Raw genomic sequence first — 115343 nt, forward strand, 5'->3', positions numbered from 1 at the left:
TCCAAGCATGAATGGTAGTGTCGCTAACATTGTATTTTCTTGCAACAATACTATCAGGCAGCTCCCCCTCTAGCACGCACAATACAGCTTGAACCCTTTCATCCAATGTGTGTTTCATTACTTTCTCAGACATAATAAAAACTCCCTTTATAGTAGTAGAGATCTTTTATTATTTCTCTGTCTACTATAAAGGGAGCATATCACACATCCTCTTGTCCCATTATTTTTTAATTACCGCTTAATCTGATTGTATCGCGAGCAATCATTACTTCTTCATTCGTCGGAATGACAATGACTTTTACTGGGGAATGCGGGTAGTTGATGAACTGTTCTTTCCCACGGACATCATTCCGCTTCGGATCCCAATATACACCCATGAACTCAAGTCCTGTTAAAATTTTCTCTCTCATTGTAATACTATTTTCGCCGACTCCTGCTGTAAAGATGATTGCGTCAACACCTGACATTTTCGCAGCATAAGAACCAAGGTATTTGTGGATTCGCTCTGCAAAAACGGTTAGTGCAAGTTCTGCTCGCTCATTTGTTTCAGATTGTTCCTCAATATCACGTAAATCACTGGAAAAACCAGATAAAGCAAGCATTCCACTTTCTTTATTCAGTACGTTGATTACTTCATCCGCTGACTTTCCGGTTTTTTCCATAATATATGGGATTAATGCCGGATCAATATCTCCTGAGCGTGTCCCCATTGTTACACCTGCCAGTGGTGTGAAGCCCATGGATGTATCAATGGATTCTCCGCCTTGAACAGCAGTTACACTTGCTCCATTACCAATATGGCACGTAATTAATCTTAGGCTTTCAAGCGGTGCTCCGATTAATTCTGCTGCCCGTTCGGATACATATTTATGAGATGTACCATGGAAGCCATATTTACGAATGCCGTAGTCTGTATAATAATTCTTCGGTAAGCTATATACATAGGATGATTTTGGCATCGTTTGATGGAACGCTGTATCAAAAACAGCAACCATCGGTACATCCGGTAAAATTTCTTTGAAGGCACGGATTCCAGTTAAGTTAGCTGGATTATGAAGTGGTGCCAATTCGGATACTTTTTCAATTGTCTCAATCACTTCATCTGTAATCCGTACGGAATCACTGAAATGTTCTCCACCATGCACAACCCGGTGACCAACTGCATCAATTTCATCAAACGACTGGATGACTCCTGTGTTGATAAGTGCTTCTAAAAGCATTTTGACAGCTACTTCATGATCTGGAATATCTTGTACTATCTTATCTTCTTTTCCATCTACTTCGATTTGGAAGATCGAGTCAGCTAACCCAATTCGTTCTACTAATCCAATTGCAGATACTTTTTCTTCAGGCATCTCAATTAATTGAAACTTTAGAGATGAGCTTCCGGCGTTAATAGCCAATACGTTTTTCATACTATCACTCCACCATCAATATTTTAGTTTTCATAAGTTTGAAACCAACGATTCATTTGTCCAAGTATGTCCGCCATCGCATTATGACTCGTTAAAGATGGCAGCTGTACCAGCAACGGCTGCTTCGGACTATTAGTGTTTACCCCTTTTTTCTGAAGAACTAAAATGCTTTTTACATTCCTTGATGATTTGAAGCTTGATTCCGGTAAACGGAGGACACCGACAATATGCGCATGCTCTTTCAGATAGCGGTTCAATTGGTCGGACTGATCGCTCTCAAATAAAAAATCAGGCACAACAAAAATAAGGTACCCCGCTTCCTTTGTGTAGGTCATGCTCTGTTCAATGAATAAATGGTGCGCATAGGAATGTCCTTCTTCTGCTTTTAATTCATAGTCCCCTGCCCGGATATCATCTGGATAAAAACCTACCGGAAGATCGGCTACAACCAAATCAACTGGATCAAGTAATAATGGTGCAAGACTGTCCTGATGGAAAAATTCAATTTCCTGCTTTAGGAGATTGGCACTGCTCACTGCAAGCTGGATAAGTGTCGGGTCGACTTCACTGGCATAAGTTTTTAGCTCCTGCTCGAGCTGTTCCATGACGGTAAAGAGTAGATTCCCTGTGCCACCAGCCGGATCAAAAAGCCGGATCTGTTTATTGTTTCTCATCAACTGATTTGCCAAATAAGCGACAATCATACCAACAGATTCCGGAGTCATCACATGTTGTTCCTGAACCGATCCTTTCATTCCGTTTAAAGCAGCAAGTTGAATTGCTTTTTTCAAATCTTGCTTGGAATGATTGATATTCTTGAATTTATCTATTTGGTTGTCTAACTTTTTACGTAAAATATCATCAAAATTCTCATGTGGTGTTTCGTAAAAAACAGTGTCCATTGTTTCCGAAAGACTGTTTAAATACGGTTCATCCACATGAGCTTGAATGATTTCAGTTGTCTCGTCGAACCATTTAAAAAGTTCTTCTACGGTTGACTTTTCCATTCCTTTCCTCCAAACATGCATATATTTCACAGAGCAAAGGCGCAAGCGCCCGTTTAACAACATCGAACTTCCACTCTTCTTTTTGAGATAAAGGAAACTCAGGCGACGACAGTGAGTTGATGTTGACTTTCACTACAAGGGTATAAGTGCGACAAAGCCTCACAAAGACCAAACGGCTAAGTCTTCTTTATCGATTGAAGGAGTGTGAAGTTTGATAGCTGCTGGGCGCTGGAGCCAGACATGGCTATTGCTAAGAATATAAGTTATTCACTACATTTATCTTAAAATTTCCTTCGCCACGAAAAATCTCTCCCGGGCTCCCGCCAGAGAGAGATCTCGATTATTTCGCTTGTTTCACAGCTTCTAAAGCAGCGTCATAGTCAGGGTGGCTTGAAACTTCATCGACATATTCTACATAAGTCACTTTGTCATTTGAATCAACAACGAAGATCGACCTCGTCAGTAAGCGCAACTCTTTAATCAAGACACCGTATTTTTCACCGAAATCAGCATCCCGATGGTCGGATAATGTGTCCAAGTTCTTAACTCCTTCAGCTGCACACCAACGCGTTTGAGCGAAAGGCAAGTCCATGCTAATCGTTAACACGTGGACATTATCAAGCTTAGACGCTTCTTCATTGAATCGTTTCGTCTGATCAGAGCATACTCCGGTATCAATGGAAGGCACGACACTTATCAATTTGACTTTTCCTTTATAATCATCTAAAGAAACTTCCTTCAAATCATTTGATAGGACAGTAAAGTTTGGTGCCTCGTCCCCAACTTTCACTTCAGTTCCTAATAAAGTGACTGGATCATTATGGAATGTAATTTGCTTCATTATTATCCTTCCTCCCAATTTAGTTCTCTTGTCTCTATTATGAAGAATCCTCATTCAGTTGTCCAATCTTTCACTTGAAATAAGGGAGAAAAATTAGTGTTACCGTATTCATCCCCTTTTAGTTAACATATTGAGGATAACAAGAGCAACTCACACAAATGAAAATCCGTTCTATATATCAAAATTTAGCGGATTTGTCTTTTTCACCTTTTCATTTTTTTCTTTGTTAGATCCTTTTTCTTTCATCATCTTCTCTACTCTATCGAAAACTTGCGGGGTCATTTCGAGAAACTTTTCATAAAGCTGTGTATGCTGATCAAGGCGCACCATCTTCACCTCGTCATTTTTGACGACGAGAAATGCAATTGGCGTTAATGAAACCCCGCCACCACTTCCGCCACCAAAAGGTAAAGTAGCATCTCCTTCCGTTGACTGAGGGCTAAACTCACTTCCTCCTGCAGCGAAACCAAAACCTACTTTTGATACAGGTATGATTGTACTTCCGTCAGGAGTTTCAATTGAATCCCCGATGATTGTATTTGTCTCTACTAAAGACTGCAGACTCTCCATTGCCGTTGTCATTAAACCTTGAATTGGATGATCTTCCATTACAATTCCCTCCGTATCCTTTACTTTTGATCATTGATTATCCGATAGATTTTTAAAAACGTGTGTATACGTAACCGAAAGATACAGTCCAGTCGTGAATATAACCCTTCCCCTTGATAATAGGACTCGACAGCGACGATTGGTTTAGATAGAACCGTGCAATATTGTTCCACCACTTTTACCGCAAGCTCTTGACATGCCCATAACCAACCGGAAATCATTCCAGTAATATGTGCTTCCCCAGTGCCAATTCCTGTCTCCCATTCAAGCTCTCTTACCTCTATCTTTTTTATAAACGGAATGATTTTCTTCCAATCGACTTCAGGTAAGGCATGGTTCTTACCTGACTCTGTTGTGCCTTCTAAACGTGGTAAATCAATCGATTTTTTCCATAGGAGAATGTTCATGACGGACAGAAAAATGTCGAGTTTGTGAACGACTGTCAATTCGAATCGATAAGAAAATGCAATATTTACCTTTAAAGTAGTGATAAGGATTAAAAAAAGGGTAAATAGAAACAATAGCAGGGAGAAAAATATAATCCAGACCATAAGGATGCTTCCTTTTTCTTTTTCCAGTGATTATTCTTTAGCTTGTTCGATTATTATTTTTTTAATCATCATTATGAATATAATTGGATTATACGATTATGGGATGATATGATAAAATTATGAACTTCAACGGGAGGCGCATACATTGGTGCAGCGAAATCAATTGTTTTTCCATTATTTAAAAGATGACGAAACAGATGCAAAAGTGGACGCGTTGGGAGCGATTGCTGTAGATAACGGCTTTGCGATTGTCGACCATCCGGATAAGGCAAGTATTATTGTAAGTATTGGCGGTGATGGTGCTTTTCTACAAGCAGTAAGAAAAAGCGGTTTCCGACAGGACGCCATTTATGTCGGGATTACGCGCGACGGTGAATCAGGTCTGTATTGTGATTTTGACCTTGATAATTTCGATGAAATGCTTCACAGTCTGATGCATGAAGAATTGGAAGTGCGTAGATTTCCTGTAATTAAAGCTCGAATCAACGACGGAACAGAATATCATTGTTTAAATGAAGTAAGTATCCGTTCTACAATAGTTAAAACGATTGTCATTGACGTTTTAATTGATGATGTTTATTTCGAAACATTCCGTGGCGATGGCCTAATCGTTTCCACTCCAACAGGAAGTACAGGATATAGCAAATCTGCATTTGGTGCAGTGATCGATCCACTCATATCAAGCTATCAGGTTTCAGAAGTTGCTTCGTTAAATAATAATCAATATCGGACATTAGGCTCTTCTTTTGTTTTAAGTAAAGACAGGCAGCTAACCTTGAATGTTCAGCCAACAGGTAATGACCATCCGATTATTAGTCTGGATAATGAAGCACATCCAATAAGAAAAATCTCCTCTCTTCAAGTTGAGATGAATGATACGGCCATTAAAACGGTGAAATTAAAAAATAATTCTTTCTGGGACCGGGTGAGGCGGACATTCTTGTAATCATCTAACCTGAATAAAAACAGGACGCAGCGTAAATCTGCGTCCTGTTTTTTGCCTGATTGCAGGCTTTTGTTATTCACTTATACTGTTTATTGACCGCTAAACTGTTGCTGTGCCATTGTTACGAGACGTTTTGTAATCTCGCCACCAACTGAACCGTTCGCACGGGAAGTTGTGTCAGCACCAAGTGAAACACCAAACTCTTGAGCAATTTCATATTTCATTTGATCTAACGCTTGTTGTGCACCAGGGACTACTAATTGATTTGAAGAATTATTGTTAGCCATGTTAGCTCACCTCCTTGGTAACTATAGATTGTGTTACTTGGAGGAATATCATACACAACTAAACTTAACAGTTCCTGGTAATCTTCCTAAGTGTACCATGTGTTCTTATAATAAATCTTCAAACTCGGTTTCTTTCCTTTTAGCGGTAACATGGATTGTTTCAATTCCTGCAATTGCTTCTTCAATGGACGGCCTGAAATCATGTCGTGCTTCCATCGCATTGATTTTATCACGGCGAGGTTTCGTCTTTGGTGACTTCGGTACAAAAATTGTACAGCAATCTTCATATGGCAGGATAGAAATATCATAGGTATCAATCTCTTTTGATATATCCACGACCTCTGCCTTATCCATCGCTACAAGCGGACGAATAACCGGATAGTTTGTCACTTCATTAATTGTGTGCATGCTCTCCATTGTTTGACTTGCAACTTGTCCAAGATTCTCTCCTGTCGTGAGAGATAGAATATTTTCTTGTTTACAGACTGCTTCAGCTATTTTGAACATCATTCGGCGCATGCTCGTCATCGCATAGCTATCTGGGATTTCGCGGAATATTTCCTGTTGTAATTTCGTAAATGGTACGATATGAACTTTAATCGACTTTCCGTAACCGACTAATTTCTTTGTAAGATCAAGCACCTTCTGTCTTGCTCGTTCACTCGTATATGGCGGTGAATGGAAATGGATGGCTTCGAGCTGAACACCACGCTTCATGGCGAGATACCCTGCAACTGGACTATCAATCCCACCAGAAAGCAGCAAAAGAGATTTACCAGCAGTTCCGACAGGCAATCCACCAGCTCCCGAAATATTTTCCGATGTAATATATGTTGCCTCAAGACGCACTTCCACCTTTATTTCTACATCCGGTTCATGAACGTCAACGGTATAGTCTTCCGTATTCACTAAGAGATGTTCTCCTAGTATCTGGTTCATTTCTTGTGAACCATAAGAGAAATTTTTATCCACTCGTTTTGCTGCCACTTTAAATGTCCGAGCATTTGCTTTTTTCAATGCTTCCAGTGTCGCTTCCTTTATTTTTTCAATATCATTTTCCACTTTAAATGCAAGGGATAGACTATGAATTCCAAATACTTTTCTGCAAATCTCGATAATCGGTTCTGGCTCATGTCCGTTTAAGAGCACGAACATTCTGCCTTGCGTTCGCTTTACTTTTGCATTTTGGAAATCTTTTAGTTTAACTTGAAGGTTCTCCTGGAGGGCTTGGATAAAGCTCCGAATGTTCTTTCCTTTTAATGCCATTTCTCCGTAACGTATTAATATATGATCATATTGCATGGTTATCTACCTCAAAACTTCCTTAAATTCATGTATTGCCTCTTCTAATGAAACGACAAAACGTTCCATTTCTTCTTGTGTATTGTTATAAGACAAGCTAATTCTTAATCCAGAAACTGCGATCTCCCTTGGTAATCCACAGGCAGCGAGGACTTTGCTCTCATCTTTCTCTTTTGAAGAACAAGCGGACTTCGTAGAGATATAAATCCCCTTCTCCCCGAGCATATGAATCATCACTTCCGGCTTGATGCGTGGCACGGACAAGTTAAGAATATGCGGGGCTCCGTTTTTCGGACTATTGATCTGAACACCGTCCATATTTTCTAACTTTTCCCATAAAAAATCATGCATCAGCTGTAAATGACTCGTTTCGTTTTGCTGTTTTTCTTTTATTAAGCGTAATGCACGCCCCATCGAAACAGCCCCAGCAACATTCTCTGTACCAGAACGAAGGCCATTTTCCTGTCCACCTCCGTGAAATAGCGGGAAAAGCGAGGTTTGTTTATTGACATATAAAATTCCGGTTCCTTTTAAGCCATGGATTTTATGTCCGGAAAAGCTGCATAAATCGATCCGTGACCTTTGAATATCGAGCGGAACCTTACCAAGACTTTGAACTGCATCTACATGAAAATATAATTTCGGATAATTGCTTAATAATTTTCCAATTTCCTCAATCGGTTGAATAGTGCCAAGTTCATTGTTCACATGCATGACACTAACTAATATCGTATCATTTCGAATCGCCTCTTTCACATCATTCACATGAACCCGTCCTTCTTCATCTACTGGAAGAACCGTCACTTCAAATCCTAAGCTTTCAAGACTATGACAAGCCTCATCAACAGAAGGATGTTCCGTTGCTGTTGTAATAATATGTTTGCCGCGATTTTGATGTTCTAACGCAATCCCTTTAATTGCAATGTTATTCCCTTCCGTACCACCTGAAGTAAATATGATTTCATTTGGCTCAACTTGCAGGAGCGATGCTGCTTGCTGTTTAGCAGCATGTAGAAGCTTCTCTGTCGCACCGCCAAGTTGGTGGATCGATGACGGATTTGCAAAAAACTTCTCTGTTGTTTTTTGGAAACTTTCGATGACGGATGGATCTGGAATCGTCGTTGCACTATTATCCAAATAAATCATCAAATTCCTCCTTTCTTATTGTTTATTCTATATTGATTTTGATTTACGCCAAATAATTCCTTAAGAATCGTACTGCATCCAGCTATAAAAAACAAGCCCTTTGCTTAATTATTCAAAGAAACTTCTCCGTTTCGCAGCAGAAACAAAAAGGGATACCTTTACTGATTTTATAGAATCCCCGGAGTTCATTCTACTTATAGCAGCTATTTACTTTCATTCAGCGTAAGTGTCTTGCACGTTCTCATGGTTCGCTCTCTAACCGCCGTTCAGTTCCCAGTGGACGGATGCGCATCCTTAGGCACTGCTAGAGCTCCTCGGGCTACCGCCCTGTGGGGTCTCAAGGCTCGTGCTGTTCCCGCAGGAGTCACCGTCCACCGGGCAACTGAACTGGTTGAGATAATTATTATTAATAGCATTTATTCCAGTGTCTTGTCACGATAAAATCATATCTTTGGAATAATAAATAATGTTCCAAATTAGGTTTTTCCTGGTAGCAGTCCAAACACCTCGAGACTCCTGCGGGAGGATAGGCCTGGCGAGACCCCGCAGCGCGATAGCGCGAGGAGGCTTGCCGGACCTCCAGAAGTGAGTTTCGGGCACTTACGCTGAATGAAAACGATGAGCAGTTCTTTCAGGTTCAAGATGGGGACATATACGTGGTCTATGAAGCATAGCAGGGGACTTTTTCACATAATGAAAGGCTGTATAAAAGGAAAACCTTTTTATACAGCCTGCTTTGTAATTAATCATTCATGACAAGTTGGGTTTCTTCGATGCGTTTTAAGGCACCTGGTTCGACTTGTTCAATTGCTTTTGCAGCTTTTTCTAAAGATAGTTCATATTCATACGACCGGAATAATCGTTCTGCTTCCACAAGTTCAGCGGCAAGTAATGGATTTTTACTTCGGTAGCGGTTGGCATATTGAATGACTCGTTCCGTTAAGTATGCCTGGTCAAGCATCATATCGATTTGTTCCTCAGCTTGTTCAATCGCATTTTCTGCCTCTAGCAATGACCGGTGAACGGCCCCTGTGTCCAATGGGTGCTGGTCAAGCGTTTCTAATACTTTTTTATTTCTTTGCTGTGTCTCTTCCAGACTTGTCCATATAAAGGTCGGTACTCCAGGGATATTGCTTTTACGCAAGCGACGATGCAACTCTTTAATTTGATGATGCATCTCAGACAATTTATCTTTTGCAAGCAATTCATCTTTTCTTAATGTTTGAATTGCTTCTTTAAACGTATCATGCTTTTCTTTCAAGTCATCGATTTGTTCCAGGCTGATTTCAACTCTTCTGCGTAACTCACTATGCGCAGCGTCATTTTCTTCAAAGCTCGCAAGTACTTCCGTCAATTCATTGTTCAATGCTTGAGCTTTTCTATCAACTGCAAGGAACTTTTCCAGCTCTTCATCTTTTACATAATAAGCCTTCCTTAACTCCTCAACTTCTTCCTTTGTTTCGATAAAGGATGTATGTAATGCAGTTACCGCTTCTTTGTAGGATGGGACATTTTGATCCAGATAATTCTTCGCTAATGCTTCTTCTTCGAGCAACTCATACATTTCGGTAATTCTTTCTTCCATTTCATCCAGATTCTTCTTGCCTTCCTCTAAATTACCTTCCTCAAGCAAAGTCATTACATCCGTAATTCTTTCCTGATATGTACGAACTTCGTTTTCAAAATCAAGGTGCTCGATATAAAAGCCACCTTCCTTCATTTCTTTCATTCCGGAAAGCAGTTGATCCAGTTGAGTAGAGAGTTCATGTTTCGCTTTCTTATAAACTTCAGGGAAAGCATGAACCTTCTCATCCAGTTCCTCTAGCTCGTCCTTCAACTCATCAACAATTTTTTTGGCTTCCATATAATTTCCAGCAGCACTTTCTTCATGGTAGTTCTCTAACTCTTCTTCCAGCTTATCAAGCTGTTCATCGAAATAACGATCTGCTTTCGCATACTGGTAACGATTTTGCGATATTTGCCTGCGCAGCTCTCTAATTGCCGGTTCTACCTCTTCTACTTCCATTCTGCTCGATTTTTCGGATTCGAGTAATTCCTCAAGCTCAGATAAGATACTATCGATACTTCCTTCAATCGATTGAAGAATACCCTCTGTCTCCTTCAATACTTTCTTCGCTTTAGAAATCCGAAACTTATCTGCTGCATCCTCTGCATCAAGTAAATGCTCTTCAATATCAGCAAGCTCTTTACTTACGATATAGTCCCAGCGTTCCTTCCACGCTTCAAATTTCACTTGTGTTTCACCAGATAGGGTGAGATTTTTAATTTTACTAAGTTCACCGGCTACGTTTCTCCCCATTATATCCAACTTCCACGCTTCCAGACGATCTACTTGGTCGTACACGCGCTTCCGTAATATTAAACCGATGACGATTAATACAATGATTGCCAAAATAATTCCAATGAATATTTCCATAGCGTACCTCCTAGCCCCATTTCAACAAGAGGATTTATACAATTAACAGTATGTGTTCAAAAAGGATGATAAAAAGGACCGAGGGCGGCTAAGTACGCAACGTCCTGTTGCAACGCTGACACTAACACGTCCTGTGCGTCGAAATTCCAGGCGGCGAAAGCTCCTCGCACCGGAATGTACATCGATGGGTACATGAGGAGCGGAAAGGCGAGCCTACACAGAAGTTCGAAGTCTCATTTTTACCGGACTTTTTGAACAACCTCTAACATGTATTTAAATTACATTTCATTCAAATCTGTTATGATATAGTATTAATATAGCATGTAATCAGTTACTTTGGCTAAGAAAAAGAAAATTTTGTCTAATTTTTATTACTTTCCCTGAAATTTGTCGGAAACATCTTCATTTTCGACAATAAATTTCAGCCAATTTTGGATAGTTGCCACATATTTTTTCACAAAAACCTCATGCGAGTAATCACCAATCACCCTATCTTTCCATTCGTTATGTAAAATATATGGTGTAATCAACATCCCCTTTAGCTGCATGAGTAAATAATCCCTTTCATCCCCAGGCAGTTTCTTTCCTGCTAACACATTGAAAAACGCCGTACGGATATGAAAATTCTCTTTAGCAAGATAGGTGATGGTCATTTCACGGACAAATATCGAATCAAGAGTTAGTTCGCGCTGAATGAAACAAGTCAATTGAAGTTTTGATTGCTTGTATTGTATAATTGTGAAAATCAATTCGTTTAGCCGATCAATCGCAGACCAATTCTCTGTTGCTTTCAAAATGGCTTCTATTGTTTCCAAGTATTCTTCATAATATTTAGTTACGGCATATTCGAGCAGACCTTGTTTCCCGTTAAAATAATAACTAACGGAAGATACATTCACTTTGGCCCTTTGAGCGATGTCCCGAACGGACGTGCCGTGGAAACCTTTTTGGAAAAATAAAGAGGAAGCAGCATGGATTACTTTTTGTTTGGACAGATTTTTCTTCACTATAATCAGCTCCTTACCTATCCATTACGACAAATTTGCTTGAAATCCTGTAACTTTCGTTCGACAGAAATTTTACGCATGTCGAACTGCGCCGAAAAAACATATATCTCTATCTTACTGGAAACGAAGCAGAAAGCTCAAGTCTATTCAATCAGGCATTTAGTATAACGAAAAATGAGGAGGAATATGATGTTTCAACAACTCAGTTATTCAACAGAACGAACCGAAGCATATGAATTATTAATTAAGCAATTGCATGCACTTTCAGAGGGGGAAAAAGACGAGACTGCTTTACTTGCTAATGCGTCAAGCTTATTGAACCAGTTTCTTGATCAAGTAAACTGGGTCGGATTCTATCTTTGGAAAAATGATGAACTAGTCCTCGGCCCATTCCAAGGATTACCGGCTTGTATACGAATACCATATGGAAAAGGTGTTTGTGGCACAGCAATTAAAGATAAGGAAACCCAACTCGTTCCAGACGTCCATGCATTCCCTGGGCATATTGCTTGCGATGCTGCAAGTAATTCCGAAATCGTTGTACCTATTATACGGAACGGTGAAATTTATGGTGTTTTAGATATCGATAGCCCAATCAAAAATCGCTTCGATGAAACCGATCAACACTATCTGGAAAAATATGTCGAAGCACTAATAACGTATTTATAGGCAAAAAAACGAGCAGCTTTATTGGAAGCTGCTTGTTTTTTTGTGAATAAACCAAAACATTTGTGTCTTCAGCAGAGAGTGGATCAAAGTGTTAGTATGCGATTTTTCCCTTTTGATTTTGCTTGGTATAAAGCTTGATCTGCTCGTTTGAATAAGCTTTCCTGCGTGACATGCTCCCCCCTATACCAACTGGAAATACCACAAGAAACCGTAATAGAAGGGTCGGTTCCTAAAGGGATTTGCTCTCGAATTTTACCAGCAGATCGCTGAGCATCTCTTAATGCTAGTTCCGGCAAGTATACAGCAAACTCCTCCCCGCCCCATCTTGCTACAACCCCGTCGTTACCAATTGCTTTTTCCATTACTGATGCAGTTTGTTTCAATACTCTATCGCCGACATGATGACCATATGTATCATTCACTGACTTAAAGTTATCAATGTCAAAAAGCAGCAGTACCCCAGTTGCCCCATTCTCTTCGTGATCGTTGATTGTCTCTTCTAAATAACGCCGTGTATAAACTTGAGTCAGGTAATCCGTAATAACGGTTGTTTGCAATCTTTCTTTTAAAATCGTATTCGAAATGGCTAAAGCAGAATGTTGCATCAACGACACAATCAGCTTAAAATTCTCAAAACCGAAATAATAAGCGTTTTTATGTAAAACAATTGCAAAACCCATACTTAATCCAGAATAAACCATCGGAATTACCATAACCGATTGATAGCCGTATTTTTCTAATTCCGTTGCATTACCGGTAAAAATCGCTTCTCTTGTCTTCATAATTTTAACTTTATATTCATTTGCCAATTGCTGACCTTGAATTCCTTGAAATAAAGCGGTACTGCCGGTTAAGATATCAAAGTCTTTGTCTGACTTTTCATCAAAATAAATAAAACCAACTTCTGTAGCGCCCGTTATTTTCATAATTTGCTTCCGAATTAGCTCCGTTAACTCCTCTAATTTCAACGCAGCATTTAAATCATGGATCGTATTATTTAATAAAGTAAGCTCGGAAACCTGACTAAGAGAGTCCTCATACAGCATCGTTTTTTCCAATGCTTTCCCGGATAAAAATGCAAACTCCTCGATAAACTGCTGTTCCTGTAATGGAAAATAATCAGTGATCGGCACGATGAGTTCAAGCACACCATACACACTTTGCTCTCCCGCAATTGGTGCATAGACGGTTTTTATCCCTTGCTCTGACTCCACTTCTATTTGAAACTTTCCTGTCATAAATACTTCGGTGCTAACTGGCATCGGCAATGTGTCTGAGTATTTTAATATTTTAATTGGTAGAGTTGAAGTCGCTCCATATTCCAGTGTTAAAATAAGATGGAATGAATAATCTTGATAGACACTTTCCAAAGCCTCGACCATCTGATGTAAGACTTCGCTTTTATCATGTGCCATTAACATTTTCATACTTGTATCGAGTAATAGTGTATTATATTTTTGTTGAAGCATCTTGTTCCATATGCGCTCAACGATGGAAAAAGCTTTTTCAGTTTTTTCCCGTAATTGAAGGAGGACTTGTTCCGTGAGGGATACAGGCTTATCATAGAGAAGAAATAATACGGAAGACTTTTCCAGTTGTATCGGAATAAAGCGAACGTATTCCGGCTTCTTCCCTTTGAAGAAATGATCTGCAATGAGGTCCTTATTTGAAATAAACTCCTCTGGCTCATACTGCTTCAAATGAGAAACAGAAGCAAGTAACCGCAAAGAATTAGTCGTTTCAAAGTGAAGGTAAAGTGCAAGATAATCCGTTTCGAGGTATTCGCTTAGTCTTCGGAGCATTTTTTCTATAAGCTCATTATCCAATCTTTCCTGTTTGAGCATATCGTAATAATATCATAGTATAGAAGCTGTAATTCGTGATTTTCTTTCATTTATATCACCTATATTTATTTCATTAAGATGTAATGCTGCCTTTCAACTATATTATACGCGAAATAGTTCTGTCTTCCTATGTATGACAGTCAAATTTTACAATAACATCACCTTGAAGTAGGTCTTTTAAATTAATTGACGATGAAAGTTCGTTATTCTTAAAAAAATTATATTTTTCGTTGACTTTTTCACTATTAAATAATATAATATACTTTGTGTAAATTTAAGGTAGCCTTTGCGTTCAATGCATTGCAACTAGTTTGTTCCTTATACAGATATAAGGGCGTATCGTGTAACTCTCTGCTGCTGGAGCGATGGTACAAGAAAACAAACTAGCCAGTGTGGTTGACGTGGTGATTTATTTTTATGCAAAAATAAAATCAAAGGAGGAAATGTCTATGGCACGCTATACAGGTCCTGTATGGAAGAAATCACGTCGTTTTGGCATTTCATTAACTGGAACAGGTAAGGAATTAGATAAGCGCCCTTACGCTCCTGGACAACATGGTCCGAACCAAAGAAAAAAGCTATCTGAATATGGTCTTCAGCTTCAAGAGAAGCAAAAATTACGTTATATGTACGGATTAAACGAGCGTCAATTCCGTAACCTATTCAACAAAGCAGGTAAAATGAAAGGGATCCATGGTGAGAACTTCATGATCTTACTTGAATCTCGTCTTGATAACCTTGTTTACCGTTTAGGTCTTGCTCGTACACGCAAACAAGCTCGTCAGCTTGTAAACCATGGTCACGTTCTAGTTGATGGCCGTCGTGTAGATATTCCATCTTACACGGTTACTCCTGGTCAAACAATCGGCTTACGCGAGCGTTCAAGAGAGCTTGACATCGTGAAAGAAGCAATCGAAGTGAACAGCTTCGTACCAGAGTACACAACTTTCAACGCAGACAACGTAGAAGGTTCATACACTCGTTACCCAGAGCGTTCTGAACTTCCAGCAGAGATTAACGAATCTCTTATCGTTGAGTTCTACTCTCGTTAATATCTATCTTATCAAATTAAAAGTATCAACCCCCTTGAAATCACTATTTCAGGGGGTTTTTCTTTGCATTGCAACTTAATACATCATTAATCATATGTGAACCGTAACAAATCCCCAAAGATAATATGATCGGATAAAGACAACTCTTGTCTTGCCACATCCGCATACACTTCACAATTCTTCGTATTTACAACCTCTCCATCTTCTTTGCGGTAACAAATATTATTTTTATAAATATAATCCTCTGACAAAAAACTTCCATCTCGAAAAATAACCGGATGGCTACGATCCCTTGTGAATAGATTATGCCCAAATGAATAATGATGATCAGCACTAATTCCTAATAGATGGAGAAGTGTTGGACGTATATCGATTATCCCTCCTTGTGCCGTAATCGTTTCTCCCGCTTGACCAGGTATATGGATGATTAAAGGAACTTGTTGCTGTTTCATATGATTCGCTATATTTATTTCCTCATCTAATAATTCACTTAAACCTTTCTCATATTTTTCAGAAATGCCATAGTGATCACCTACTAGAACAAACACTGCATTTTCGTACATACCTGCTTCCTTTAATTTATCAAAAAACAGTTCAATCGATTGATCCAAATAACGAACTGTCGTAATATAGCGATTCACGACATCTTCCCCTGTGTCTGCTTCATCGATAAAAATATCCTCCTCATCCAACAAGAAAGGAAAGTGATTCGTCAAGGTAATCAATTTGGCATAATACGGTTTGGGTAGATCCTCTAAATAAGGAATCGATTGCTTAAAGAACGGTATATCTTTTATTCCATAGTTAATAGAAGTTGCCTCTGTCACCGTATAATCCTCTTTAGAGTAAAATTTATCGTATCCAAGGGATTCATACATGACATCACGATTCCAAAACGTTCGATCATTTCCATGAAAAACTGCTGAATAATAATCCTTGTTTTCTTTTAACAGATGCGGCAGACTATTAAAAGTATTTTCAGGTTTTCTTACAAAAACAGATCCACTTGCCAATGGATAAAGACTCGTATCAATCATCAATTCTGCATCAGATGTCTTTCCCTGTGCTGTTTGGTCATAAATTTGAGGGAAATAAAAGCTATCTTTAATTAATTCATTTAGAAATGGCGTAACTTCTTCTCCGTTCACTTTATGATCAATCACAAAGTTTTGCATAGATTCCAAGGTTATGAGGATAATATTTCTCCCTTCCGCTACTCCGAATAAATCCATTCGTTCCGAACTTTTTGGTTGCGTGTAATCTTCAAGTACATCAGCATCTGCTTCTGTAACAATAAGCGGTTGTAAGGGTGCTTTAATGCTTAACGCTATATCATATAAATGGTAATTTAATAAACCGATTGATTTAACCATCTGTTCCCGGTCATAAGACTCGGAAAAAATATGTACCGATTTTATTAGAGCGAAACAAATAGTTATCATAATAAAAGAAGTACTGACCATCACATACTTTCTTTTTCTCTGTTTCGGTACGGTTATATCAGATTTCTTTCTAAATAGGAACGAACCAATTATAAATAAATCAACGAATAATAAAATATCCCACCAGCTCATCAGTTCTAACGTACTGGCACTCAAACCACCAACATTATCGAACTGAAAAAGAACCGGTAATGTAACAAAATCATTATAAAATCGATAATACAGCAGATCCCCGTAAAGCACTCCTGTACCTACTAATAATAGTCCGAACAAAATAAATTTATTTACCTTTTGTCCAAAATAAAAACTGAAACCCATCGCGAGTAAAAGAGAGCCAATGGAACCTGTCAAAATTAAAAAACTATCAAAAATGGAATGATTGCTAAGATTAAAACCGACGAAGGAGACGATTACCGTCTTTCCCCAAAGAATACTCGCAACTAATAAAGTTAGTTGTATACCCGTTAGCTTTTCAAATAGTTTGTAAAGGTTTCTCATATTAAACCTTCTTCATCCTGTGTTTTAAAATGGCTTCAAGAGCAATACATGCAGTCTCAAACTCCGCTAGTGTTACATCCCCCATGAATGCAAATTGAATCCAGTTTCGTTCTAGCAGGTAGTCACTCTCGTAACTAATGATAATTCCTTTCGCTTTTAATTCATCTCCAATTTCTTTTGAAGAAACGGAATGAGGAAGTGGAATGGTTAGGATGCCGGGAGAATAATGTTTATCCCCCAAAAAGGATATATCAGCATCTGCCAGCATTCTTTTAATTGCATTTGCCATTACAGTTTTTTTGTTCATATCAAGCCTTTTTGCTGCTTCCTTTAAAGCAGCAATGAGATTAGAGGAATGCGTATATGGAACACTGTCCATTTTAGCGTATTGACCTAGATCCAAATATCTCGGTATTTCCTTACTAGGCCCTATTTCCTCCTGGTGGAAAACAATCGCTAATCCCGGATAAGAACCAAGTCCTTTTCCACTTACTGTACTGGCAAGATAGGTATCCATTAAATCAATTGGTACAATCCCAACCGAACTGCAAGCATCTACACATAATTTTACCTGATGCTTATTTGTTAATTCTTTCAAACGATCCAAATCGTAAAGATAGCCTGTCGATGTCTCGCAATGTACCGTCCATAGCCAGTTGACATCAGGATGTGATTCCAGAATGAATTCGATTTCTTCTATCGTTATTTTTTCATTCCATTCCTTTTCTACCTTTTCGTGCGGTAAATTCATCCGTTCTGCATGATCGATTAACCGATATCCAAATTCCCCATTAGCTAGTATAAGGCCTTTTCCTGGAAGTTTTTTTAGTTGAGCAGCTACTAGATCATTTGCTAATGTTCCAGTACCAACAACAATTTGCGCATGTTCAGCATTCACAAGTCCGCAAAGTCTTTCACGTACTACTTTGATATTTTCTATAAAGTCACTGGAACGATGAGAGATAGGCGGATTAAAAAATGCCTGTTCTACTTCCCTCTTTATTGCCACTGGCCCAGGCAAAAAGTTTAACTGTTTTTGGGTCTTCCCCATCATCATTTTACGAAAGGCTTTGGATGACGTTTCAAATCTTTCTTGTGTTAAGTACATTGGTTGAAACATCGCTTCCCTTGTTCCGACCATTGGACCAAAGGGTTCAAAACCAATCCTTTTATATAACCTGGTTTGACGATCCGTACCTGAAATCAAAGCCATATTATAATCCTTCTCCAAACAATAACGTACAAGAAGTTTAACCAATTGATAAAATACCCGACTCTTTCGGTAACTTCTTTTTACGGAAAGCAACCGCACCTCACAAGGGTTCGCGTCATTCGGCAAATATTCATCTAAATCAGCTAACTTCTGGTCAAGGGAAAATGGACGATTTGCCCGTACGGTAATCATCCCGATAACTTCTTCTCCATCCTTAGCAATGAAATAAATATTTTCCTCATCAAATTTATCAATTAATCGCTGACTCTGATTTTGCTCATGCTGTGGAATTTCTTCTACAAATGTTTCATAATTTAATTGATAAATCTGATCCATTTCGTCTGGATCTGATGCTATCTTATATGTTAAAGTATGTGGTTCCATTTTTTGCCTCCTCTAACGAGTAGAAAAGATTATTTTCTTGTTGCATTAATGAATTTCATAATACGTATTTAATGCTTCACCATCACCATATGTAGTTGAGTTAGTTCGTTCCCAACTACATATGGTAATGGAAAAGCCGACTTTGGTAATTATGAAATTCATTCGCATAGCAAACTATAAAATAAAAATGTTGTAGATAACTTAGTGTCTAGGGCTAGCTATGTCTGGCCTCCAGCGCCCAGCAACTAGCAGATCTTTTAGTGGGACGAGCAGTGCGCATTGCCAAACTTCACACTCTTCCAATCGATAAAGACTTAGCCGTTTGGTCTTTGTGAGGCTTAGTCGCACTTATACCCTTGTGGTGAAAGTCCACATCAACTCACTATCGTCCGTCGCCTGAGTTTCCTTTATCTCAAAGAGAAGAATGGAAGTTCGATTAAGTTCACCCCATCCTGGGTCAACATCGAACTACCCCCCATCCTGGGAGGCACAGTTTGTACGTTGCTAAACGGACGCTTCCGCCTTTGTTCTAAGATGGGGAATAAGAACAATAATTAATAAGATGAATAGACCGTTTCCAATACAGTATTCTCCCATGATCCATGCTGTTACGGGAATCGATAGCATCGCAATCAGCCCGGAAACCGTAAAGTTTCGTATAAGTAAATAGCCAATTCCAGCGATTATTCCTAAGACAACGATAGCCATTGGAACTAAGAATAACGTCGATGCTAAATAAACGACAACCCCTTTTCCGCCTCGCCCTCCAAGGTGGACCGGCCAAATGTGTCCAACTAATAGAAAAAATGCACTTACCAATAGCATTATTTTATTTTCCGGAAAAAGAAGACTAGTTAAAGAGAGCGCAATCATAACCTTGGCAACATCAATAAAGACGGTATATAAAAACCCTTTCTTACCTAGTTCTCTCCCTGCATTTCTTGCTCCCGCATTACCGCTTCCTAGTCTTCTAATATCTTGCCCAGTCATCCATTTCGTTATATAATAAGCGCCAATCAAACTTCCCATACAGTAGGATAGCAGGACAACCAATGTAATATTCAGAACCATATTCCCCCTAGCAACTTTCTAATACATCCGCACATTTTACAGCTTTTTGTTTGTTAACAGTTATTGTAAATTTCCATTTCATTGTAATATTACATGCAACGTAATTCAAGGTCGAATTTTTTATTCTAGATGAATACAAAAAAGATACGCCTTCCCTTTGAGAGACATATCTTTTTTGATTTAACCTAACTATATTATTTTGCTAATGCAAGTTTAATATGAGCTAAATGATGTTCTTCATGCCAGGCTAATTTAGCCACTTTTGTTGCTACCGTTATTTTACCGTTAATTTCGTGCGTAAAGGTTCGCTCTAATTGTTCTTCGGTTAAGCTATTACCTAAAACGACAATTCGCTCATTGATTCCTTCCAATAATTTAATAGAAGGTTCTACAGGTAGTTCTGTATCGGGTTGAACTGCCCATTCATCTTGAATGAAGTTTGGTACGGTTGGATTATCATCTGTCAAAGCGAGTTTTAACCGTTGAAACATGTTCAACTGAGAGTCTGCAATATGGTGTACGAGCTGACGAACGTTCCAGCTACCATCCCGATACGTTTTGCTTAATTCCTCATCATTCAACGAGTCGACGGTTTCTCTTAATCGAGCCGTATATGACTCTATTTGCTTTAACCATTCTTGAACATTTTCTAATGTTACCTTTTCCGGCACTTCTAATTCACCAATTGGGAACTTGACTTCCTTATTCAAAACGATTCTCCCCTATTCTATACGTAATCATAATGTATCCAGCTTCCATTCTTAGCGTACCAACAACCCGGGTAGGCGTCAAATAAGTCAATCCGTCAAGATGACTCCTGCGAAGTATCCGCTTAGCACTTCTTTTCATGTTTATTTCTGCATGTAAACGTCGCGATGATAGAGAATCGATTATTCTTTTTCTCTTCTACTTCCTTGATTGTTACCGTACAACTGATTGTATCTCCAGTGAAAACGGGTCTGAAGAATTCAAATTTCATCGTACGAGCTAACACATTATAATCTCCCCCAACCTTCGTCGGTAATGTGGCAGTCAGCAGTCCTTGAACAACTAATCTTCCAAGTTCATCTGGGGTTGTATGATGCTTTCCTTCATCTTTAGATACTGGAATGAATTTCATAATTACCAAAGTCGGCTTTTCCATTACCATATGTAGTTGGGAACGAACCAACTCAACTACATATGGTGATGGTGAAGCATTAAATACGTATTATGAAATTCATTAACTGTAGTAAATATTGCGACATCTTCTTTCGTGAATGTACAGTAAAAACGAATAATATCTCCAATTTGTAGTTCTACCGCAATTCACTCCCCCATTCTTTTATCGTTAGCAGTCTAACTATACATAACTGTATCAAATACTAAGTTCAAATTCTATCGAGTAAAAAAACCTCTCTATTCATATATAGGAGAGGTCCAAGTTTTATTTAAAACCAAATTCTTTAATTTTAGATTTAACCGTCTGTTTAATTGCTCCATGGGCTGGATCAAGGATTTTCCTTACTTCATAAATATCCTGATCCGCTGTTACAATTTCTCTTACGGTTTGCGTCCAGGCTTGAGCAGTTTCTGTGTTCACATTTATTTTTGCATGGCCGTAATGAATTGCTTTACGAATCTGTTCCCGAGGAATTCCTGTTCCACCATGCAATACCAGTGGAATATCGATGAGTTCCGAAATCTCTTTCATTTCTGCAAAACCTAATTTCGGTTCACCCTGATACGGACCATGAACAGAACCAAGCGCTGCTGCCAGTGCATCAATCCCTGTCTCTTCAACAATTCGCTCACAATGTTCGGGATCGGCATATTGAATGCCTCCAGTCAGTCCATCTTCCGTACCACCAACCGTCCCGACTTCAGCTTCTACAGATACACCATGCAGCTGCGCATATTCAACAACTTCTTTTGTCATCCGGATATTCTCTTCAATTGAATAATGCGAGCCATCAATCATGACAGATGAATATCCGGCATCAATTGCCGCTTTACACCGTTCAACCTCGATTCCATGATCGAGGTGTAAGGCGACGGGTACCGTAATCCCCAATTCTTTGATAAACATCTTCACAGTCGAAGCAATGATGCGGAAACCGCCCAAATAATCGACTAATCGCTCAGACGAGGCAACGATAACCGGTGCCTTTAATTCCTCGGCAGCTTCAAGAACCGGTCTTGCCCATAATAATGTGTTCAAATTGAACTGGCCAACAGCATAACCATTCTCTTTGGCCGTTTTCAGCATTTCTTTCATCGATACGAAAGCCATATCCTGAATCCCCCTCATCCCTATCGTACCTTTTCAAAAACTTCTTCATGCCTTTGATGATTTCTTCACTGCTTGTGTCGTTCCTCTAATGATTAATTCAGGATTAAATAGTTGCCTATCCTTCAATTGGCCGCCTGCCTTAATTTCTTTCAGTAATAAATCGACGCTCATTTTCCCCATGTCCTCTACTGGTTGGGAGACCGAAGTTAGAGCCGGTACACTTGTGGTTGCTAAAATGGTATTATCAAATCCAATGACAGATAAATCTTCAGGTATGCTTATCCCATACTCCTTTGCAGCATGGATAATTCCAATAGCAAGCAAGTCGTTACAAGCAAATATTGCAGACGGAAGTTTTGCATCGTTTCTTTTGAAAATTTCTTCAAAACAATGCTTTCCACCTTCAATCGTTGCCTCAGCATACATAATATTATCTTCCTGCACTTTCCTGCTCATTAGTTCATGCGCTTCCCGATAACCATACACCCGCATGCGACTACTATATGCATGTTCCGCTATCATGACGATATTCTCATGCCCCTGATTCAGCAGATGATTTGTTGCAATAAAACCACCTTTAAAGTCATCGATTGATACTTTTGATACATTCATTGTCGGATCATCAATCGTCAACATGACAAGCGGTACATTTCGTTCAATCAAATCATCGAGCAACGTGTCATCTTGAAATTTCGAGGCAATAAGAATTCCATCAGCTTGCTTTTGCTGCAGTACTTCCAAATATTTACGTTCTTTCTCCGGATTCGCATCCGTACTGCAAATGATCACGCTCAATCCTTCTTCATGCGCCCGATCTTCAATTGTTTTTGCCATTTCAGCAAAAAACGGGTTCGATATATCAGGCACGAGAAGACCTAATGTTTGCGTGCTTTTTCCCGTGAGAGCAGAAGCCATAATACTCGGCGTATAATTCATCTCTTTCATTGTCTCCAGCACCCGTTTACGAGTCGATTCGCGCATATTTCCCGTATTATTAATTACTTTTGAAACCGTAGCAATGGAAACACCGGCTTCTTTTGCAACATCATAAATCGTTACTTTCATATTGCAGCCTCATTTCAAGCTTTTATTTACTTCAATCTTATCAAATCTATTTCTATATTGCACATTTATGAAAAACGAAGGGATCCATCATGGATATGCCCTTCGCTTTAACTTCTATTAATATTTTCGCGCTTTATCCAATTGATCCAGACGGTTCTTGTGAGCAGCTTGGATTGACTCTTTCTCTGATACTTCCGCAATACCCACGTTCCACCAGCCACCATAGCCGTCAGTCATTGTTTTCGGAAGGACTTTAATATCTATCAGTGTGGAAATGGTCTGCTTCTTCGAGTCTTCAATTGCTTGTTCCAGTTCTTCGAAAGTCCTGACACGATATGTCTTAACGCCATAACCTTCGACTACTTTCGCAAAGTCTGTCGTCAAGATATTACCTGATTTATCATTATTCGCACGGAATTCAGTTGAGAAGCTTCCCATTCCGTTCTCCATCTGTAAATTATTGATACAGCCGAATCCAGAGTTATCAAATAAAATGACGTTAATCTTTTTGCCTTCCTGAAGGCTTGTAATCAGCTCGGAATGAAGCATCATAAAGCTCCCGTCTCCAACCATCGCATATACTTCTTTATCCGGTTCCGCCATTTTCACACCTAAGGCACCAGATATTTCATATCCCATACAAGAATACCCGTACTCCATATGATAGGTGTTTGGCTGCTTACTAACCCACATTCGCTGCATATCACCTGGAAGGCTTCCTGCCGCACCGACAACAATGGCATCCTCATCAAGCAATTGGTTAACCCTTCCTAAGACAGCAGTCTGTGTGAGGCTTGTATCTAATGCTTTTTCATATGCAGCTAACTGTTCTATTAGGCCATCGTCTATCTCGGGCTTAAAATCACTAGCATGGAAATTCGTCTCATATAAACGGTTTAGTTCATCTTGCCAAGCCTTTCGGGCAGCAGCAATTTCTCCGTCATAAGAAGATTTGTATCCAATCGCTTCAAGTTCAGATTCAAGCGTCTCTATTCCTGCTTTTGCATCCGCGATTATCTGAACGGCATCAAGTTTTGCAGCATCAAAATCAGAAATATTTATCGTTAAAAATTCCACATCTTCATGATCAAACAATCGTTTCGATGCGGTTGTAAAGTCAGTGAAGCGCGTGCCGATACCAATAATTAGATCCGCTTCTTTAGCAATCGAGTTTGCCGCACTATTACCAGTAACACCAATTCCACCAAGATTAAATTCATGTGTACTTGGAAGTGCACTCTTTCCTGCTTGTGTTTCCGCAAACGGAATCTGGAATTTCTCTGCAAATGCCCCGAGTGTTTCGGCTGCTTCCGAATAGCGTACGCCACCGCCAGAAATGATCAGTGGTTTCTTTTTCGCTTTCATCAATGCAACTGCTTGTTCCAGTTCATAGCTTTGCGGTTTTCTGCGATTCAGATGGTAAACGCGTTTTTTAAAGAACGACTCTGGAAAATCATACGCTTCTCCTTGCACATCTTGGGGAAGTGCAACAGTTACAGCTCCTGTATTCGCCTCATCTGTTAACACACGCATTGCGTTAAGCAGCGCACTCATCAACTGTTCCGGACGATTGACCCTGTCCCAATACTTACTGACCGCACGGAATGTATCATTCGTCGTCAAGCTCGCATCCCAAGGCTGTTCAACCTGTTGCAGTACCGGATCCGGCTGACGCGTTGCGAAGGTATCTCCTGGCAGAAGCAGTAATGGGATATTATTGGCTGTAGCGGTCGCCGCTGCCGTTATCATATTAGCAGAGCCCGGACCTACAGAAGACGTGCAAGCAATCAGTTGTTTCCGGTGATTTTGTTTCGCAAATGCTGTAGCTGCATGGGCCATTCCTTGTTCATTTCGTCCTTGATACACTTCCAAGTCCCCTGGATTCTCTTCTAATGCCTGACCGATACCAAGGACATTTCCGTGCCCAAAAATTGTAAATATCCCTTTAAACAGCTTATGTTCTTTCCCATCAGTATTAACATATTGCTGATTTAGAAATCGTACTAATGCTTGAGCAGTTGTTTGTCTCATATGCCCACCTCAGTAAAAATATTTTTGTGAAAACTTACTTTTCATGAAAGAGCAGTGTGCTCATTCAACTAAACGAGCACACTGTTTGCTTTCTTATCATTAAGCCCAACGGCCCGTTACAACTTTTTGACGAGTATAGAAGTTCAAACCATCTTTACCGTTTGCATGTAAGTCACCATAGAAGGAATGCTTCCAACCAGAGAACGGGAACATTGCCATTGGTGCGGGTACCCCGATGTTCACGCCGAGCATTCCTGCATCGATCGTTTCACGGAATTGACGTACAGAGCCGCCATCTTTTGTAAAGATACACGCGCCGTTTGCGAATTCTGAAGCATTTGCAGTTGCAACAGCTTCATCCAAGTCCTTCACACGTATGATGGATAGTACCGGTGCAAAAATCTCATCCTGCCAGATTGTCATATCTTTCGTTACATTATCAAAGATAGTTGGACCTACGAAGTAGCCCTCTTTATCCACAGCAGCATCTTTACGACCATCACGAATAAGGTCTGCACCTTCTTCGATACCTTTTTCGATATAGCCTACCGTGCGCTCTTTATGCTGTTCACGGATTACTGGACCCAAGAACACACTATCGTCAAGTCCATTACCAATATTTAATTCATTTGCTTTCTGGACAAGCTGTTCAATGAATTCATCTGCTACTTCATCTTCAACTGTAACGACAGCAGCTGCCATGCAACGCTCCCCTGCTGAACCAAACGCAGCATTGATTACTTGTGTTGTCGCATTATCCATATTCGCATCTTTCAGTACAATCGAATGGTTTTTCGCTCCTGCCAGTGCTTGTACTCGCTTCAAGTTATCTGTCCCGCGTTTGTACACATACTCAGCAACCGGCTGAGAACCAACGAAAGAAATTCCGGCAACTTGCTTATGATCAAGCAATCCGTTTACGACGTCATGCGCGCCATGAACAATGTTCATTACCCCTTTTGGAACTCCTGCTTCTTCTAATAATTCAACGAGGCGGATTGCTGTTAAAGGCGTACGCTCAGATGGCTTCAATACGAACGTGTTACCAGTAGCTAACGCCATTGGAAACATCCAAGCTGGAACCATCATTGGGAAGTTGAATGGTGTAATTCCACCGATTACTCCGATTGGATAACGGTACGTGCTTGCTTCAAGTCCAGTAGCAATGGACGCAAGGCTGTCACCCATCATTAATGTTGGTGCGCCTGCTGCGAATTCCACGTTTTCAATTCCACGTTGTACTTCCCCTTTTGCTTCCGCCAAGTTTTTACCGTTCTCTTTTGTAATAATCTCAGCGATTTCATCCCAATGTTCAACAAGTAGCTGCTGGTATTTGAATAGAATTCGCGCACGTCTTGGAACAGCTAGATCTTTCCACGTTTGAAATGCTTCATGAGCAGCACGAACCGCTTCGTCCACTTCTTCTACTGTAGAAACTGGTACGTGAGCAAGAACTTCACCAGTAGCCGGGTTAAAGACCTCTTCCTTTTTATCAGATTTGGACTCCACCCATTCCCCATTTATATAGTTCTTTAATACTTCAGTCTGTACTTTCTCCATTACTCATTTCCTCCTCTAAAGTATTCGCTCTAGTTGAATTCAACAAAAGCATTTTATTTATTGCAGCTTGTTTCACTTTTTCCATCGCGTCTGGGAACAATTCCAGCCGGTCATAGACAACCGGGTCTGCCTCCACTTGTTTGCGGAGAGATCTCCCGAAAGCCATCCGAAGCGCGGTTCCGATATTCACCTTACCAAAGCTAGTTGCCGCAAGCTTTCTTAAATTCTCATCGGATATACCTGTTGCACCGTGCATCACAAGCGGGATATCAACTACTGCTTCAATCGCTTTAATCAATTCAAAATCAATCTCAGCAGTCTGTTCTTCCATTCGGTGTAAAGAACCAACAGACACAGCAAGGCAGTCAACACCAGTTTCCACAGCAAAGCGCTGGGCGTCGTACGGACTTGTATGTTCTTGTTTGATATGCCTGTATTTATCCCGATAAGCAACTGAGCCAACTTCTGCCTCAACCGGAATATCGAATGCATGGGCAAGCTTCACAATTTCTTTCGTCTTTCGGATATTCTCTTCAATTGGTAATTGGGAACCATCATACATGACGGAACTATACCCCGCATGAATTGCTTTTGCCACTGTTTCATAATCAGCACCGTGATCTAGATGAATGACGACCGGAACTGTCGCTTGTTCCGCCATGGTAACGAGCATCCTGCCAAATACAGCTACAGGAATATGCTCGAGTGCCACTTTGTTTGTCGCTAGAATGACTGGTGCCCCCAAGTGTTCCGCAGCATCAATACAAGCTTTCGCATCTTCAAACCCGAATATATTGAAGGCCGGGATAGCATATTTCTTCTTCGTTGTGTCTTTTAGCACGTCTCGGAGCATTGCTAACATCTATCGCACTTCCTTTTCCAGCAACTAGTTATACGCCGACTTTTTCAGCTGTATTGATAAATTCGTTCAATTCTTCAACAGTAGGCATCGCCTCGGAACAGCTATGTCTAGAAATCACAATTGCTGCTGATGCACTACCGTATTCCATCGCTTTTGGTATATCCCAGCCATGCATAAGGCCATAAATAAAGGCTGAAGCGTAGGAGTCTCCTGCACCGAATGTTTTAAGCACTCTTGTTTTGAATGTAGCGCTTGTAAATGACTCACCTTGTTTCGTATAAGCAATCGAACCTTCTGCTCCATGCTTGATGATGACGATTTCTGCATGGTGGCTGAACCATTTCCCAGCTGTTTCTTCGTCTGTGCTCTTTTCCTTTTGGAATTGTTCCATCATGTCGAATTCATCGCGAGTTCCAATAATGACATCACATTTCTCTGCCGCCAAGTTGTAATATGTTGCCGTCTCTTTATCGTCGTTCCAAGTATACGGACGATAATCAAGATCAAAGATGACGACTACATCATGTTTACGAGCATAGTCAAGAGCTAGAAATACCGCTTCCCTTGATGGACTCGCTGCAAGCGCTGTCCCAGAAACGAGAAGTGACTTCGACTGTTTGATATAGTCTTCCGATACGTTTGATGTATCTAACTTCAAGTCAGCAACATTATCGCGGTACATGAGAATACTGCAATCTTCGGGACTCTTAATCTCTGTAAAAGCGAGGCCGGTAACAGCACCGGTATCATCAACAGATACATTTGATATATCAATATCATTTTCTTCTAAATAAGTTACAATGTAGCGACCCATTTGGTCATCGGATACCTTTCCGATGAAGCCGGTTTTTTTTCCAAGTCTTGCTGCACCGATCGTAATGTTAGCTGGAGAGCCACCGACATATTTCGTAAATGACCTTGTCTCTTCCATTGGACGGTTGATTTGATCAGCATTTAAATCGATACAGAGCCGACCAATTCCAACTAAATCTAATAGACGGCCTTCTTTAAAATTCAAGTTATACAAAGCCTTCTCCTCCCTTATGTTTCTATATTGCATCTGCTAGAGGTCTGCACCTTCCTTAGCGTTTTACCCCTTCGAATAACCATTCATGATCTTTTTCATTATTGAATTTCCATGTACGCTTTGGCCCTGCCATGACGTTCAAGTAATAACATTCATAACCTGGTACCGCAGTAAATGGATGATACCCTTCCGGAACTAATACGACATTTCTATGTTCTACTGTCATTGCTTCGTCGAGACTGCGATCATCGTTGTATACCCGCTGGAACGCAAACCCTTGACTTGGGTTGACTTCGTGATAATACGTTTCTTCCAAATAAGATTCATGTGGTAAGTTATCTTTATCGTGCTTATGCGGTGGGTAGCTTGATGTATTTCCATCTGGTGTATACACTTCCACTACAAGCAGACTGTCTGCATCTTTTCCTTCTGGTAAGATATCGTGAATCTTCCTGCTCATTTTTCCAGAACCGCGATCAGACTGTTCCACATCTTCTGGAGCAATCAGACGAGCTTCGTATGTTCCTTTACCAGGTGCCGCACATACAGCTAACTCTAAATCGGATAATGCTTCTACTTCATAATAATCGTCATTTGGAATATATACGGAATATGGGGGTATTTTCTCAAATACACTCATTCGTTCTCCGATTTCGTTAAATACCTTTTCATTTGTTTTAACATTTGCTTTTCCTGATAGAAGTACGAGGCAAACTTCATCTGTTCCTGTTTCCTTTTTCAAAGAAGCTCCCTCTTTTAATGAATAGACTTGAAAACCGACATATTCCCAACCTGCTGATTCAGGAGTAACATCAATGATCTTCCCGTCTTGATCAACTTCCTCGGGCTTAACCAGTAACTTAGACACATAATCCCTCCATAATCTTTTTGGAAACGCTTAAGTTAAGCGCTTAACCTAATCTGACCATAGTCTATAATACTCTTAATATTATTGCAAGTGAAGTGTTTCAAAAAATTAATTATTCTATTATTTGCCTATAAGTTGCTTATCCAGCAGGTTAATCTTCTTCCCGGTCTTATAGGATTCTGTTGCAGCTACAGCGATTTCAAGTGCAATTTTACCGTCTACTTCATTAACAAGTGGGGATTCCCCTTTTCTAAGCTGCTCGATAAAGGATACCATCTCCAACAAATAGGCATCTGAGAATTGAGTTGCAAAGTCTGGTAAAATATCATGTGTTCTGCCCTTGTTTTTTAGAACATACATATCTAGATTGCGCATAGAACCAAGCTGGATTGCCCCTTCTGTACCAATGATTTCTGCACGGATATCATAGCCGTAATGTGCATTTCTGCTTGCTTCTACGTCTGCTGCAGCTCCGCCGTCAAACGTCAAGTATGTTAATGCTTGGTCAACGTCTCCATGTTCTGCCACATACTCATGCTGAACAACACTGCCATGAGCAATGACCTCCTTCACTTCTTGACCGAGGAAGAATCTAGCCGTATCATATTCATGAATGGAGAAGTCGAGATAAAGTCCGCCACTATTTTGAATGAATTCTGGTGGTGGAGTATTTCCGTCTCTTGAAAGTCCCTTGAAGTAAAGCGGTTTACCGATATCTCCGGCTTCAATCCGGCGTTTTGCTTCTGCATAAGCTGGGTCAAATCGTCTCATAAAGCCAACTTGGCAAAATATATTATTAGTTTGAATCACTTCAATCACTTCATCTGCTTGCTCTAAAGTTTCCGTGATCGGTTTCTCTGTGAAAATATGTTTACCGTTTGCTGCAGCCTTTTGAATCATTTCATGGTGCGTGCTAGTCGGTGTAATAATAGCAACTGCATCAATATTTGGATCCTCAAAAATATCATCTGGATTATCCGTCCATTTTGCTACACCAATTTGTCTGGCAACTTCTTCCGCACGCCCTGGCATTTGGTCTGCTACTGCAACAAGTTCTGCGCCTTTTACTTTTTGTGCGAGATTCTCGGCATGCCAAAATCCTAACCTTCCTAAACCAAGTACTGCAATTCGAATAGATTCTTTCATTTTATATCACCCTTTTATAATTTTTCCGTACATCGACGGATTGTTTCTGTTTGCTTTTTCCAATTACGGACTGCATCCATTGCTTTTAAATTATTTAATGTGTCCTCCGCCAGATGTGTAAGATCTTTTCCATCAATGATTTGACGAGTAAAGAACTCCACTCCTTCTACATAGTAATCCGAAATAATTTGTTCCTGTTTGACGGGACCTTCATTTGGGATGAGTTCAATAATCCCCTCACCGTCTGCTTGCGGAATAAATGCTTTCGGCACTCGAATCGTTCCTTTTGTACCGACGATTTCATATTCATTTCTCGTGGACATGTTCATTCCACAATCAAAATATGATTTTTTACCATTCTTATGTTCGAATATGCCTATTGCTGCAATATCCGTATTACCATCTGCAGTTAACGTCTCCTCTACGAACAACACATCAGTTGGTTCTCCTAAAAAACTTCTAATCGCATGGATTGTGTAGCAGCCGATATCAAAAATACTGCCTCCACCATCCACTTGTGATTTAAGACGGAAATTACCCGGTTTTTCAAGCGGGAAGCTAAACGAAGCACGCATCTGCTTCACTTCCCCAATTGCTCCTTCCGCAATGATTTCCTTCACTCTTTTGTGCTGTGGATGAAATTGATACATCATCGATTCCATGAAAGTGATATTTGCAGACTTGCAAGCTGCAACCATTTCTTCCACTTGTAATGCCGTGAGTCCCGCTGGCTTTTCACAAAGGACGTTTTTACCGTAAGCTGCAGCCTTTTTCGTCCATTCAGCATGAAGCTCATTCGGAAGCGGTACATACACAGCATCGATTGTTTCGTCGGCCAATAGTTCCTCATACGAAGAATAAATAGTCGGTATATCGAATTGTTCTGCTAACTTAGTTGCCTTACGAGCCGGGTTTCTGCTTGCGATTGCTGCGACTTTACCATTTACAGACTTTTGAATTGCAGGAATGACCTGTTCTTCTGCGATTTCAGCTGTGCCTAGAATACCCCAGCTTATTTCCTCCATGTTAAACCAAACTCCCTTCCTGCAACTCTGCAATCCGGACGGTGCGTTTTTCTTTATGGGATATATTCGCTGCAAATGCCATGAGTTCTGCCTGGTAGCCATCTTCCACCGAGCAAGATGTCGGTTTATCTTCTAAGATTGCATCTGCTAACTGGTGGATTTCTTCAACATATGCCTCCTGATAACGATCCAGGTAAAAATGCTTCGGCACATCTAAAGTTACCGCTTCTTCTGTTGCAACACGAATATTTGTCTTCGATTCATTCTCAGCTGAAACAGCGCCCTTATTACCGAAAACCTCGATTCGCTGATCATAACCGTATACTGCCTGTCTGCTGTTATCGATTACACCTAGAGAACCGTTTTCAAATTGGAGTGTAATAATGGCTGTATCGACGTCCCCGTGTCTTTCAAACATGGGATCAACGAGATTCGCCGCATTTACCGTAACCTCTGTCACTTCACTTCCGGAGAGATAGCGTATTATGTCAAAGTCATGAATCGTCATGTCCATGAACATACCGCCTGATTTTGGAATATAGTTTTCAGGAGGCGGTGCCGGATCGCGGGAAGTTACTTTGATGATGTGCGGGTCACCAACCGTTCCAGTCCGGACTGTTTCATATACTTTCCGGAAATGTTTATCAAACCGTCGATTGAAGCCGACTTGGAACTTCACTCCGGTTTCTTGAATTATTTTCCGTACTTCCTTCGTTTCCTCTATATTGAAACTAATTGGCTTTTCACAGAATACATGCTTACCTGCTCTAGCTGCTGCTTTAATGTATTCAGCATGTGTATTTGTTAATGAACAGATAAGTACAAGCTGAATCTCTTTATCATTGATTAATTCTTGAGGGTCTTTTGTTATTTTTGGTACTTGTTCCTCAAAACGTGTCCCTTTTAAATGATCCGTGTATACATCGGCAATCATCGTGAGCTCTAATTTTTCGGAATGAAGTATATTATTTGCATGTAATCGCCCGATATTACCTGCACCGATGATACCTACTTTTACCTTTCCCATCTAATCCCTCCTCGGTATATTTGATGCGCCTTGAGGTTAAGCGCTTAACTACAATGAATAATAGCAAGGAAAACTCTTCGCATGGAAAGCGCTTTCCCGACTATTATTCTAATATAGTTTTTCTGAAAAAGCAATAGCTTTGTACAATATATTAATTGAACATTCTTTCGGCAATTTTTTTCATATATTTATAGGCTTCTTTCCCCAATTCGTTCTTATCCATTTTCCAGTAGTCTGCCCGGAACAACTCAAGGCTGATCATTTCATTATAGCCAATCTCTTTAAATGCTTTGCCGATACTTTCTAACTGGATAGTGCCGAGACCTGGAAATATCCGGTGACTATCATTTAGTTCATGTTTATTAAACCCTGCTTCTGCGTCATTAACATGGAAGATAAAAATCTTTTCTTTATCTACCGCTTGAACAGATTCGATGGTCGAACCACCTAAATGAAAATGATACGTGTCTACAACTAATCCGACATATTCATCATGAACCCGGTTCACGATTTCATTCGCAAGCGCCAATGTACTTACAGAGAATCCAGTAACGCCAATGAACTCAAAGGCGATAGATACTCCATGTTTCTTTCCAATTGTCGCCAACTTATGTAAACCCTCTACTGCATCATCAATTATTTCCTCCCTTGTTTCCTGACCTTTGAGCAAACTTGGGACAGCAACAATATATGGGCAGTTAATTGCTGCAGCTATCGTACACCATTTTTCCGCTTCCTCGAGCATTTGTTTTTCTTCCGCTTCTGTTTCTTTTAGCGTGAAAAATTCCAATGCATTGATTGCATAAGGATGGACACCATTTTCTTCAAAAGCCGCTTTTAAGTCAGGTAATGTTCCGCCCTCCTCTAAATAAGCATCTATTTTATATGTCCGCAACTCTAAAAGATCAAAGCCAGAGGTTTTTGCCACCTCAATATCTTCAATTAAATTGCATTGGTCTGTCGTTGAACCGTTCAAACCTAATTTCATTCCTGGATCACTCCGATACTAAAAATAGTTTTTTAAAAATGTTAACGATTCTTCCATATCTTTAAACAATATATTCAATTGTTGCTTTGATGTCGCTTCAAACGGGTGACCGCCTGGAGCAAGACTTTCAACGGTAATTGTTTTATCATAATCAATCTGTTTGATGGCTTTTACCACTTCCTCAAAAGGAAGGTGGCCTTTGCCTAAACCTCTACGGTTCGAATCTGCTACGTGGATCGTTTCAAGCCAACCTTTTAATTTCGTAAATGGATCGATCAAGTTCGCTTCATCAATATTCATATGGAACGTGTCGAGCATCGTTTTCACATTTGGTTCTTCTACTGCTTGCAAAAAATAAGAGGCAGTATCTGCATTATATACGAGGCAGTTCTCGTATCGGTTCAACGGCTCGATTACGATTTGGATTCCTAACTCATTTGCAAAAGGGGCGAGTTGCTTAATAGAATCTACTCCATTTGACCAATCTTCTTCACGTGATAAAGCAGGGATGGAACGGCCTGGAGCAGCTGGGGCAAGTACCATATACTCAGCCTCCAGATACCCTCCAATTTCTAGTTGCCTTTTAAAATAAGCGATTGCTTCATTCCTTAATGCCACATCCGGATTTGCCAGATCGGTTTCCGGCTTTAAGAAGCTTGCATCCGCATTAATTCCTCTAATATTTATATTCTCTTTCTTAGCTGTCTGTTTAATCGATGTCCAGTCGTGCGCATCAACTGCTGTACCTACCTCAACCTCATCATACCCCGTCTTCGCAGCAAAGCGAATGACATCTTCTATTGCTAAGTCACCAAAGACCCAACTGCAGAGTGAAAACTTCACTGACTTACCTCCTCTTGATTAAAGTGAATCGTCTCTCCTGTATCTGCACTTTCATAAATCTTTTCAATCAGGTAAGTAAGTTCAAAAGCCTCTTGCGCATTAACTGGTGGTTCCTCACCGTTTAAGATTGCATCGATAAATAGTCGATCTTCTTCTACATAACCGCACTTTTCTTTAAAAGCTACTTGCGTGTAATCTAGTTTCTCCACTTCCTTGTTAAGCCCTTTACTATAACGGATCGTTTCAATCTCTTCCGTCGCAACGGTAGAATATTCCCCGTAGATTTCAACAGATTCAAATGGGAAACTCCAGCCAGAATGGGCAGAAGAAATAAGCGTTGCTATTGTTCCCGATTCGAACGTGAACATCATCACAAAATCATCATATTGCGTATCAGACAAGCTCTTTCTCGCTTCACATTTGACCGTCTTGATTTTTCCAAAGAAGTAGGAGAGCAAGTCAAGCTGATGGATTGTCGTTTCATACAAGAACCCACCGGTAACATCCGGATTCGCTGTCCAAGCTGGATTCAGTAATTCTCCTCGGTTCAACTTAATATGTGCGGAATATGGTGCAAGCTCTTTATTCTCAATTTTTTCTTTAATATCTTTATGAACGTAGGCATAGCGACGGTTCATTCCTAAGTTGTATATTCCTTCTGACTTTTTCGTTGCATCGAGAATCTTACGTGCCCCTTCAATTGTTGTTGCCATCGGTTTTTCCGAGAATACGTGAATATTATTTTCCAGACAAGTAATAACAGCTTCAACGTGTAGTGTGTTCGGTGTCGTAACATAAACAGCATCAACACCTAATTCAATTAGTTTATCGAGTGAATCAACTGCTTGTACATCATATTTAATCGTATCTGCCAATTGTTTCGCTTTATCAATATAAAGATCTGCAATTGCTACAATCTCTACCCGCTCATCATCCTGTAAAATATCTGCATGTAAACCCGCTGCAAAACCTGCTCCTAAAATTCCTACTTTTACTTTAGCCATTTGCGAATTCCCCTTTTCCCTTTGTTAATTCTTGTACAAGTTCCTCTTCTATTTGTTGTAAGTATTCGATTGCTTTTTTTGCATATTCATAAGGATTAGCCTTCGCTGGATCTTGTTCTGCCTCGACTATGATCCAGCCATGATAATTTGTCTCCATCAGTTTTCTCATAATTGGTTGGAAATCAATCACACCATCACCTGGAACAGTAAAGATACCATCAACTACTTCTTCGCGGAATGTCTTTCCTGCTGCACGGCAAGCTTTCAATACTTCTGGACGCACATCTTTATAATGTACATATTTAATGCGATCGAGGTGGTTTATTAAAAATTCATAGGGATCGTAATTTCCATATAAAGCATGACCACTATCAAACAATAAGTTCACGTAGCGTGCATCTGTTATTTTCATTAACTTATCCACATCTTCTTTTTGCTCAATCACCGTTCCAGCATGCGCATGATAAACTAGTTGCATCCCATATTCCCTAGCAATTTCACCAGCTTTATTTAATCCTTTCGCTAGAGAATCCCACTCTTCTTCCGATAGATCCTTCGGAGTCCTCCGTTCTGGATTTCTTGCGTCCCAATGTGTGGAGCCAGCCATTTCACAAACGATTACATAATCACAACCCATTGCTTTTAAAAATTCAGCTTGCTTGCGGAAGTTGGCGATTTGTTCATCGTGAAGGGCTGGGTCTGAGAACAGGACACTGACAAATTGGCTTGCTAGTGTCATATTATGTTTATTTAATAATGCTTTCAATTCTTGTTCATCGTCCGGGAATGTCCGACCCTTTTCTGTTGCAATATAGCCCAGTTCGTTCATTTCTTTCAGGATCTCATCGATGGATGTTTCGTCTCCCAGGCCAGGGATATCATCGTTTACCCAACTAATTGCTGCAATGCCAACATTAAATTCATAATTTAATTGTCTCATTGTCTTTCCTCCTTACAATTGATGGATCAAATCTTGTTTTTCAATATTATTTTCTTGTAAAACATCGTTCACAGATACCCAGGATTTGGTTTCACTGGAGCGCTCTACTGCTTCTACAATTGCTTGGTTCATCACCCCATCTTTAAAATTAGGCTCAGGTGACTCCCCTTTCGCTACCCCGTCCAAGAATGTTTTTATAATATTTACGAATGTGTGCTCATAACCGAGAATATGTGCTGCTGGCCAGTAGTTACCGGCAAATGGATGGACATGCTCTGTACAGTTAATCGTACGGAATCCTTGCAACCCCTCTTCATCATTTGTAAAGTACACTTCCAAGTTATTCATATTCTCCATATCCCAACGGATTGAACCAAATTCGCCATTAATTTCAAAACGGTTTCCTGCTCGATTACCTGCCGAGAAGCGGGAAACTTCAAACGTTCCCATGGCACCGTTTTCAAATCTCGCTAAAAATGCTGCTGCGTCATCTACCGTTACTTCTCCGTATTCATTGCTCGTCGTTTCGTATTGAAGTGTGTCAGTCATTGTTCCAAGTGGGCGCTGTTTAATGAATGTATCCATCATACCTGTCACTTCACTGAATTCACCGATTAAGAAACGGGCCAAGTCAATGATATGAATACCTAAGTCACCTAATGTTCCTGATCCAGAAATATCTTTTTGCAAACGCCATGTTAGCGGTGCTTCCGGGTTCATCAACCAATCTTGTAAAAACGTTGCTCGAAAATGGTAGATTTTTCCCAAACGACCTTCAGCAATCAGCTTTTTCGCATATTGAACCGCTGGGGCAAAACGATAATTATGACAAACCATATGCAGGACATTATGTTTGTTCACTGCATCAAGCATCTCCTTGGATTCCTGCAATGTCAGGGATAAAGGTTTTTCACAAAATACGTGCTTCCCAGCCTCAGCTGCACGAATCGCAATTTCTTTATGTGTATTGTTCGGTGAAGAAATATCAATCACGTCAATGCTTGGATCATCAATTAAATCTTGCCAATCTGTCGAATGATTCTTCCAGCCCATCTTGGCTGCTGACTTTTTAATTTTTTCCGGATCTCTTCCCACAATGGTATTTAATACTGGGTTCACATCAAGATCAAAGTAGAATGGAGCCGCTCGGTAAGCATTACTATGTGCTTTCCCCATCATGCTATATCCAATTAGTCCAATGTTGATATCTTTCTTTTTCATCATTTGATACATCCTCTCCTAGTCCCTTTAAAGTGTTTCCTATATAATTTCCCTATCTATTTTTTTTGATGATTTCTTTTTATAGTTCCTGAACATTTCTTCTAGTTTTTCTAGGCTTACTCCCTTCGTTTCAGGCAAGAATTTAACTACGAATAGAATAGCTAGAATGTTTAAGATTCCGAACGTATAGAATGTCGATGACAGCCCGAGTGAACTTAATAAAGATGGGAATGTTAATCCAATGAAGAAGTTGACAATCCATAAAAAGAATACACTAATTCCCATTCCGACGCCACGAATTCTTGTAGGGAATATCTCTGAAAGCATGAGCCACGTAACTGGCGCAATCGCCCCTTGCATAAATGCTAGGAACATAATGATAAATGCCATTACAATAAACGGTAAATAATCAGATCCTGCAAATGCATTCGAGAAATATCCAATAGCAAATAGGGCAATAACAGCACCAATTTGTCCAACAAGAAGCATTGGTTTACGTCCGACTTTACCTAATAGCCAAATACCTACAATTACCGCTGTAACCGAGATGACACCGTTCGCGATATTTGCAATCAACGCTGCACCTGTTTCAAATCCGGCATCAATCAATATTTCTGTCCCGTAGTACATGATAGAGTTAATACCAGTAAGCTGCTGGATAACGGCAATGCCGATTCCGATAAGTAGAAGTCTTCTTACCCACGGAACCATCAACTCGCTCACTTGAACCTTTTCTTTCGATTGTTCTTTCTTAACTGTTTCTTGTATGAAATCAAATTCTGACTGCACCTCGTCGGCTGGGCGAATTTGTTTTAATACTTTCATAGCTTCATCTGTTCTGCCTTTTGAAATTAACCATCTTGGGCTTTCCGGAACTTTTAACATTCCTATACCAAGGACTACAGCTGGAAAAGCCGCTAGGACGAGCATGTATCTCCATGCAAATCCACTGTCAGCAAGTACGTTTCCAATAATTGCGTTCATTGTAAAAGAAAGTAGCTGTCCAGATACAATCATTAATTCGTTTTGTGTAACGATACGACCACGACGTTCTGTCGGTGCCATTTCAGCTAGAAAAGATGGTACGGTTACAGATGCACCACCAACAGCAAATCCTAAGAAGAAGCGGAATCCTACCATCATCGAAAAGTTAATTGCAAATGCACAACCTAAAGCAGTGATAAAAAAGAGAAGTGCTAATTGCAAGATATACTTTCTTCTTCCTATTTTATCCGATAACGCTCCTCCAACTACAGCGCCAATCGCTGCCCCAAGTAATAGGCTACTCGCCACTACTCCTTCTGTAAATGGTGTCAGGTTCAACTGGTCTGCTTGACTCATAAATGGTAAAGCTCCGTTAATTACACCAGTATCATAACCGAATAAAAGTCCACCGAATGTGGAAATAACCGTAATTAACATCAGATTACGCCTATAATAATTCTTGTTCAGACTCTGCACCTTGTCCTTTTCCATGATTCATATCCCCTTTATATATTCTTTTTCCAAAAAACGTTATTACCGACAACCTTCTACAATCGAAAGCGTTCCTCCTTCCATAACTTGAAAGCGGTGTCAATAAAAACTAAAAATAAAACCATTTTGTTAAGCGCTTTCTTTAATGGTTAAAAAAATAAATTAATTGCACCTAATAACGTTAGAAATAAAATAAGTTGATTAAATCTTTCCTGTTTCATATGGGGCAGGACTCGTTTTCCGATATATGCACCCAATAAGATAAACAACGACAAGTAAAGTGTAAGTTGCAGCATTTCTCTGTTAATCAATCCTATGCTCCAATAAAGTGGTAATTTGACCCAGTTCACAACGAAGAAGAAATAGGCGACTGTACCGACAAATACAGCCTTTGGTAAACGTTGAAGCAATAAATATACCGACATCACCTCTCCACCAGCATTGCCTACGGTCGTAGAAAAGCCCCCGAAAATTCCAAATCCTGTTGTTAGTAAAGCTTGATGATTGCCCGCTAACAAGTTGTCATTCGTTTTTCTTCTAAAGAACATCATGCTAATGAATAATAAGATAATCGATCCAATCATCATTTTTAAATGTTTTTCATCAATTAACAGCAATGTGACATAGCCTATTGTCAAGCCGACAATCACCCAAGGAAAGAGCTTTATTAATCTCTTCCAATCTACCGATTTACGATAAGCAATGATCGCATAGAGATCTGCGACCATAAGTAATGGCAACATAAAACCAATAGCAAATCTTGGCGGAAACAGCAGCATAAGCATGGTTAAAATGAATAACCCCAATGACGGCAATGCTGTTTTATTAAAGCCTACTAATAATGCGATTACAATCAATATAGCGATTGTTTCTATCGAGTACGTAAGTTCTAACATTCCTCCCCCTCTTTGCACTGCATACGTGTATTAATAAATATAACCCAATTAGATTAAGCGCTTTCCTAAATAGTATTATAATGTGCTTAATTTTGAAATGCAACTTATTTTGCCATTAATCTAATAAAATATTATATTTTGATTAACTACTTATTAAAATGTAAAGCTACATCCGGGTAATCGCTTTCTAGTAGATTAACATAAAATTAATAACCCATAAAACAAAAAATGTAGTGCGTATTTTTTAAAGTCAGCACTACATTTATAAAGTGAATCTTCAATCAGGGGGGGCTTCATCCACCACGGATTGTTAGTTGAACGAATAAGGCTGTTAGCTCACGTTTCTTCCCATCTAAACTTTCTTGACTTGACCTGAAATTTTGAGGTGGGAATTTTACGGACGTTTACACCGGGATAAATATTATTCTACTTCAATTATATATTCATCGTGTTCATGTAATTCCGCGTCATCCTCTACATGAATGACAAGTTTATACGTTCCTGGCTCTGTAAATTCGTGAGCTGTGGTGTATTCTCCAGCTACTGTTTCTTCTGCGTCAACCCAAGCCGCATCCCCTTCTTCTCCTTCTGGAATAATTTCATAACGAACGTTTGCACCTTCCATTTCGTCTCCGTCTAGATGGAGATGAACAGTTAAATTAATTTCTTCATCAATTTGAACAGACTCCGGTTCCATGAAATGCATGTGGAAACCTTCTGTCTGTGTCTGTGCGTGATGGTCATGATCCTCTTCTTCACCAGCATCACCCGCTTCTCCGCCATCCCCGACGATAATAGATTTAAGTGGCATCGTATGCAAGCCGCGGGCAGTCGTATGGGCGTACATTTCATACGTGCCATCTTCCGGAAACGTTACTTCTGCTGTATATTTTCCATCTTCTGTATGTATACCATCTATATTAGTGCTATCATCTTCATTTCCTTTTAACCAATACTCAAATTTCACTTCATCTGCATCTTCGACAAGCTCATCTCCGTAGCTGACAACTGCTTCAAGTTCGACGGTTTCTCCGGGCTCTGCGGTTTCTGGAACATTGAACTCTACTTCGAGCGCGACTAGCTCATCTGTTTCCGCTGTTTCGTTCGTCTCTTCCCCACTTCCACAAGCTGAAAGTAAAATGAATAAGACGATGATAAATGGTGTAATAATTTTCTTCATGTGAATAGCCTCCATATCATTTTTTGTTATTAGTATTTATACATACTCTAGCTTTGTTGCATTCGTTCATAAATGATATCAAGTGTGTCTTCAAAGCGATACACTTTTCCTCCAAAACCAGTTACAAACCGATTTGCATATTCTTCTGCCTCAAAAGTCAGCACTTGAGGCTTGCAGCAACCGACTGGAAGTGATGAATCGATAACATACCAAGCTTGATTCGCACTGATTGTCGTCTGCAGTAGGAAGTCTCGGCAAATAGCTTGGGTGACATCTGATTTCAGCTCTCGATGTTTCAGTACACCACAGTGAGCACAGCAAGCCGTCATGGTTTTATTTCCTTTCAGGAAGATACGATAGATAAGACGTTCCGTGAGTTCTCCTGCACAGAAATCACATGTATCCGTTTCTTCTGACTTCTTCCCCTGTTCTGCAGCAAGTGTAATTCCACCGAATGTTTTCGTAATCATCCCCTCCGCAATTAATGGTTTGATATCGCGATGAATCGTCATTTCAGAGACGCCCATTTCCTCGCTTAATTGCGAAATTTTTATTGTTTTACGTTCAATGATTAGCTCTTCAATCTTTTGTTTACGTTCTAGCGGCAGCAAACCTCATCCCTCCTTTCTTGATTCGTTCAAAACAGACTTAAACAATCTCTAACAATTTCTAACACAACTTTACCAATGAAACAAACCGCTTTCAATGACTATTCATGAACAATCTGTGAAAAAATCGGGACAAGTGCTCTGACCCTTCTGTCCCTGAATCAAAAAAAGGGCTAAGCAGGTTAGTCCCTGTTAAGCCCTTATCAGTTATTTAACTAAAATCAATCAATGTGTATTTCTTTTTCCCCCTACGAATAATGGTAAACACATCTTCAATACGATCATCTGCAGTAAGTGTGTAGCCAACTTCCTGTTGGCGTTCACCATTAATATAGATCGCACCGTTTGAAATATCTTCTCTTGCCTGACGTTTCGATGGGGAAATTTTAGCTTGAACGAGCAAGTCGACTAGTTCGATATCTTCCTTATCCAGATTATGTGTCGGCACATCTTTGAATCCTTGCTCAATTTCCGTAACCGATAGTTCTTTAATATTCCCGCTGAACAAGGCTTCTGAAATGCGGATTGCCTGCTCAAGTGCTTCCTCACTATGAACCATTTTTGTCATTTCTTCAGCAAGCCTTCTTTGGGCGACTCGCTTTTCCGGTTGCGTTTCTACTTCTTTCTCTAGCGCTTCAATTTCTTCCTTGGAGAGGAACGTGAAGTATTGTAGGAATTTCACAACATCACGATCATCTGTGTTGAGCCAGAACTGGTAAAATTCATATGGTGTCGTTTTTTCCGGATCAAGCCAGATTGCATTACCAGCAGTTTTCCCGAATTTCGTTCCGTCTGCTTTCGTAATTAATGGGACAGTTAGACCGAATACGTTAACTTCCTCTTCTTCTGGATTCTCTCTTGTCCGGCGGATCATTTCCATTCCCGCTGTAATATTCCCCCACTGGTCACTTCCGCCAATTTGCAGCTGACAATTCTCTTCTTCATACAATTTCATGTAGTCAATCGACTGAAGCAGCATGTAACTGAATTCCGTGTAGGTAATACCTGACTCAATCCGAGAGGAAACAGATTCTTTGGCAAGCATGTAGTTTATGCTGAAATGCTTTCCTGCGTCGCGTAATACGTCAATAAATGTTATTTTGCTTAACCAATCATGGTTATTTCGCGATACGACAGGGTTCTCTCCTTCCCCGAATTTTACAAGCCGACCGATTTGCTCCTGGATACTGTTCGCATACCCCATCACGACGTCTGCTGTGTTCAAGGAGCGCTCTGCTGAACGTCCACTTGGGTCGCCAATCATTCCTGTGCCGCCACCGACTAGTGCAATCGGCTTATGCCCGGCCTTCTGGAATCTCTTCAGCATGACAATCGGTACAAGGTGACCGATATGCAGACTGTCTGCCGTCGGGTCAAACCCGCAATATAATGTAACTGCTTGCTTATTTAATAACTCTTCCAAACCTTCCCGGTCTGTGACTTGATTGATTAAACCCCGCCATTCCAACTCTTCTAAGATATTCATTCTTCTATCTCCTTTTTATGAAAAATAAAAACAAAAAAAGCCCGATCCCTATAAAAAAAGGGACGAGCTTAATCACGCGGTACCACCCTTGTTGCACAACTGTGCCACTTGGGATTGTTAACGATGTCTCCACCGTTCTTAAGGCTGCTCACCAAAAGAAATGCTCCGGAGTGTAATTCGCCTGTAAATATATATTGGCTTGCACCGACCGCCAACTCTCTTTAATAGGGATTTACTAGACTACTGATTCCTTCCTAGCATAACAAGTTTATTTAGATTATATTATAACCACAAAAATAGTTCCTTAGCAACCTTTTCCAAAAAAGCATTCATGAAAAAATCGATATATGGTATAATTATAAACGAATTTTAGGAGGGTTTCAAATGGATTTTAAAAAAAGCATCCAACAATTTTTACATACAATTAAAGAATCCTGGAAAATAGGAAAAATCCAAAAGACAAGCCGAATTACATATGGTGTGATGTGGAATGTCATTTTATTCTTTTTAATTATTAGCTTTATCGGCATGTTTTTCGTTGGAGGAATTGGTGCAGGCTACTTCGCTTCCCTCGTAAAAGATGAAAAAATCCTTGATTATGAAACAATGGCTCAGGATATTTACGATTATGCCGAAACAACGGAGATGTATTTTGCTGATAATGTCTTTTTAGGGGAAGTCAATTCTGACCTCCACCGGGATGAAACAACACTGGAAACAATAGCCCCCGAACTCATCAGCGCTGTCATCGCAACTGAAGATGAATATTTTAATGAACATCAAGGTGTTGTTCCGAAAGCTATCTTACGAGCAGTTTTACAGGAAGTAATGAATTCTTCCACTCAAACAGGTGGTAGTACATTAACCCAGCAATTGATTAAGAACCAAATCTTAACAAATGAAGTGTCCTTTGAAAGAAAGGCGAAAGAAATTCTGTTAGCTTTAAGATTGGAACGGTTCTTTGAAAAAGATGAGATTCTCGAAGCCTACTTAAATATCGTTCCATATGGCCGGGATTCATCTGGAAGAAATATTGCTGGCGTCCAAACAGCCGCTCAAGGTATTTTTGGTCTTGATGCGAAAGATGTAAACCTCGCACAAGCAGCCTATCTCGCCGGTTTGCCACAAAGTCCCTCTGCTTACACCCCGTTTGTAAGTGGCGGAGGATTGAAAGATGAAGAAGGAATCCAGTATGGGTTGAACCGAATGAAGACCGTTTTAAACAGAATGCTTGATATGGAATACATTACACAAGAAGAATATGACGCAGCAATCAATTATGATCTGGTGGCGGATTTTAAAGAAAATCAAAAGTCATCATTTGAAGAGTATCCTGTCTTAACAGCGCAAATTGAAAAAGATGCAACAGACATACTGTACAATGTATTCCTGGAAGAAGACGGAGTTACAAAAGAAGATTTGCAAGAAGACCCCGACTTAAGGGTAGAATATAAAGAGCGTGCAGCCCGAGCATTGCAAATGAATGGGTATGAAATTCACTCGACGATTGATAAAGAATTGTATGATGTGTTTCAAGAAATCGGACAAAACTTCAACCGCTACGGTAATAATAAGTGGACAGAGTATCCAAAAGAATCTGATGAGTGGATTGAACAAGCTGTGCAAGGTGCAGCAATCATGATTGAAAACTCTACAGGACGGATTATCAGCTTCTTCGGGAACCGGAACCCAAGTATCGAGAATCATTATAATTATTCAACGCAAGCAATACGCTCGAATGGGAGTGCAATGAAACCCTTCATCTATGGTTCAGCAATGGAAGAAGGACAACTCCAACCTGGAACACCAATCGCCGATGTTTACTTGACGGTTCCCGATGGCGGGAGAAGGAAGGAAATCAAAAACATCGACCTGAGACATCATGGATTGCTCTCAGCACGGACAAACTTGGCTAAGTCGTATAATATACCGGCCGTAAAAGCTTATCTTCCATTGATTGATCTGAATCCTGTCGATAAATACTTAAGAAACATGGGTATTACAACGATTGAAGATGAAGAATATGCCAACGCCTCATTCGCACTTGGAGGCTTACAACACGGGATCTCAATTGAAGAGAACACGAACGCTTTCGCAACATTTGCCAATAACGGACAATTTGCCAACGCATATATGATTGAAAAAATAACGACAAAAGACGGCGATACGATCTATGAACATGAAGTGAAAACCAAAGAAGTATTCTCACCGCAAACGAGTTACTTATTAATTGATATGATGCGGGATGTTATTTCAGATGGTACAGCAGCCGGCTTACGTTCCAAGCTTAAATATAGTAATGTCGACTGGGCAGGGAAAACGGGAACATCCCAAAATACGGAGAACGTCCACTTTGTTGCGAGTAATCCGAACATCACTTTTGCAACATGGATGGGGTACCGAATCCCCGATGGACTGGAGCATTTAACCCACAGTGAGCGGAATCGTGATTACTGGACCGAATTCATTAATGCTGCAAGTGATGTTAATCCGGAACTTGTCGCTCCTGATCACGCTTTCCAGCAGCCTGATGGCATTGTCCAAAGAAGCTATTGTGCGATTTCAGGCTTGCTTCCAAGTGACTTATGTGAAAAAGCTGGACTCGTCAAGACAGACTTATTCAATGCAAAATTTGTCCCAACGGAAGTGGATAATAGTTTAATAACCGGGGATCAAATTATCGTGAATGGAAAGGCTGTTTCACCTGGACCAGATACACCTGGTGAATTTGCAAAAGGCGGCGGCCTCATGTTTAATCCAGAGTTTCTAAAAGAAAAAGGTTATGATAAAATCCCGGATATCACACAGCTTATTCCATTATATGAAGACCGAAGTAAATGGGAAAAAATTGGTTTTCCCAACACAAATACTTCAACGAACAGCATTAGTGATGACGGGAAAGCACCTGAACCACCGACATCAATCAAGAATTCCGGTAACCAGATTACATGGAACGCTTCACCGAGCAATGATGTTGTTGGCTACCGGATTTACCGGGCTGCAAAAGAAGGTGACAGCTTCTCACGAATTGGCAGTACGACTTCTACGAGCTTTAAATCCGGAAGCGGAGATGGGATCTACCACATTCGGGCAGTCGACTACTTCGGCCTAGAATCCAAAGCTTCGACTACCGTAACCATCGGTAAAGTCGAGGATGATAAAGAAAAGGATAAAGAGAAGGATAAAGAAAACGAAGAAACCTCAGAAGAAGAATCTAGAGAAACCGATGAAAAAGAAGAAAAAGCTAAAGACAAAGATGAAGCGGAAGAAGACAAACAAAAAGAGGATAATGAAGAGAAAGAAAAGAAAGAAGAGAATGAAGACGACAAGGAAACTAAAGACGAATAACAAGCAATATAAGCAAGACTTAAAATCAGGAGCTAGCAAACCCCTGATTTTTTCTTTTACACAAAACTATAAAATGAAATTGTTATGCATAACTAAAATTGCTAGCACTAGCCACGTCCGCTCTGCGCCCAGCAAAGCCCCAAATGAATTACATCTTGAATAAACTTCTACGAGTATGCTTCATGCGTCTGCGAGGAGTGTGTCTTCACCGAGTAATCTTGCAACACGACGAGCAACTAGCAAATTTTTTGGTGGAACGAGCAGTGCGCAGTCTCAAACTTCACACTCCTCCAATCGATAAAGAAGACTTATCCGCTCGGTCTTTGTGAGGCTTAGTTGCACTTATACCCTTGTGGTGAAAGTCAACATCGGCTCATAACTAAAGGAGGGCCGTTTAAATTCGGGCTAAAGCCCAACTTACGTCTACCCCTAAAGGGGCATGTTTCCTTTATCTCCCTTCCGGTAAAAAGGAGGTTCGATTAAGTTCACCCCTTCCTGGGGCAACATCGAACTACCTCCCATCCTGGGAGGCACAGTTTGTACGTTGCTAAACGGGCGCTTCCGCCTTTGTGCTTTCTATTTAATTCAAAATAAATATTCACAAAATACTAAAAAATAACCGAAAAGTGTTGTATACTAAATGTAAGCGCATTAATTATTAGGTGGTGAAGCCATGGAACATATAAAAACCTTTCATTCCATAACTTATGAAACGTCCAACGGGCCGATTACAATCGAGGGTCCCCTCTCATCCGACGAGTTAAAAAAGTATAATTTTCACGACAAATTAGTCGCCTTTCGACCTGCAAAAAAGCAATTTGAGGCTCTTCTTGAAATTGCTTCATTTGAAGAAGCAAGAATTATCGTCGCCCGAACAGAAGAAATGATCGTCGGTTATGTAACCTATCTTTACCCTGATCCACTTGAACGTTGGTCAACCTTTAAAATGAAAGAATTAATCGTATTAGGAGCAATCGAAATCATACCAGACTATCGCGGACAACGAGTAGCTTCTAACTTATTGAAACTATCCATGTTAGATGATTACATGGAAAATTATATTGTAATTTCTACCGAGTATTATTGGCACTGGGATCTTGAAGGTACGAAATTAAGCATCTGGGACTACCGGAAAGTAATGGAGAAAATGATGGCTTCCGGCGGGCTGACCCCTGCACCAACCGATGACCCGGAAATTATTTCCCACCCGGCCAACACTTTAATGGTCCGTGTCGGAAAAAATGTCCCGGAAACCACCGTTGAAGTGTTTGACAATTTACGTTTTCTATCAAGATACAATCAACGAATAAAAAGTGAGGGATGAATCATGTTAGTAGAAAGCATCATGAACACCGAAGTTATTACGCTCCCGCCTACTGCAACAATTGAGGAAGCACTCCGTTTATTAAAAGAAAATAAAATAAGACATATACCAATTGTTGATAAAGCGAACCAGGTAATTGGAATCGTTTCTGACCGGGATGTCCGTGACGCCATGCCTTCAAGCTTCCTTAAAGATGCCGACCGGCAAGAATTACAAAATGAAATTCAAACGATTATGACTTACCCGGTTGTGACCGTTCATCCACTGGATTTTGTGGAGGAAATCGCCCGGATTTTTTATGAAAAAGAATTTGCTTGTGTTCCTGTCGTACAAAATGACGAGCTTGTTGGAATGGTAACTGAAAAGCACATGCTGCATACCTTTATTCAACTTACTGGAACCCATGTACAAAGTTCCCAAATAGAAGTCAAAGTACCGCATCGACCAGGCATCCTTCCTGAAGTTGCGCAAATCATCGGTGACCATAATGTGAATATCGTTTCCATTCTTATTTATCCTTACGGGGATGATCCGGAATATAAAGTGCTCGTCTTCCGGGTTCAGACGATGAATCCAATGCCGATTATCCGGGGAATCAGGGAGGCTGGCTTTAAATTACTCTGGCCAAATAATATTATGGAGCCAAAAGTATGAGTGAACAAGTTAAATTCATATTTTCCGATGATCTTTTAACGTATCATTTTAATCCAGAGCATCCATTCAATCAAAAGCGAGTGTTGCTAACGAAGGAACTGCTGGACGCGGTTGAATTGATTCAAGCGGAGGATATTATTGCACCGCGTAAAGCGACCGAGGAGGAACTGGCTTTGTTTCATAGCCGTGAATATATTGATGCGGTTAAAAGAGCTGGAAAAGATAAACTCACAAAAGAACAAGGAATGGTTTTCGGACTCGGTACCGAGGATACTCCGATGTTTACCGATATGCATGACGCATCGAGTTATCTTGTTGGAGGGACACTCACGGCAGTTGACGCAGTATTGTCCGGGGAAGCTATTCACGCATTGAATCTTGGTGGAGGGCTCCATCATGGTTTTGAGCGACAAGCATCTGGATTTTGTATCTATAATGATGGTGCAGTTGCGATTAAATATATTCGGGAAAAATATAATCTGAAGGTGCTATACGTCGATACAGATGCACATCACGGGGACGGGGTCCAGTGGGCTTTTTACGACGATCCGTATGTCTGTACGTTTTCAATTCATGAGACTGGCCGTTATTTATTCCCAGGAACTGGTGACGTACGCGAACGTGGCATTAAAGCAGGACATGGGTATTCATTTAATTTGCCGATCGATGCATATACCCAGGATGAATCTTTCCTGCAGCTTTATGAAACTGCTTTCAAAGAAATAGTTGATTATTTTAAACCGGACGTCATTCTTACGCAAAATGGTGCAGACGCTCATACATTTGATCCACTCACCCATTTATGTACATCCATGGCAGTTTATGAAAAAATTCCGTTACTCGCCCATGAGCTCGCCCACGAATATTGTAGTGGCAAGTGGATTGCAACTGGTGGGGGCGGCTATGACATTTGGCGTACCGTCCCACGAGCGTGGGCACAGATTTGGAGTGTGATGAAGCGAGGCAAAGTAATGAATGGGGATCTTCCTTCAAGCTGGTTAAAGAAATGGGAAAAAGAGTCTCCTGTTCCCTTGCCAACGACATGGCATGACAGTAAAGAGGCTTTTCCTGAAATTCTGAGAAAGCTTGAAATTGAAGAAAAAAATTTAAAGCTGCTGGAAGCCATGTTGAAATACGCAACCCTTCCCAAACAAAATTTACAAGGATGAAATTAAAAATTTCTCGTGTATATGTGGTGGATTCACTGGATATACACGAGCTTTTTTAATGTCTCTCATTAGCCTTCCTGCATAGACATTCTTTTTTAGAAGAGCTATAATAAACAGGCAAACATTTTTAACAAGTGATTTACCTTGTCTTTCTAAGAAGGAGATGGACGGATTGTTACTAAAAGACATTATGGAAAATATGGATTATGAAGTCATTCAAGGAGATATAAATCAAGAAATTTCTATTCTTACATATGATTCTCGCGAAAACCAAGTTGATAGCCTTTTTATTTGTATAAAAGGCTTCACATTAGATGGCCATGATAAAGCACAAGAGGCTGTTAAGAATGGAGCGCGTGCAATTCTCGTAGAAAGGGAAATTCCTGTTTCTTCTGATGTTACCGTAATAAAAGTACCAAATACGAGAGATGGGATGGCAAAAGCCTCCGTTAATTTCTACCGGCATCCATCCGAAACATTAAACGTAATTGGAATTACCGGAACGAACGGGAAAACCTCCATCACCCATTTTCTGAAAGCGATTCTTGATAAAGCGAATAAGAAAACCGGAGTGATCGGAACGCTGGGAACGCTGATGAATGAAGAAATCATACCAACGAATAACACAACTCCTGAAGCGATTGACCTTCAGCGATTTCTAGACGATATGAAACGGACAGAACATGATTATTGTTTAATAGAAGTTTCTTCTCACTCCCTGCAACTGAAACGTTCTGCTTATACTTCCTTTACGACGGGGATTTTTACAAACCTAAGCCCAGATCATCTGGAATTACATAAAACAATGGATGACTATTTCCAAGCAAAAGCCGAACTATTTACAATGACACATGACTTTAATATCGTCAATGTCGATGATTTTTATGGACAAAAATTGGTACAACTATTAAATAATCCAGAAGTGAAAACAATTACCTATGGCATCCATGAAAAAGCTGATTTTTATGCGACAGATATTGATTATTCCTTTGAACAAACGTCTTTTACCGTGCATACGCCGAATGAGTCAGCACGTATTACGATTCATCTGCCCGGTGAAATATATGTATCCAATAGCTTAGCAGCCATTGCAGCAGCTTACTGTAACGGAATAAGCATAGAGGCGATTCAAACTGGCCTGGATACGGTGAAACATATTTCAGGCAGACTTGAGACGGTATATAAACAAGGAGATTTTCGAGTCGTTGTTGATTTTGCCCATACAGAGGATGCCTTACAGAAAGCGATCACTGTTCTTAGACCATTTGTAAAAGGGAAACTCATCCTCGTCTTCGGGGTTTATGCTGATATGAGTGAGAATGGAAGAGATAAACGTTATGGCATGGGGCGTGTCGCTGCCGAATACGCCGATTATTCCATTGTCACATTGGATAATCCGAAAAAGCATGATATCGCAACGATTATGAAGGAAACAACCGATGCACTTGACCGGAATAAAGGAAATTATATTGCAATCGAAGACCGAGCTGAAGCAATACAGCATGCGATTGAATCGAGTAATCCAGAGGACTGCATTCTCCTTGCCGGCAAAGGACATGAAACAACACAAGTTATTGGCGATCAAGAGATTTACTTCTCGGAAAAAGAAATTGTCCAGGAAGCAATGAAAAATAAAATATTTAAATAAAGCTAATGAATTTCATAATGCGTATTTAATGCTTCACCATCACCGTATGTAGTTGAGTTGGTTCGTTCTCAACTACATACGGTGATGGTGAAGCCGACTTTGGTAATTATGAAATTCATTCAAAGCAATAAAAAAAAGCAGAGAGAGATTTTCTTTCTGCTTTTTTGATTATGAAAATCGGTTATTCATCTTCATAGTCCGTATTTAAAATTGTAATCTCCACTCGCCGGTTCAGACTCATATTCTCTTCGGAATCATTCGGAGCAACTTGTCTTGTATCACCATAGCCAGCAATCGAAAAACGCGATTCTTCTAAATTAAATTCCTCAATCAAATACCGGACTACACTGCTTGCTCTCGCACCGGATAATTCCCAATTGGACGGATACCGGTATGTATTAATTGGTCTCGTGTCTGTATGACCTTCCACTTTAATATCATTCGGCATTTGTGAAAATAAGCTCCCAATTTCTTCAAGGAACGGTTTCCCCTCATCCAAGATAACCGCTTCTCCCATATTGAAAAAGATGCTATCTTGCAGCACGAGCAGGACACCACGTTCTGTAATTGCAGCTGTAATTTCATCATTTAACGCATGCTCATCCAAATATGCTTCAACACTTTCCACAAGTTCATTTAAAGACTCTTCTTCCTGTTGCTTGCTTATATAGGCATCCCGGCTGACGTTCACATCAATCGGGTCGTCCGATTCGTCCTTACCACTTTCCGCAGTGTTATTACCTTCCTGCGGGTAACTGTTCGGGACAACGGATGGCAGGAAATCAAGCACTTCCCGGTTTTGAAATGATTCCGCCACTGCTTCAAATTTAATCTGATCAATTCGGGACATTGAAAATAATAGAATGAAAAACACAAGAATCAACGTTATCATATCCGAATAGGTAACGAGCCATTTTGCCGCACCCTTATCCGGTTTTCTTTGTCTACGCTTCATTTACCCGATCCTCCACAAACCCAGAACGCGCTGCTTCCTCTTCTTTTTCTTTCGCTTCTTGATACTTCTGCTTATCTGTATTAGAGATAAAGGCACTTAGCTTCTCTTCTAATATTCGTGGATTTTGACCAGACTGGACACCAATAATTCCTTCGATGATAATTTGTTTTAAGAAAGCTTCTTCTTCTGTTTTTGCTTCCAACTTACTTGCCATCGGGATGAACACGAGGTTGGCGAGAACTGTACCATATAAAGTCGTAATTAAGGCAATCGCCATCGCTGGACCTAATGTAGCTGGATCAGATAGCTGATTCAGCATCAATACAAGCCCGACAAGCGTTCCAATCATTCCCCAGGCCGGTGAATACTCCCCTGCTTTTTCAATGATTGTACGCCCTTTATAATGCCTTTCTTCCATTGCCGTAATTTCTGCATTCAAAATGTCAGTAATTACTTCCGGTTCAATTCCATCAACAGCAAGCATAATACCTTTTTTAATAAAAGGATCCTCTACCTCATCCAATTCATTCTCCAATGCCAGAATACCTTCTCTCCTGGCCCGCTCGGATAAACGAATGAACAGCTCGATCATTTCTGGCAAGCGATCTTCCGTTTTGACGAATGACTCTTTAATCACCCTACCAGTCAATTTAATCTGCTCTAGCTTAAAACTGATTAAAAGGGATCCGACCACCCCGCCTAGTACAATGAAAATAGAAGGGACATCTAGAAAAATTAAAATATTCCCAGTTTCCCCATTCGTACTGATTGCGAAAATAATCATCATAAATCCAACTGTAATGCCGATTGGAGTCAGTATGTCTTTTTTTGTCATCGTAATCTCTCCAAACTTCAAATATATACGTGAATTGAAAGCAATACTGGCCCTTATACCGATGCTACTGACATTTTCAATAGTGGATTGAATTTGAAGTCAGCAGCAACTTTGACCGATAGCTTCTCTTCTTATATCGGCATTAGTTGGATAATGTTGAATCTCTTTTTTCAAGTCGATGCGGAAGAACAACATTTTTATCCGTTACTTCTTCTTTATTCATATATTTCGTTAATAGACGCATTGCAACAGCTCCAATATCATACATTGGTTGAACAACTGTTGTTAAAGTCGGACGAACCATCTTCGCAAGTTTCGTATTATCAAATCCAAATACTTGAATGTCTTCCGGAACCTTATGTCCACGGTCTTGGAAACCATGAATGACACCGATTGCCACGTCATCACTTGTGACAAAAACACTGGAAGGCTTGCTTTCCAGTTCGAGGAGCTTCTCTGCTACAGCAAGTCCTTCATCATAGGATGCATCGATCGTGAATACAAGATCTTCATTGAATTCGATGTTTGCCTCTTTCACTGCACGAACGTAGCCTTCGTACTTCAAATCGTTGACAACCGTATCACGTAAGCTGCCCACAAACGCAGGCTGTTCGTTATTATTGTTATTGGTCAGCTCTTTCGTTGCTTCGTAAGCTGCTAATTCGTAATCGATGTTAACAGACGGGATTTCGTTGGACGAATCATACGTCGCCGCCAGTACAACAGGAGCGGAAGATGTTTTAAATTGTTGGATATGTTCGTCGGTAATATTACCGCCCATAAATAAAATTCCATCCACTTGTTTTTCAAGCATTGTATTAATGAGTAGTAATTCATTTTCTTTCTTAGAATCAGAGTTACTTAAAATAATATTATACTTGTACATCGTTGCGATATCCTCAATTCCTCTTGCAAGTTCCGAAAAGAAAATATTGGATATATCCGGAATAATCGCACCTACCGTCGTCGTTTTCTTACTTGCAAGGCCGCGGGCTACCGCATTTGGCCTATAGCCTAAGCGTTCAATTGTAGCAAGTACTTTTTTCCTTGTGGTAGGTTTAACATTCGGGTTTCCGTTTACAACACGGGAGACAGTCGCCATAGATACGTTCGCTTCTCTTGCGACATCATAAATCGTTACAGTCATCACATATACCTCCAGTATATTCGTTCTCTTTTTTCTATCATACTCTACCATGAAATATTTTTCAAAAATAACATGAAAATTTTCATGAAAACTTATATTATACCTATTTGAATGAATTTCATCATTACCAAAGTCGGCTATTCCATCACCATATGTAGTTGGGAACGAATCAACTCAACTACATATGGTGATGGTGAAGCATTAAATACGTATTATGAAATTCATTAATTTTACCCTAAAAAATAAGACATAACTATTATATCTCAAAGATAAACAGTTATGTCCTAATTAACTCATTACTTGCGAAATGATTGAGTAAAGATGTGTTCGATAGTGATTATTCCGCCTAACACCTGCGCCTTTATGTTTTATTTCAAACGATTTTCCAAATCTGTAATTTCTTCAAAGAATTTATCGAATGTTGGAATGTCCATTTGTTGTGCAGAGTCAGATAATGCTACTGCAGGGTCTGGATGGACTTCTGCCATAATTCCATCTGCTCCGATTGCAAGTGCTGCTTTTGCAGTTGGCAATAATAAATCTCTTCTACCTGTTGAGTGTGTAACGTCAACAAGAATTGGTAAGTGTGTTTCCTTTTTCAGAACAGGTACAGCCGAAATGTCGAGCGTATTTCGTGTCGCTGTTTCATATGTTCTAATTCCGCGTTCACATAGGATGATATTGGTATTCCCGCGAGAGATAATGTATTCTGCAGCATTAATGAATTCCTGGATTGTTGCGGATAAGCCACGCTTTAAGAGAACTGGCTTGTCCACTTCCCCTGCCGCTTTTAATAATTCAAAGTTCTGCATGTTTCTAGCACCGATTTGAATAACATCGATATATTCCACCGCTTCTTCAATATGAGCCGGATTAACAATTTCGCTAATCACTGCTAAATCATATTCGTCCGCGACACGTTTTAGGATTTGCAGCCCCTCAACTCCAAGTCCTTGGAAATCATATGGGGAAGTACGTGGTTTGAATGCTCCACCGCGGAGTAACTTCAAGCCCTTCGCTTTAACTGCTTCAGCTACTTGCGCTACTTGTTCATAACTTTCAACTGCACATGGTCCAAATACATAATTTGCAGAGCCATTCCCAATTTTCGCCCCATTAATTTCAACGATTGTATTTTCGGGTTGGTTTTTCCGGGATACGAGTAAGGCTTTTTGATTGTCATCTTGTTGAAGCTCTAGACCTGCTTTAAATATTTCTTTGAAAATATGTTCGATTGTTGCATTTTCAAACGGGCCGGTATTATGCTTTTTAATATTATCAAGCATTTCTCTTTCACGGACCGGATCAAATGTATGTGTACTTTGTTTCGATTTCACCTTGCCGATTTCCTGAACTAATTCAGCCCGACGGTTAATTAAGTCCAAAATCTCTAAGTTCACTTCATCTAATTGCTCTCTCAGCTGTTCCATTTGATTACTCATTCGTAAGCCCCCTGCACAGTTTTTAATAATTAGACACAATTATAGCTAAGAATCTGTTATTTGTCACTATTAATTTAATAAAAATAATATTATGTCGGACAATGTCAGATTTCCGTGGTATAAAACTTTATTTCGTTAGGGCAGTTTTACCCAAGACCTCCACTTCTTTATTTTATCCCGCTAAGAGGTCGGGGTACTACAGCCCGTTAATGTGTGGTAGATTAGTAGATAGAGATTGAAAGAGGTGAGCATCGTGGAAAACATAATTTTCGCATTAGACATAGGTACAAGGTCAGTTACCGGTGTATTAATCGATAGAGATAAGAATTCCATCCGGCTGATTGATCATTGCATGATAGAACACGAAGCACGCTCCATGCGGGACGGACAGATCCATGATGTCCCCGCAGTTGCCGCAACGATAAAAAAAGTAAAAGCTACACTCGAGACAAACTATGGTGCCCCTTTACATAAAGTATGTGTCGCAGCTGCCGGTCGGTCGTTAAAAACGATGGAAGCAAGTGCAACGATTGATTTAAGGAAATTTCCGATTAAAAACAATGAGGATGTGAAGCATCTTGAACTCGCTGCTCTCCAAGCTGCCCAAGAAAAATTGGGGTCAGAAAAGCATGCAGACAGCTATCAAAGCTATCATTGTGTTGGGTACTCCTTACTCTATTATAAATTAGACAAAGAACGGATCGGCTCGCTTATCGAACAAACCGGTAATGAAGCTAGCGCAGAAGTAATTGCTACTTTCTTACCTAAAGTAGTTGTTGAATCTTTACTTCAGGCAGTTCGAATGGCAAATCTGGAAGTAGAAGCGATGACGCTTGAACCGATTGCCGCCCTTCATGTCCTCATCCCGGAGTCCATGCGCCGCTTAAATGTTGTCCTAGTAGATATTGGTGCCGGTACAAGTGACATTGCAATAACCGAACAAGGAACAGTAGTCAGCTATGGAATGGTGCCGATTGCTGGGGATGAGATAACTGAAGCGCTCAGTGACTATTATTTACTCGACTTTCCAGAAGCGGAAAAAGTAAAAAGAAAAATCGTCTTGGAAAACGAAGCCGAAATAGAAGATATTCTCGGGTTCACTTCCACTCTTACTTATGATGCTTTCGTTGAAAATATAAAAAGTGAAATTGACCGGCTTGCAACTGTAATTGCTAATGAAATTAAAAGTTTGAACGGAAAAGCTCCTCATGCTGTCATGTTAGTTGGCGGCGGAAGTCTTACGCCGACGATCGCCGAGAATATAGCAACACATCTTGATTTACCTGACAACCGAGTAGCAATCCGAGGGGTGGAAGCAATCCAGCAGCTCCAAGTGGATGATACATTATTTGAAGGACCAATTTTTGTCACACCTATCGGAATTGCAATCACTGCAAAAGAGCGTCCAGTGCAATATACAGAAGTTACGATTAACGATAGTATAGTCCGGCTCTTTGAAGTGAATGAATTGACGGTTGGTGACGCCTTTGTACAGGCAGGCATTGAGATCCATCGCTATTATGGAAAGCCTGGCATTGCTGCGATTATCAAGGTGAACGGGAAGGATGTTACGATTCCCGGCGGGTTCGGTGAGCCTCCAAGCATCCTCTTAAATGGCAGACCGGCTACAGTAGACACCTGTATCAAGCAGGATGACATAATGGAACTAAGAAAAGGACAAGACGGAGAACGTGCGACAATTACACTTGAGGAATTAATTGGGGAAACAAAAACGATAAGCGTAAAATTCAATGAAGAATATCACACGCTCGGTACAACATTTACTGTAAATGGCCAGCTTAAAACTGCTAGTTATCGCATTCTAGATAAAGACGAAATCCAGTGGACGAAACGAGAGCGTGTAAAAGACCTGCTAGAACATTCCAGTTACGATAAAGATATTAAATTAGCGTTTCCAATCTACGTCAACCGAAAGAGGCTGGATTTACCAATTGGAAAAACAACAATTCTTGTTAATGATAAGGAAGCATCCATGGAAACGATATTACACGATGATGATGAACTGAAACTTATTCCAGCTAGAACACCAATTGTAAGAGATATCTTTGAAGCTCTCGAAAAATCGGATTCCTATTCGATTCAAGTATTTTTCAATAAAGAACCTGTCACTCTTTATAAATCTGCCTATACAGTTTCAAATAAAGGACAGACATTACATAAAGAAAGTGAACTACATCCGCATATCCGTCTGACCATACAAGAAAAAGAAGTTTCCACCTTTGTTTTTCAGGACATATTTCGCTATGTTGCGTTAGATTTAACAAATGCGACTGGAAACTTCACCCTCTGTTGTAATAACGAAAAAGCTGGATTTGATACGCCTATTAACGACGGGGACGCCTTAGGAATTGTGTGGGATGATTGATTAAATTCGCCCCTCATGATTATAATTACGATTGTTCTCGGTTTATTTACATAAAAAGGCTACAGACGCTTATTTTAGTCTGTAGCCTTTTTATATTTATCTCGTTGTACCACTGCTGTTTTTATTGCTTTTCAATTCTTTATCACCAGTTTTAACTGCCTCGGCTGCTTTATCTGCATCTTCTTCTATTTTCTTACTGACATCTTTAGCTGTTTTTTCTACTTTTTTATCAGCTTTATTAGCAGCCTGCTCAACCTTTTTGTCTGTCTTTGCAGCAGCTTGTTTAACTGTTTCTTTTGCTTCGTTTAACTTTTCATCTGCCTCAGCTACCGTTTTCTCCGCTTGGTCAGCCACTTTCTCTGTTGCATCCTTTGTCTTCTCTGTAACTGCTTTCGTTACATCTTGGGCTTTATTTGCAGCAGTTTTCGTTAACTCTTTAGATTTCTTCGTTAATTCTGTGCCTGTATCCATTGCTTTTTGCTTGAATTCTGCGCCAGTTGTGTAGGCTTTATCTTTCCAGTTCGACCCCTTTTGGGCTGCAATATCTTTAAATTCTCCAGCACGGTTTCTTACTTGCTGAGCACCCCTATTCAAATCGTGTCGAGTTTCTCTTCCAGATTTAGGTGCAAACAGTAAAGCGGTTGATGCACCAATTACTGCCCCTAGTGCAACGCCAATTGCAAAATCTCTCGTATTATTGTTTTCTGCCATTGTTATTCCCTCCATAAAGTTGAAAATTAATTAATACTTACTTTCTTTTCTCTTCAGGACATATTCTAAAATAGATGCTCCCCATTTCACCGCTTGGTTCGTCTTTTCTTGATCTTCCTGCGATGCACGAGAAATACTATTCGTTAGTTGTTTTAACGAATGATCAAACTCCTTCATCGTCTCACCAACACCTTGTGCGCCATCAACTAAACCGTCAATTTTGCTGGATTTGAGTTCGACATCAGCAGCCAGCCGATTCGTCTTATTCAGGAGCTCGGTCGTTTCATCCGTTATTCCTTTTAATTGTGTTTCTAGTCCTTGTAATGTTGTCTTTGTTTCATTCAAAAATCCTTTTGTTACCTTTACGGTATGGATAATGTAAATCGTTAGTACCACAAGAGCTATAACTGCGATGATTATAGCAATGTAAAGCATGACTTCCATATTTTCAGCTCCTTTTAACAAATAATTGCTTTTGTTAGATAGATTAGCGGTACTTAATTACTTTATACCCTAACTATCCCTCATTAAACATCAACTTATAGAAACAGTATATAACGTAGTGAATGAAATTTCGAATGATACGGCGGGACAGAGAAGCGCAAAAGCACTCCAAAATAGGTGGTTATTTTCCTAGGACTGTGCTATAGCGCTTTAAATGGGAAGATAATGGACCATATAATTCCCTCCAGCTCTTCTAATAAGAAGATATGTAAAAAAAGTCTGCCCAAACGGCCTCCTACCTAAGGTTGCCTGGACAGACTTTCCATTCTCTACTTATTCAATACTTCTGGATGGGTTCCAGGCTTATAAGCTTCGATAAACTTTTGGATGTCTCCAGCACCCATAAAGATGAGCACACTGCCCTTATGTTTATTTAGAACCTCTGTATGGTCAATATCCAAAATTTCACAACCATCAATTAACGTTTGAAGATCATGGATTGTTAATTTACCGGCCTCTTCTCTGGCAGAGCCAAAGATTTCACATAAATAGACAGAGTCAGCACCTTCAAGACTATCGGCAAACTCCTGCAGAAATGTCTTTGTCCGTGTAAAAGTATGCGGCTGGAATATAGCTACAATTTCTTTATCCGGATATTTTTTCTGCGCTGATTCAATCGTTGCTTTAATTTCTCTTGGGTGATGAGCGTAATCATCAATAATAATTTGATCACCCACATGCTTTTCTGTAAAGCGCCGTTTCACTCCACGGAATGAACTCAAACTCTTTATTTCTTTAGCAGGGATACCTTCATAATGACACAATGTAATGACAGAGAGCGCATTTAAAATATGATGGTCTCCGTACATTGGAATCGTAAACGTATCATAATAATTGCTTCTGATAAAAACATCAAAAACAGTGCCTTCTTCTGATGTTTTAATGTTTCTTGCTTGGAAATCATTGCCTGGCTCCAGTCCATAATACAGGACGGGAACATTAGCGGTAATTCGCTGCAAGTATTCATCATCACCACAAGCAATAATACCCTTCTTCACCCGATCTGCCATATCTTGGAAGGCAGAGAAGACATCATCTACACTTGTAAAGTAATCCGGATGATCGAAATCGATGTTCGTCATAATTGCATAATCTGGTTCATAACTCAGAAAGTGTCTGCGGTATTCACATGCTTCAAAAACAAAATATTCACTGTCCACGTGGCCTTTACCCGTTCCGTCCCCGATTAAATGGGAGATCGGAAAGGCTTCATTCAGCACATGGGCAAGCAAACCAGTCGTTGAAGTTTTCCCATGGGAGCCTGTAATTGCGATACTCCGGAACTTTTTCAGCCAACGCCCGAGGAAATCATGATATCGGTAAAATTCGCAGCCTAAACGTTTCGCTTCTTCTATTTCTTCATGGTTATCGGGGAATGCATTTCCCGCAATAATTGTATATTCCGCTTTAATATTATCTTTAGAAAAGGGGAGAATTGGAATGTTTTTTTCAAGTAAAGCTTCTTCAGTGAAAAAATGCTTTTCCACATCCGAACCTTGAACGGTCTCACCGGAGTCGTAGAGAATTTGTGCAAGTGCACTCATTCCAGTTCCCTTTATACCAATGAGATGGTAAGTTGTCATAAAAAGAACCTCCACATGTTCAAAAAAGGATTTGACTTACTGTTTGTGATAGATTATCACACAATAGCTTATTATAGCAAACAATCAAGGACATGAACATAATTCTTTCATCCCAACTTGTTTCTACAGAACGTTCAAAAAGGAGGATAAAAAGAACCGAGGTCGGCTAAAAACGCAACGTTCTGTTGCGCCGCCGACACGAACACGTCCTGTACGTCGAAGTTCGAGGCGGCGAGAGCTCCCCGCACCGGAATGTACGTTTTCAGGTACAGGAGGAGCGGAAAAGCGAGCCAACGAGCTTCCACAGGAAGTGGTGAGTTCTACGTTGTCCACAGGACGTGGACGGTCTTAGTAGAACCTCCCATTCACGAAGTGTCATTTTTACCGTACTTTTTGAACATACTCTTCTATACGATTTTATATTCCACCACTTCAAGCCGTGGATTCGGACGAAATCTACGTCCTTCCTTTGCTTCCGGTGAACCATTCAATAGGACGAGGTCCCCTGTGAATCCGATATTAAGCCGTAATAAGCTTCTTCCTACACCATACATATCAACTGGTACACCTGCTTCTTCAAAGTCTTTAATGCGTTCTTCGGTAAATCCGCCGGAAACCATGATTTTCACATGCTGGAATCCTTCATCATCAAGCGCCTTCCGTAAAGCAAATAATAACTCGGGATTAACTCCGCGTGGGTCGAATGTTCCAAGTAAATGATGATTTCTTAAGAAGTATTTATCCACCAATGTACGGGAAGTATCAAGACGAACAGAGCTCAATTGTTCACCAAAACGCTTTGCTACCTTCAAAGAATCTGTAATGACATCATTGTTATAGTCGACAAGAGCGGATAGTTCATCTCCAGGGAATACTTCATGATAGCTTTCAGCCGCTGCAACGACATCACCGCGGTACATCTGGATGAGTGCGTGTGGCATTGTTCCCATGCCTGCTTTCCCCCACCACTCATTCATCGCATGAGTTGCCTGAGCAGTAGAACCACCAATAAATGCTGCATATCCATCCCCTGCCTGGGTTGTATAATGGTCGTCCCTGTCCCCCATGAAGATGACAGGTTTTTGTTTATCAGTTATGCTCGCTGCTTTTACCACATTGTATACATTCGTTGCGACAGATGTTCTTCTTGCAAGTATTCCGTCAATCATTCCTTCTAAATAACCGAATTGCTGATAAGCACCTGATATCGTCAGGACCGTCTCATATGGACTGATGCGGTCTCCATCTTTCAGTGATTTGATTTCCAATGTCTCTGGATTGTCAGCGAATGTATGAAGTAAAGCAATTACCTCATCCGTACCGCAAAGTACAGCATCATCTTTTTGAAAAAACTGCATCGTTACATGATTATTAGGATTTTTTTCCTCAGCAATCTTTTTCGTTTTCAAAAAATATACAGCTGAGAACCAGCCTTCCCGGATACGTTCATCGAATTTAAATGTTTTATTTGTTAAACGGTCAATTTCACCTGCGAGCTTTTGATCAATTTCTTTCATCATTCTTCTCCTTATTATTTATCCTGTTTTCAATATCATATATAACTATCGCAATTGAAACAAATTTATTCACTTATTTGGGCAGCAGTTTCTGTTACGAGGACATCCCTTGGCTTACTTCCGTTTTGTCCGGAAATAATACCACGGGCCTCCAACGTATCAATGAGTCTTGCGGCCCGGTTATAACCGATTTTAAAATGACGCTGCAGCATGGACGTGCTCGCTGACTGTTGGTGGATAACAAATTGGATTGCTTCTTCAAGTAGCTCGTCCTCATCTTCTTCCAAATGGATTTGTTCCAGCAGCTGTTCCTGTTCGAATAAATATTCCGGTTCAGCGATCTCTCTTGCATAAGCCGTAACTCTCTCAATTTCTTCATCAGACACAAACGGGCCCTGGAGTCGAACGCTTTTGCCTGTTCCGTTTTCCATAAATAGCATATCACCTTTTCCTAAAAGCTTCTCCGCTCCGCTCACGTCAAGAATTGTACGGGAGTCCACTTGAGAAGAAACACTAAAGGCGATCCGCGTTGGGATATTTGCTTTAATGAGTCCAGTAATGACATCAACAGACGGTCTCTGGGTAGCTAATAAGAGATGAATCCCGCAAGCTCGTGCTTTTTGTGCGATTCTACTGATGGAATTTTCCACATCTTGCGGAGACATCATCATTAAATCAGCCAACTCATCAATAACGATGAGAATGTAAGGCATTTTTTCTTCGCTTCTGTTTTCACTATTCACTTTCCGGTTGAAGCGTTCAATGTCTCTGACGCCTTCTTCCACGAAACGTTCATAACGTTCTTCCATTTCATTAACCGCCCATTTTAAGCTCTGTGTCGCAGCTTTTACATCGGTTATAACAGGAGAAACGAGATGCGGAACACCATTATACGGTGCAAGCTCCACCATTTTCGGATCAATCAAGAGCAGCTTCACATCTTCGTGGCTCGCTTTGTATAAAACACTGATAAGAATTGTGTTGATGCACACACTTTTTCCGGATCCAGTTGCACCAGCAATCAGGCCATGGGGCATTTTTTGGATATTTGTTATTTTCGGCTTCCCTTCAATCGTTAGACCTAGTGCAGCAGTCAGCGGTGATTTACTCTCTTTAAACTCGTCGGTCTCTACAATCTCCTGCAATCCAACCATTTGTGCTGTTGGATTCGGCACTTCGATACCAACTGTATTTTTCCCCGGAATTGGTGCTTCAATCCGAATATCTCTTGCAGACATATTTAATTTTAAGTCATCACTTAAATTTCTAATTTTACTAACCTTCACACCAAGTTCCGGCTGTACTTCAAACCTTGTTACAGACGGTCCTTGTGTGGCGAGTACAACTTTAGCTGCAACATTAAAATGTTTCAGTGTCTGTTCAAGCAAATTTTGCTGATCCTGAATCCAAGGGTCATTTGCATAATCTTCTTCTTGCGGATCATTTAAGAGATGTAACGGAATGTGAATATCCTTTGGCGTTTCTTCCACCTCAACTTGCTCCATCACTGGTTGGACAGTCTCGTTTTCCGGCTGTCTCTCCCTTTCCCTTTCTAAACGTTTCTCAGGACGGCGCAACCCTCGTTCCCGCACCCTTTCATTTCGTTCCATTTTTGCTTTATCGAGCGGGGTCATCATAACGTTAAATGGTACTTCTCGTTTATTTCCTTGTTTTCTTTCATTGCTTGTTTTATTTTTTTCAGGTTGGGGCGCTTTTTTATGTACCAATTTATCTGTTGTTTCTTCCTGCGCCAGCTGCTGAATTGTTTTAATTTCTTCTGTTTTAGTTTTTTCTTCCTTCTGTTGGGGTTCCTCTGCTTCTACTGTTACCGCTGTTTCTTGTAATGCAGTTTTCTGTTCTGGTGCAATTTCCCTAATGGCGGATTCAATTGGTTTGCGCTCTTCTTCCTGTACTTCTAATTGTTCTTCTTTCTCTATCTTCTTCCGAGCATAAGCTGGTATGTTCTCTACTTCATCCGTCCTTTTTTGAAAACCATAGATTGGAGACGGTACTTCTGACGCCTGAAATGGTGGTGCATTTTCATCTTTATATACTTTCCTAGGGGCAGTGGATGCCGTTGTATTCCTGCTTTTTTCCGGTTTACGGACCGGCTCTTGCTTCCTGCGGGTATAAGCTGGTTTTTGTTTATCTTCATCTTTTTTCCGAGCTTCCCTTTGGTCTGGAATTACCGGAAAACGGAAAGGTCTGTTTTCTGGATACTGATAAGTCATTCTAGCTTTTAATTGCTGACGATTTTGATTTGGCTGATCAGGGTCTTCTATTTCGATTTCTTCTTCTACTTCAGTTACGAAAAAGTTTTTCATTTTATCTAACCAATGCTTTAACATTTCATTCACTCATTTCCTTTTCAATCCATATTGCTTCTCTATTTTACCAGTTTTTTAAGTATTGATGTAGTTTTATTAAAATTAATATTTAATCCCCCCGTTTCCTTAGCTTGTAACAGCTTAGCTGAGCTTTATTAAGCGTAAGTGTGTATTACTTTCATTCAGCGTAAGTATTTTGCGCATTCTCTAGACTGGAGTTCTAACCCCCGTTCAGTTGCCCGGTGGCCGGATGCGCATCCTTGGGCACTGCTAGAGCTCCTCGGGCTACCGCCCTGTGGGATCTCCAGACTCGCGCTATTCCCGCAGGAGTCACCGTCCACCGGGCAACTGAACTAGTAGGGATGATTATTATTAATAGCATATATTCCAGTGCTATATCACGAAAAAAATTATATCTTTGGAATAATAAACAGTGATCTAAATTTGACCTTTCCTGGTAGCAGTCCAGACACCTCGAGACTCCTGCGGGAGGCCGGCTAAGAACGGTCATGTCCTGTGACCAACGCCGACATTAGAACTTCCTGTTCGGAGGTAAGCCTGGCGAGACCCCGCAGCGCGTTAGCGCGAGGAGGCTTGCCGGCCGCTCAGCAGGTGCGAGGGGTGTCTGGACTGCGGACCTCCAAAAGTGAGTTTCGGACACTTGCGCTAAATAAAAGCGGTGCGTCATCTCGTTTTATAATAAAAATTTGGTTAAATAAAAAACACACCCTATTGAAAAATAGTGTGTGCTTCTATTTTAAAAGTTAAATTCTTCGCCAATTTGATAACTGTCATCAAGTACATAAATTCCTTTTTCATCTGGTGCGTTTGGAAGTCCCAATTCTTTCTTGGAACAAATCATGCCATTCGACGGGACACCGCGCAGTTCAGATGGTTTGATACGGAGGCCGCTTGGCATTGTTGCTCCCACTTTGGCAACTACTACCTTTTGGCCTGCATCGACATTTGGTGCACCGCAAACAATTTGCAGTACTTCTTCCCCAACATTAACTTTACAAACACTCAGCTTATCAGCATTTTCATGTGGTCCCTTTTCCTCGACATAACCGACGACAAATTTCGGGCTTAGATCAAAATCAAGTTCATCATCCAAATTATTGTCTTTGAATAGATTTTTGATTTCCGCAAGTAATGCTTCCGTCAGCTTGATTGCACCTGTTTCGGCAAGATCAAATTTATTCGAAGCATCGAATATGTTGTAACCGAGCACTTCCTGGTTTTCTCCAAGCACTCGAACAATGTCTCCCTTTGTTTCATACGTCCATTCATAGCGATTACCATCTTTAACTGGAATAAGGAGCACATCACCGATTCCGTTTGGATTATAAAATACGTTCATTCTCTTCGTCCTTTCTCTATTTCTCCGGGCGATTCTTCGCGAGGATAAAGATTGGTTCTAATTTTTTATCTTCGTAAATAAATGGTAACGATGTAATTGGGATACGTCCTTCTGAGAAGTATTTCATTGTAAGCTGGGCTAAAATATCATACCCGGTCTTATTCTGAATATCCGCAACAATTAATACATCCTGATGTGGAGTTGCAACGGCCATATCACCTTTCACATTAATCTTCATCTCTTCTAAGAATGCTTCATTCAATATTCTGGTGGCATCATAGCCATCTTGGGTCGCAATGAAATAGAAATCATTGCCTGCTACGTTATCAGCCTTATAGTCGGTTGAGAGCGAACGAGCATTAAACATCGCGATTTCTTCTAAATGCTGCCGCGTCCAGTCTGCCCCGTGAATAAGATCCTCATCAATCAGCCGGTATGATTTCCCTTCATCAAGTGCATAAAATATTCTCGTTTCCGCGGTATGATCTTTAAACATCAGCTTTTTTTCGGCTTTTGTTTCAGTTGGGAAGGATGTCGAACGGATTACGGGATAAATATGCTTTTCCATTCCAGTCAATTCGACTTCTTCCCGCATCATCCGGAGCGCCTCCTCGATATGCTCGACCACTTCATCGATTACCGATTCACCACGCGTATTATATTTTACAATGATATTAGGAAGCGTCAAGGTTAAGCCTTGCTTTGTGTCCTTCCACTCGATTCGAAGTGTGTCTTCTTTCCGGTTGAATCTAACCTGATAATTTTCATTTGTGAGTCGTTCTTTCAATATATCCCGCATACGGGTACTTGTCATTTTCATCGATGGTTCCTCCTTACAAACTTATTGTCAAACTTTCGCAAAGCCATCGATAAACGAAATAATTTCTTCTTTTGTCTTCCGGTCTTTACTGACAAAACGACCTACTTCTACCCCTTTATTAAAGGCCAAAAAGCTAGGGATGCCGTAAATATCATTTTCTCCAGCAAGTTCCATAAATTCGTCTCGATTAATTTCAACAAAAGTATACTCTGGATATTTATCTTCTATTTCGGGTAGGATTGGTTCAATGACGCGACAGTCCGGACACCATCCTGCCGTAAAAAGAAAAATTGTTTTTTCGTTATTTTTAAGTTCGTTATATTCTTTTACAGATTGTAATGCTCTCATCTTCCATCATCTCCTTTTTTTCTATCATAGCTTTCCTTTCTATCTGTTTCAATTCACACGCCCTGAGTGAGTGAAATTAAACCCTTTCACGATAAAGTGAAACTTCAATCAGTAGAGGTTTTTTTCATCCCCCCACTGACTGTTAGTTGAATGAATCAGGGTGTCAGCGTCCGTTAGCTCCACTTAAACTTTCTCGGACGGACGGTTGCACCGAGATGAATTATTTGCAATTATTATTCTATTCGTTAGTATAAAAGTAGAATCGTATTTTTTGGAGGTGCTGAAATGGAACTTACAGTTTATTTAGCTGGTGAGATTCACTCAGACTGGCGGGAGCAATTAAAGACAAAAGCAGAGGAAAAGAATTTGCCTTTAAACTTTGTCGGGCCACAGACGAATCATGATCTTTCAGATGATATTGGCGAAAAAATTCTCGGAAAGCAACCAGATAATTACTACAGGGATGATGCCGCTTCTGCCGTGAATAATTTGAGAACGCAGGTACTCATGCAAAAGGCGGATGTTGTTATTGCCTTATTCGGTGAGAAATACAGGCAGTGGAATACCGCAATGGACGCCTCAGCTGCGATTACATTGAACAAACCAACAATCTTAGTTCGGCCGGAAGAATTTATTCACCCGCTGAAAGAATTATCCAACAAAGCAACTATCACCGTTGAAACAATTGATCAAGCTTTAGAAGTTTTAGCGTATATTTATGAATAAAAACGAAGGAGTGCCAAGCTAAGCACTCCTTCGTTTTTATATTTTAGACCAGTACTCCAGTTGCCCGCGGAGAATTTGAGTAACGTGGGTGAACATGGTGCTCCTGTCAATTTGATCGTTCGTAAAAATACCGATTGCACCTTCATTTGATCGGATGTTTTCTTTTTGTGCATACTCTTCCATGATGTCCCCTAATTCTTTCCCTTGCTTCAACTCTGGTAAAAAAGCACTCGGTAATGCGATCCGGGCGCCAGCTGCGGTGTAAATCTCATCATGTGAAACGGCAAGCGCTCCCCAGTTCGTCAGGTAGAGCGAACCGTTAAGAAGCATAACGCCACCTTCCAGTCCGACCCCAATATCTGTTTCTCTTAAGTTAAACGCGGCGATTGCCCGATTGATTGCACCTCGTCTTGTTTCCTCATCTGTTTTTGGCTGCGGTGAAACACCGGAAGGAACACTGATTCCCTCGACAGTATATTCCTTAAACACAGCTTCACAGGCATGGATTTTCGTTGGATTTTTAGAACCAATTCTTACTTTCATTACATCCCTCAACTGTTGTTTTTAATCGTATCAATGGTCGTCTGATCACTTGATTTTACAAGTTTAATGAGCAGTTCTTTCGCTGCTGCATAATCATCTATATGGACAATGGATGCTGACGTATGAATATATCGTGAGCATATTCCAATGACCGCACTTGGCACCCCATTATTCGATAGATGGATTCTTCCGGCATCTGTTCCGCCTTGAGAAACAAAGTATTGATACGGAATATTATTCGATTCTGCGATATCAAGTACAAACTCCCGCATACCGCGATGCGTCACCATCGTACGATCAAATATCCGCACTAATGCACCTTTTCCAAGCTGGCCAAAGGCTTTTTTATCGCCTGATGCATCATTAGCTGGTGACGCGTCAAGGACATAAGCGATATCTGGCTGAATCATATTCGCTGCAACTTGCGCCCCGCGAAGCCCAACTTCTTCCTGGACAGTTGCTCCAGAATATAATGTATTCGGCAATGACTCATCCTTTAATTCTTTTAACAATTCAATGGATAGACCGCAGCCATAACGGTTATCCCAAGCTTTAGCAAGAATTTTCTTCTCATTCGCCATCGGTTGGAATGGTGTAACTGGAACAATCGAGTCTCCTGGTTTCACACCGATTCCGAACGCATCTTCCCGGTCATCTGCCCCGATGTCAATGAGCATATTTTTAATTTCCATCGGTTTCTTCCGCTGTGCTTCCGTTAATAAATGGGGAGGAATGGATGAAATCACACCGATGACTGGACCATTTTCCGTCATCACTTGAACGCGCTGAGCGAGCATCACTTGATTCCACCAACCACCTAGCGGCTGAAAACGGATCATTCCATTGTCCGTAATTTGTGTAACCATGAAGCCAACCTCATCCATATGCCCTGCAATCATAATGCGGGGCCCGTTTCCTTTTTTCACACCGAAGACACTGCCGAGGTTATCTTGGACAACTTCATCCGAATATTTCTCTAATTCTTTCTTCATAAAAGCCCGGACAGCATGTTCATTCCCAGGCGCTCCCTGGAGTTCGGTCAAATTTTTAAAAAGATCTAAGGTTTCCTGATTCATGTTAAAACCCCTTTATATATTCTATTTTCTCTATGCTCTTGTTAGTATAACGGATAATGGAAGCTACTTTCCACTATCCCGTTGTTAAGATGGAGTTTTATAAAGTGAAACTTCATTAAGAGGAAGGATTCTTATCTCCCCCGCTGCATGTTAGGGGAACGAACCTTAGGTGTTAACTCACATTTCTTCCCACCTAAGCTTTCTCGAAGACCCTAAAGTTTTGAGGTTAGAGTTTTTTACGGACGATTACACTGGGGTAAATAAACTAAGAATAGTCATGACTTCAGTCGCGAGATGAAATTTCCAAGTAAGTAAGATATACTTTATAGTAGAATTATTGTTATTTCATTTAAATGAGAGGTGGAACAAATTGAAAAAAAGAAACCTTATACTCGCAGCAAGTCTCGGTATCGCGGTAGGTTATCTGCTGAAGAGCCAATTGGACACAAAGCAGAAAATAACACCGGAGAAAGCTTTGAGCAATGCAAAAGAAGCTTTTAAACGAAACGGGCCAATTAGTGGTTCATGGATTTACATGAAACCTGAAGAAGTGGAGAAAAATGGTCTGGTGTACGAAGCTTACCGTGGAGGAATTACGAGAAATATTGATGGGGAAAGTAAACAGTATGAATTTTATGTTGACTTGGAGACGGGCGGAATTATCGCATCAACTGAAACCGCTTAAAAGATAAGCGCTTCTCAACTGAAGCGCTTATCTTTGTCATTCTCTTATCCTCTTAACCTCCTGAATCCGTTCGCCTTCTTTATTAAAACGAATCGCACGGTAATAGGCATCATGATAAAATGTGAACCACGCCTGCCTATTATAACCATATTCCATCCACTCCTGTTTCTCATGGACAGATGTGACTGGATAATCATCATAAGCAAGTGCCCAAAGCTTGTTTTCATGGGCATTCGTCGGCATCAAATCTGCCATATGAATAAAACAATCTTCTCCGTCTTCAAATACAATAATGGCATGCCCTTCACTATGGCCGCCAGTATGAATCATCCGTAATCCTTCTGCTATTTCCAGTTCATCTGCGAAGGTTTCAACTTGATGTTCTATCGATCGCCAGTTTATTTCCCAATACGTATTGACGGAACGAATATTAGGATGGCGCATTTCTTCCCACTCGATTGCAGTCGTGTAAATAACCGCATTGGAAAAAATCGTTTCATAGCCTTCTTTCCCTTGTTTTGACAAGCCGCTCGCATGGTCAAAATGTAAATGTGTCATTAATACTGCATCAATTTCAGTTGGTTTCAATCCTAATTCATGTAATGATTCCTCGAGAAAAGAAAGCTCCTTTGCACCAAAGTTACGAATTTGTTTTGCTGTTAGTTTATCTGTACCGATTCCTGAATCAATCAGATAATTTTTGCCATCTAACTGAAGTAAAATTGGGTCTGTCCGGAGTTCAATTAAGTTCTTCTCATCTGTCGGATATTTCCTTGACCATAAAGCTTTCGGCACAACACCAAACATGGCGCCACCATCCAAATGATTGACACCACCACGTAACCAAGTCAATGCCGCCCTGCCAATTTGTAATTTCTCCATCTTCTTCCTCCTCTTTAACTCACTTGCTAATAGTTTATCACGCATTAACGGTCTGTAATACCCCTCCTCTCAACATGAGGGAAGCAAAATGTTGGGACATTGGGGTCAGACACCAGGTCCCGATGACTTGTTTTTCTTTTGCTTTCTCCAGATAAAGAAACTGATCAGCATAAGTGCACCAACAGTGATTAATATTGGGAGGTTGCCGATGAGAAATATGGTTAATGCAGAAAAGGCGCTGATAAGAAAATTAATGCTTTTCATAAATTGTTGCTTCGTCTCACCCCATGTGTTCAAATCACCGTCATTGACACTTGAAAGGGTTACATGGCGTTCCTGGATTGAAATGGTTACTGTTGAAAAGTCCGTTTTGTCTTGAAGATAATTCATCCTGCCGACAATCATTTCAACCTCCTCTTGTACTATTGCTAAATCATTCGATATTTTTAATAAGTCCTCTGTTTTCTCTGCACCATCTAAAAATTCCAGTAATCTTTCCTCGACTTGTTCTTTCGATTTCAAGCGGGACTCCAAATCGACGAATTCCTCGGTAACATCTTCACCGGAAACATAGTGATCCAGCACCTTTGTACTCCCCTCTTCAATCACATCGAGAAATGTATGAAAATCTTCTTGCGGTATCCGAACTGTCATCTGACCGCCCTTCAAATCTTCCACCTGTTCGTTATAAAGCGTCGACTCAAGCACATAACCGCCAATCTTTTTAGCTTCCTTTTGAATTACATTGGAAAAGACTTCAAAATCATCTGTTTCCACACTTATATCTGCTGTATAAATGACCTTGCGATTTGCTTCAACCGTAGCCAGTCCATCATCATTTCCTGCGCTCTCCGTTTCTACATCTTGAGCCTCCTCCTTATTCGCTTCAGAAAATTGTTGCTCGCTCTCTTCCATTCCATAACTTTCTGTCTCGTTCGCAATATCGGCCATTTCCTCGGCGGAATTATCTGCCCCATTACTCGTACAAGCTGCCAGTAAAAAACTGAACATCAATATAATTAAATACTTACTCACTTGAACTTGACCCCCTTTTAATCCTTCTTACTGCATTGGACGTCAATCGCGGACGAAAGTTTCTTAATTGAAAGATTTTTTATGTAGCCTTCTTAATTACAATCTGGTATGATAGATTTTGTAATTTTACATTGAAAATATGGAATTCTCGTTAAGACATGTGATTTCTTTCACAATAATATGGTTCGTTTACTTCGAGCTAATCTCATAAAATAGAGGAGGAATAGCATTCATGAAAAGGAATGAAAAGGTTTATGCCGTCATAATTACAAGCTTGATACTAAGTGCATTTGTTGTACCGTACACATTGCTTACGAATGTCGAAAGATGGTATGGCAGCTTTTTATTTTGGACGGTACTTACTGTTATTGTAATTGGCATCAATTATTTATTAATTAAGGAATGGGGCGGAGAATAATGAATTCATCGTACGTTTGGTGGGCAGTTGCCATCTATATTATTGTTTCTTTAATCATCGCCTTCTTATCGCGCCCGGGTAAACAAAATAATATGGTTAGTTATTTTCTTGGAGATAGAAAACTCGGCGGAATTGTATCTGCACTTAGCTACAGTGCGACAACTTATAGTGCCTTCATGCTTGTTGGATTAGCCGGGCTTACATATAGTGGCGGAGTTGGTGCGCTCGGGTTTGAATTGATTTATCTGATGGGAGTTTCGCTGATCGCCTTTTTTGGGCCGCGTTTTTGGGTTGTCGGAAAAAAATATGGCTACGTCACTCCCTCTGAAATGCTTGGTGACCGCTATCAGGACAAAAGAGTGGCGATCATTGTCGCGATAACGAGTTGTCTCTTTCTCATCCCTTATAGCGCCGTCCAGCTAACTGGTGTTGGCTACCTGCTTTCCGGTCTTACGAATAATGAAATCACGTTTTCAACCGGTGTGTTGATTGCAACGATTATGGCTATTTTATTTTCTTATATTGCGGGAATTCGCTCCGTTGCTTGGACAGACTCCTTACAGGCAGTATTCATGATCATCACATCAATCATTGTCGTTCTTGTTCTTATCAATGGATTAGGCGGATTCAATGGTTTTTTCCAGACGCTTGAGACAGAACATCCAGCTTCATTAGCGGTGCCTGGTAATGGATTTTTTAATATTTTTACATTTATTGGCATGACCTTGCCATGGATGTTTTTCAGCCTTTCCAACCCACAGGTTAGCCAACGGTTATTTATGCCGTCATCTTTGAAAAACTTAAAAATTATGATACTCGGCTTTATGGTCTTCGGGCTCGTTTATACACTTGTTGCAATTTTTTGGGGCTTCTCGGCAACCATTATGTTTCCGAACTTAGATAACGTTGACATGGCAACACCTTTAATTCTCTCTAGCGACCTTGTACCACCGATTCTTGGGGTTATTGTGATGGTAGGAATTATGGCAGCAGCTATCTCAACGATTGATTCCATTTTACTCACCCTGGCTTCGGTATTTGCGAAGGATGTGTATGGGAATCTCAGAGAACGGCCATCTGACCGGATGCAGCTGCAAATTGGTAAATTTGTCATTCCTGTAATTGCGATTATTGCTTATCTATTTGCCGAAATGGAACTAAGTATTATCGTACTCCTCTCGGTCGCTTCTTCTGCTGGTCTTATCATTGCGGTGCCTGCTATATTTGGAACGTTTTTCTGGAAACGAGGTACAGCTGCTGGAGTATTAGCGAGTGTGGGCATTACGGGGGGCATTGTCATTCTTTTAGAAGCATTTCAGTGGAAGCCGCTCGGACTCGCCTCAGGTGTGTGGGGAATTCTCTTATCCACTCTCATCTTCATCGGTGTCAGCTTAGCTACAAAAGCACCGGAAGAAAAAGCTGAAGAATTCTTAACTACTGTAAAAATTGCATTACAAAAGGAACGCAAGAAATGAAAATAAGGTCCTCCACACAGCTGGGGACCTTATTTTTGCCAGGCTACTCTGCTCGTAGATCAGCATACGTTGCTTCTGTCATTGTTCTTAGGTCTTCTGGCGAGAGTTCGACTTGAGAACCGCGTTTTCCTGCCGAAATGACGAGATATTCCAAACCTTTAGCTTCGGAATCAATGTATGTCGGATAGCTTTTCTTCATGCCAATCGGCGAGCAACCACCCCGGATATACCCTGTCGTCTTCTCTAAATCTTTCATCGGCAACATGTCAATCTTTTTATTGCCACTTACTTTGGCGAGTTTTTTCAAGTTCAGCTCATCTTGTGCGCTAATCACGACAACGACTGGGCCCGTTTTATCCCCGACTGTTACGAGTGTTTTAAACACCTTCTCGAGTGGAATATTCGTTTGACTTGCAGCAGTTTCCGCATCGAGGCTATCTTCCTTCCAAGCATACTCATGAATCTGATAAGCAACCTTTTCCTTATCAAGCAAACGATGAACATTCGTCTTTTTCATCCAATCACTCTTTATTCGTTTTTCTACTAGTTTAGCACATTCAAGCTAGAAATAATCAAAAAAAACGGGAAGATCATCGTCTATCCCATTCTGCTTTTTTTAATGAATCATTTAACTGCCTAGCTACTGTTACTACTTCGTCAAATTCCGCTTCAACTTCAGAATCATGCTTATATATTATTCGGCTTACTACAATCGCAGCAATCTTTGTTAAGATAGATTCCGGGAGTATTTCATAATTGTTTCAATTTTTTGTTTTTTCGACTCCTTCTGCCTACAAAAAATGCAAGTGCTGCAACTCCGGCTGCCCCTGCCATGACCGCCCCTGTCTTCAATCTGTTATTCTCCGTATAGAGAGTATCTTTAAGCACAAGATTAATATTTTGCGGACGTTCTGCTAGCCGGCGCATGAAATACCCATACCAATCATCGCCAAACGGAATATACGTACAGAAATGATAACCTTCTTCAGCTAATGCATATTGCATCTCGACACGGAAGCCATAAAGCATCTGGAATTCAAATTTGCGTTTATCAATTTGATGAGCTTCTACATATTTTTTTACCTGATTGATTAGATGATGATCATGGGTTGCAATCGATGTAAATGCTTCCCCCTGCAATCTTTCTTTCACCGTTTCCATGAAATTCGCATCAATTTCTTCTTTAGACTGATAAGCCACATCTCCAGATTCTTTATACGCTCCCTTTACGATCCGTAATCGAACATTTTCAAGATCCTTCAAGTCATCAAGTGTACGGTATAAATAGGTTTGTAACACGGTTCCGATATTTTCATACTCTTTATGAAGTGCTGTTACAATATTAAGTGTCGGCTGGTAATGAATATACTTCTCCATATCGACATTTACGAAAATATTGTATTCATTTGCTTTAACAAGGATCTCCCGCATGTTGTCCATACAAAAATCTTGATCGATATCAAGGCCAATTTGAGTTAACTTTACTGTTATATGACCATCCAGCTTCTTCTCGTGAATATATTCAACGACTTGAAGAATCTGATTTTTAGCTGCTTCAGCTTCTGACCTGTCAGATACGAATTCCCCTAAGTTATCAAGTGCTACAGAAATGCCGCGCTCGTTTAATTCTTTTACTCTTTCAGCAGCACGGGGCAAATCCGTCCCAGCTACAAATTTCTCTGCACCAAGCCGCAACCCCCATCTTTTTGCATTGTTATTCAGAAATTGATTGTTTGATAAAGCAATGAAAAAATCTCGAGTTAAGTTCGCCAATGTACATTTCTCCTTTGTATGTCATTCCTAGTATGCAGGGTGAGTCCTTTATTTGAAAGCGTTTTAATTAAAGGGTAAATTTTTTGGAAATGCTATTATCCTTATTATAGCAAAAATAAAATCCACAGCCCAATATAAAATGACTGTGGTTTTTAATGTTGCGTATCATTTTTAAAACATCCGATACCCGCTTCTTCTTAAAATACGAATCGTAAAGCCAGAAGCAATTGTACCTAGAAAACCGGCACCCATAATGACATAGTCAGCTAATTTCAAAGCCGCAAGCGTATCTCCCAATAGTTTAAAAGATTCCGCCGTGTTCGTAAAGTAATCAAAAGTAGAAATGCCATCTATCATCATTATTGCAACAATTGGATATAGAATTGACATGAGCCAAGTTCTTCTTAAAAGCATATTTAAAATAAAAGCGATACCAAAGAAAATGACAAAATATAACATAATGGAAACTACTAGCTGTATCAATGATGTGACTCCCTTCGCTTCGTTAACTAACACCCACGCTTATTTTATAATAAATAAAACAAAGGCGCAAGCGCCCGTTTAGCGACGTACAAACTGTGCCTCCCAGGATGGGAGGTAGTTCGATGTTGCCCCAGGAAGGGGCGAACTTAATCGAACCTCCTTTTTACCGGAAGGGAGATAAAGGAAACTCAGGCGAAGAGAGTGAGTTGATGTTAACTTTCACCGCAAGGGTATAAGGGCGACTAAGCCTCACAAAGACCAAACGGCTAAGTCTTCTTTATCGATTGGAGGAGTGTAAAGTTTGATAGTCGCTGGGCGCTGGAGCCAGACGATGAAAAAGCAAAGACATATAGCCTCTGCTTTACGTATGGAAGATATTAAATCTGCCCTTTTTCATCAAGAGATAGATTCCACCTAATTGCAGCAGATATCGGTTTAACGAGAGTTTCTTCATAAAAGTCGCTTTCCAGCCAAAATGCTTCTTCCCATTTAATGATACAGCCACCCCATCCGAGGAACCGAGCGAAGCAATGATTGCCTTTTTTTCAGATTGAAAGTGCTGTAATGCTTCTTCATTAATCTGTGCCTTAATATTCCGTGCTGCAACTACAGCAGAAGCAATTGCTGTCTCCGCATTTGCAGGGCATGGTCTTCCTGTCTCCGCATTGGTAATTAGGGCACAGTCTCCTAAGACATAGACATTCTCATACCCTGGGACACGTAAATCTCTGCTTACTTCTACTTTGCCGTTTACCGTTGGGATGCTCGAATGTTCAAGGAGAGAATTGCCACGAACGCCAGCTGTCCAGACAATTGTTTTTGCCGGTATTTCGATCTGTTTTCCTTCTTTTTCATACATGACCCGATCATGCTTCGACTCGACAATTCTAGCGTCCGTAATAAATTCCACACCTCGGGATTCAAGAGAATTCATCGCATAGTTTACAAATTCTTGTTCACATCCTGGTAGAATAGTAGATTCACATTCTACCATAATGATACGGACCTGCGTTCGGTCCACATCATATTCACCACCGAGTTCAGGTATTCGGTCGGCAAGTTCACCTGCATATTCGATTCCAGTGAAGCCTCCTCCAGCAATAACAATATTAATTCGTGCCGCATTCTTTTCTACCTCATTTGCATACTTAGCGAAATTATATTCCAAATGCTCTCTTAATACTCTGGCGTTATTTAAATTTCCAATTGGAAAAACATGTTCATTTAAATCCGGATTTGTGATTGCTTCCGCTTCAAATCCTAGACCAATAACAAGGATATCATACGAGATCTCCTGATTCAGAAGTTTTACTTTTTTATTCTTTTCATCAATCATCGTCACTTCATCGATTACAAAGTTAATTTTTTCTTGATTAATGATATCGCGGATTGGAATCATCGTTCGTTCCGGCTTTAGAGATCCTGCTGCCGTTTCATGAAGCCATGTCGTTTGATAATGATAATCATGTTTGTTCACGAGCGTTATATTCGCTTCATTCTGGTGCAATATTTTCTGTAATTTAGTTGCAGTTGTGAGACCACTATAGCCTGCTCCTAAAATTACAATATGTGGTTTATACATCTTTTAAAACACTCCATTAGCCTTAGATTTGCTCAATTATTTTGCATGTTTCCCGTTATTAAGTTGGCTATTTTTGTTTATCCCGGTGTAACCGTCCGTAGAACTCCCGCCTCAAAACTTTAGGGTCTTCGAGAAAGTTTAGATGGGAAGAAACGTGAGCTAACAGCTAAGTTCCATTCAACTAACAATCAGTTAGAGATAAAAAACCCCACTGATTGAAGTTTCCCTTTATGTGAATCACATCATAAGATTATAACATAATTGTAATGAAAATAAAATATAATGTTACACGATTGTTACAAAGCGTCTATCAACCGCTAAATGTGATACGTTTTTTCCTTGATAATGAGCTAGATAGTTACGATTCGATTGCGATTTATGGTAGGATAAGAATGTTGATAATTTTAGTACAGAGAGAGGGAATACTGTTGTCTGAAGAACTTTATGATATAACGATAATAGGTGCCGGACCAGCAGGGTTATTCACTGCTTTTTACGGAGGCATGCGTCAAGCGAAGGTAAAGATTATTGAAAGTTTACCGCAAATCGGTGGACAGCTTGCAGCCCTTTATCCGGAGAAATATATATATGATGTTGCTGGATTCCCAAAGATTAAGGCAGTTGATCTCATCGATAATTTAGAAAAACAGGCGAAGTTCTTTAATCCTACAATCGTACTCGATCAGCAAATCGAAACGATGGAACGGCTCGAAGATGAAAGTATAAAGCTCGTCAGCAAGAATGGGGACGTCCATTATACGAAGACGATGATTATTACCGCTGGCAACGGAGCATTTACTCCGAGGCGTCTAAATATCGATAATAGTGAGGACTTTGAAGGTATTAATTTACATTACCATGTTCCCGATATGAATCATTTTAAAGATAAAAATGTCGTTATCCTTGGTGGCGGAGATTCTGCTCTCGATTGGAGCCTAATGCTAGAAAAAATTGCAAAAAGTGTAACGCTTGTCCACCGCAGAGATCAATTCCGTGCTCACGAGGCAAGTGTGGAACAGCTGAAAAATTCTGCTGTTGAAGTCATTACACCATATGCAGCCGAAGGGATAACAGCCGCTGAACGAATCGATTCACTAACACTGCAGGAAGTACGTGGTGAAAGTAACATTACGTTGGATGTGGATGAGGTCATTTGTAACTATGGGTTCATTTCTTCTCTTGGGCCAATTAAAGACTGGGGACTGGAAATCGAAAAGAATAGTATTGTCGTCAATACGAAAATGGAAACAAACATCCCTGGTGTATATGCAGCTGGTGATGTGACGACCTATGATGGTAAAGTTAAATTGATTGTAACCGGTTTTGGTGAAGGACCTACGGCTGTTAACAATGCGATGCGCTATATGGATCCAAAAGCCCGCGTTCAACCAAGACACTCGACTGATATGGCCATTTTTTAAACAATAACGGAGCCCAATTTCTAAACAAAGCGGGCCCCGTTTTTTATGCTGGTGCAATTACTAGCTTCAGTGCTTCCAGATTCATTATTTTAATTTTTCGGTGGCCATCTTGCTCAATCCATTTATTTGTCTGGAAGGTAGATAACCGTCTGCTGACCGTTTCTTGCGTAGTCCCTAAATAAGATGCGAGATCCTTTTTACTCATCGGAAGAACGATGTCCAGTTGCTGGTTCTTTTCTGCAAGCTCGACTAAATACGTAGCAATTCGCATTTCAACATCTTTCGAACTTAACTCTCCAATAAGCTTCTCCGTCTGATCTAGACGCTCACTGAACTGCTCTAATATTTTCAATGCAATCGATGGATGTTCTTTCATTAAGAGTTGCATTTCATCACGGTGAATGGCGCATATTTCCGATTTCTCTATTGCTTCTGCATAGCTATCCATTTCCTTCTTCGTAAAAATCGCCATTTCTCCCATGAACTCACCAGGTTCCAAGATACGTAATAACTGCTCTTTACCAGATTCAAAGATTTGATAAATCTTTACTCTGCCCTGGTGAACGATGTACAAGTAATCTAATGGGTCACCGTCATGAATAATGATTTCCCCTTTCCGATAATTCCTATGGGTACTTCGTTCGGCAATTTTTACCATTTCATCATACGTTAAATGGTTGAAGAACGGAACTTTCGCGACGCAGAGTCTGCTCGTATCTATATTTTCTTCTGTCATCTGCCTTCACCTGCTTCTTAGTCATTCAAGGTCCATGCTTAACACTTCTCAACTGGACCATCATACTCTTTCGGCCGGAAAGATGAACCACAGCCACAGGAGAGCACAGCGTTCGGATTATCGATACTGAATCCTCCACCCATTAGATTCTCTTTGAAGTCAATCTTCGTTCCTTCAATAATAGGGATATCTTGGCTGAACAAGACGACTGGAATTCCATTTATTTCTTTCACAACATCTAATTCTTCATTGATTTCTTCATCAAAGCCTAAGGAATAGGAAAGACCACTGCAGCCTCCACCTTGCACACCAAAACGAAGGCGTACCCCTTCCTCTTCATCCTGCATCATTTCTTTAATTTGAACACTTGCCCTATCCGTTAATACGATAGACATATGTTTTTCCTCCTTTGGCATCGCTTTCCCTTTATTATACAAATGAAAAATAAGTTTATCAATCGTTCTGTTTATCCCATTAGGCCTTTTTCTTCCAATGATTGATAAATTGTTTTCAAACGTGGAATCCCTTCCGCCACCAAGTCTTCGTTTACAAATACAATGGGCCAGAACAAATCCTCTTCAATAATTTGCTGCACAAAGTCCTGGTGTTTCTTTTCTGTCTGTGGTTCATTAATATCCACATATTCATATGTTATCGCATCCGTTTCGTATTTCCGGCCTATTGCAGCTTGCAGCCACTCATACGTATCTATTGAACCTGGTGCTCCTACACAACTAGCACAAATTTGTTCAGCTCCGTAGATCGTGATTTTAATTTTTTCCCTCATTGGCCTGCCTCCTTCTCCTTTTGATTTATATAAAAGAGTTTCTTTCATTTTACAAAATAGGAAAGCAAAGGTACAATATAATTAACCGATAGGAAATTTTAGTTTCATCAATAGAATTACCTGCAAATCCGTTTTATACTAGAATTCGAAAGGGGGATGTGATTCATGCATGAGCAAGTACAAGAAGTTTTAAACAAATTACGTCCATTTTTACTCCGTGACGGTGGAGATGTTGAATTAATAGATGTGGATGAGGACGGTATTGTCCTGCTCCGTTTAATGGGTGCTTGTGGCAACTGCCCGAGTTCTACTATTACATTAAAAGCTGGGATCGAACGCGCTTTAATGGCTGAAGTTCCAGGCGTTAGAGAAATTGAACAAGTATTCTAATCAGGCAGCGAGTTATAGCTGCCTCTATTCTTTTTATGTTCCCATATTATCATGAAAGCCAGTCTACCTCAACAAGCTCAAATGCTCCTTTATCGATTTCCATCTTTTTGTAAAAATTGTTTAACCGCTTTTCATATCTTTCCTGCAACCTAATCATCTGGTGCAACGCAGCTTCGCCTCTTTGTATATCCCCTCCGCTCATCAACTGCTCCACCGTATCAAAGAAATGAATTGGAAATAGTAAACGTGCGTAAATTAGCCTCCAGCTAAATACAGACAGCGGTCTAATGGTCTGGTAATCTCTAATAAACGCATGTATAAAACTGTCTGATTGCCCGCTTAAAAAACAATTACGGATAAATTCAGCTATATCTCTTGCTGGATGGTCAAAGCCGAGCTCATCCGGCCAAATTACTTCACGTTCAACTTGATTATTGAACCGAAGAAAAGCAATCGTTCCCTGATCGACTTCTGTATAACGCGTTTCATTTTCTTCTGTTTCCCTCAGGTATTGAATCGCATTTTCACTCATACCTATAATATAGGGTAAACAATCAAAAATACGAGGCTGTGCCGTCTCCTCTTCCATGAGCTGAAAAGTTCGTTCTTCAAATAAATTCAGCTTATCTATCCAGAGCGTTTTCCATTCTCCATAACTGGAAATTGTTTGAGGCTCATAATAATAATCAGACCCTACCTCATGAAATAATGCCAGGCTTCTGCCCAAGCTTGCTTTTTCCATATTCCGGTCCGCCACTTGGTAAATTAAGTACGAATTTGTTTGATATTCTGTAAACCATTCATCTTTCATATTTTTAACAGGAAGTGCAATATGCCGGTAACCATTCTCCATTAAATAGTAAGCGAGTACCGCTTGTTCCATCTGAATCATTTCGAGATTCCGGGATTCCATGTTAAAATAAACGAAACCATCTGCAAGAAATCCAGTTCTTCCATCAATCACCATCTTTTCTTCCGGATGTACTTGATAATAATCAGTTAAAAGGTCACGAAAAGACAAGTTAAGTTCCCCCTCTTCAAAGAAATGGATATACTAAGACTATATGAATGAGAAGAACTTAATTTAACTACTATTTGAAAAAGGTGATAAAATGAGTAAACATGTAAAGTTAAGCGATTTGGAAAAAAAAGCAAGACAGCTTCTTGAAGAACGCGGGGTAAAACTTGATGATATTGCGGAACTTGTTTATTATTTACAATCAAGTTACCATAACGAATTAACAATGGATGAATGCCGTTTCAATGTAAATCGTGTGCTTTCTAAACGCGAAGTGCAAAATGCTGTCATTACCGGTATTCAACTGGATGTTCTAGCAGAGAAAAAACTGTTGGACGAACCATTACTCGAAACAATCGTTACAGACGAAAGCCTATATGGCATTGACGAAATTATTGCCCTTTCGATTGTAAACGTTTATGGTTCAATCGGTCTTACAAATTATGGTTATATCGATAAACAAAAACCAGGAATTTTGAAAGAGCTGAATGACAAATCATCTGGAAACGTCCACACCTTCCTCGATGACATTGTCGGTGCAGTCGCGGCTGCAGCATCAAGCAGACTCGCCCATTCTACTGTCGACCCAGAGGATTTAGTGGACTGATTTACTTCATAAAAAAAGATGATTGTTTGATCAATCATCTTTTTTTGGTGCTTTTATCACCCATCTGCAAATATGCGATCCAGTTGTTATATACTCTTCCGGCACGACGTTACTTTCATGGAATAACCGATTATACATTATCTTTTCATTAGAACAGACTTGCTGGTATGCTTTTGCGATATTAACAATCGGGCAGTTATAATTCGTTAATATATAATCTCCATCCGACGTTTTTTCTACCTCTATCATGTATCCGACGTTATTCTGCGCCTCGACGAGATGATGCACTTTTTCATCAAAATCCTTTCCATCAAGCTTCGTAAGTAACTCGTCCTCTTCCCTTTCCATCCGTTTATCTAACAATGCTGTTACCAATTCTGGACCTTGGAGTTCCTCGAGATCGTGCAATAATTCAACTGGTAATTGTTCATATTGATTCGGAAACTGACCATGTCCCTTTTCCGTGAGTTCATATGTGTAAAAAGGGCGGCCAATTTTTTGCTTATGCTTTCTTTTCTTAATCAGCTCTTCGCTTTCAAGTTCATGAAGATGTTTACGCACGGCAGGTTCTGAGATTGTAAAAAACGCCATCAATTCATCCATCGTGACTGCTTTGTTCTTTTTTAAAATCAAGATAAGCCTTTCCTTCGTCGTCTTTTTCATCTCCATCACCTTTACTTATCTTTTAAAAAAGCATTTGCGACGCCAAGTTCGTTCTTCAAATACGTTTGAATATAAGAGCTGAAGTCTTTAAGTACAGGTAGACTGCTCGTAATCGTTTCATCCATCTTCGTCCCGTCTACTTTCACATAATCCGTAACAAGATTTTTTCGCAACGAAATAAATTCCTTATAAGCTGTTTCTTGCTCTGCAGGAATTACTTTTTCATCGATAAGGATATCAATGATGTCTTCATAACTTCCCGGATCACGCATGATAAACCCGTCAATCATCATATTCCCAACATCAAGTAAGGATTCGATTAAAACATGAACAATTCGCTCTTTGCCAAGCATCTCGATTCGTGATTCAAATACTTCATTCTCTAAAAGTTCAAGCAAATGTTCCATATATGTTAAATTTTCTTCTATCTTTCTCCGATCAACAAAATACATGAAATGTACCCCCAATATCCATCTTCCACTCCAATCATACCACATAAAGTATGATTTTGGAGAAAATACATGCTATAGTTAATGTAATACACTAAACTTTCGTACCTAAAAACCAAAACAGATCAACCTTATAATCCTTTCATTCAGCGTAAGTGTCCAAACCCGAAACTCTCTTCTAGGATCCGCAGTCCAGACACCTTTCGCACCTGCTAAGCGGCCGGCAAGCCTCCTCGCGATGAGCACTAAGGGGTCTCGCCAGGTTTACCTCCAAACAGGACGTTCTAATGCCGGCGTTGGTCACAGGACCTGACCGTTCTTAGCCGGCCTCCCGCAGGAGTCTCGAGGTGTCTGAACTGCTACCAGGAAAGGCCATATTTGGATCACTGTTTAATGGGCTGGAAAGATATTATCCTTATTGTAGCGGAATAATTTCTATTTAAAATAATCATCTATACCAGTTCAGTTGCCCGGTGGACGGTGACTCCTGCGGGAACAGAGCCTGGAGACCCCTTAGTGCTCAGCCCGAGGAGCTCTAGCCGTGCCCAAGGGTGCGCATCCGTCCACCGGGCAACTGAACGGCGGTTAGAGATTCTACCAAGAGAACGTGCAAAACACTTACGCTGAATGAAAGTGAATTTACTTGAACTTACAAAGATATATTAGCTATTGTAAATTGCGGAAGTTGTGTGATACATATCTGACAGAGGGGGAATTGAAAATATCTACTGCGATATTGGATTTAGATGCAACTGCACTTGCTGAGATGTTGAAAAACGGAACATTAACAAGCGAGGAAGTTGTAACAACCTACATCAATCATATCAAAAAAGTAAACCCTCCAATTAACGCATTAGTAGAAGATCGCTTCGAGGAAGCAACAATTGAGGCAAAACAGTTTGACGAAGCAAAAGTCAAGGGTAAAAGATTGAATGGAAAGCTTGCTGGTGTACCAATTAGTGTAAAGGAAGCATTTCATGTTGCCAATATGAAAACGACCGGCGGCCTTGAACATCGTCAAGATTTGATTGCCAGGGATGATGCGAAGGCGATTGAGAAACTGCGCAAGGAAGGTGCCATTATTTTAGGAAAAACGAATACCCCTGCCCTTTCTTATTGCCAAGAAACGGATAATAAGCTCTATGGGCAAACAAATAACCCTTGGGATATCAACCGGACGGCTGGGGGTTCCAGCGGTGGTGAGGGGGCTTTGCTTGCTGCTGGTGGGGCAGCAGTAGGAATAGGCTCTGACATTGGTGGATCGATTCGTTTTCCATCACACTTCAATGGTGTCGTCGGTTTTAAACCTGGTATGCACCAAACCACTTCTGATGGGCATTATCCGGAAACTGCTCACCCATTACAGCAACGAATGTTTGGAATCGGGCCGATGGGCAAGTCGGTAAGGGATATGGAGCTGATGAATCAGATTCTTACAGGTACAAGTTCGAAAGTAGTCTTTTTAAACGAATACAAAGTAGAAATCCTATTCGAACAAATCAACTATCCATTATCGGAAAGCACAAAACGCATCATTCGGGGTATTGAGGATTTCCTCCTGCAGCTCATTCATACAAAACGAGGTGTGCCGCCTTTATTTGAAGAAAGTGCCCAGCTTTGGCAGGAAATGATGTCCATCGATGGAAGTGCCGCCATTGAAAGGGAGGCCTTTAGCAATGATCGCTCCCCGCTCATCCGCTCCTACTTAAAGGAACGATTGACGAACCGGACGAATGTGCATCCTTATCTTTCTTGGGCAATACTCGGTTCGAAAATGTTCAAACCATCAAAAAAACGGACTCGAGAAATAAATGAACTCATTACCCGTGGCGACAAATGGCTAAGCGATTATTTAACCAACCGGCTGCTCATCTTTCCCGTCTACCATACTGGTGCACCGCTACATGGCCAAGTATTTAAAGAGATTTTCTCCATTCGCAAAACCTTTTTAGAATATATGCCATATGTAGCTTATGCAAATGTATGGGGACTACCATCCCTTACATTGCCTGTTGGAAAAGATGAAAACGATATGCCTGTCAGCATTCAAATCTTGAGTGCGGTTGGAAACGAAGCTGCTATCTTCCGCCTCGGCTCCATTATTGAGAAGAAATTCCATGGTTATACACGTTGTAGAAGATTTGATTAAATGAATGGAATAAGAGTATATTGCCGACTCCTTTCTAAGTGACAGAAAGGAGTGTTTCGGTTATTTCGTAACCTTTTTCAAAACAAAATAGGCACAACCAAAATTACAATGTTCCAATAAGTAATCCTGAACCGTACTAAATTTGGAATCAACCGGGGCTTTTGCGTTCCGGTCATGATAAAATCCCTTCATCCGCAGCTGTTCATATCCCCAATCTCCGACGATATAATCATACTTTCCTAAAATATCCGCGTACCTGTCCCGAATTGCATCCTCTTGAAATCCTTCTTTAAAATTTTCTATCAGTTCATAATGCTTACCATTTAGTTCAAACACTTGCTACACCCCCTATTTGCCTTCCATTAGTTTACCATATGGCTAACAGAAGTGAAATATTTGTATGTATGTTTTCTCTCCATTAAACCAAACTAAAACACAAATGGAAATAAGGAGAGAAACCATGAAAAAACTCATTCTAATCCATATGCTACTCGGGATTGTACTATATGTTGCTAGTTGCGGGCAGACGGAGAACACAAATGAACAACTCGATATACTTAATCCAACAAATCGGGAAGAATCGGTGAATGAAGAACGGCGCGCCAAGTTGGGTTACGTCAGGTATACAAAAGAAGAACTTGCCGTAAATGAAGATAACAGTGAATTCACGATGGACCGGGAACAAATGGCAAATATAATTACAAGAACCATCATTAAATCCGGTAATTTCAATGAAGTAGCTTCACTAGTAACCGACCGGGAAATTGTCATCGCATACGATAAACATGATGATCTCAATGAAAATGAAGCTACAGAAATTGCTAAAAAAACTGCTCGCTCCCTACTGCCAAGCTTCTATAAAATATATACGACAGATGAACCAGCTCATATGGATGTTATCCACAGCCTGCATTTAGAACAAACAAATAATCAAAGTGATCTCCAAGTAATCGAACAGATCATTCAAGGACTAGAAGATGATAACGATGAACGAGATGGGAGGTGACATGCTTGTTCTCTAAACAACTGGCCATATATGGTTTCAGCTTCATCTTATTTTATCTGAGTGCGATATTCGTTCAGGCAGAAGAAACCTCCATTTATACAGAACGGATGGCTCTTTTTAAAAAAACCGAAGCACTCACGCAAATCCCTTGGTATTATCTAGCCGCCGTTGATAATTACGAACGGAATAAAAAAACAGCCAGTGAAGATGAACTGCTTATTTCAATAACATTTGATGAAGAGGTTTGGTATGGAATTGGAAATTACCCCCAAAATCCAAGTTCTGATATCATTCACTTATTCGGTGGTATCGGATTGGACGGGGATGGAGATGGCTTAGCAAGTCAAGATCAAGCAGAAGATCTCCTTTATACACTGGCAAGCTTTTTGCAACAAGAGGGACCAACACGGGATGATATTAAGATTGGTCTATGGAAGCTTTATGAACGTGATTTATCGGTTAAATCCATCATGAATACAGCCAAAGTTTTTAAAAACTTTAATGAAATAAATTTAGCTAATCGGGATTTTCCAGTCGATACCAATTATAATTACAGTTACCGGAACACATGGGGTGATAGACGCGGGTACGGTGGGCTAAGAATACATGAAGGTACAGATATTTTCGCGGATTATGGTACACCAATAAAGTCTACAACATACGGTGTTGTGGAAATGAAAGGCTGGAACCGCTTTGGCGGCTGGCGAATTGGGATCCGCGATATTTATAATATTTACCATTACTACGCTCACATGAGCGGGTTTGACGACTCCATTGAAATTGGAACGGTAGTCCAACCTGGGGATATACTTGGCAGTGTAGGTTCTAGCGGATACGGTCCTCCCGGAACATCCGGCAAGTTCCCACCCCATTTACATTACGGAATGTATAAAGACGACGGCTATAAAGAGTGGTCCTTTGATCCTTATCCTTATTTAAGAAGATGGGAACAGATGGCGAAAGACTAAAGAGGTTGGGGCACGAGCAAATGCTCTCCCAGCCTCTTTAGAATTAATTCGTTTTTTCCTTATTGCGGAATGCATTCCAGATACTCGCTGCTAGTCCTCCCCATAGGATGGTAATTCCAATAATCATTACAATAATCGCTGAAGCACTCATTATTTTGCCTCCCTATCATCAAAGTAGTTCTCATCGTTATTGATTTCAGTGTTTCCCTTCCACTTTGCCAAAGACAGAAGGATTCCAATTACTAGCGTTGCGGCCGCAACAACCCAGCCTCCAAAGAATATGAACGTATCCGTATATCCTTCATAATTTCCGCTCGGGTTATCAAAAAGTCTCATCAGATTTTGTTTAAATAAACCATACATCATATATCCCATTACAACTGGCGTAATCATCGTTAAACTAATCGTCCACCACGAACCGAGCCGGATATCTGATATTGGGTCGGCATGGTCTTTCAATGTTTTCAACTTTCGCAAAATCCATGCAATCAGGACAACTTCCACTAAGCCTAGTAAAGCTACACCGAATTGATTAATGAAGTAATCTACAACGTCGAGGAAGTATAAGCCGCCTTGAGAAGCGAAGAGCAGTGAAATAATCGCTGCTAGCCCTCCACCGAATAGAACAGCTTTTTTACGTGAAAAATTAAATTTATCCACCATTCCTGCAACATAGGTTTCGGTAATCGATAAGAGTGAGGTTAACCCTGCTAAAGTTAAAGAAATAAAAAACAAGAGGCCAAATAGTTCGTTCATGGCTGGAAATTCATTAATGATCGCTGGAAAAGCAACAAACGCAAGGCCAACTCCACCATCAACTACCTCGTCAATCGATACACCAGCCTGGGTAGCCATAAATCCGAGGATACCAAATACACCAATCCCAGCTAATAATTCAAATCCGGAGTTCCCAAACCCAACAATAAATGCATTATTTGTGATGTCAGCTCTTTTAGACAAATAACTAGAATAAGTGATCATAATGGCAAATGCGATGGATAAACTAAAGAAAATTTGTCCGTAAGCTGCGATCCAGACATCCGGAGAAAAGAATTGACTAAAATCAGGTTTAAAAAATGCATCCAATCCGCTTAAAGCTCCTGGCAGCGTGACGGCACGGACAACAATGATAAGAAATACAATAACAAGTGCTGGAATGAAAATTCGATTCGCCAACTCAATACCTTTACTGACTCCACGATATAACAAGAATAAGACAAGCGCCCAAACAATAAGAAGCGGAAATAATACACTTGGAACCATACTCCCTATTTGACCAGGAGTTTCAGCAAGCTTTAAATATTCACCAAATAAGAATCCTCCTGTATCATCCCCCCAGGCTAGAGATAATGAGAAATAGGAGTAAGAGATTGCCCAAGCGATGATGACAGAATAATAAGTTGAAATAATAAATGCAACAAGCACGCCCCACCAACCGATAAACTCTGCTTTCTTATTCATTCTCCGGAACGTTAACGGAGCTGAACCACGGTAGCGATGACCCATCGTGAATTCCATAATGAGAATTGGAATACCCGCAGTTAACAGAGCAAATAAATAAGGGATAAAAAATGCACCACCACCGTTTTCATATGCAACTGCCGGAAACCTCCAAATATTCCCCAAACCAATCGCCGATCCAACTGCAGCTAAAATAAAACCAGCCCTTGTTCCCCATTGTGAACGTGTTTCCATTTTTTTACCCTCCCTTATCCCCGCAAAATGTAATCATGAACATTTCGCGGTTATATTTTTAGTTTTTTCAGATATTTTATAATTTTATTATACTCCCGTCCCATCTCCTTTGTCAAAAAGTATTTTATACACTTATACATATTACGATTGCTATGGTTTTAGACATCTCGACAACAAATAAGCGTATCCTTTATCACGTGAAAAAGGATACGCTTTTTATTAAGCTTCTCTAATTGAATTCTTGCGGTGGATAATCAAGCCAATTAATACAATTGCTCCTAATGTAACGATTAATGGCAGAACGACCATATCGAGTAAACCCATGAGCAGGAATCCTAATACCGATACACCAGCAGCAAGTAATGCATACGGCAGCTGCGTTAAAACGTGATCAATATGATTTGCTCCAGCTCCAGTCGCAGACAAAATCGTTGTGTCCGATATCGGTGAACAATGGTCTCCGAACACAGCACCAGCTAGCACGGCTCCAAGTGTCGGCAGGAGTAAAGCAGGATCAATAACCATCACAACTTCTGCACCAATCGCAAGCATAATCGTAAATGTTCCCCAAGAAGTACCTGTTGCCAGTGCCATTAAGCCAGAAATAATAAAGAATAACACAGGGAGGAACATGGAATTAACATTCGCACCGTGAAGCAGCTCTGCTAAATAAGTCCCCGTTTCAAGGGATGAAATGATTGAGCCGATCATCCATGCGAGAATTAAAATATAGATCGCTGGAAGCATCGATTTCATTCCTTGAATAAAGATATTCCCAATATTCACTTTTGGAGCTTCATGCATCAAATGTAAAACAAGTGCGAGCAAAACAGCTATTGCCCCTCCAATAATGAGAGACAGATTCACATTCGTATTCGCAAACATGGAAAGAAGTGTCACACTGCCCTCTGTTGCGATTGCCCCGGTAATTAACATGGCTGATACAGTCGCTACAACAAGCACAACAATAGGTAATATCAGATGATACACCTTCCCTTTTGGATGAGCCTCAATTGTATCACCTAAGTCACCAGGGACCTTGCTATTATTTGGATCAATCAATTCGCCTGATTTCATGGCGCGCTTTTCATGTACACGCATCTGTCCAATGTCCATTTTTAAATAGGCTACAAGGAAAACGAGTAAGATTGCTGACAATGCATATAAGTTCATCGGAATTATTTTGATAAATGCTTCCATCGGCTGAATACCCGTGATACCATTTGTCGCAAAAATGGAGCCTAACAAACCAATAATAAATGCACCCCAACTTGAAATCGGCGACAGCACAGTCATTGGCGCAGCGGTTGAGTCAATCAAATAGGCTAATTTCGCACGGGATATATTTTGCCGGTCCGTTACTGGTCTTGCGATCTGTCCAACTGCTAAACTCGCAAAGTAATCATCAATAAATATAATAACACCGAGACTTCCGGTCATAATCTTTGCACCTGCACGAGTCTTCACTCGTTTTAACATCCATTCTCCAAAAGCCCGGCTACCACCTGAGCCTTGAAGGAAGGCTGTCATTATTCCTAAAAGCAATAGGAATCCAAGCAAGTATAGATTATCAATATTAAGAGCACCTTCATCAACAAATATTTCATAGAATACGAGCCATACTTCCTGCAAGGAGTCTATAATGTTAAATTCATGTATGAAAAAGGCTCCTAATACAATTCCTACTCCTAAAGAAAGCAAAATTCGTTTTGTCACAATTACTAACACTAACATAACAAGTGCAGGAATCAGAGAATAAAAAGTACCTACCATATCGTTTTTCCTCCATTAAATAAATTTCGCAGCATAGAGTACAAATTGAACGAATGGAAGGCACATATTTTACATAAAAAAACAATGACAGAAAATAACCATCATTGTTCTTCCACAATATACGTTATCCTCCTTCGATCAGTAGTTCTCCATGCAATACAACAGCATGACAGTATGCCCCTTATTCAAAGACATACCAGCAAATAATAAGTTGACGCTTATTACGCTTCGGCAAACAATCCTTTCACTAACAATCATCGTTGTCATTCTCCTGTTGGCTACTCATATTACTTGCACCTCTACCTCACCGATCAAAAAGGCGACTATTCAGTTCTGAAACTACTATACTAGATTATTCCGCGTTCTGCAAGTCACGACCTATCTCATCCCTTGGAACAGCAATCGATGGTCCGCTATTTCCTCCATAAAAATCTGGTACATCCCCGAGTATCGCCCCCCCATCAATATAAATTTCAGCAGTTACCGTTGTCACATCGGAAGTAAACGGGATAATAACTTGCACATCTGCTTCTACTGTCAAATAAAAAGAAATCCATACCCCATTAATCCCGAATTCTGTTTGTTCCCTTGTAATATCCGTTCGTACTGTTCCAATCACTTCCAAGTTAATTGGTATTCTCGGCCCGAGATTAGCTAAAACGGTGTTCCCGGTAACTTGCCCTAAAGGGATTTCCACTAAGGTAGGATCATCCAAAATGCGATCCGCCGCCCCTTCCTCAAACTCGAAAGGTTCCTCGTCCTCATGAAATATCGGATCTCCTCGATTTAAACGGTGAAAATATTCCTCCACCCGATTGGTCGCATTTCGATTTATTTCACCAATTGCCGCTGCATCCGGGGAATAGGCGGCAACATTTCCATTATTATCATATGTAATATTTGCTATATCAGAAAAGTCATAGTCCTCCGTGAAACTAACTGCACGATTAATCGCCCGGGTGGCGAACTCATTCGTCTTTTCCGTTGCAATCTCCATCAATGTCGGCTTAATTCCTTTATCAATGACCATGATGCTGACAAGAATGGATATTGCAAAGATAATCACCGTGAGCAGCAAAATAATTTGCGTTGGAGGTGAGCCAAATTTTCTAGGGATACGTCTCTTTCGCATGTAAAAACCCCCTCACATCATGCGTATGCATCAATATGAGGGGTTAGACTTGCTAATCTTATGAGATGAGAAGGAGAGCTTCTCTTCCTGTCATTCCTTCTCTCCAGCCGTATTCTTTTGAAGCATCTGTAATTTTTTCGAGTGGAGCAGCAAGTAATTGATCAATCGTCCGCACGCCTATTGCTCTCCCAGCAATCACTTCTCTTTCTCGCAGCTTCGGAATCTCATTAAAAATATCCACATCCAGCGCAGCACACATAATATAGCCGACTTCGTTTGAAACCGTGAGTAATGTCGTCTTTGGCAGTTCGACACTTACTGCTGTGAACTGCATTCCTTCAATTTCAATTGGATTAACCGTGATCATCTCCGGAGGCCTCCTTTAGTTACATAATAAAGTATGCAAAAGAAGGCTCCCCTGTCACTGGCATCAATTTCACGCTTGCGGTGTCTTATTCTTAAGCGTATCAAGTAGTAAATCCCGCAAAAACTCAGGTAAGAAATACTGTTTCATTTCAGACTTAGCAATTTCCGGGAGCAATCGCCCGAAAGTAAATGTATCAGCAGTAGCGATGCAATATGTTTTCTCTTTCTCCACGGCTGAGCCATCCTGAAACATAACCCCGGTCACCGCCTCTCTCCCGTTTGCTCTTATCGTTGTTGAAATGGATAAGCCAGAGAAAAGCATTCTGCCAATCACTTTCCCCCTGAAACCGAACCCTTTCAATTGAATCTCCATAAAATCTTTCTGCAAGGAAGCGCGGATCACTTCAATTAACTCATCTCCCCGTAGATGTACGACGACCGGATTGATTGGATGCGGGCAAATCCGATGGATATCACCATAAGTTACCATTCCTTTCGGTAATCCATCCAGTAATAACCCTGCATTTAATAAGGAAGCATCAGCGTCTGTCCATTTGCGGACCGTTTCCGTTAAGTCTTGCATCATTGGCACATCATGAAACCAATCCGTTTCAAATCCCTCTTCTAAATAGACTACCTCTTCCTCCAACACATTACCCGCTTTTGCAGCGAGTTCATCAAGCAATATACTCGTATCCTCATTTTCGGAATAACTGGAAACATCTGTTGTATAAGCCTCTTTATGTGTAAGCTCTCTTTTATCATGATCATAAGTTAAAATCACTTCGCCAACGTACATGCAATGCTTTCCGGCTGCAGTTAAAAGACTGTTGTTCACGTACTCACCCGTCCGTAACAAATGATGGGTATGACCACCAATGATAACATCGATATCCGGAAACTTCCGCGCTATTGCCTCATCTTCACTAAGTCCTAAATGGGATAGAAGGATAATAATATCTGTTTTTTGCTTTAGAGAATCCAGTTGTTTTTCCAATTCTTCAAATGGTGAAGTTAAATGCCAACCAAGCAGTTGATAAAAAGCATTAAACGGGGCAGTTAATCCAATCAGTCCAATTCGCACCCCCGATTCAGTCCGAAGAACCTGCGTATCATGCAACCAATCTGGAGGATGCTCTTCTTTATGTTTCAAATTCGCACAAACTACTTGAAAGTCCGCTTCATCATATAAATGATATAAGTCGTCATGAGAAAGTGTTATTCCTTCGTTATTCCCGAGTGTAACGGCATCATAGCCGACTTCATTCAAAAGCTCCACATTCGCCTTCCCCATAGAAGCTTCTGATATAGGATGAACTCGGTCCATATGGTCACCGATATCAACTAGAAAGTGGGCATCTCCTCGGGTTTGACGACTGCTCTTCATATCTTTTAAATAGCCAGCCGTCCGCGGCCATTGATTGAAATTACTATGCAGATCATTTGTATAGTAAAAGTATATTTTTTCCTTCATAAATCTTGCTCCTTAACCTAATCCTTCCATAATCATGCAAATAGGGTAAATACAGTCACTAAACTAATAACATAACACATTAATGAATTTCATAATACGTATTTAATGCTTCACCATCACCATATGTAGTTGAGTTGGTTCGTTCCCAACTACATATGGTGATGGAAAAGCCGACTTTGGTAATTATGAAATTCATTCACATACTAAAAAATATCCTTACCATTTGTTTAGCTTTTTTATTTTCCTATAACTATATCAGCGATTTACCGGGTTGCAAACTATTTTGCATGCATTCTGTCATTATTTTTTACTTTTCTTGCATTTACCAACGATTTGTACTAAGATGTATTCAATCCATAACAATTGTATAGCATTATTTCTTATCAAGAGAGGCGGAGGGATTTGGCCCGTTGAAGTCTCAGCAACCAGCTTAAACACATGAGCATGGTGCTAATTCCAATTGACGGTTCTTGCCGTCTTGAAGATGAGAAGAGTGTACTTGTGTAGATTCCGAGGCCTTCTTCTTAGAGAAGGCCTCTTTTTATTATGAAGAATAGGGTGATAAAATGACAAAGCAAAAGATTGAAAGCCGTTTAGTTCAATTAGGAAATCGTTCAGATGAAAGAACAGGAGCAGTAAGTACACCAATTTACTTATCGACTGCTTATGAACATCAAGGGCTCGGAGAATCAACGGGATTTGATTATAGCAGGACGAAAAATCCGACAAGGCAAATTCTTGAAGATGGCATTGCTGATTTAGAAAATGGTCATGCAGGTTTTGCCTGCAGCTCTGGTATGGCTGCAATTCAACTAGTCCTCTCCTTGTTTAACTCTGGGGATTCCTTAATATTTTCAGCAGATGTTTATGGTGGGACGTACCGTTTGTTAAAGCAATATGAGGAAAGATACAATATAAAAGCAAGCTATTCTGATTTCACACCGACCGATGCTATTGAAGCGCTGATTACAAAAGATACGAAAGCTATTTTCATTGAGACTCCCACAAACCCATTAATGCAGGTAATTGATATTCCAACATATGCCGAACTCGCTGAAAAGCATGGGCTGCTATTTATTGTTGATAATACATTTTTAACACCATATCTGCAGCAGCCATTGGAACTCGGTGCTGATATAGTCATTCATAGTGCAACGAAATATATTGGTGGACATAATGATGTATTGGCAGGGTTAGTCGTTGCGAAAGATGAAAATGTTTCTGAATTACTTGAAACGAACCATAATGCTGCTGGTGGAGTGCTTTCTCCTGCTGACTCTTATTTAGTTGTTAGGGGGCTAAAGACACTCGGAATCCGAATGGATCGTCATGAGAAAAACGCAAAAAAAATTGTAGAATATCTAGAGAGGAATGATACTGTTCGGAATGTTTTATACCCAGGTATTGGTGGGATGCTTTCCTTCCGGTTACATGATGCGAATTTAATCAACCCCTTCCTGCAAAACTTGCGGTTGATTACGTTTGCGGAAAGTTTAGGAGGAGTGGAAAGCTTCATTACATATCCAACAACACAAACACATGCCGACATGCCGCTTGAAGACCGGCTCAAGCGCGGGGTAGACGATCGCCTCCTGCGCTTTTCAGTTGGCATTGAACATGTCGACGATCTCATCAGCGATCTTGAGCAAGTATTTCGCAAAATTAATCGTAACCCTATAACGAATTGAAATGCATCAAAAGTTGGGACATGACCCTTTATATAGGGTGTGTCCCTTCTTTATTTTCTTGGATAATATTCGCTGAATGGAGAGAAACTATGCAGGATAGAAAGGAGGATTATAATGACTGCACGAAATAAAGCGAATGAACCGTTCCATTCAGGAGAAGTGTATCATTTATGGAATTATTTATATCATACAAAGCATCTCCTCGTTACAATGCAAGTGCTAATCAACCATACAGGAGATCATGATTTAAAAACATATGGTGAAGACTTGGTGGAAAGCTGCCTTATTCAAGAAGAACAGCAAGTTGAGGGAATATTAAAAGAGGCTGGTATCCGCTTGCCACCCGCACCACCGGACAGGCCGAATGTAGAGGTGGAAGATATTCCTGCTGGAGCAAGATTTAATGATCCGGAAATTTTCACATTTATTCATAAGGAACTGATGTCTTTAAGGTCTAATAGCAGTTATCTGATAAGCATCGCTATAAACGAAGACATTCGTTCTATGTTCAGTGATTTCCATGGTCAACAAGAGGAATACGAACAAAAAATACTGGATATTGCAAAGGAAAAAGGATGGCTCGTCCTTCCACCAATTAATATCAAATAGAGTACGCGCAAGGAGTGCACAAACGTTGAGAAAAACGAATAAAGGAATGACAATACTAGCCGTCGGGTCTGTTCCGCTCATGATGACACTTGGAAATTCCATGCTAATCCCCGTTTTACCGGAAATGAAGTCTTCACTCGGCTTATCGCAACTCCAAGTAAGCTTAATAATTACTGTATTTTCAATTGCCGCAGCAATAATGATTCCGATTGTCGGTTATCTGTCTGACCGTTATTCTCGGAAAATCATTATGTTACCATCCCTTATCCTTTTTGCCTGTGGCGCTTTACTTGCTGGCATTGGGGCTGCCCTGTTTGATTCCTATGCTTGGATTCTCGTCGGCCGGGGCATACAGGGCATCGGGGCAGCTGGCTGTGCACCGATAGCAATGGCTTTGATCGGTGATTTATTTAGTGGAGGAGAGCGTAGTCGGGTTCTTGGAATTTTTGAAGCGTCCAACGGGCTAGGTAAAGTGTTATCTCCCATTTTTGGTTCACTGCTCGCTTTAATCGTCTGGCACGCTGTATTCTTCGTTTTCCCAGTTCTAAGCTTGATCGCAGCAGTTTTAGTTTGGATTTTTGTAAAAGAAAAGAAAAATCGGCAGGCACCTCCCCCGTTTCGCAAATATGCTCGGGGACTTCTCAGTGTGTTTAAATTGGAAGGCAGATGGCTCCTTACTGCCTACCTTGCAGGTGGAACTTGCTTGTTTACGCTGTTTGGGATTCTTTTTTACTTATCAGATGTATTAGAGACCACCTATCATATTGATGGCTTGTTAAAAGGACTTATCCTGGCAATTCCCCTTCTCGTAATGGTGAGTACGTCTTATTTAACAGGGAGCAAGATAGGCAGCAATCTCGTGCGAATGAAACGATTTTCAATCATTGGCCTCCTTTTTATGACGATATCTTACAGTTCGCTGATTTGGCTTACAAGCCTTGTCCCATTCCTATTTGGTCTTGCTTTAAGCAGTGTGGGGGCAGGACTGACCTTACCCTGTATGAACAGTCTCATTACCGGGGCAGTCGGAAAAGAACGGAGAGGGTTCGTTTCCTCGTTATATGGTTCTGTACGTTTTGTTGGTGTCGCTCTTGGGCCACCAATATTCACTCGATTAATGGAATGGTCAAGAACCGGCATGTTCACAACAATTGCTGCCTTCACTTTTCTCGTTGCTTTACTCATTCTTTTTCTCATTCACGTAAAAGGAAAAGACGGGAAGATAGAGCCGAAAAAAGCATTTCGCTATACGTATGTATAATTCTATACGAAGCACTGCCCCCTTTCTCCAGCAATCTAAAGGGGGCATTTTTTATATTTCTTCCACTTTCTTTACTTGATAAGCATATACCTTTTTCTTCTTTGCATAATGAAAGACTGGACGGTGAGCTGTCACCTGCTTTAGAAAATCTGGCAACATCGCTTGTTTGGAAAAAATGGCTTCTGCATCATACAATTCCCATGGTTCATGATTGATAGTTCCTCTATATAACGAACCATCTCGCTCCGTCCAAAAAATATATCTTTCCACAAGCCAGTAAGCAAGACTTCCAGTGTCTGGCTTATACTTCCGGGAAACTGACCGGTACTTTCCAGTAAAACCGATGTGTGGCTTCCCTTTGCTCTTCGTTTCAAAATAAATCCATCCATGTCTTCTGCTCATACGAATAGTTGCATATCGGTACGGTGCTGATAAAAGCCGTCCACCAAGAACGGTCAGCAACTGATTCGTATCCAGGCTGAAAAAATAAACTCCCGTCTCTCCATTTCTTCTTACATATGTCCGCACATTCAATTCCAATGAAGAATGAAGCAAGGGAAGCGGCGGAGTAAAAGGAAGACGCATATGTTTGATCTTAAAAGGGATAATTGAAATCCAAGCTTCCCCATCATACGTGTCCAGCTCTAATCCATTCGGAATTTGCCCACGCAACTCTTCTTGCGGGACTGGTATATGCATAAAAAGCAGATGATTCCAGGTTTGGGTCATTATCCAAGTGTTCGTTCGTAAGTTGTGAATCATATCCACCTCCGATTGAATATACTTGTTATTCCTATTCTGTCCAACCATAAGAAAAACCTGTCATCAGAAATAATGACAGGTAGAGATTTTATAATATAACTTTACTTTCTCGTGCTTCCTCTAAGAACTTATCGCTTCGTTTATTAATAATTTCTTTTAGTTTTATCCCGATAAATAAGAAAACAGCAATATAGCCAACGAGCCAAGCAATATGCATGAGTGTCACAGACCAAACGATTCCGCCAGTTGCCTCCCTAAGCAAACCTAATCCATGTGTGAATGGCATAAATTGATGGATCTTTTGGAAAAAATTCGGTGTCGTCTGGATTGGGAACGTACCGCCAGATGCCCCCAGTTGCATAACAAGTAAAATAATCGCAATTACTTTTCCAGTATTCCCAAAGACAGACACAAGCGTATAAATAATAACGATAAATGCTGTACTAATGAGAATAGCAAATATGACAAATAGTAATTTGTGTAATACATATGTTTTTAGTAAGAACATATTTCCGCACGTAACTACTAACGCTTGTACGATACCAATGGACCAGAATGTTAAAAATCTGCCGAAATAGGCTTCATAACTTTTATATTTATGCTTATTCGGTATATCGACAATTAAGGAAGAAACGAGAATTAATCCACCGACCCAAAGGGCTAACGCCGTAAAGAATGGCGCCATTGCTGAACCATAATTTGGAATTGGAAATAGTTCGTGTTCCTCTAAAACAATTGGATCTGCGAAAAATTCGCTTTCTGCGTTAGGATCATTACGTAAAAAGTTAATCAGTTCCGCGATATCGCCTTTACTTTCTAATTCTCTCGTTTTTTTCGCTAAATCCAGTATTTTATCTTTTGCTTCCGGGAAAGCAGTATGGATTTTATCAAGTTCTTTTTTACCAGTATCAATTCCTGCATCGATCTTCGTTAAGATTTCTTCTACTCTCGGGAAGTAAGAAACGACTTTCTCTATTTTTTTATCCGCTTCGTCGATTGCGTTACGAGCAGTACTCATTTCTTTCGTGTACGTCGGCATTAAATCATTATCGATAAATATTAGTAAATCGCTAATGGTTGCATTGATTCGTTTCGATTGTTCATCAATATAGGCTAATACATCGGCTAACTTCGCTTTTCCCGCCTCAGCCTCAGCAACTTTTGCCAGGACTTCTACTTTGAATTGCCTTAGATCTTCTTCATAGCTCGCAACCTTCTCGGCTCCATCAAGGAAAATACCATTAGCGATAGACTCTTCCACTTGTTTACTTGCCTCGATTGCATGCTGTATTGCTTCTTGTCTCGCTTCTATAATTTCAACCATTGCTTTTAATTGTTCTAATGATTTTTCATCATCAATAGGTGTATCCTCGCCATAGTCTTCTGCATTTTCAATCATATCAATCGTAGCCAGCAGATCTTGTTTCGTTCTTTCCAGCTGTTCATCATCTTCTTCCAATTGAGCAATTAGATTCGCAATCCGCTCGCTGTCAGTTGCTTCTTCATCAGCATTTTCCAGTGCTTCTTCCAATACGTGTAGGACTTCAGTTGCTTGATCGATTTTTGCTGTGCTATTCTCTATTTTTGTAACAACATCATCAAAAGAATCTTCTTTTTCGGATATTTGATTAATTATCTCCGGGACTTCATTGATTACTGTTTGGGCTGTTGCTAAATCATTTTTAACAATGGGAACATACTCATTTACATACTGATCGGTTTCATTCAGAATCTCTTTAGCTCTTTCACTAAGTGCTTGAACTTCTACACTAACTTCTTCTGCTTTTTTAATTCCCTCATGCGCTTTCTCACTCGCATCTTCCGCTTTGTCTAAATCCTCTTCTGCAACTCCTAAGAGCCGCTCAATTTCAGGCATGTCTTCTTCTAACTGATAGATGGCATCTCTTAAACGTTCAATGTTTTCTTTATTCGCTTCGAGCTCAATCCCTGCATCATTGAAGGCGTTAAAAATCGCTTCATTGGCAACTTTAATAAATCCTTGATGGACACTTTCCACAATGCCGGTTGCCCCAGCATTTGTAACTTTCGGTGCTATAGCATTCACTTTCTCATTAATATAGTAATCCAAGATCGGCTTTTCCGGTTCATCATCCAGAACACTCGTTAATTTCTCTGAAAAGTTAGCCGGAATGATAATGGAAGCATAATAATCGCCCTTTTCTAGACCTTCTGCTGCTTCCTCCTCAGCAACGAAATGCCAGCCCAGCTGATTATTGTCCTGTAAGGAGGTGATAACCTCATCACCGACATTAATCGGCTTGCCCTCTACTTCTGCACCAACGTCCAAGTTCACAACTGCTACCGCAACGTTCTCTGTGTTGGCATATGGATCCCAAGAAGGTAAAATGTTGAACCACGCATACATGGAAGGTAAAATCATTAAAGCTACAATCACGACGATTGCAGCACGTTTCTTCCGTATGTTATTTATATCGGTCTTAAAAATTTCCCATATATTTTTCATTACTCTTACCTCATTCTAATAGTGTATTTCTTTGAATTGTCTCCACCATTCTAAAATACACTATTTACGTGAAAAACTCCACAATCTTAGCGGGCACATAAAGTGAAACTCCATTCAGTAGGGAAGCCTTATCTCCATCACTGAATGTTGGCTGAACGGAATCGGGGATTTACGGACTGTATATCCCAACCTTCATATGTTGGACTTCCCTCCTAATTTAGACTAGGGGTATTACAGGCCCCATTAAAGCATGATAAAAAACCCGCCACATGTCCGTGACGGGTAACTTTTATTAATAATTAACCTATAGAGCCTTCCATTTCGAATTTGATCAGTCTGTTCATTTCAACAGCATATTCCATTGGAAGTTCTTTTGTAAATGGCTCGATGAAGCCCATAACAATCATTTCTGTTGCTTCGAATTCATCTAAGCCACGACTCATAAGATAGAATAACTGTTCTTCGGAAACTTTGGATACTTTCGCTTCGTGCTCAAGTGAGATATTATCATTTAGAATCTCATTGTATGGAATTGTGTCTGAAGTAGACTCATTATCCATAATCAATGTATCACACTCAATGTTCGCACGTGCCCCGTCCGCTTTACGTCCAAAGTGAACAAGTCCAAGATAAGAAACTTTACCACCGTTACGAGAGATGGATTTAGATACAATCGTTGAAGATGTATTCGGTGCTAAGTGATGCATTTTCGCACCAGCATGCTGTAATTGTCCTTTACCAGCAAGCGCAATCGATAATGTATTACCTCTTGCTCCTTCACCTTTCAAAAGAATAGAAGGATATTTCATCGTCAATTTCGAACCTAAGTTACCATCAATCCATTCCATTGTTCCGTTTGCATCTACGGTTGCACGTTTCGTTACAAGGTTGTAGACATTGCTGGACCAGTTCTGGATTGTAGTGTAACGGCAATAAGCGTCTTTCTTAACAATAATCTCAACTACTGCACTGTGTAAGGATGCAGATGTATAAGTTGGTGCTGTACAGCCTTCAACATAGTGAACAGATGCATCTTCATCTACAATGATCAGTGTACGCTCGAACTGCCCCATGTTTTCCGTGTTGATACGGAAATATGCTTGTAATGGGGTTGAGCTTTTTACTCCTTTTGGAACATAAATGAAGGAACCGCCTGACCATACTGCAGAGTTCAGAGCGGAGAACTTGTTATCAGAGTATGGTACTACTGTACCAAAATACTCTTTGAATAATTCTTCATGCTCCTGTAAAGCCGTATCTGTATCTGTGAAAATGATTCCTAATTCTTGAAGATCCTCTTTCAGACTCTGGTAAACTACCTCAGACTCATACTGAGCAGATACACCAGCAAGGTACTTCTGTTCTGCTTCAGGAATTCCAAGTCTGTCGAATGTCTGTTTAATTTCTGCTGGAACCTCATCCCACGTTCTACCTTGTTTTTCGGATGGTTTTACATAATAGATGATCTCATCAAAATCAAGTCCTGATAAGTCACCGCCCCATTGCGGCATTGGACGCGCATAGAAATGCTCCAACGCTTTCAAGCGGTAATCTAACATCCATTGCGGTTCTTCTTTCATTTTGGAGATTTCCTCAACGACTTTTCGGGTTAATCCTCTTTCAGTTCGGAAAACCGATACGTCTTTGTCACGGAAACCATATCTATAATCTCCTATTTCAGGCATATTCCTAGCCATAGTTGTAGCCTCCTTCAGATATTTCAAAACTCACCTTAATCTTGTTCGTGGACACCTTTTTCGAGTGCTTTCCAGGCCATCGTTGCACATTTAATCCGGGCTGGGAATTTGGATACGCCTTGAAGAGCTTGAATATCTCCTAAATCAAAGCTAGCTGTATCAATTTCTTTACCAAGCATCATATCGGAGAAAAGATGAGACATTGCAAGTGCATCGTCAACCTTTTTCCCTTTGATTGCCTGGGTCATCATCGAAGCAGATGACATACTGATAGAGCAGCCTTCTCCTTCAAAACGGGCATCTTTTACAATGCCATCTTCCAGTTTCAACTGCAACTGAATCCGGTCGCCACAAGTAGGGTTGTTCATATCAACGGTAAGAGAATCACCTTCAATTAATCCTCGGTTCTTCGGATTTTTATAGTGATCCATGATTACTTGTCTGTAAAGCGTATCTAAATTATAAGACATCACCAAAATACTCCTTCGCTTTTAACAGTCCTAAGACGAGTCGGTCAACATCTTCTTCTGTGTTGTACAAATAGAAGCTAGCTCTTGCTGTTGCCGTAACGTCCAACCATTTCATCAGCGGCTGTGCGCAGTGGTGACCTGCACGAACTGCAATTCCTTCCGCATCAAGCACCGTTGCCGTATCGTGCGGATGGACCTCTCCTAAATTAAAGGTTACAAGGGCAGCACGCTCTTTTGGACCATAAATGGCAATCCCATCCACTTCACGCAGCTTGGCAATCGCATATGCCGCCAATTTCTTCTCGTGTTCTAAAATATTATCTAAGCCGACTTCGTTTAGAAAGTCAATCGCTGCTCCAAGACCAATCGCACCAGCAATGATCGGAGTACCAGCTTCGAATTTCCATGGAAGCTCTTTCCAGGTAGAATCATATAGGTTAACGAAATCAATCATTTCCCCGCCGAATTCTACTGGTTCCATGTTCTCCAGAAGTTCGCGTTTCCCATATAATACACCAATTCCCGTTGGTGCGCACATTTTATGCCCGGAAAATGCATAGAAATCCACATCGAGATCTTGTACATCCACTTCCATATGCGGGGCACCTTGCGCTCCGTCGACAACAATAACTGCATCATTTTCATGGGCAATTTTTGTAATCTCTTTAATCGGGTTAATTGTTCCGAGAACATTTGAAACATGAGTGATAGCGACAATTTTAGTGTTTGGGGTAACTGTTGTTCGAACAGCTTCCAGTGACACAGTGCCGTCTTCTTGTAACGGAATATATTTTAATGTTGCACCAGTAGCTTTAGCCGCCTGCTGCCAAGGAATGATGTTGCTATGATGCTCCATCTGCGTGATAACAATCTCATCGCCTTCCTTTAAATTGGCACGTGCATAACTCCAAGCCACTGTATTAATAGCTGTAGTTGTTCCACGGGTAAAAATGATTTCGGCAGTACTTTTAGCATGAATGAAAGCTCTAACCTTCTCACGTGCACCTTCATATAGGTCGGTCGCACGCGTTCCTAACGTATGCACGCCACGGTGAACATTCGAGTTCGTCTCCCGGTAGTACTTGTCCACAGCTTCTATCACAGAAACAGGCTTCTGTGAAGTAGCTGAGGAATCCAAGTACACAAGTGGGTGCCCATTCACCTCTTGATTCAGAATCGGAAACTGGTCTTTAATGGCTCTTACGTCCATTAGTTAATTTTCCTTTCGATCACTTGTCTTAATTGTTGTTTTACAGACTCAATTGGCAACTGTGAAACAACTGGATCAAGGAATCCATGAATCAATAGACGTTGCGCTTCCTCTTCTGAAAGCCCACGACTCTTCAAGTAGTATACTTGCAGTGGATCAACACGACCTACTGAAGCAGCATGCCCTGCTGTAACGTCATCCTCATCGATAAGCAGAATAGGGTTAGCGTCGCCTCGAGCTTTTTCACTCAGCATAAGTACACGGGATTCTTGTTCAGAGTTTGCTTTCGTTCCGCCATGTTCAATTTTACCAATCGCATTAAAGATTGCCGCTGAACCTTCTGTCATTACACCTCGTTGTAAAATGAAACCATCGGAAGCTTTTCCGTCATGATGCATAACAGATGTAAAGTTTTGCGTTTGTTTTCCACGCCCTACGGAAACAGCTTTCGCTTGAGAAGTGGAGTTATCACCGACTAAGCGAGTTACGTTTTCTGAAACTGTATTTCCATCGTTCATTTGCCCTAATGCCCAATCAATCGTCGCATCACGGCTTGCGATACCTCGACGGTTAACATACGTTGTTGTAGCTGCAGCAAAGTTATCAACTGCTCCGTATGCAACTTTAGCTCCGTCAAGTGCATATACCTCTGTTATAATATTCGCTACCGTTTCATGTTCTTCGTTATGGGAAATATAGTTTTCCACATATGTGATAGAACTGTTTTTATCCACGACAACGAGCACATGGTTCACAAGTGTAATTTCCGGATCTTCTTGCCAGAAAATGGACTGGATTGGTGTTTCAATTTCCAAGTTTTCAGGTACATAAAGGAAAACACCACCATTAACAAGTGCAGCATGAAGTGCAGTCAGCTTATGTTCGCTAACAGAAACACCGTCTTCTGTCATAAAATACTTCTGGACAAGATCCGCATGTTCATGGATTGCTGTATGGATGTCAGTAAAGACGACCCCTTTTTCTTTTAAATCATCACGTAATGCAGCGTAAGCAACAGAATGGTTACGCTGAATAATCAAGTTCTCTGGTGCCTTATCTTCGTCAAAGAAATCACGCAATTCTTCCGGAAGATCTTTGATGGAAGATACTGCTTCACCAGTTTTGAAATCATGATTGAACGCTGTAAAGTTCCAGTTTCTAATTTTTGTTTTATCAGGCTTTGGCATTTCCAAGCTTTCAGCCTGTTCTATTGCATCCAAGCGGAATTTTTGCATCCACTCTGGCTCATTCCTATCTTTTGAAAACTGTTCAACATAAGCCTTATCAAATGACAGTTTTGTTTCCACAGTCATGATACTCCTCCTAACGTTTATGCATTTTGTTCGATTGTTTCGTCTTCGATTCCTAACTCTTCTTTAATCCACTCGTAGCCTTCCGCTTCTAGACGCTTAGCTAACTCTGGACCACCAGATTTCACGACACGGCCTTGCATCATGACATGCACATAATCCGGTGTGATGTAGTTTAATAAACGTTGGTAGTGAGTAATGATTAATGTTCCAAAGTTCTCGTCACGCAGTTTGTTAATACCTTTAGAAACTACTTTTAACGCGTCGATGTCAAGTCCTGAGTCAATTTCGTCCAAAATACCGATTGCAGGTTTCAGTAACATTAACTGAAGGATTTCGTTACGCTTCTTCTCTCCACCGGAGAATCCTTCGTTCAAGTAACGCGTAGCCATGCTCTTATCAATTTCTAAGAAATCAAGTGTTTCATCAAGCTCTTTAATGAACTCCATTAATGGAATTTCATCGCCTTCTTCACGTTTTGCGTTAATTGCACTGCGCAGGAAGTCAGATGTTGTTACACCGCTAATTTCACTTGGATATTGCATTGCTAGGAAAAGACCTGCTTTTGCACGCTCATCTACTTCCATTTCTAATACGTCTTCACCGTCTAACGTAATGCTGCCTTCTGTTATTTCATAAAGGGGATGTCCCATAATTGCCGATGCTAATGTAGATTTACCAGTACCATTCGGTCCCATGATTGCATGGAATTCTCCACCTTTGATGGTAAGGTCTACACCTTTTAATATTTGTTTATCCTCAATGGAAACATGAAGATTTTTGATTTCTAAAACTGATCCTGACATAATCAATACCTCCAAATGCTTATTCTAGTTTTCCGAGATGAACTTGATATTCATTCTCAATCTATTCTCATTCCAATCTTAAAGCATTTCAAATTAATTATCAACCCATTCGGTCTATTTGCAATAAGATTGTGCATAAGCGCCTAAATCCAACTGACAGAAGCCTTCACCCTTATTGTCCTTCTTATTTCCTCAGCGAAAATAACCCCTCCCATCATTGTTGTCGATACATAAGAAAAACAGCATGATAACTTGTCATCCCGTTTCTTCTATATTATATATCTAGTATACACTATATTTCATTCTCATTTAACTAACTTACCTTTTACACCAAGGAAACGCAAAGCTGTTCACTTCTATCAAGTGCTCGTTGGCACTGAATTCTATGGCTAGACATCACCATTTAAATAAATGAACAACGAAACACTTTCATTCAGCGTAAGTGTTTTGAGCGTTCTCATGATCCGCTCTTTAATCACCGTTCAGTTGCCCGGCGGACGGATGCGCATCCTTGGGCACGGCCTCAGCCTCGACGCAAAGGACGTGCTAATGCAGACGTTGCCACAGGACGTGGCGTTCTTAGTCTGCCTCGGAAGAAGGGCACTTCCTGCTCAGGTCTTTACACGTGCTTTTCCCGTAGGAGTCACCGTCCGCCGGGCAACTGAACTGATATAGATGATTATCTCGAATAGAAATTATCCCGTACGATAAGGACTATACCTTTCCAGAATATTAATCAGTGATCCAAATATGGCTTTTCCTCTGAGCAGTCTAGAAGAAAGTTGCACTTACGCTGAATGTAAGTAATTTGTGGCTAGTGTATAAAGGGTTTGGATTGGGGTTATTTTCTTTAAGGTATGTCTGTTTTTGTTTTTTAGGCATTGCAAGTTGAGTGCCTAGTAAAATTTATATTGTCGTTAGAGACATATAAAAGCACAGCAATCCCGGCTGGGACTGCTGTGCTTTTTGACGAATGTGAAGTGTATGCTAATTTTATTTGTTGTTATTGTTCCTCCGCTGGCGGGCTCTTGCTTTTCCGCCTTTTTCACCGATCTCTTCATAGAAATCTTGGTCATGGTTACGTGCAGTGGCCTCGCCACCCTTTTGGCCGATTTCCTCATAAAATTCCTGATCGTGGCTTCGTGAAGTGGCTTCTCCACCTTTTTGACCGATTTCTTCATAGAATTCCCGGTCGTGGCTTCGCTTTGTGGCTTCTCCGCCTTTTTGACCAATCTCTTCATAGAATTCCTGATCATGGTTACGCGAAGTAGCTTCTCCACCCTTTTGACCAATTTCTTCATAGAATTCTTGATCGTGGTTTCTTGAAGTCACTTTACCACCTTTTTTCCCTGCTTGCTCACGAGACATCTTACCATTATTGTTGTTTTTAACCATTTGTAAAAACTCCTTTCATGATAGTAATTCTTGCTCGTACATTACTCTAGATTCCACGTTTTATTAAATCTAAACATTTAGAGCGACATTTAATAGAGTTGTGTTTCAACTGTAATATTAGTAACAATTAGTAAATGCCATCTTAAAACTTCTACTTATTCTTATTCAATTTATCGTAGACCTTTTCAACGGCAATCTCTTTTTCTTTTTTCTCTCTATCCTCCAACTCGAATTCCATCCGGTCTTCCGGTGGCAGCTGAAAATAACCATTCTTTTTTGATTTATTATCCTTAGGCAGCATGTCACTCTCCCCTTTCCAACGTTATAATCGAGCATTTATTTCCTGATTAACGTAATGCTTGCGCTTCATCCAAATGAAACCGTCTCCCTTTGTAATAATCGCAACGTCAATCGGTGGTCCCGCTGATTCGGTCGCTCTCGTTACACGGCGCTTGAATGTCGTCAAAGAGACGAGGGCTTCCGCCATATCTGCCAACTCTTCCTTTGGCAACGAACGGACGACACCAAGCAGAGGTTCGATATAATTTCTTTCCTGGTATTCAGTTATAGCACTTTCTATAGACTCATAAATTTCTCTACCCATTACTTCCAAGTCCCTAACTTGTTCTTTTGTAAATTCGATGGCTAAATGCTTTTGTATTTCTGCAGGATAGTTCCTTAGTACACCTGAAATGATATTAAACACGAGATCCTCCATATTCGGTTCGATGCCGCTGATGAAGGAGTCGACCATATCTCTTTGAGCAAATGCCGTAATTGTAGCCGTGCCATCATCTTTATCTGTCGTATAGCTGATTTTTTTATCTTTCAATTTTTTGAATTTCAGCTGGCCAAAAACAAACCCTTCCAGTCTGTAATTCAACAACCGCGGGAAAATTTCTTTATCTCCGTAACCGCCAATCACAAATCCTGTACTCCCTACACTGAAATAATCTTTCTGTACCGCTTCAAAAGCCAGCTTGTAAAACTTCTCTGTTAGCTCTTCCGGTATTTCATATTTAATTAATTCATCTATTATTTCAATTACCACAGAACCAAACCGCTCTTTAAATATATTTTCATCCATCTCTATGAACTCATGCTCTTCCTTCTGATAGGACTGAATCTGCTGATCTGCAGCTTCTCCAAGCCAATGAGTGACCCGCTTAGAAGAGACACCTTCCTCCATATGCTCCTTCCTCGCCATTCGCTCTTCCACTTCTTTTACTAAGCGCTTCAAATTATCGGAAAAAATACGATATACAATAATTTCTTCTACACCTTTATCTCTAAACCGCTCATCTTTATTCAAAAATCGCAAGAAATCATCCAGATAATCCTTTATTTGCGGGAAAGTCTTCGTGCCGAGATTTTCACGGTAAGACTTGATGATAACTTCCCAAGGCACCTCCATAAAAGACGCAGCCCCGTATACCATGATCCCAATCGGATGTTCCTTCGATAATGAAAATAATTTATTGGCTGAATTATATACTTTCTGTACTCCTTCTCTACCACTTGTTATTGCACTGTCAGCAGCCATGGCAATTCCTTGCTTGTTCAATACTGCCACTTCAGCTGTCATGGCGAAACCTCCTTCAATCTTTATATGTATCTCATACCCGTCTCACACAGGTAAAAAACGAAAGTGCAGTGAATTCTACCAGCCTGATTATTTAGTTAAATAAAGGGTATTACAGAATTACTAGAATAAAATAGAGGTGAATATCCGGTATGGCAACATCAATGACAATAAAAATAATCTGTGGTTTGCTAGCATTACTGATTGTAGTTCGTTTATTAGGAAAGAAGGAACTCTCTCAAATTACTCCATTTGATTTTGTTTATATTCTTGTACTGGGGGGTTTACTCGAAGAATCCGTATATGACGATAAAGTCACGATTTGGCAAGTATTGTTCGCTATTGCGTTATGGGCAATACTTATCTTCACGATTGAAAAAATTGTCCAGAAATTCGATAAAATAAGACCAGCAGTAAAAGGAGAGCCCACTGTTATTGTTCATAACGGAGAACTCGATCTAAATGCGCTGAAAAAGAATAAGCTTGAATCAGAACAGCTGCGTACGATGCTGAGGCAACAGGGAATTTTCTCCATAAATGAAGTAAAATATGCAGTTCTTGAACCTAGTGGACAACTGAGTGTGCTAAAGCATGAATTAACTGCACCAGTCACAGCAGAAATGCTTTCCGTCCATCCAAAAGAAACAGCACTAAGTTATCTCGTGATTGATGAAGGCAAGATGGAGAAAAAAGCGCTGAAAAAAATTGGAAAAGACGCAACCTGGTTACAAACAGAACTTGCAAAATCAGGATACACGGATATCAGTAAAATCTATTACGCAGAATGGTCCAGCACGGATGGGTTTACAGTCCGCGGAACAATAGATGATACTGAAAATAAGGAATAAAAAGAACAGAACATGGACTCCTTACAACCATGTTCTGTTCTTTTTATCATCCTATCTGATTGTCAATTTCAGCGATCATTTGTTTTGATTTTTGATATTCCTGTTCGCGTTTTCGCTCTACTTTCATTCGGTTTGCTAAATTGGATTCATATTCGGCAACACTCATTTTATGATATTTGTTCATTGCCTTTTCCATTTCTTGCGTGTAATACTTACTATTAACCGAATTAATAATAAACCACTCCTTTGTTTTCTACATTAAAAGGTTAACACAATGATGCTACCCTTCTCAATCGCGATATAAACGTATAGACGGGAGTATTTAATGATAAATTAACAATACAGTAATATGAAAAAAGGAAGCATAAACATCTACGCTTATGCTCCCCTTTCCTCCTGTTTTCAAAATGTTTAATTCTTTAATCGTTTGCTAACGGTCTTACCCTGTGAATAGCCCCGGCTTATACTCGAACAGATAACGATAAATATTACCCGTCGAATAGAACGTATAGATTTTTTCTTTTATTACACCATTCTCTTTAATCAATAAACATGGTACACTTTCTATTTTATGTTTGTGTAAGAAGTCTTCTTCAAAATTGGCATTCATTTCATAAAATATTTCTTCGCCGTGAACAGACTCAATTTTTTCTAAAATAGACCGTGCAATATGACATGTACCACATAGCGGGGTATGAATATATAATAAGTAAGAATCTTCCTCCAATTGCTTTGATACTATCTTTTCCATAAACTCACCTAACTACTATAAAAATGTTGGTCTTACTGCGAAATGTTTTGCTACGAGTAAGGATGCAAGGATTTTATATGGGGTTGTTGCAACTTCACGATAATCCCTGCTTATATAAATATGGTCTGCATGGGGGAGTTCCCTTGCCAATTGTTTTCTTAATTTCAAACCTGATTTGTCTTCATCGACAAAGATATAGACATCATTCTCGTCTAAGTTATATGTTTCCAATAGCTCATCAAACCAATGGATACTTAAAGAGCCGTTTGTACAAATAATCGTGACCTCTTCGCTAAGAATTTCTTCTATTTTACGTTTATCTGTCAACCCCTCCACAATAATAACCTTTTCGGTTTCGTGTGCTATCATTCCTTGCCACTCCTTATCCGATCAAATCATCTGCTTTAAGTGAGTGTTCAAAAAGGAGGATAAAAAGGACCGAGGTCGGCTAAATAAGCAACGTCCTGTTGCAACGCCGACACTAGCACATCCTGTGCGTCGAAATTCGAGGCGGCGAAGCTCCCGGCACCGGAATGTTCGTTAGTAGGTACATGAGGAGCGGAAAAGCGAGCCAACGAGCTTCCACAGGAAGTGGTGAGTTCTACGTTGTCCACAGGACGTGGACGGTCTTAGTAGAACCTCTCATTCACGAAGTGTCATTTTCACCGGACTTTTTGAACATCCCTTAAAATAGTATATGAAAGAAGGGAGGCTGACTATACTGTTTTATTGCATAGTTAGTCCCCTCCCTTTTTTGTCAAGATGGATTAATCTTCTTCTATAATTGCTTTGTATTCTTCAGCTGTCAGCAGGTTCTCCCACTCACCTTCATCATCTAACTCAACGACGAGCATCCATGCTTCTTCATATGGAGATTCATTGACAAGTTCTGGACTGTCTTCCAATTCTTCATTAATCTCAACGATTGTCCCATTAACTGGTGCATATAATTCGGAAACTGTTTTGACCGATTCTACACTTCCGAATGAATCGTCGGCTTCGACTGTGTCACCCGCTTCCGGAAGTTCGACAAACACGATATCTCCGAGTTCATCTTGAGCGAAATCCGTAATTCCAATGCGTACTTTATTGCCGTCTTCTTTTTTTATCCATTCGTGCTCTTTCGTATAACGTAAGTCCTCTGGTAAATTCATCGGTTATCATCCTTTCCGTCTCATCTCACTCTAACTATACAATGGATAGAATAGAAAATCTACTGTACAACACATTTTCATCTGACTTCTGTACTATCCCCAAGTTGCTTCGTATTCATCTTCTTTGAAACCGACCGTGACTTTATCTCCGTTTGTCGCAATTGGCCGTTTAATTAGCATCCCGTCTGATGCGAGGTATTCTGCCATCTCTTCAACTGTGGCATCCTTGAGTTTCTCTTTCATATTCAGCTCACGATATTTTTTACCACTCGTATTAAAGAACTTCTTCGGTTCGAGACCGCTTTTCTCAATTAATTTTAAAATTTCTTCTTTAGATGGTGTATCCTCTACAATATGAACCGCTTCAAAGTCTATATTGTTCGCTTCCAGCCATTTCTTCGCATTTCGGCAGGTGCCGCATTTTGGATACCAGTAAATCGTTATACTCATGTTAAAAACCAGCTCCTTTATGTAATTACCACTATTTTAACATAGAAGGATTATTGACACATTTATTTGCTATGTTACCCGAGGGCTGGTAAAAAAATAATCCGAGGCAAGCGACTCGCCCCGGAAAAACTGAAATTATACGATATACTTTTCACTTTCGATAAGCGATTTGGCAATTGCCCGTTTTTTCGTAATCGTGTTTGTTGGTTCGTGACGAGTCAATTTACGTAAGGAGGAAAGCATCATTCGTAAATTATCACCTTCCTCAACTGCAATGAGAATTTCTTTTGCTGCTGCCTCGATCCGGTTGAATGCCTCTTGAACATATACTTGTGTATAAAGGAGTTTTAATTCATTTTTCTCTGCTCCTGTCTGTTGAAGCGCTTTTTCTGTACGGAGAACAGCGGACTCCATATTGAATACTTCACCTGCCATATCAGCAAGAGCAACAAGAATTTCTTGCTCATGCTCAAGCTTCTGCATATATTTCTGTGCTGCCAAACCGGCACCTAATAATACAATTTTCTTAGCATGACGTACTAAATGCTTTTCCTGATCGAGTGGTTCTGTACCAACTTCTTCAGGCATCATCATCATAAGTTCTTCCTGTAGTCCTTGGGCTTTCTGTAATAATGGCAGTTCCCCTTTCATCGCCTTCTTCAGGAGTGTCCCTGGAACAAGAAGTCGGTTGATTTCATTCGTACCTTCGAAAATCCGGTTGATTCGGGAGTCACGATAAATTCTTTCCACCTCATATTCCTGCATGAACCCATATCCGCCATGCAGTTGAACTGCTTCGTCAGCTGTCCGGTCGAGTAATTCTGTCGCCATATATTTCGTAATCGAGCACTCAATCTGATATTCAGCAATAGCCCGAGCGATTTCACGACCATCCTCCAATTCCTCTTCGGATAGGGAGCCCATCCTTTGCTCAAACAATCCAACCGTACGATAAACTGCACTTTCATTTGCATAAATTTCACTTGCCATTGTAGCTAACTTCGACTGCGTAAGCGAGAAGCTAGAGATTGGTACATTGAATTGTTTCCGTTCATTTACATATTTCGCTGCCAGTTCAAAAGCCCGTTTCGAACCACCGACGCCACCAATAGCCAGCTTATAACGACCAACGTTTAAAATGTTAAAGGCAATAATATGCCCTCTGCCTTTTTCACCTAGAACATTTTCTGCCGGTACTTCCGCATCTTCTAAAATCAGCGTCCGGGTCGATGAGCTTTTGATTCCCATCTTCTTCTCTTCTACACCGGTAGATACACCTGGATAACCGCGTTCAACAATGAATGCAGAGAAATGTTCGCCATCAATTTTTGCATAGACGATAAATACGTCTGCGAATGCGGAGTTCGTGATCCATTGCTTTTCCCCGTTCAAAATATAGTGGGTCCCTGCTTCGTTCAGTTTGGCAGTCGCTTTTGCCCCAAGAGCGTCTGAACCGGAACCCGGCTCTGTCAATGCATAGGCAGCAATTAGCTCTCCCGTCGCAAGCTTTGGCAAATACTTCTCCTTCTGTTCTTTATTCCCGAAAAACACAATTGGCAGCGAGCCGATACCAACATGAGCCCCATGGGTAATGGAAAATCCACCAGCAGGTGCCATTCTTTCCGTAATTAACGAGGAACTAATCTTATCCAGGCCAAGTCCGCCATAAGCTTCCGGAACATCTGCACCAAGTAGACCAAGATCTCCTGCTTTTTTTAGTAAATCCACGGAATGATCGAATTCATGGTTTTCTAACTTGTCGATAAGCGGGACTACTTCACTATTAACAAATTCCTCTGTTGTTTTTGCAATCATCTTATGCTCATCCGTCAAATCCTCAGGAGTGATTATATCCTCACCCGTTAATTCTTCAATAAGGAAGGCCCCACCTTTAAAGAGTCTATCTTTTGTTTCACTCATAATTGATCTTCTCCTTTTATTTAAAGTTAATTGTAGAGATTAAATAAGCTCAAACACTCCTGCAGCTCCCATTCCACCGCCAACACACATCGTCACAACTCCAAACTGAACATTTCTGCGGCGCATCTCATGGGCTAAAGTCAGGGTCAGTTTCGTTCCCGTCATTCCAAGCGGGTGTCCAAGAGCAATTGCTCCTCCATTTACATTTACAATGGAAGTATCTAGATCGAGTGCTTCAATCACCCGTAATGATTGGGAAGCAAATGCTTCATTAAGTTCAATTAATCCAATATCCGATAATTCAAGTCC

The 115343-nt window shown here is 40.4% G+C and carries 108 protein-coding genes, 1 pseudogene, 2 riboswitches and 1 other annotated feature (1 of these 112 running past the window's edge); of the genes and pseudogenes, 23 read left to right on the forward strand and 86 right to left on the reverse strand.

Annotated elements, in window-relative coordinates:
- Positions 1-227 precede the first annotated feature (227 nt).
- The 5 genes from L3V42_RS09360 to L3V42_RS09380 all read right to left on the reverse strand — a co-directional run bounded on the left by L3V42_RS09360 (position 228) and on the right by L3V42_RS09380 (position 4423).
- Entirely contained in the window at positions 228-1415 is a 1188-nt protein-coding gene (locus tag L3V42_RS09360; protein WP_235762455.1) for an acetate kinase, read from the reverse strand.
- A 23-nt stretch (positions 1416-1438) separates the two neighbouring features.
- The gene (locus L3V42_RS09365; protein ID WP_235762453.1) at positions 1439-2422 is read right to left on the reverse strand and encodes a class I SAM-dependent methyltransferase; all 984 of its coding nucleotides are present in this window, start codon (positions 2420-2422) and stop codon (positions 1439-1441) included.
- A gap of 340 nt (positions 2423-2762) precedes the next feature.
- Entirely contained in the window at positions 2763-3263 is a 501-nt protein-coding gene (gene tpx / locus L3V42_RS09370) for a thiol peroxidase (RefSeq protein ID WP_235762452.1), read from the reverse strand.
- 171 nt (positions 3264-3434) lie between these two features.
- Complete coding sequence (gene ytfJ, locus L3V42_RS09375) at positions 3435-3872, reverse strand: GerW family sporulation protein (RefSeq protein WP_235762451.1); 438 nt, start codon at positions 3870-3872, stop codon at positions 3435-3437.
- Between the two features lie 20 nt (positions 3873-3892).
- The gene (locus L3V42_RS09380; protein ID WP_238471857.1) at positions 3893-4423 is read right to left on the reverse strand and encodes a DUF2953 domain-containing protein; all 531 of its coding nucleotides are present in this window, start codon (positions 4421-4423) and stop codon (positions 3893-3895) included.
- A gap of 145 nt (positions 4424-4568) precedes the next feature.
- On the opposite strand from L3V42_RS09380, the gene L3V42_RS09385 reads away from it, so the two are divergent.
- Positions 4569-5369 carry an NAD kinase gene (locus tag L3V42_RS09385; protein ID WP_235762449.1) on the forward strand — a complete coding sequence of 267 codons (801 nt, stop codon included), beginning with the start codon at positions 4569-4571 and terminating at the stop codon, positions 5367-5369.
- 89 nt (positions 5370-5458) lie between these two features.
- On the opposite strand, the gene L3V42_RS09390 is transcribed toward L3V42_RS09385, so the two are convergent.
- The 5 genes from L3V42_RS09390 to refZ all read right to left on the reverse strand — a co-directional run bounded on the left by L3V42_RS09390 (position 5459) and on the right by refZ (position 11548).
- The gene (locus tag L3V42_RS09390) at positions 5459-5656 is read right to left on the reverse strand and encodes an alpha/beta-type small acid-soluble spore protein (protein ID WP_235762448.1); all 198 of its coding nucleotides are present in this window, start codon (positions 5654-5656) and stop codon (positions 5459-5461) included.
- 105 nt (positions 5657-5761) lie between these two features.
- Positions 5762-6958 carry a tRNA uracil 4-sulfurtransferase ThiI gene (gene thiI / locus L3V42_RS09395; RefSeq protein ID WP_238471858.1) on the reverse strand — a complete coding sequence of 399 codons (1197 nt, stop codon included), beginning with the start codon at positions 6956-6958 and terminating at the stop codon, positions 5762-5764.
- A gap of 6 nt (positions 6959-6964) precedes the next feature.
- Positions 6965-8104 carry a cysteine desulfurase family protein gene (locus L3V42_RS09400; protein ID WP_238471859.1) on the reverse strand — a complete coding sequence of 380 codons (1140 nt, stop codon included), beginning with the start codon at positions 8102-8104 and terminating at the stop codon, positions 6965-6967.
- Between the two features lie 742 nt (positions 8105-8846).
- On the reverse strand, positions 8847-10541 hold the full coding sequence (gene ezrA, locus L3V42_RS09405) for a septation ring formation regulator EzrA (RefSeq protein ID WP_238471860.1): 1695 nt from the start codon (positions 10539-10541) through the stop codon (positions 8847-8849).
- 371 nt (positions 10542-10912) lie between these two features.
- Positions 10913-11548, reverse strand: coding sequence for a forespore capture DNA-binding protein RefZ (gene refZ / locus L3V42_RS09410; RefSeq protein WP_235762444.1), 636 nt, complete (start codon positions 11546-11548; stop codon positions 10913-10915).
- 189 nt (positions 11549-11737) lie between these two features.
- Here refZ and L3V42_RS09415 point away from each other — a divergent pair, with 189 nt between their 5' ends.
- The gene (locus tag L3V42_RS09415) at positions 11738-12217 is read left to right on the forward strand and encodes a free L-methionine (R)-S-oxide reductase MsrC (RefSeq protein ID WP_235762443.1); all 480 of its coding nucleotides are present in this window, start codon (positions 11738-11740) and stop codon (positions 12215-12217) included.
- A gap of 83 nt (positions 12218-12300) precedes the next feature.
- Here L3V42_RS09415 and L3V42_RS09420 read toward each other — a convergent pair whose 3' ends face one another.
- The gene (locus L3V42_RS09420) at positions 12301-14019 is read right to left on the reverse strand and encodes a sensor domain-containing diguanylate cyclase (RefSeq protein WP_238471861.1); all 1719 of its coding nucleotides are present in this window, start codon (positions 14017-14019) and stop codon (positions 12301-12303) included.
- A gap of 491 nt (positions 14020-14510) precedes the next feature.
- Between L3V42_RS09420 and rpsD the strand changes: the two genes are divergently transcribed.
- Entirely contained in the window at positions 14511-15113 is a 603-nt protein-coding gene (rpsD, locus tag L3V42_RS09425) for a 30S ribosomal protein S4 (RefSeq protein WP_235762441.1), read from the forward strand.
- An 86-nt stretch (positions 15114-15199) separates the two neighbouring features.
- Here the strand turns inward: rpsD and L3V42_RS09430 are convergent, their stop codons facing one another.
- The 25 genes and pseudogenes from L3V42_RS09430 to tyrS all read right to left on the reverse strand — a co-directional run bounded on the left by L3V42_RS09430 (position 15200) and on the right by tyrS (position 43246).
- Positions 15200-17053 (reverse strand): LTA synthase family protein, encoded by a 1854-nt coding sequence (locus L3V42_RS09430; protein WP_238471862.1) that lies wholly within the window; start codon positions 17051-17053, stop codon positions 15200-15202.
- A gap of 1 nt (position 17054) precedes the next feature.
- Entirely contained in the window at positions 17055-18650 is a 1596-nt protein-coding gene (locus tag L3V42_RS09435; RefSeq protein WP_235762439.1) for an aminotransferase class V-fold PLP-dependent enzyme, read from the reverse strand.
- A gap of 504 nt (positions 18651-19154) precedes the next feature.
- Complete coding sequence (locus L3V42_RS09440) at positions 19155-19721, reverse strand: glycerol-3-phosphate acyltransferase (protein WP_238471863.1); 567 nt, start codon at positions 19719-19721, stop codon at positions 19155-19157.
- Positions 19722-19915: 194 nt separating this feature from the next.
- Positions 19916-20431 carry a YfiT family bacillithiol transferase gene (locus L3V42_RS09445; RefSeq protein ID WP_235762437.1) on the reverse strand — a complete coding sequence of 172 codons (516 nt, stop codon included), beginning with the start codon at positions 20429-20431 and terminating at the stop codon, positions 19916-19918.
- Between the two features lie 87 nt (positions 20432-20518).
- Positions 20519-20871, reverse strand: a pseudogene (locus L3V42_RS09450) (FAS1-like dehydratase domain-containing protein).
- 276 nt (positions 20872-21147) lie between these two features.
- On the reverse strand, positions 21148-21993 hold the full coding sequence (fba, locus tag L3V42_RS09455; RefSeq protein WP_235762436.1) for a class II fructose-1,6-bisphosphate aldolase: 846 nt from the start codon (positions 21991-21993) through the stop codon (positions 21148-21150).
- Between the two features lie 45 nt (positions 21994-22038).
- A complete protein-coding gene (locus tag L3V42_RS09460; RefSeq protein ID WP_235762435.1) occupies positions 22039-23058 on the reverse strand; it encodes a LacI family DNA-binding transcriptional regulator in 1020 nt (339 codons plus the stop codon).
- Between the two features lie 117 nt (positions 23059-23175).
- Complete coding sequence (gene iolD, locus L3V42_RS09465; protein WP_238471864.1) at positions 23176-25089, reverse strand: 3D-(3,5/4)-trihydroxycyclohexane-1,2-dione acylhydrolase (decyclizing); 1914 nt, start codon at positions 25087-25089, stop codon at positions 23176-23178.
- A 99-nt stretch (positions 25090-25188) separates the two neighbouring features.
- Positions 25189-26649: a CoA-acylating methylmalonate-semialdehyde dehydrogenase gene (locus L3V42_RS09470; RefSeq protein WP_235762433.1), complete on the reverse strand. Its 1461-nt coding sequence runs from the start codon at positions 26647-26649 to the stop codon at positions 25189-25191.
- Positions 26630-27511, reverse strand: a complete 882-nt coding sequence (locus L3V42_RS09475) for a class II fructose-bisphosphate aldolase (RefSeq protein ID WP_235762432.1) — start codon at positions 27509-27511, stop codon at positions 26630-26632. Before L3V42_RS09475 ends, L3V42_RS09470 begins: the two co-directional genes overlap by 20 nt.
- Positions 27512-27539: 28 nt before the next feature.
- Positions 27540-28571 carry a 5-dehydro-2-deoxygluconokinase gene (gene iolC, locus L3V42_RS09480; protein WP_439651881.1) on the reverse strand — a complete coding sequence of 344 codons (1032 nt, stop codon included), beginning with the start codon at positions 28569-28571 and terminating at the stop codon, positions 27540-27542.
- A gap of 22 nt (positions 28572-28593) precedes the next feature.
- Positions 28594-29406 (reverse strand): 5-deoxy-glucuronate isomerase, encoded by an 813-nt coding sequence (gene iolB, locus L3V42_RS09485; protein ID WP_238471866.1) that lies wholly within the window; start codon positions 29404-29406, stop codon positions 28594-28596.
- A gap of 120 nt (positions 29407-29526) precedes the next feature.
- Positions 29527-30552, reverse strand: a complete 1026-nt coding sequence (locus L3V42_RS09490) for a Gfo/Idh/MocA family oxidoreductase (RefSeq protein WP_238471867.1) — start codon at positions 30550-30552, stop codon at positions 29527-29529.
- 14 nt (positions 30553-30566) lie between these two features.
- Entirely contained in the window at positions 30567-31577 is a 1011-nt protein-coding gene (locus L3V42_RS09495) for a Gfo/Idh/MocA family protein (protein ID WP_238471868.1), read from the reverse strand.
- 1 nt (position 31578) lies between these two features.
- Positions 31579-32604, reverse strand: a complete 1026-nt coding sequence (iolG, locus tag L3V42_RS09500; RefSeq protein WP_238471869.1) for an inositol 2-dehydrogenase — start codon at positions 32602-32604, stop codon at positions 31579-31581.
- A gap of 151 nt (positions 32605-32755) precedes the next feature.
- Positions 32756-33592, reverse strand: a complete 837-nt coding sequence (locus tag L3V42_RS09505) for a sugar phosphate isomerase/epimerase family protein (RefSeq protein ID WP_238471870.1) — start codon at positions 33590-33592, stop codon at positions 32756-32758.
- Positions 33593-33610: 18 nt separating this feature from the next.
- A complete protein-coding gene (locus L3V42_RS09510; RefSeq protein WP_238471871.1) occupies positions 33611-34435 on the reverse strand; it encodes a sugar phosphate isomerase/epimerase family protein in 825 nt (274 codons plus the stop codon).
- On the reverse strand, positions 34432-35439 hold the full coding sequence (locus L3V42_RS09515; RefSeq protein ID WP_235762424.1) for a Gfo/Idh/MocA family protein: 1008 nt from the start codon (positions 35437-35439) through the stop codon (positions 34432-34434). Before L3V42_RS09515 ends, L3V42_RS09510 begins: the two co-directional genes overlap by 4 nt.
- A complete protein-coding gene (iolE, locus tag L3V42_RS09520; protein WP_235762423.1) occupies positions 35432-36379 on the reverse strand; it encodes a myo-inosose-2 dehydratase in 948 nt (315 codons plus the stop codon). Before iolE ends, L3V42_RS09515 begins: the two co-directional genes overlap by 8 nt.
- A gap of 12 nt (positions 36380-36391) precedes the next feature.
- Positions 36392-37600: a Gfo/Idh/MocA family protein gene (locus L3V42_RS09525; protein ID WP_235762491.1), complete on the reverse strand. Its 1209-nt coding sequence runs from the start codon at positions 37598-37600 to the stop codon at positions 36392-36394.
- Positions 37601-37639: 39 nt separating this feature from the next.
- On the reverse strand, positions 37640-39076 hold the full coding sequence (locus tag L3V42_RS09530) for a sugar porter family MFS transporter (RefSeq protein ID WP_255770972.1): 1437 nt from the start codon (positions 39074-39076) through the stop codon (positions 37640-37642).
- Between the two features lie 149 nt (positions 39077-39225).
- On the reverse strand, positions 39226-39972 hold the full coding sequence (locus L3V42_RS09535) for a sulfite exporter TauE/SafE family protein (protein WP_235762422.1): 747 nt from the start codon (positions 39970-39972) through the stop codon (positions 39226-39228).
- 421 nt (positions 39973-40393) lie between these two features.
- On the reverse strand, positions 40394-41152 hold the full coding sequence (locus L3V42_RS09540; RefSeq protein ID WP_235762421.1) for a FixH family protein: 759 nt from the start codon (positions 41150-41152) through the stop codon (positions 40394-40396).
- Positions 41153-41199: 47 nt separating this feature from the next.
- Positions 41200-41763 (reverse strand): DeoR family transcriptional regulator, encoded by a 564-nt coding sequence (locus L3V42_RS09545; protein WP_235762420.1) that lies wholly within the window; start codon positions 41761-41763, stop codon positions 41200-41202.
- A gap of 208 nt (positions 41764-41971) precedes the next feature.
- Positions 41972-43246: a tyrosine--tRNA ligase gene (gene tyrS, locus L3V42_RS09550; RefSeq protein WP_235762419.1), complete on the reverse strand. Its 1275-nt coding sequence runs from the start codon at positions 43244-43246 to the stop codon at positions 41972-41974.
- Between the two features lie 55 nt (positions 43247-43301).
- Positions 43302-43511 (reverse strand) — a binding site (T-box leader).
- A gap of 119 nt (positions 43512-43630) precedes the next feature.
- Between tyrS and L3V42_RS09555 the strand changes: the two genes are divergently transcribed.
- From L3V42_RS09555 to L3V42_RS09575, 5 genes are all read left to right on the forward strand, one after another.
- On the forward strand, positions 43631-46594 hold the full coding sequence (locus L3V42_RS09555; RefSeq protein ID WP_238471872.1) for a transglycosylase domain-containing protein: 2964 nt from the start codon (positions 43631-43633) through the stop codon (positions 46592-46594).
- A gap of 673 nt (positions 46595-47267) precedes the next feature.
- Positions 47268-47918 (forward strand): GNAT family N-acetyltransferase, encoded by a 651-nt coding sequence (locus tag L3V42_RS09560; RefSeq protein WP_235762417.1) that lies wholly within the window; start codon positions 47268-47270, stop codon positions 47916-47918.
- 3 nt (positions 47919-47921) lie between these two features.
- Positions 47922-48572 carry an acetoin utilization AcuB family protein gene (locus L3V42_RS09565; protein WP_235762416.1) on the forward strand — a complete coding sequence of 217 codons (651 nt, stop codon included), beginning with the start codon at positions 47922-47924 and terminating at the stop codon, positions 48570-48572.
- Positions 48569-49741, forward strand: coding sequence for an acetoin utilization protein AcuC (locus L3V42_RS09570; RefSeq protein WP_238471873.1), 1173 nt, complete (start codon positions 48569-48571; stop codon positions 49739-49741). Before L3V42_RS09565 ends, L3V42_RS09570 begins: the two co-directional genes overlap by 4 nt.
- A 172-nt stretch (positions 49742-49913) precedes the next feature.
- Complete coding sequence (locus L3V42_RS09575; protein WP_238471874.1) at positions 49914-51389, forward strand: UDP-N-acetylmuramoyl-L-alanyl-D-glutamate--2,6-diaminopimelate ligase; 1476 nt, start codon at positions 49914-49916, stop codon at positions 51387-51389.
- 181 nt (positions 51390-51570) lie between these two features.
- Here L3V42_RS09575 and motS read toward each other — a convergent pair whose 3' ends face one another.
- The 4 genes from motS to L3V42_RS09595 all read right to left on the reverse strand — a co-directional run bounded on the left by motS (position 51571) and on the right by L3V42_RS09595 (position 55768).
- Positions 51571-52344, reverse strand: coding sequence for a flagellar motor protein MotS (gene motS, locus L3V42_RS09580; protein WP_238471875.1), 774 nt, complete (start codon positions 52342-52344; stop codon positions 51571-51573).
- Complete coding sequence (gene motP, locus L3V42_RS09585; protein ID WP_235762412.1) at positions 52334-53179, reverse strand: flagellar motor protein MotP; 846 nt, start codon at positions 53177-53179, stop codon at positions 52334-52336. The genes motS and motP overlap by 11 nt, the downstream gene beginning before the upstream one ends.
- A 142-nt stretch (positions 53180-53321) precedes the next feature.
- A complete protein-coding gene (gene ccpA / locus L3V42_RS09590; RefSeq protein ID WP_235762411.1) occupies positions 53322-54326 on the reverse strand; it encodes a catabolite control protein A in 1005 nt (334 codons plus the stop codon).
- A gap of 368 nt (positions 54327-54694) precedes the next feature.
- A complete protein-coding gene (locus tag L3V42_RS09595; protein ID WP_235762410.1) occupies positions 54695-55768 on the reverse strand; it encodes a bifunctional 3-deoxy-7-phosphoheptulonate synthase/chorismate mutase in 1074 nt (357 codons plus the stop codon).
- 253 nt (positions 55769-56021) lie between these two features.
- Between L3V42_RS09595 and pilM the strand changes: the two genes are divergently transcribed.
- A complete protein-coding gene (pilM, locus tag L3V42_RS09600) occupies positions 56022-58154 on the forward strand; it encodes a pilus assembly protein PilM (RefSeq protein ID WP_238471876.1) in 2133 nt (710 codons plus the stop codon).
- Positions 58155-58250: 96 nt separating this feature from the next.
- Here pilM and L3V42_RS09605 read toward each other — a convergent pair whose 3' ends face one another.
- From L3V42_RS09605 to L3V42_RS09640, 8 genes are all read right to left on the reverse strand, one after another.
- On the reverse strand, positions 58251-58865 hold the full coding sequence (locus tag L3V42_RS09605; RefSeq protein WP_235762408.1) for a YtxH domain-containing protein: 615 nt from the start codon (positions 58863-58865) through the stop codon (positions 58251-58253).
- A 30-nt stretch (positions 58866-58895) separates the two neighbouring features.
- Positions 58896-59309, reverse strand: coding sequence for a DUF948 domain-containing protein (locus L3V42_RS09610; protein ID WP_235762407.1), 414 nt, complete (start codon positions 59307-59309; stop codon positions 58896-58898).
- A gap of 329 nt (positions 59310-59638) precedes the next feature.
- Positions 59639-60952, reverse strand: a complete 1314-nt coding sequence (gene murC, locus L3V42_RS09615) for a UDP-N-acetylmuramate--L-alanine ligase (RefSeq protein ID WP_235762406.1) — start codon at positions 60950-60952, stop codon at positions 59639-59641.
- Between the two features lie 407 nt (positions 60953-61359).
- A complete protein-coding gene (locus tag L3V42_RS09620) occupies positions 61360-62469 on the reverse strand; it encodes a nicotinate phosphoribosyltransferase (RefSeq protein ID WP_238471877.1) in 1110 nt (369 codons plus the stop codon).
- A 65-nt stretch (positions 62470-62534) separates the two neighbouring features.
- Positions 62535-64817 carry a DNA translocase FtsK gene (locus L3V42_RS09625; RefSeq protein WP_235762404.1) on the reverse strand — a complete coding sequence of 761 codons (2283 nt, stop codon included), beginning with the start codon at positions 64815-64817 and terminating at the stop codon, positions 62535-62537.
- Positions 64818-65553: 736 nt separating this feature from the next.
- Positions 65554-66156, reverse strand: coding sequence for a YtpR family tRNA-binding protein (gene ytpR, locus L3V42_RS09630; RefSeq protein ID WP_238471878.1), 603 nt, complete (start codon positions 66154-66156; stop codon positions 65554-65556).
- 16 nt (positions 66157-66172) lie between these two features.
- The gene (locus L3V42_RS09635; RefSeq protein ID WP_238471879.1) at positions 66173-66976 is read right to left on the reverse strand and encodes a DUF1444 domain-containing protein; all 804 of its coding nucleotides are present in this window, start codon (positions 66974-66976) and stop codon (positions 66173-66175) included.
- Between the two features lie 27 nt (positions 66977-67003).
- A complete protein-coding gene (locus L3V42_RS09640) occupies positions 67004-67324 on the reverse strand; it encodes a thioredoxin family protein (protein ID WP_235762401.1) in 321 nt (106 codons plus the stop codon).
- A gap of 285 nt (positions 67325-67609) precedes the next feature.
- On the opposite strand from L3V42_RS09640, the gene L3V42_RS09645 reads away from it, so the two are divergent.
- Positions 67610-68050, forward strand: coding sequence for a YtoQ family protein (locus tag L3V42_RS09645; protein ID WP_235762400.1), 441 nt, complete (start codon positions 67610-67612; stop codon positions 68048-68050).
- Positions 68051-68086: 36 nt separating this feature from the next.
- Here L3V42_RS09645 and L3V42_RS09650 read toward each other — a convergent pair whose 3' ends face one another.
- On the reverse strand, positions 68087-68593 hold the full coding sequence (locus L3V42_RS09650; protein WP_238471880.1) for a DUF84 family protein: 507 nt from the start codon (positions 68591-68593) through the stop codon (positions 68087-68089).
- Between the two features lie 8 nt (positions 68594-68601).
- Positions 68602-69669, reverse strand: a complete 1068-nt coding sequence (locus tag L3V42_RS09655; RefSeq protein WP_238471881.1) for a M42 family metallopeptidase — start codon at positions 69667-69669, stop codon at positions 68602-68604.
- A 370-nt stretch (positions 69670-70039) separates the two neighbouring features.
- On the opposite strand from L3V42_RS09655, the gene L3V42_RS09660 reads away from it, so the two are divergent.
- Positions 70040-70354 (forward strand): PepSY domain-containing protein, encoded by a 315-nt coding sequence (locus tag L3V42_RS09660; protein ID WP_238471882.1) that lies wholly within the window; start codon positions 70040-70042, stop codon positions 70352-70354.
- A 36-nt stretch (positions 70355-70390) separates the two neighbouring features.
- Here the strand turns inward: L3V42_RS09660 and L3V42_RS09665 are convergent, their stop codons facing one another.
- Complete coding sequence (locus L3V42_RS09665; RefSeq protein ID WP_235762396.1) at positions 70391-71236, reverse strand: YtnP family quorum-quenching lactonase; 846 nt, start codon at positions 71234-71236, stop codon at positions 70391-70393.
- Between the two features lie 105 nt (positions 71237-71341).
- Complete coding sequence (locus tag L3V42_RS09670; RefSeq protein WP_235762395.1) at positions 71342-72271, reverse strand: DUF4349 domain-containing protein; 930 nt, start codon at positions 72269-72271, stop codon at positions 71342-71344.
- Positions 72272-72503: 232 nt separating this feature from the next.
- Here L3V42_RS09670 and L3V42_RS09675 point away from each other — a divergent pair, with 232 nt between their 5' ends.
- Entirely contained in the window at positions 72504-72689 is a 186-nt protein-coding gene (locus L3V42_RS09675) for a hypothetical protein (RefSeq protein ID WP_235762394.1), read from the forward strand.
- Positions 72689-74164 carry a sodium:solute symporter family protein gene (locus tag L3V42_RS09680; protein ID WP_235762393.1) on the forward strand — a complete coding sequence of 492 codons (1476 nt, stop codon included), beginning with the start codon at positions 72689-72691 and terminating at the stop codon, positions 74162-74164. The genes L3V42_RS09675 and L3V42_RS09680 overlap by 1 nt, the downstream gene beginning before the upstream one ends.
- Before the next feature lie 43 nt (positions 74165-74207).
- On the opposite strand, the gene ybaK is transcribed toward L3V42_RS09680, so the two are convergent.
- From ybaK to L3V42_RS09700, 4 genes are all read right to left on the reverse strand, one after another.
- On the reverse strand, positions 74208-74681 hold the full coding sequence (gene ybaK / locus L3V42_RS09685; RefSeq protein WP_235762392.1) for a Cys-tRNA(Pro) deacylase: 474 nt from the start codon (positions 74679-74681) through the stop codon (positions 74208-74210).
- A gap of 233 nt (positions 74682-74914) precedes the next feature.
- Entirely contained in the window at positions 74915-75937 is a 1023-nt protein-coding gene (locus L3V42_RS09690; protein ID WP_235762391.1) for a proline dehydrogenase family protein, read from the reverse strand.
- A 171-nt stretch (positions 75938-76108) separates the two neighbouring features.
- Complete coding sequence (locus L3V42_RS09695) at positions 76109-76420, reverse strand: YuiB family protein (protein ID WP_235762390.1); 312 nt, start codon at positions 76418-76420, stop codon at positions 76109-76111.
- A gap of 361 nt (positions 76421-76781) precedes the next feature.
- Entirely contained in the window at positions 76782-78002 is a 1221-nt protein-coding gene (locus L3V42_RS09700) for an NAD(P)/FAD-dependent oxidoreductase (RefSeq protein ID WP_235762389.1), read from the reverse strand.
- Positions 78003-78394: 392 nt separating this feature from the next.
- Between L3V42_RS09700 and L3V42_RS09705 the strand changes: the two genes are divergently transcribed.
- Positions 78395-79423: an NAD(P)/FAD-dependent oxidoreductase gene (locus tag L3V42_RS09705; protein ID WP_438822753.1), complete on the forward strand. Its 1029-nt coding sequence runs from the start codon at positions 78395-78397 to the stop codon at positions 79421-79423.
- A gap of 43 nt (positions 79424-79466) precedes the next feature.
- Here the strand turns inward: L3V42_RS09705 and L3V42_RS09710 are convergent, their stop codons facing one another.
- The 3 genes from L3V42_RS09710 to L3V42_RS09720 all read right to left on the reverse strand — a co-directional run bounded on the left by L3V42_RS09710 (position 79467) and on the right by L3V42_RS09720 (position 80946).
- Entirely contained in the window at positions 79467-80159 is a 693-nt protein-coding gene (locus L3V42_RS09710) for a Crp/Fnr family transcriptional regulator (RefSeq protein ID WP_235762387.1), read from the reverse strand.
- Positions 80160-80197: 38 nt separating this feature from the next.
- Positions 80198-80554 (reverse strand): HesB/IscA family protein, encoded by a 357-nt coding sequence (locus L3V42_RS09715; protein ID WP_235762386.1) that lies wholly within the window; start codon positions 80552-80554, stop codon positions 80198-80200.
- Positions 80555-80625: 71 nt separating this feature from the next.
- Positions 80626-80946: a YuzD family protein gene (locus L3V42_RS09720; protein WP_235762385.1), complete on the reverse strand. Its 321-nt coding sequence runs from the start codon at positions 80944-80946 to the stop codon at positions 80626-80628.
- Positions 80947-81111: 165 nt separating this feature from the next.
- Between L3V42_RS09720 and L3V42_RS09725 the strand changes: the two genes are divergently transcribed.
- Positions 81112-81336, forward strand: a complete 225-nt coding sequence (locus L3V42_RS09725) for a NifU family protein (protein ID WP_235762384.1) — start codon at positions 81112-81114, stop codon at positions 81334-81336.
- A gap of 49 nt (positions 81337-81385) precedes the next feature.
- Here L3V42_RS09725 and L3V42_RS09730 read toward each other — a convergent pair whose 3' ends face one another.
- Positions 81386-82357: a YutH/CotS family kinase-like spore coat protein gene (locus tag L3V42_RS09730; protein WP_235762383.1), complete on the reverse strand. Its 972-nt coding sequence runs from the start codon at positions 82355-82357 to the stop codon at positions 81386-81388.
- A 91-nt stretch (positions 82358-82448) separates the two neighbouring features.
- Between L3V42_RS09730 and L3V42_RS09735 the strand changes: the two genes are divergently transcribed.
- The gene (locus L3V42_RS09735; protein ID WP_235762382.1) at positions 82449-82961 is read left to right on the forward strand and encodes a phosphatidylglycerophosphatase A family protein; all 513 of its coding nucleotides are present in this window, start codon (positions 82449-82451) and stop codon (positions 82959-82961) included.
- A gap of 30 nt (positions 82962-82991) precedes the next feature.
- Here L3V42_RS09735 and L3V42_RS09740 read toward each other — a convergent pair whose 3' ends face one another.
- Entirely contained in the window at positions 82992-83624 is a 633-nt protein-coding gene (locus L3V42_RS09740) for a helix-turn-helix transcriptional regulator (protein ID WP_235762381.1), read from the reverse strand.
- An 11-nt stretch (positions 83625-83635) separates the two neighbouring features.
- Complete coding sequence (locus tag L3V42_RS09745) at positions 83636-84076, reverse strand: DUF86 domain-containing protein (protein ID WP_235762380.1); 441 nt, start codon at positions 84074-84076, stop codon at positions 83636-83638.
- A 712-nt stretch (positions 84077-84788) separates the two neighbouring features.
- On the opposite strand from L3V42_RS09745, the gene L3V42_RS09750 reads away from it, so the two are divergent.
- On the forward strand, positions 84789-86222 hold the full coding sequence (locus L3V42_RS09750; protein WP_238471883.1) for an amidase: 1434 nt from the start codon (positions 84789-84791) through the stop codon (positions 86220-86222).
- A 60-nt stretch (positions 86223-86282) separates the two neighbouring features.
- On the opposite strand, the gene L3V42_RS09755 is transcribed toward L3V42_RS09750, so the two are convergent.
- Positions 86283-86558, reverse strand: a complete 276-nt coding sequence (locus tag L3V42_RS09755) for a YutD family protein (RefSeq protein ID WP_235762378.1) — start codon at positions 86556-86558, stop codon at positions 86283-86285.
- Between the two features lie 124 nt (positions 86559-86682).
- Between L3V42_RS09755 and L3V42_RS09760 the strand changes: the two genes are divergently transcribed.
- Together L3V42_RS09760 and L3V42_RS09765 are read left to right on the forward strand one after the other, a co-directional pair.
- Positions 86683-87228: a YhcN/YlaJ family sporulation lipoprotein gene (locus L3V42_RS09760; RefSeq protein ID WP_235762377.1), complete on the forward strand. Its 546-nt coding sequence runs from the start codon at positions 86683-86685 to the stop codon at positions 87226-87228.
- A gap of 5 nt (positions 87229-87233) precedes the next feature.
- Positions 87234-88196 (forward strand): M23 family metallopeptidase, encoded by a 963-nt coding sequence (locus L3V42_RS09765; protein WP_305082619.1) that lies wholly within the window; start codon positions 87234-87236, stop codon positions 88194-88196.
- Positions 88197-88239: 43 nt separating this feature from the next.
- Here L3V42_RS09765 and L3V42_RS09770 read toward each other — a convergent pair whose 3' ends face one another.
- From L3V42_RS09770 to L3V42_RS09795, 6 genes are all read right to left on the reverse strand, one after another.
- On the reverse strand, positions 88240-88347 hold the full coding sequence (locus tag L3V42_RS09770; RefSeq protein ID WP_235762376.1) for a methionine/alanine import family NSS transporter small subunit: 108 nt from the start codon (positions 88345-88347) through the stop codon (positions 88240-88242).
- Positions 88347-89891 carry a sodium-dependent transporter gene (locus tag L3V42_RS09775; protein ID WP_238471884.1) on the reverse strand — a complete coding sequence of 515 codons (1545 nt, stop codon included), beginning with the start codon at positions 89889-89891 and terminating at the stop codon, positions 88347-88349. The genes L3V42_RS09770 and L3V42_RS09775 overlap by 1 nt, the downstream gene beginning before the upstream one ends.
- Before the next feature lie 219 nt (positions 89892-90110).
- A complete protein-coding gene (locus tag L3V42_RS09780) occupies positions 90111-91664 on the reverse strand; it encodes a Na+/H+ antiporter NhaC family protein (RefSeq protein ID WP_238471885.1) in 1554 nt (517 codons plus the stop codon).
- 134 nt (positions 91665-91798) lie between these two features.
- Positions 91799-91974, reverse strand: a riboswitch (Lysine riboswitch).
- Positions 91975-92016: 42 nt separating this feature from the next.
- Positions 92017-92796: a sporulation protein YunB gene (gene yunB / locus L3V42_RS09785; RefSeq protein ID WP_238471886.1), complete on the reverse strand. Its 780-nt coding sequence runs from the start codon at positions 92794-92796 to the stop codon at positions 92017-92019.
- Positions 92797-92854: 58 nt separating this feature from the next.
- Positions 92855-93163, reverse strand: coding sequence for a YunC family protein (locus L3V42_RS09790; RefSeq protein WP_156856698.1), 309 nt, complete (start codon positions 93161-93163; stop codon positions 92855-92857).
- Between the two features lie 69 nt (positions 93164-93232).
- Positions 93233-94636: a bifunctional metallophosphatase/5'-nucleotidase gene (locus L3V42_RS09795; protein WP_238471887.1), complete on the reverse strand. Its 1404-nt coding sequence runs from the start codon at positions 94634-94636 to the stop codon at positions 93233-93235.
- Positions 94637-95013: 377 nt separating this feature from the next.
- Positions 95014-95127: riboswitch (SAM riboswitch) on the forward strand.
- Positions 95128-95202: 75 nt separating this feature from the next.
- On the opposite strand from L3V42_RS09795, the gene L3V42_RS09800 reads away from it, so the two are divergent.
- From L3V42_RS09800 to L3V42_RS09810, 3 genes are all read left to right on the forward strand, one after another.
- Positions 95203-96324, forward strand: a complete 1122-nt coding sequence (locus L3V42_RS09800; protein WP_238471888.1) for a methionine biosynthesis PLP-dependent protein — start codon at positions 95203-95205, stop codon at positions 96322-96324.
- Between the two features lie 114 nt (positions 96325-96438).
- Entirely contained in the window at positions 96439-96933 is a 495-nt protein-coding gene (locus L3V42_RS09805; RefSeq protein WP_235762370.1) for a DUF3231 family protein, read from the forward strand.
- Between the two features lie 46 nt (positions 96934-96979).
- Positions 96980-98194, forward strand: coding sequence for an MFS transporter (locus L3V42_RS09810; RefSeq protein WP_235762487.1), 1215 nt, complete (start codon positions 96980-96982; stop codon positions 98192-98194).
- 51 nt (positions 98195-98245) lie between these two features.
- Here the strand turns inward: L3V42_RS09810 and L3V42_RS09815 are convergent, their stop codons facing one another.
- The 10 genes from L3V42_RS09815 to L3V42_RS09860 all read right to left on the reverse strand — a co-directional run bounded on the left by L3V42_RS09815 (position 98246) and on the right by L3V42_RS09860 (position 109914).
- Complete coding sequence (locus L3V42_RS09815; RefSeq protein ID WP_238471889.1) at positions 98246-98956, reverse strand: YqjF family protein; 711 nt, start codon at positions 98954-98956, stop codon at positions 98246-98248.
- A gap of 88 nt (positions 98957-99044) precedes the next feature.
- Complete coding sequence (locus L3V42_RS09820; protein ID WP_238471890.1) at positions 99045-101441, reverse strand: YhgE/Pip domain-containing protein; 2397 nt, start codon at positions 101439-101441, stop codon at positions 99045-99047.
- A 299-nt stretch (positions 101442-101740) separates the two neighbouring features.
- Entirely contained in the window at positions 101741-103138 is a 1398-nt protein-coding gene (gene sufB / locus L3V42_RS09825) for a Fe-S cluster assembly protein SufB (protein WP_235762367.1), read from the reverse strand.
- Between the two features lie 35 nt (positions 103139-103173).
- Positions 103174-103608 (reverse strand): Fe-S cluster assembly sulfur transfer protein SufU, encoded by a 435-nt coding sequence (sufU, locus tag L3V42_RS09830; protein WP_238471891.1) that lies wholly within the window; start codon positions 103606-103608, stop codon positions 103174-103176.
- Entirely contained in the window at positions 103598-104818 is a 1221-nt protein-coding gene (locus L3V42_RS09835) for a cysteine desulfurase (RefSeq protein ID WP_238471892.1), read from the reverse strand. The genes sufU and L3V42_RS09835 overlap by 11 nt, the downstream gene beginning before the upstream one ends.
- Complete coding sequence (gene sufD / locus L3V42_RS09840; RefSeq protein ID WP_238471893.1) at positions 104818-106131, reverse strand: Fe-S cluster assembly protein SufD; 1314 nt, start codon at positions 106129-106131, stop codon at positions 104818-104820. Before sufD ends, L3V42_RS09835 begins: the two co-directional genes overlap by 1 nt.
- Positions 106132-106148: 17 nt before the next feature.
- The gene (gene sufC / locus L3V42_RS09845; RefSeq protein WP_235762363.1) at positions 106149-106934 is read right to left on the reverse strand and encodes a Fe-S cluster assembly ATPase SufC; all 786 of its coding nucleotides are present in this window, start codon (positions 106932-106934) and stop codon (positions 106149-106151) included.
- A 993-nt stretch (positions 106935-107927) separates the two neighbouring features.
- The gene (locus L3V42_RS09850) at positions 107928-108329 is read right to left on the reverse strand and encodes a KGG domain-containing protein (RefSeq protein ID WP_235762361.1); all 402 of its coding nucleotides are present in this window, start codon (positions 108327-108329) and stop codon (positions 107928-107930) included.
- A gap of 151 nt (positions 108330-108480) precedes the next feature.
- Positions 108481-108630 carry a hypothetical protein gene (locus L3V42_RS09855; RefSeq protein ID WP_235762360.1) on the reverse strand — a complete coding sequence of 50 codons (150 nt, stop codon included), beginning with the start codon at positions 108628-108630 and terminating at the stop codon, positions 108481-108483.
- A gap of 21 nt (positions 108631-108651) precedes the next feature.
- Entirely contained in the window at positions 108652-109914 is a 1263-nt protein-coding gene (locus L3V42_RS09860) for a hypothetical protein (RefSeq protein ID WP_238471894.1), read from the reverse strand.
- A gap of 149 nt (positions 109915-110063) precedes the next feature.
- On the opposite strand from L3V42_RS09860, the gene L3V42_RS09865 reads away from it, so the two are divergent.
- Positions 110064-110759, forward strand: a complete 696-nt coding sequence (locus L3V42_RS09865; RefSeq protein WP_235762358.1) for a DUF421 domain-containing protein — start codon at positions 110064-110066, stop codon at positions 110757-110759.
- A gap of 46 nt (positions 110760-110805) precedes the next feature.
- Here L3V42_RS09865 and L3V42_RS09870 read toward each other — a convergent pair whose 3' ends face one another.
- The 7 genes from L3V42_RS09870 to L3V42_RS09900 all read right to left on the reverse strand — a co-directional run.
- Positions 110806-110943 (reverse strand): YuzK family famiily protein, encoded by a 138-nt coding sequence (locus tag L3V42_RS09870; RefSeq protein WP_235762492.1) that lies wholly within the window; start codon positions 110941-110943, stop codon positions 110806-110808.
- Between the two features lie 255 nt (positions 110944-111198).
- A complete protein-coding gene (locus tag L3V42_RS09875) occupies positions 111199-111510 on the reverse strand; it encodes a thioredoxin family protein (protein ID WP_235762357.1) in 312 nt (103 codons plus the stop codon).
- A 15-nt stretch (positions 111511-111525) separates the two neighbouring features.
- Entirely contained in the window at positions 111526-111879 is a 354-nt protein-coding gene (locus L3V42_RS09880; protein WP_235762356.1) for a toprim domain-containing protein, read from the reverse strand.
- Between the two features lie 398 nt (positions 111880-112277).
- Positions 112278-112664 (reverse strand): glycine cleavage system protein GcvH, encoded by a 387-nt coding sequence (gene gcvH, locus L3V42_RS09885; RefSeq protein WP_235762355.1) that lies wholly within the window; start codon positions 112662-112664, stop codon positions 112278-112280.
- A 93-nt stretch (positions 112665-112757) separates the two neighbouring features.
- On the reverse strand, positions 112758-113114 hold the full coding sequence (locus L3V42_RS09890) for an arsenate reductase family protein (RefSeq protein WP_235762354.1): 357 nt from the start codon (positions 113112-113114) through the stop codon (positions 112758-112760).
- 135 nt (positions 113115-113249) lie between these two features.
- A complete protein-coding gene (locus L3V42_RS09895; protein WP_238471895.1) occupies positions 113250-115034 on the reverse strand; it encodes an acyl-CoA dehydrogenase FadE in 1785 nt (594 codons plus the stop codon).
- 39 nt (positions 115035-115073) lie between these two features.
- Positions 115074-115343, reverse strand: partial view of an acetyl-CoA C-acetyltransferase gene (locus L3V42_RS09900; RefSeq protein WP_235762352.1) — the final stretch only. Its footprint extends 906 nt past the window's final position; the window shows 270 of its 1176 coding nt (coding positions 907-1176); its start codon lies beyond the right edge, outside the window — the gene reads right to left on this strand; the stop codon is at positions 115074-115076.

Source organism: Oceanobacillus alkalisoli (assembly GCF_022213125.1).
GTDB lineage: Bacteria > Bacillota > Bacilli > Bacillales > Amphibacillaceae > Oceanobacillus > Oceanobacillus alkalisoli.

Bases quoted from the DNA above. Each gene is read 5' to 3' on its own strand.
- L3V42_RS09360 (WP_235762455.1), bottom strand. From the start codon at position 1,415: ATGAAAAACGTATTGGCTATTAACGCCGGAAGCTCATCTCTAAAGTTT.
- L3V42_RS09365 (WP_235762453.1), bottom strand. From the start codon at position 2,422: ATGGAAAAGTCAACCGTAGAAGAACTTTTTAAATGGTTCGACGAGACA.
- tpx (WP_235762452.1), bottom strand. From the start codon at position 3,263: ATGAAGCAAATTACATTCCATAATGATCCAGTCACTTTATTAGGAACT.
- ytfJ (WP_235762451.1), bottom strand. From the start codon at position 3,872: ATGGAAGATCATCCAATTCAAGGTTTAATGACAACGGCAATGGAGAGT.
- L3V42_RS09380 (WP_238471857.1), bottom strand. From the start codon at position 4,423: ATGGTCTGGATTATATTTTTCTCCCTGCTATTGTTTCTATTTACCCTT.
- L3V42_RS09390 (WP_235762448.1), bottom strand. From the start codon at position 5,656: ATGGCTAACAATAATTCTTCAAATCAATTAGTAGTCCCTGGTGCACAA.
- thiI (WP_238471858.1), bottom strand. From the start codon at position 6,958: ATGCAATATGATCATATATTAATACGTTACGGAGAAATGGCATTAAAA.
- L3V42_RS09400 (WP_238471859.1), bottom strand. From the start codon at position 8,104: ATGATTTATTTGGATAATAGTGCAACGACGATTCCAGATCCATCCGTC.
- ezrA (WP_238471860.1), bottom strand. From the start codon at position 10,541: ATGGAAATATTCATTGGAATTATTTTGGCAATCATTGTATTAATCGTC.
- L3V42_RS09415 (WP_235762443.1), top strand. From the start codon at position 11,738: ATGTTTCAACAACTCAGTTATTCAACAGAACGAACCGAAGCATATGAA.
- L3V42_RS09420 (WP_238471861.1), bottom strand. From the start codon at position 14,019: ATGCTCCGAAGACTAAGCGAATACCTCGAAACGGATTATCTTGCACTT.
- rpsD (WP_235762441.1), top strand. From the start codon at position 14,511: ATGGCACGCTATACAGGTCCTGTATGGAAGAAATCACGTCGTTTTGGC.
- L3V42_RS09430 (WP_238471862.1), bottom strand. From the start codon at position 17,053: ATGAGAAACCTTTACAAACTATTTGAAAAGCTAACGGGTATACAACTA.
- L3V42_RS09435 (WP_235762439.1), bottom strand. From the start codon at position 18,650: ATGGAACCACATACTTTAACATATAAGATAGCATCAGATCCAGACGAA.
- L3V42_RS09440 (WP_238471863.1), bottom strand. From the start codon at position 19,721: ATGGTTCTGAATATTACATTGGTTGTCCTGCTATCCTACTGTATGGGA.
- fba (WP_235762436.1), bottom strand. From the start codon at position 21,993: ATGGCTTTCGTATCGATGAAAGAAATGCTGAAAACGGCCAAAGAGAAT.
- L3V42_RS09460 (WP_235762435.1), bottom strand. From the start codon at position 23,058: ATGAAAGTAACGATTTATGATGTTGCAAAAGAAGCCGGTGTTTCCATT.
- iolD (WP_238471864.1), bottom strand. From the start codon at position 25,089: ATGAGACAAACAACTGCTCAAGCATTAGTACGATTTCTAAATCAGCAA.
- L3V42_RS09470 (WP_235762433.1), bottom strand. From the start codon at position 26,649: ATGGAGAAAGTACAGACTGAAGTATTAAAGAACTATATAAATGGGGAA.
- L3V42_RS09475 (WP_235762432.1), bottom strand. From the start codon at position 27,511: ATGTTAGCAATGCTCCGAGACGTGCTAAAAGACACAACGAAGAAGAAA.
- iolC (WP_439651881.1), bottom strand. From the start codon at position 28,571: ATGCAATATAGAAACATAAGGGAGGAGAAGGCTTTGTATAACTTGAAT.
- L3V42_RS09490 (WP_238471867.1), bottom strand. From the start codon at position 30,552: ATGAAAGAATCTATTCGAATTGCAGTACTTGGTTTAGGAAGGTTAGGA.
- L3V42_RS09495 (WP_238471868.1), bottom strand. From the start codon at position 31,577: ATGGAGGAAATAAGCTGGGGTATTCTAGGCACAGCTGAAATCGCAGAA.
- iolG (WP_238471869.1), bottom strand. From the start codon at position 32,604: ATGGGAAAGGTAAAAGTAGGTATCATCGGTGCAGGTAATATCGGGCGA.
- L3V42_RS09505 (WP_238471870.1), bottom strand. From the start codon at position 33,592: ATGAAATTAGGTTTGAACGGTTCAACGACAGACCAATGCAATTTAATT.
- L3V42_RS09515 (WP_235762424.1), bottom strand. From the start codon at position 35,439: ATGGCTAAAGTAAAAGTAGGAATTTTAGGAGCAGGTTTTGCAGCGGGT.
- iolE (WP_235762423.1), bottom strand. From the start codon at position 36,379: ATGAGACAATTAAATTATGAATTTAATGTTGGCATTGCAGCAATTAGT.
- L3V42_RS09525 (WP_235762491.1), bottom strand. From the start codon at position 37,600: ATGAAAAAGAAAGATATCAACATTGGACTAATTGGATATAGCATGATG.
- L3V42_RS09530 (WP_255770972.1), bottom strand. From the start codon at position 39,076: ATGGAAAAGGACAAGGTGCAGAGTCTGAACAAGAATTATTATAGGCGT.
- L3V42_RS09535 (WP_235762422.1), bottom strand. From the start codon at position 39,972: ATGTTAGAACTTACGTACTCGATAGAAACAATCGCTATATTGATTGTA.
- L3V42_RS09540 (WP_235762421.1), bottom strand. From the start codon at position 41,152: ATGAAGAAAATTATTACACCATTTATCATCGTCTTATTCATTTTACTT.
- tyrS (WP_235762419.1), bottom strand. From the start codon at position 43,246: ATGAATATCTTAGAAGAGTTGGAATGGCGGGGTTTAATCAATCAAGTC.
- L3V42_RS09555 (WP_238471872.1), top strand. From the start codon at position 43,631: ATGGATTTTAAAAAAAGCATCCAACAATTTTTACATACAATTAAAGAA.
- L3V42_RS09560 (WP_235762417.1), top strand. From the start codon at position 47,268: ATGGAACATATAAAAACCTTTCATTCCATAACTTATGAAACGTCCAAC.
- L3V42_RS09565 (WP_235762416.1), top strand. From the start codon at position 47,922: ATGTTAGTAGAAAGCATCATGAACACCGAAGTTATTACGCTCCCGCCT.
- L3V42_RS09570 (WP_238471873.1), top strand. From the start codon at position 48,569: ATGAGTGAACAAGTTAAATTCATATTTTCCGATGATCTTTTAACGTAT.
- motS (WP_238471875.1), bottom strand. From the start codon at position 52,344: ATGAAGCGTAGACAAAGAAAACCGGATAAGGGTGCGGCAAAATGGCTC.
- motP (WP_235762412.1), bottom strand. From the start codon at position 53,179: ATGACAAAAAAAGACATACTGACTCCAATCGGCATTACAGTTGGATTT.
- ccpA (WP_235762411.1), bottom strand. From the start codon at position 54,326: ATGACTGTAACGATTTATGATGTCGCAAGAGAAGCGAACGTATCTATG.
- L3V42_RS09595 (WP_235762410.1), bottom strand. From the start codon at position 55,768: ATGAGTAATCAAATGGAACAGCTGAGAGAGCAATTAGATGAAGTGAAC.
- L3V42_RS09605 (WP_235762408.1), bottom strand. From the start codon at position 58,865: ATGGCAGAAAACAATAATACGAGAGATTTTGCAATTGGCGTTGCACTA.
- L3V42_RS09610 (WP_235762407.1), bottom strand. From the start codon at position 59,309: ATGGAAGTCATGCTTTACATTGCTATAATCATCGCAGTTATAGCTCTT.
- murC (WP_235762406.1), bottom strand. From the start codon at position 60,952: ATGACAACTTACCATCTCATTGGTATAAAGGGAACTGGAATGAGTGCA.
- L3V42_RS09620 (WP_238471877.1), bottom strand. From the start codon at position 62,469: ATGAAAGAAATTGATCAAAAGCTCGCAGGTGAAATTGACCGTTTAACA.
- L3V42_RS09625 (WP_235762404.1), bottom strand. From the start codon at position 64,817: ATGTTAAAGCATTGGTTAGATAAAATGAAAAACTTTTTCGTAACTGAA.
- ytpR (WP_238471878.1), bottom strand. From the start codon at position 66,156: ATGAACGTATTTTATAATCCAAACGGAATCGGTGATGTGCTCCTTATT.
- L3V42_RS09635 (WP_238471879.1), bottom strand. From the start codon at position 66,976: ATGAAAATGACAAGTACCCGTATGCGGGATATATTGAAAGAACGACTC.
- L3V42_RS09640 (WP_235762401.1), bottom strand. From the start codon at position 67,324: ATGAGAGCATTACAATCTGTAAAAGAATATAACGAACTTAAAAATAAC.
- L3V42_RS09645 (WP_235762400.1), top strand. From the start codon at position 67,610: ATGGAACTTACAGTTTATTTAGCTGGTGAGATTCACTCAGACTGGCGG.
- L3V42_RS09650 (WP_238471880.1), bottom strand. From the start codon at position 68,593: ATGAAAGTAAGAATTGGTTCTAAAAATCCAACGAAAATCCATGCCTGT.
- L3V42_RS09655 (WP_238471881.1), bottom strand. From the start codon at position 69,669: ATGAATCAGGAAACCTTAGATCTTTTTAAAAATTTGACCGAACTCCAG.
- L3V42_RS09665 (WP_235762396.1), bottom strand. From the start codon at position 71,236: ATGGAGAAATTACAAATTGGCAGGGCGGCATTGACTTGGTTACGTGGT.
- L3V42_RS09675 (WP_235762394.1), top strand. From the start codon at position 72,504: ATGAAAAGGAATGAAAAGGTTTATGCCGTCATAATTACAAGCTTGATA.
- L3V42_RS09680 (WP_235762393.1), top strand. From the start codon at position 72,689: ATGAATTCATCGTACGTTTGGTGGGCAGTTGCCATCTATATTATTGTT.
- ybaK (WP_235762392.1), bottom strand. From the start codon at position 74,681: ATGAAAAAGACGAATGTTCATCGTTTGCTTGATAAGGAAAAGGTTGCT.
- L3V42_RS09700 (WP_235762389.1), bottom strand. From the start codon at position 78,002: ATGTATAAACCACATATTGTAATTTTAGGAGCAGGCTATAGTGGTCTC.
- L3V42_RS09705 (WP_438822753.1), top strand. From the start codon at position 78,395: ATGTTGATAATTTTAGTACAGAGAGAGGGAATACTGTTGTCTGAAGAA.
- L3V42_RS09710 (WP_235762387.1), bottom strand. From the start codon at position 80,159: ATGACAGAAGAAAATATAGATACGAGCAGACTCTGCGTCGCGAAAGTT.
- L3V42_RS09715 (WP_235762386.1), bottom strand. From the start codon at position 80,554: ATGTCTATCGTATTAACGGATAGGGCAAGTGTTCAAATTAAAGAAATG.
- L3V42_RS09720 (WP_235762385.1), bottom strand. From the start codon at position 80,946: ATGAGGGAAAAAATTAAAATCACGATCTACGGAGCTGAACAAATTTGT.
- L3V42_RS09725 (WP_235762384.1), top strand. From the start codon at position 81,112: ATGCATGAGCAAGTACAAGAAGTTTTAAACAAATTACGTCCATTTTTA.
- L3V42_RS09735 (WP_235762382.1), top strand. From the start codon at position 82,449: ATGAGTAAACATGTAAAGTTAAGCGATTTGGAAAAAAAAGCAAGACAG.
- L3V42_RS09740 (WP_235762381.1), bottom strand. From the start codon at position 83,624: ATGAAAAAGACGACGAAGGAAAGGCTTATCTTGATTTTAAAAAAGAAC.
- L3V42_RS09745 (WP_235762380.1), bottom strand. From the start codon at position 84,076: ATGTATTTTGTTGATCGGAGAAAGATAGAAGAAAATTTAACATATATG.
- L3V42_RS09760 (WP_235762377.1), top strand. From the start codon at position 86,683: ATGAAAAAACTCATTCTAATCCATATGCTACTCGGGATTGTACTATAT.
- L3V42_RS09770 (WP_235762376.1), bottom strand. From the start codon at position 88,347: ATGAGTGCTTCAGCGATTATTGTAATGATTATTGGAATTACCATCCTA.
- L3V42_RS09775 (WP_238471884.1), bottom strand. From the start codon at position 89,891: ATGGAAACACGTTCACAATGGGGAACAAGGGCTGGTTTTATTTTAGCT.
- L3V42_RS09780 (WP_238471885.1), bottom strand. From the start codon at position 91,664: ATGGTAGGTACTTTTTATTCTCTGATTCCTGCACTTGTTATGTTAGTG.
- yunB (WP_238471886.1), bottom strand. From the start codon at position 92,796: ATGCGAAAGAGACGTATCCCTAGAAAATTTGGCTCACCTCCAACGCAA.
- L3V42_RS09790 (WP_156856698.1), bottom strand. From the start codon at position 93,163: ATGATCACGGTTAATCCAATTGAAATTGAAGGAATGCAGTTCACAGCA.
- L3V42_RS09795 (WP_238471887.1), bottom strand. From the start codon at position 94,636: ATGAAGGAAAAAATATACTTTTACTATACAAATGATCTGCATAGTAAT.
- L3V42_RS09800 (WP_238471888.1), top strand. From the start codon at position 95,203: ATGACAAAGCAAAAGATTGAAAGCCGTTTAGTTCAATTAGGAAATCGT.
- L3V42_RS09805 (WP_235762370.1), top strand. From the start codon at position 96,439: ATGACTGCACGAAATAAAGCGAATGAACCGTTCCATTCAGGAGAAGTG.
- L3V42_RS09810 (WP_235762487.1), top strand. From the start codon at position 96,980: ATGACAATACTAGCCGTCGGGTCTGTTCCGCTCATGATGACACTTGGA.
- L3V42_RS09815 (WP_238471889.1), bottom strand. From the start codon at position 98,956: ATGATTCACAACTTACGAACGAACACTTGGATAATGACCCAAACCTGG.
- L3V42_RS09820 (WP_238471890.1), bottom strand. From the start codon at position 101,441: ATGAAAAATATATGGGAAATTTTTAAGACCGATATAAATAACATACGG.
- sufB (WP_235762367.1), bottom strand. From the start codon at position 103,138: ATGGCTAGGAATATGCCTGAAATAGGAGATTATAGATATGGTTTCCGT.
- sufU (WP_238471891.1), bottom strand. From the start codon at position 103,608: ATGTCTTATAATTTAGATACGCTTTACAGACAAGTAATCATGGATCAC.
- L3V42_RS09835 (WP_238471892.1), bottom strand. From the start codon at position 104,818: ATGGACGTAAGAGCCATTAAAGACCAGTTTCCGATTCTGAATCAAGAG.
- sufD (WP_238471893.1), bottom strand. From the start codon at position 106,131: ATGACTGTGGAAACAAAACTGTCATTTGATAAGGCTTATGTTGAACAG.
- sufC (WP_235762363.1), bottom strand. From the start codon at position 106,934: ATGTCAGGATCAGTTTTAGAAATCAAAAATCTTCATGTTTCCATTGAG.
- L3V42_RS09850 (WP_235762361.1), bottom strand. From the start codon at position 108,329: ATGGTTAAAAACAACAATAATGGTAAGATGTCTCGTGAGCAAGCAGGG.
- L3V42_RS09855 (WP_235762360.1), bottom strand. From the start codon at position 108,630: ATGCTGCCTAAGGATAATAAATCAAAAAAGAATGGTTATTTTCAGCTG.
- L3V42_RS09860 (WP_238471894.1), bottom strand. From the start codon at position 109,914: ATGACAGCTGAAGTGGCAGTATTGAACAAGCAAGGAATTGCCATGGCT.
- L3V42_RS09865 (WP_235762358.1), top strand. From the start codon at position 110,064: ATGGCAACATCAATGACAATAAAAATAATCTGTGGTTTGCTAGCATTA.
- L3V42_RS09870 (WP_235762492.1), bottom strand. From the start codon at position 110,943: ATGAACAAATATCATAAAATGAGTGTTGCCGAATATGAATCCAATTTA.
- L3V42_RS09875 (WP_235762357.1), bottom strand. From the start codon at position 111,510: ATGGAAAAGATAGTATCAAAGCAATTGGAGGAAGATTCTTACTTATTA.
- L3V42_RS09880 (WP_235762356.1), bottom strand. From the start codon at position 111,879: ATGATAGCACACGAAACCGAAAAGGTTATTATTGTGGAGGGGTTGACA.
- gcvH (WP_235762355.1), bottom strand. From the start codon at position 112,664: ATGAATTTACCAGAGGACTTACGTTATACGAAAGAGCACGAATGGATA.
- L3V42_RS09890 (WP_235762354.1), bottom strand. From the start codon at position 113,114: ATGAGTATAACGATTTACTGGTATCCAAAATGCGGCACCTGCCGAAAT.
- L3V42_RS09895 (WP_238471895.1), bottom strand. From the start codon at position 115,034: ATGAGTGAAACAAAAGATAGACTCTTTAAAGGTGGGGCCTTCCTTATT.